This window comes from Caulobacter sp. HJHS_5, from assembly GCF_056683955.1.
Genome location: NZ_JBWZNC010000001.1, coordinates 1 through 109,482 on the forward strand (window position 1 = coordinate 1; position 109,482 = coordinate 109,482).

General features: G+C 69.2%; 115 protein-coding genes, 1 tRNA gene, 1 other RNA gene and 1 pseudogene (1 of these 118 only partly in view). 100 read left to right on the forward strand and 18 right to left on the reverse strand.

All coding sequences use genetic code 11. From position 1 onward, the window contains the following. The 36 genes from ACFLIT_RS00005 to ACFLIT_RS00180 all read left to right on the forward strand — a co-directional run. The coding region (locus ACFLIT_RS00005) for an EF-Tu C-terminal domain-related protein (RefSeq protein ID WP_479909123.1) at positions 1 to 363 on the forward strand (363 nt) is incomplete at its 5' end. Positions 364 to 577: 214 nt separating this feature from the next. Then, on the forward strand, positions 578 to 2,251 hold the full coding sequence (locus tag ACFLIT_RS00010; RefSeq protein WP_479909124.1) for a CocE/NonD family hydrolase: 1,674 nt from the start codon (positions 578 to 580) through the stop codon (positions 2,249 to 2,251). Positions 2,252 to 2,372: 121 nt separating this feature from the next. Further along, the gene (locus tag ACFLIT_RS00015; RefSeq protein WP_479909125.1) at positions 2,373 to 3,536 is read left to right on the forward strand and encodes a GNAT family N-acetyltransferase; all 1,164 of its coding nucleotides are present in this window, start codon (positions 2,373 to 2,375) and stop codon (positions 3,534 to 3,536) included. Positions 3,537 to 3,540: 4 nt separating this feature from the next. Continuing rightward, positions 3,541 to 4,467, forward strand: coding sequence for a transcriptional regulator (locus ACFLIT_RS00020; protein ID WP_479909126.1), 927 nt, complete (start codon positions 3,541 to 3,543; stop codon positions 4,465 to 4,467). A gap of 99 nt (positions 4,468 to 4,566) precedes the next feature. After that, positions 4,567 to 5,412 carry a GIN domain-containing protein gene (locus ACFLIT_RS00025; protein WP_479909127.1) on the forward strand — a complete coding sequence of 282 codons (846 nt, stop codon included), beginning with the start codon at positions 4,567 to 4,569 and terminating at the stop codon, positions 5,410 to 5,412. A 301-nt stretch (positions 5,413 to 5,713) separates the two neighbouring features. Further along, positions 5,714 to 6,022 carry a 30S ribosomal protein S10 gene (gene rpsJ / locus ACFLIT_RS00030; RefSeq protein WP_004616952.1) on the forward strand — a complete coding sequence of 103 codons (309 nt, stop codon included), beginning with the start codon at positions 5,714 to 5,716 and terminating at the stop codon, positions 6,020 to 6,022. Between the two features lie 12 nt (positions 6,023 to 6,034). Next, positions 6,035 to 6,793 (forward strand): 50S ribosomal protein L3, encoded by a 759-nt coding sequence (rplC, locus tag ACFLIT_RS00035; RefSeq protein WP_479909128.1) that lies wholly within the window; start codon positions 6,035 to 6,037, stop codon positions 6,791 to 6,793. Then, positions 6,793 to 7,425: a 50S ribosomal protein L4 gene (rplD, locus tag ACFLIT_RS00040; RefSeq protein WP_479909129.1), complete on the forward strand. Its 633-nt coding sequence runs from the start codon at positions 6,793 to 6,795 to the stop codon at positions 7,423 to 7,425. The genes rplC and rplD overlap by 1 nt, the downstream gene beginning before the upstream one ends. Then, the gene (locus ACFLIT_RS00045) at positions 7,425 to 7,721 is read left to right on the forward strand and encodes a 50S ribosomal protein L23 (protein ID WP_479909130.1); all 297 of its coding nucleotides are present in this window, start codon (positions 7,425 to 7,427) and stop codon (positions 7,719 to 7,721) included. Before rplD ends, ACFLIT_RS00045 begins: the two co-directional genes overlap by 1 nt. Positions 7,722 to 7,725: 4 nt before the next feature. Then, positions 7,726 to 8,565 carry a 50S ribosomal protein L2 gene (gene rplB / locus ACFLIT_RS00050; protein ID WP_479909131.1) on the forward strand — a complete coding sequence of 280 codons (840 nt, stop codon included), beginning with the start codon at positions 7,726 to 7,728 and terminating at the stop codon, positions 8,563 to 8,565. 3 nt (positions 8,566 to 8,568) lie between these two features. After that, positions 8,569 to 8,847 carry a 30S ribosomal protein S19 gene (rpsS, locus tag ACFLIT_RS00055; RefSeq protein ID WP_479909132.1) on the forward strand — a complete coding sequence of 93 codons (279 nt, stop codon included), beginning with the start codon at positions 8,569 to 8,571 and terminating at the stop codon, positions 8,845 to 8,847. 2 nt (positions 8,848 to 8,849) lie between these two features. Next, the gene (gene rplV / locus ACFLIT_RS00060) at positions 8,850 to 9,230 is read left to right on the forward strand and encodes a 50S ribosomal protein L22 (protein ID WP_479909133.1); all 381 of its coding nucleotides are present in this window, start codon (positions 8,850 to 8,852) and stop codon (positions 9,228 to 9,230) included. Further along, positions 9,230 to 9,982 (forward strand): 30S ribosomal protein S3, encoded by a 753-nt coding sequence (rpsC, locus tag ACFLIT_RS00065; RefSeq protein ID WP_479909134.1) that lies wholly within the window; start codon positions 9,230 to 9,232, stop codon positions 9,980 to 9,982. The genes rplV and rpsC overlap by 1 nt, the downstream gene beginning before the upstream one ends. An 11-nt stretch (positions 9,983 to 9,993) precedes the next feature. Then, a complete protein-coding gene (rplP, locus tag ACFLIT_RS00070; RefSeq protein WP_479909135.1) occupies positions 9,994 to 10,425 on the forward strand; it encodes a 50S ribosomal protein L16 in 432 nt (143 codons plus the stop codon). A 3-nt stretch (positions 10,426 to 10,428) separates the two neighbouring features. Next, positions 10,429 to 10,620: a 50S ribosomal protein L29 gene (gene rpmC / locus ACFLIT_RS00075; protein WP_479909136.1), complete on the forward strand. Its 192-nt coding sequence runs from the start codon at positions 10,429 to 10,431 to the stop codon at positions 10,618 to 10,620. Positions 10,621 to 10,629: 9 nt separating this feature from the next. Then, positions 10,630 to 10,869 carry a 30S ribosomal protein S17 gene (gene rpsQ / locus ACFLIT_RS00080; protein ID WP_479909137.1) on the forward strand — a complete coding sequence of 80 codons (240 nt, stop codon included), beginning with the start codon at positions 10,630 to 10,632 and terminating at the stop codon, positions 10,867 to 10,869. A gap of 19 nt (positions 10,870 to 10,888) precedes the next feature. Further along, a complete protein-coding gene (gene rplN / locus ACFLIT_RS00085) occupies positions 10,889 to 11,257 on the forward strand; it encodes a 50S ribosomal protein L14 (RefSeq protein ID WP_479909138.1) in 369 nt (122 codons plus the stop codon). Further along, positions 11,257 to 11,571 carry a 50S ribosomal protein L24 gene (gene rplX, locus ACFLIT_RS00090; protein WP_479909139.1) on the forward strand — a complete coding sequence of 105 codons (315 nt, stop codon included), beginning with the start codon at positions 11,257 to 11,259 and terminating at the stop codon, positions 11,569 to 11,571. The genes rplN and rplX overlap by 1 nt, the downstream gene beginning before the upstream one ends. Further along, positions 11,564 to 12,124 carry a 50S ribosomal protein L5 gene (gene rplE, locus ACFLIT_RS00095; RefSeq protein WP_479909140.1) on the forward strand — a complete coding sequence of 187 codons (561 nt, stop codon included), beginning with the start codon at positions 11,564 to 11,566 and terminating at the stop codon, positions 12,122 to 12,124. Before rplX ends, rplE begins: the two co-directional genes overlap by 8 nt. Positions 12,125 to 12,142: 18 nt before the next feature. Further along, the gene (gene rpsN, locus ACFLIT_RS00100) at positions 12,143 to 12,448 is read left to right on the forward strand and encodes a 30S ribosomal protein S14 (RefSeq protein ID WP_479909141.1); all 306 of its coding nucleotides are present in this window, start codon (positions 12,143 to 12,145) and stop codon (positions 12,446 to 12,448) included. Positions 12,449 to 12,461: 13 nt separating this feature from the next. Continuing rightward, positions 12,462 to 12,860, forward strand: coding sequence for a 30S ribosomal protein S8 (gene rpsH / locus ACFLIT_RS00105; protein WP_479909142.1), 399 nt, complete (start codon positions 12,462 to 12,464; stop codon positions 12,858 to 12,860). Between the two features lies 1 nt (position 12,861). Next, positions 12,862 to 13,395: a 50S ribosomal protein L6 gene (rplF, locus tag ACFLIT_RS00110; RefSeq protein WP_479909143.1), complete on the forward strand. Its 534-nt coding sequence runs from the start codon at positions 12,862 to 12,864 to the stop codon at positions 13,393 to 13,395. 3 nt (positions 13,396 to 13,398) lie between these two features. After that, complete coding sequence (gene rplR, locus ACFLIT_RS00115; RefSeq protein ID WP_479909144.1) at positions 13,399 to 13,752, forward strand: 50S ribosomal protein L18; 354 nt, start codon at positions 13,399 to 13,401, stop codon at positions 13,750 to 13,752. An 11-nt stretch (positions 13,753 to 13,763) separates the two neighbouring features. Further along, the gene (gene rpsE / locus ACFLIT_RS00120; RefSeq protein WP_479909145.1) at positions 13,764 to 14,366 is read left to right on the forward strand and encodes a 30S ribosomal protein S5; all 603 of its coding nucleotides are present in this window, start codon (positions 13,764 to 13,766) and stop codon (positions 14,364 to 14,366) included. A gap of 5 nt (positions 14,367 to 14,371) precedes the next feature. After that, positions 14,372 to 14,554 (forward strand): 50S ribosomal protein L30, encoded by a 183-nt coding sequence (rpmD, locus tag ACFLIT_RS00125; RefSeq protein WP_479909146.1) that lies wholly within the window; start codon positions 14,372 to 14,374, stop codon positions 14,552 to 14,554. Positions 14,555 to 14,676: 122 nt separating this feature from the next. Next, positions 14,677 to 15,159 carry a 50S ribosomal protein L15 gene (rplO, locus tag ACFLIT_RS00130; protein ID WP_479909147.1) on the forward strand — a complete coding sequence of 161 codons (483 nt, stop codon included), beginning with the start codon at positions 14,677 to 14,679 and terminating at the stop codon, positions 15,157 to 15,159. Between the two features lie 112 nt (positions 15,160 to 15,271). Then, a complete protein-coding gene (secY, locus tag ACFLIT_RS00135) occupies positions 15,272 to 16,624 on the forward strand; it encodes a preprotein translocase subunit SecY (RefSeq protein ID WP_479909148.1) in 1,353 nt (450 codons plus the stop codon). Between the two features lie 35 nt (positions 16,625 to 16,659). Further along, positions 16,660 to 17,232 (forward strand): adenylate kinase, encoded by a 573-nt coding sequence (locus tag ACFLIT_RS00140; RefSeq protein ID WP_479909149.1) that lies wholly within the window; start codon positions 16,660 to 16,662, stop codon positions 17,230 to 17,232. A gap of 203 nt (positions 17,233 to 17,435) precedes the next feature. Next, positions 17,436 to 17,804 (forward strand): 30S ribosomal protein S13, encoded by a 369-nt coding sequence (rpsM, locus tag ACFLIT_RS00145; RefSeq protein ID WP_479909150.1) that lies wholly within the window; start codon positions 17,436 to 17,438, stop codon positions 17,802 to 17,804. A gap of 9 nt (positions 17,805 to 17,813) precedes the next feature. Then, entirely contained in the window at positions 17,814 to 18,203 is a 390-nt protein-coding gene (gene rpsK / locus ACFLIT_RS00150; protein ID WP_479909151.1) for a 30S ribosomal protein S11, read from the forward strand. Between the two features lie 72 nt (positions 18,204 to 18,275). Beyond that, complete coding sequence (locus ACFLIT_RS00155) at positions 18,276 to 19,292, forward strand: DNA-directed RNA polymerase subunit alpha (RefSeq protein WP_479909152.1); 1,017 nt, start codon at positions 18,276 to 18,278, stop codon at positions 19,290 to 19,292. A 157-nt stretch (positions 19,293 to 19,449) separates the two neighbouring features. After that, positions 19,450 to 19,860 (forward strand): 50S ribosomal protein L17, encoded by a 411-nt coding sequence (gene rplQ, locus ACFLIT_RS00160; protein WP_479909153.1) that lies wholly within the window; start codon positions 19,450 to 19,452, stop codon positions 19,858 to 19,860. Positions 19,861 to 20,014: 154 nt separating this feature from the next. Continuing rightward, positions 20,015 to 21,349 (forward strand): NTP/NDP exchange transporter, encoded by a 1,335-nt coding sequence (locus tag ACFLIT_RS00165; protein ID WP_479909154.1) that lies wholly within the window; start codon positions 20,015 to 20,017, stop codon positions 21,347 to 21,349. Then, positions 21,349 to 22,293: an aldo/keto reductase gene (locus ACFLIT_RS00170; RefSeq protein ID WP_479909155.1), complete on the forward strand. Its 945-nt coding sequence runs from the start codon at positions 21,349 to 21,351 to the stop codon at positions 22,291 to 22,293. Before ACFLIT_RS00165 ends, ACFLIT_RS00170 begins: the two co-directional genes overlap by 1 nt. 61 nt (positions 22,294 to 22,354) lie before the next feature. Continuing rightward, entirely contained in the window at positions 22,355 to 23,653 is a 1,299-nt protein-coding gene (locus ACFLIT_RS00175; RefSeq protein WP_479909156.1) for a TCR/Tet family MFS transporter, read from the forward strand. Positions 23,654 to 23,688: 35 nt separating this feature from the next. After that, entirely contained in the window at positions 23,689 to 25,125 is a 1,437-nt protein-coding gene (locus ACFLIT_RS00180) for a Do family serine endopeptidase (RefSeq protein WP_479909157.1), read from the forward strand. A gap of 9 nt (positions 25,126 to 25,134) precedes the next feature. Here the strand turns inward: ACFLIT_RS00180 and ACFLIT_RS00185 are convergent, their stop codons facing one another. Next, on the reverse strand, positions 25,135 to 25,548 hold the full coding sequence (locus ACFLIT_RS00185; RefSeq protein WP_479909158.1) for a VOC family protein: 414 nt from the start codon (positions 25,546 to 25,548) through the stop codon (positions 25,135 to 25,137). A gap of 33 nt (positions 25,549 to 25,581) precedes the next feature. Between ACFLIT_RS00185 and ACFLIT_RS00190 the strand changes: the two genes are divergently transcribed. From ACFLIT_RS00190 to ACFLIT_RS00220, 7 genes are all read left to right on the forward strand, one after another. Further along, complete coding sequence (locus ACFLIT_RS00190) at positions 25,582 to 26,883, forward strand: replication-associated recombination protein A (RefSeq protein WP_479909159.1); 1,302 nt, start codon at positions 25,582 to 25,584, stop codon at positions 26,881 to 26,883. A gap of 217 nt (positions 26,884 to 27,100) precedes the next feature. Continuing rightward, complete coding sequence (locus ACFLIT_RS00195; protein ID WP_479909160.1) at positions 27,101 to 27,553, forward strand: hypothetical protein; 453 nt, start codon at positions 27,101 to 27,103, stop codon at positions 27,551 to 27,553. 8 nt (positions 27,554 to 27,561) lie between these two features. Next, the gene (locus ACFLIT_RS00200) at positions 27,562 to 27,999 is read left to right on the forward strand and encodes a hypothetical protein (protein WP_479909161.1); all 438 of its coding nucleotides are present in this window, start codon (positions 27,562 to 27,564) and stop codon (positions 27,997 to 27,999) included. 9 nt (positions 28,000 to 28,008) lie between these two features. Then, the gene (locus ACFLIT_RS00205) at positions 28,009 to 28,755 is read left to right on the forward strand and encodes an RluA family pseudouridine synthase (RefSeq protein WP_479909162.1); all 747 of its coding nucleotides are present in this window, start codon (positions 28,009 to 28,011) and stop codon (positions 28,753 to 28,755) included. A gap of 197 nt (positions 28,756 to 28,952) precedes the next feature. Continuing rightward, on the forward strand, positions 28,953 to 30,209 hold the full coding sequence (gene cytX / locus ACFLIT_RS00210) for a putative hydroxymethylpyrimidine transporter CytX (RefSeq protein WP_479909163.1): 1,257 nt from the start codon (positions 28,953 to 28,955) through the stop codon (positions 30,207 to 30,209). A 47-nt stretch (positions 30,210 to 30,256) separates the two neighbouring features. Next, on the forward strand, positions 30,257 to 30,913 hold the full coding sequence (locus tag ACFLIT_RS00215; protein ID WP_479909164.1) for a peptidylprolyl isomerase: 657 nt from the start codon (positions 30,257 to 30,259) through the stop codon (positions 30,911 to 30,913). Positions 30,914 to 30,950: 37 nt separating this feature from the next. After that, complete coding sequence (locus tag ACFLIT_RS00220; RefSeq protein WP_479909165.1) at positions 30,951 to 31,469, forward strand: CC0125/CC1285 family lipoprotein; 519 nt, start codon at positions 30,951 to 30,953, stop codon at positions 31,467 to 31,469. A gap of 3 nt (positions 31,470 to 31,472) precedes the next feature. On the opposite strand, the gene ACFLIT_RS00225 is transcribed toward ACFLIT_RS00220, so the two are convergent. Further along, on the reverse strand, positions 31,473 to 33,059 hold the full coding sequence (locus tag ACFLIT_RS00225; RefSeq protein ID WP_479909166.1) for a DHA2 family efflux MFS transporter permease subunit: 1,587 nt from the start codon (positions 33,057 to 33,059) through the stop codon (positions 31,473 to 31,475). Positions 33,060 to 33,139: 80 nt separating this feature from the next. On the opposite strand from ACFLIT_RS00225, the gene ACFLIT_RS00230 reads away from it, so the two are divergent. From ACFLIT_RS00230 to ssb, 31 genes are all read left to right on the forward strand, one after another. Continuing rightward, the gene (locus tag ACFLIT_RS00230) at positions 33,140 to 33,733 is read left to right on the forward strand and encodes a TetR/AcrR family transcriptional regulator (protein WP_479909167.1); all 594 of its coding nucleotides are present in this window, start codon (positions 33,140 to 33,142) and stop codon (positions 33,731 to 33,733) included. Between the two features lie 17 nt (positions 33,734 to 33,750). After that, complete coding sequence (locus ACFLIT_RS00235) at positions 33,751 to 34,866, forward strand: HlyD family secretion protein (RefSeq protein WP_479909168.1); 1,116 nt, start codon at positions 33,751 to 33,753, stop codon at positions 34,864 to 34,866. Positions 34,867 to 34,896: 30 nt separating this feature from the next. Next, entirely contained in the window at positions 34,897 to 35,682 is a 786-nt protein-coding gene (locus tag ACFLIT_RS00240; RefSeq protein WP_479909169.1) for an SDR family NAD(P)-dependent oxidoreductase, read from the forward strand. Between the two features lie 38 nt (positions 35,683 to 35,720). Beyond that, positions 35,721 to 36,101, forward strand: coding sequence for a fluoride efflux transporter CrcB (gene crcB, locus ACFLIT_RS00245; protein ID WP_479909170.1), 381 nt, complete (start codon positions 35,721 to 35,723; stop codon positions 36,099 to 36,101). After that, positions 36,098 to 37,120: an RluA family pseudouridine synthase gene (locus tag ACFLIT_RS00250; RefSeq protein ID WP_479909171.1), complete on the forward strand. Its 1,023-nt coding sequence runs from the start codon at positions 36,098 to 36,100 to the stop codon at positions 37,118 to 37,120. Before crcB ends, ACFLIT_RS00250 begins: the two co-directional genes overlap by 4 nt. Next, on the forward strand, positions 37,117 to 37,842 hold the full coding sequence (locus ACFLIT_RS00255; RefSeq protein WP_479909172.1) for an ATP12 family chaperone protein: 726 nt from the start codon (positions 37,117 to 37,119) through the stop codon (positions 37,840 to 37,842). Before ACFLIT_RS00250 ends, ACFLIT_RS00255 begins: the two co-directional genes overlap by 4 nt. A 192-nt stretch (positions 37,843 to 38,034) precedes the next feature. Beyond that, entirely contained in the window at positions 38,035 to 39,567 is a 1,533-nt protein-coding gene (locus ACFLIT_RS00260; protein ID WP_479909173.1) for an acyl-CoA carboxylase subunit beta, read from the forward strand. A gap of 15 nt (positions 39,568 to 39,582) precedes the next feature. Then, the gene (locus ACFLIT_RS00265) at positions 39,583 to 40,227 is read left to right on the forward strand and encodes a DUF3052 domain-containing protein (RefSeq protein WP_479909174.1); all 645 of its coding nucleotides are present in this window, start codon (positions 39,583 to 39,585) and stop codon (positions 40,225 to 40,227) included. Continuing rightward, complete coding sequence (locus ACFLIT_RS00270) at positions 40,224 to 40,964, forward strand: peptidoglycan recognition protein family protein (protein WP_479909175.1); 741 nt, start codon at positions 40,224 to 40,226, stop codon at positions 40,962 to 40,964. Before ACFLIT_RS00265 ends, ACFLIT_RS00270 begins: the two co-directional genes overlap by 4 nt. Next, positions 40,964 to 41,554, forward strand: a complete 591-nt coding sequence (locus ACFLIT_RS00275; RefSeq protein ID WP_479909176.1) for an FMN-binding negative transcriptional regulator — start codon at positions 40,964 to 40,966, stop codon at positions 41,552 to 41,554. The genes ACFLIT_RS00270 and ACFLIT_RS00275 overlap by 1 nt, the downstream gene beginning before the upstream one ends. Before the next feature lie 11 nt (positions 41,555 to 41,565). Continuing rightward, positions 41,566 to 41,950, forward strand: an RNA gene (gene rnpB, locus ACFLIT_RS00280) — RNase P RNA component class A. A gap of 259 nt (positions 41,951 to 42,209) precedes the next feature. Further along, a complete protein-coding gene (locus tag ACFLIT_RS00285; RefSeq protein WP_479909177.1) occupies positions 42,210 to 42,662 on the forward strand; it encodes a division/cell wall cluster transcriptional repressor MraZ in 453 nt (150 codons plus the stop codon). After that, positions 42,659 to 43,588: a 16S rRNA (cytosine(1402)-N(4))-methyltransferase RsmH gene (gene rsmH / locus ACFLIT_RS00290; protein WP_479909178.1), complete on the forward strand. Its 930-nt coding sequence runs from the start codon at positions 42,659 to 42,661 to the stop codon at positions 43,586 to 43,588. The genes ACFLIT_RS00285 and rsmH overlap by 4 nt, the downstream gene beginning before the upstream one ends. After that, a complete protein-coding gene (ftsL, locus tag ACFLIT_RS00295; RefSeq protein ID WP_479909179.1) occupies positions 43,585 to 43,995 on the forward strand; it encodes a cell division protein FtsL in 411 nt (136 codons plus the stop codon). The genes rsmH and ftsL overlap by 4 nt, the downstream gene beginning before the upstream one ends. Further along, positions 43,992 to 45,746 (forward strand): peptidoglycan D,D-transpeptidase FtsI family protein, encoded by a 1,755-nt coding sequence (locus tag ACFLIT_RS00300; protein ID WP_479909180.1) that lies wholly within the window; start codon positions 43,992 to 43,994, stop codon positions 45,744 to 45,746. The genes ftsL and ACFLIT_RS00300 overlap by 4 nt, the downstream gene beginning before the upstream one ends. Position 45,747: 1 nt before the next feature. Continuing rightward, positions 45,748 to 47,196 (forward strand): UDP-N-acetylmuramoyl-L-alanyl-D-glutamate--2,6-diaminopimelate ligase, encoded by a 1,449-nt coding sequence (locus ACFLIT_RS00305; RefSeq protein ID WP_479909181.1) that lies wholly within the window; start codon positions 45,748 to 45,750, stop codon positions 47,194 to 47,196. Next, positions 47,193 to 48,599, forward strand: a complete 1,407-nt coding sequence (locus tag ACFLIT_RS00310) for a UDP-N-acetylmuramoyl-tripeptide--D-alanyl-D-alanine ligase (RefSeq protein ID WP_479909182.1) — start codon at positions 47,193 to 47,195, stop codon at positions 48,597 to 48,599. The genes ACFLIT_RS00305 and ACFLIT_RS00310 overlap by 4 nt, the downstream gene beginning before the upstream one ends. After that, positions 48,599 to 49,711 (forward strand): phospho-N-acetylmuramoyl-pentapeptide-transferase, encoded by a 1,113-nt coding sequence (gene mraY / locus ACFLIT_RS00315; RefSeq protein WP_479909183.1) that lies wholly within the window; start codon positions 48,599 to 48,601, stop codon positions 49,709 to 49,711. Before ACFLIT_RS00310 ends, mraY begins: the two co-directional genes overlap by 1 nt. Positions 49,712 to 49,729: 18 nt before the next feature. Next, positions 49,730 to 51,145 (forward strand): UDP-N-acetylmuramoyl-L-alanine--D-glutamate ligase, encoded by a 1,416-nt coding sequence (gene murD / locus ACFLIT_RS00320; RefSeq protein ID WP_479909184.1) that lies wholly within the window; start codon positions 49,730 to 49,732, stop codon positions 51,143 to 51,145. Beyond that, a complete protein-coding gene (gene ftsW, locus ACFLIT_RS00325; RefSeq protein WP_479909185.1) occupies positions 51,142 to 52,308 on the forward strand; it encodes a putative lipid II flippase FtsW in 1,167 nt (388 codons plus the stop codon). The genes murD and ftsW overlap by 4 nt, the downstream gene beginning before the upstream one ends. A 77-nt stretch (positions 52,309 to 52,385) precedes the next feature. Continuing rightward, positions 52,386 to 53,375, forward strand: a complete 990-nt coding sequence (locus tag ACFLIT_RS00330; protein WP_479909186.1) for a 3-oxoacyl-[acyl-carrier-protein] synthase III C-terminal domain-containing protein — start codon at positions 52,386 to 52,388, stop codon at positions 53,373 to 53,375. 5 nt (positions 53,376 to 53,380) lie between these two features. Then, positions 53,381 to 54,373 carry an NAD-dependent epimerase/dehydratase family protein gene (locus ACFLIT_RS00335; protein ID WP_479909187.1) on the forward strand — a complete coding sequence of 331 codons (993 nt, stop codon included), beginning with the start codon at positions 53,381 to 53,383 and terminating at the stop codon, positions 54,371 to 54,373. Further along, entirely contained in the window at positions 54,370 to 55,218 is an 849-nt protein-coding gene (locus tag ACFLIT_RS00340) for an MBL fold metallo-hydrolase (protein WP_479909188.1), read from the forward strand. The genes ACFLIT_RS00335 and ACFLIT_RS00340 overlap by 4 nt, the downstream gene beginning before the upstream one ends. After that, a complete protein-coding gene (locus ACFLIT_RS00345) occupies positions 55,208 to 56,443 on the forward strand; it encodes a cell division protein FtsA (protein WP_479909189.1) in 1,236 nt (411 codons plus the stop codon). The genes ACFLIT_RS00340 and ACFLIT_RS00345 overlap by 11 nt, the downstream gene beginning before the upstream one ends. Continuing rightward, positions 56,436 to 57,578 carry an ATP-grasp domain-containing protein gene (locus ACFLIT_RS00350; RefSeq protein WP_479909190.1) on the forward strand — a complete coding sequence of 381 codons (1,143 nt, stop codon included), beginning with the start codon at positions 56,436 to 56,438 and terminating at the stop codon, positions 57,576 to 57,578. The genes ACFLIT_RS00345 and ACFLIT_RS00350 overlap by 8 nt, the downstream gene beginning before the upstream one ends. Beyond that, positions 57,575 to 58,591 (forward strand): Rieske 2Fe-2S domain-containing protein, encoded by a 1,017-nt coding sequence (locus tag ACFLIT_RS00355; RefSeq protein ID WP_479909191.1) that lies wholly within the window; start codon positions 57,575 to 57,577, stop codon positions 58,589 to 58,591. The genes ACFLIT_RS00350 and ACFLIT_RS00355 overlap by 4 nt, the downstream gene beginning before the upstream one ends. 73 nt (positions 58,592 to 58,664) lie before the next feature. After that, positions 58,665 to 59,771 (forward strand): undecaprenyldiphospho-muramoylpentapeptide beta-N-acetylglucosaminyltransferase, encoded by a 1,107-nt coding sequence (gene murG / locus ACFLIT_RS00360; protein ID WP_479909192.1) that lies wholly within the window; start codon positions 58,665 to 58,667, stop codon positions 59,769 to 59,771. A gap of 72 nt (positions 59,772 to 59,843) precedes the next feature. Further along, positions 59,844 to 62,582, forward strand: coding sequence for an NHL repeat-containing protein (locus tag ACFLIT_RS00365; protein ID WP_479909193.1), 2,739 nt, complete (start codon positions 59,844 to 59,846; stop codon positions 62,580 to 62,582). Between the two features lie 45 nt (positions 62,583 to 62,627). Continuing rightward, entirely contained in the window at positions 62,628 to 63,293 is a 666-nt protein-coding gene (locus ACFLIT_RS00370) for a hypothetical protein (protein ID WP_479909194.1), read from the forward strand. Positions 63,294 to 63,301: 8 nt separating this feature from the next. Then, the gene (locus ACFLIT_RS00375; RefSeq protein WP_479909195.1) at positions 63,302 to 63,745 is read left to right on the forward strand and encodes a hypothetical protein; all 444 of its coding nucleotides are present in this window, start codon (positions 63,302 to 63,304) and stop codon (positions 63,743 to 63,745) included. Between the two features lie 139 nt (positions 63,746 to 63,884). After that, positions 63,885 to 64,373 carry a single-stranded DNA-binding protein gene (gene ssb, locus ACFLIT_RS00380; protein ID WP_479909196.1) on the forward strand — a complete coding sequence of 163 codons (489 nt, stop codon included), beginning with the start codon at positions 63,885 to 63,887 and terminating at the stop codon, positions 64,371 to 64,373. Between the two features lie 11 nt (positions 64,374 to 64,384). Here the strand turns inward: ssb and ACFLIT_RS00385 are convergent, their stop codons facing one another. Next, positions 64,385 to 65,902, reverse strand: a complete 1,518-nt coding sequence (locus ACFLIT_RS00385; RefSeq protein ID WP_479909197.1) for an MFS transporter — start codon at positions 65,900 to 65,902, stop codon at positions 64,385 to 64,387. A gap of 81 nt (positions 65,903 to 65,983) precedes the next feature. On the opposite strand from ACFLIT_RS00385, the gene ACFLIT_RS00390 reads away from it, so the two are divergent. Next, the gene (locus tag ACFLIT_RS00390; RefSeq protein WP_479909198.1) at positions 65,984 to 66,901 is read left to right on the forward strand and encodes a DMT family transporter; all 918 of its coding nucleotides are present in this window, start codon (positions 65,984 to 65,986) and stop codon (positions 66,899 to 66,901) included. A 186-nt stretch (positions 66,902 to 67,087) separates the two neighbouring features. Here ACFLIT_RS00390 and ACFLIT_RS00395 read toward each other — a convergent pair whose 3' ends face one another. Next, positions 67,088 to 67,639 (reverse strand): superoxide dismutase family protein, encoded by a 552-nt coding sequence (locus ACFLIT_RS00395; RefSeq protein ID WP_479909199.1) that lies wholly within the window; start codon positions 67,637 to 67,639, stop codon positions 67,088 to 67,090. Positions 67,640 to 67,760: 121 nt separating this feature from the next. Here ACFLIT_RS00395 and gyrA point away from each other — a divergent pair, with 121 nt between their 5' ends. The 4 genes from gyrA (at position 67,761) to ACFLIT_RS00415 (ending at position 72,517) form a co-directional block, all read left to right on the forward strand. Beyond that, positions 67,761 to 70,514, forward strand: coding sequence for a DNA gyrase subunit A (gyrA, locus tag ACFLIT_RS00400; RefSeq protein ID WP_479909796.1), 2,754 nt, complete (start codon positions 67,761 to 67,763; stop codon positions 70,512 to 70,514). A gap of 19 nt (positions 70,515 to 70,533) precedes the next feature. Continuing rightward, entirely contained in the window at positions 70,534 to 71,031 is a 498-nt protein-coding gene (gene coaD, locus ACFLIT_RS00405) for a pantetheine-phosphate adenylyltransferase (RefSeq protein ID WP_479909200.1), read from the forward strand. 88 nt (positions 71,032 to 71,119) lie between these two features. Continuing rightward, entirely contained in the window at positions 71,120 to 72,046 is a 927-nt protein-coding gene (locus ACFLIT_RS00410; protein WP_479909201.1) for a peptidylprolyl isomerase, read from the forward strand. A 15-nt stretch (positions 72,047 to 72,061) separates the two neighbouring features. Continuing rightward, positions 72,062 to 72,517 carry a peptidylprolyl isomerase gene (locus ACFLIT_RS00415; RefSeq protein WP_479909202.1) on the forward strand — a complete coding sequence of 152 codons (456 nt, stop codon included), beginning with the start codon at positions 72,062 to 72,064 and terminating at the stop codon, positions 72,515 to 72,517. Here the strand turns inward: ACFLIT_RS00415 and ACFLIT_RS00420 are convergent. Then, positions 72,514 to 73,500 carry an endonuclease/exonuclease/phosphatase family protein gene (locus ACFLIT_RS00420; protein WP_479909203.1) on the reverse strand — a complete coding sequence of 329 codons (987 nt, stop codon included), beginning with the start codon at positions 73,498 to 73,500 and terminating at the stop codon, positions 72,514 to 72,516. The genes ACFLIT_RS00415 and ACFLIT_RS00420 overlap by 4 nt on opposite strands. 58 nt (positions 73,501 to 73,558) lie before the next feature. On the opposite strand from ACFLIT_RS00420, the gene queA reads away from it, so the two are divergent. Together queA and tgt are read left to right on the forward strand one after the other, a co-directional pair. Next, complete coding sequence (queA, locus tag ACFLIT_RS00425) at positions 73,559 to 74,626, forward strand: tRNA preQ1(34) S-adenosylmethionine ribosyltransferase-isomerase QueA (protein ID WP_479909204.1); 1,068 nt, start codon at positions 73,559 to 73,561, stop codon at positions 74,624 to 74,626. Continuing rightward, positions 74,626 to 75,744, forward strand: coding sequence for a tRNA guanosine(34) transglycosylase Tgt (gene tgt / locus ACFLIT_RS00430; RefSeq protein WP_479909205.1), 1,119 nt, complete (start codon positions 74,626 to 74,628; stop codon positions 75,742 to 75,744). The genes queA and tgt overlap by 1 nt, the downstream gene beginning before the upstream one ends. Before the next feature lie 3 nt (positions 75,745 to 75,747). Here tgt and ACFLIT_RS00435 read toward each other — a convergent pair whose 3' ends face one another. Further along, positions 75,748 to 76,377, reverse strand: a complete 630-nt coding sequence (locus ACFLIT_RS00435) for a hypothetical protein (RefSeq protein WP_479909206.1) — start codon at positions 76,375 to 76,377, stop codon at positions 75,748 to 75,750. 152 nt (positions 76,378 to 76,529) lie between these two features. Between ACFLIT_RS00435 and ACFLIT_RS00440 the strand changes: the two genes are divergently transcribed. Next, the gene (locus tag ACFLIT_RS00440; protein WP_479909207.1) at positions 76,530 to 77,774 is read left to right on the forward strand and encodes a hypothetical protein; all 1,245 of its coding nucleotides are present in this window, start codon (positions 76,530 to 76,532) and stop codon (positions 77,772 to 77,774) included. Between the two features lie 113 nt (positions 77,775 to 77,887). Beyond that, positions 77,888 to 79,108, forward strand: a complete 1,221-nt coding sequence (locus ACFLIT_RS00445; RefSeq protein ID WP_479909208.1) for a calcium-binding protein — start codon at positions 77,888 to 77,890, stop codon at positions 79,106 to 79,108. 25 nt (positions 79,109 to 79,133) lie between these two features. Here the strand turns inward: ACFLIT_RS00445 and ACFLIT_RS00450 are convergent. Further along, a tRNA-Lys gene (locus ACFLIT_RS00450) sits at positions 79,134 to 79,208 on the reverse strand. 213 nt (positions 79,209 to 79,421) lie between these two features. On the opposite strand from ACFLIT_RS00450, the gene cysT reads away from it, so the two are divergent. From cysT to ACFLIT_RS00475, 5 genes are read left to right on the forward strand one after another with little or no spacing between them, the layout of a single operon-like run. Then, positions 79,422 to 80,306, forward strand: coding sequence for a sulfate ABC transporter permease subunit CysT (gene cysT, locus ACFLIT_RS00455; RefSeq protein WP_479909209.1), 885 nt, complete (start codon positions 79,422 to 79,424; stop codon positions 80,304 to 80,306). Beyond that, positions 80,303 to 81,151: a sulfate ABC transporter permease subunit CysW gene (gene cysW / locus ACFLIT_RS00460; RefSeq protein WP_479909210.1), complete on the forward strand. Its 849-nt coding sequence runs from the start codon at positions 80,303 to 80,305 to the stop codon at positions 81,149 to 81,151. Before cysT ends, cysW begins: the two co-directional genes overlap by 4 nt. Positions 81,152 to 81,175: 24 nt before the next feature. Next, positions 81,176 to 82,195: a sulfate/molybdate ABC transporter ATP-binding protein gene (locus tag ACFLIT_RS00465; protein ID WP_479909211.1), complete on the forward strand. Its 1,020-nt coding sequence runs from the start codon at positions 81,176 to 81,178 to the stop codon at positions 82,193 to 82,195. Between the two features lie 59 nt (positions 82,196 to 82,254). Continuing rightward, on the forward strand, positions 82,255 to 82,683 hold the full coding sequence (locus ACFLIT_RS00470) for a TadE/TadG family type IV pilus assembly protein (protein ID WP_479909212.1): 429 nt from the start codon (positions 82,255 to 82,257) through the stop codon (positions 82,681 to 82,683). After that, complete coding sequence (locus ACFLIT_RS00475; protein WP_479909213.1) at positions 82,683 to 84,323, forward strand: TadG family pilus assembly protein; 1,641 nt, start codon at positions 82,683 to 82,685, stop codon at positions 84,321 to 84,323. Before ACFLIT_RS00470 ends, ACFLIT_RS00475 begins: the two co-directional genes overlap by 1 nt. A gap of 2 nt (positions 84,324 to 84,325) precedes the next feature. Here ACFLIT_RS00475 and ACFLIT_RS00480 read toward each other — a convergent pair whose 3' ends face one another. Genes ACFLIT_RS00480 through ACFLIT_RS00490 form a run of 3 tightly spaced genes read right to left on the reverse strand, consistent with a single transcriptional unit; the run spans position 84,326 to position 87,673 of the window. Beyond that, positions 84,326 to 85,297 (reverse strand): transglutaminase family protein, encoded by a 972-nt coding sequence (locus ACFLIT_RS00480; protein WP_479909214.1) that lies wholly within the window; start codon positions 85,295 to 85,297, stop codon positions 84,326 to 84,328. Between the two features lie 7 nt (positions 85,298 to 85,304). Then, a complete protein-coding gene (locus tag ACFLIT_RS00485; protein WP_479909215.1) occupies positions 85,305 to 86,246 on the reverse strand; it encodes an alpha-E domain-containing protein in 942 nt (313 codons plus the stop codon). Then, on the reverse strand, positions 86,243 to 87,673 hold the full coding sequence (locus ACFLIT_RS00490; RefSeq protein ID WP_479909797.1) for a circularly permuted type 2 ATP-grasp protein: 1,431 nt from the start codon (positions 87,671 to 87,673) through the stop codon (positions 86,243 to 86,245). Before ACFLIT_RS00490 ends, ACFLIT_RS00485 begins: the two co-directional genes overlap by 4 nt. Before the next feature lie 420 nt (positions 87,674 to 88,093). Between ACFLIT_RS00490 and ACFLIT_RS00495 the strand changes: the two genes are divergently transcribed. The 3 genes from ACFLIT_RS00495 (at position 88,094) to ACFLIT_RS00505 (ending at position 95,047) form a co-directional block, all read left to right on the forward strand. Next, positions 88,094 to 89,890, forward strand: a complete 1,797-nt coding sequence (locus tag ACFLIT_RS00495) for an autotransporter assembly complex protein TamA (RefSeq protein WP_479909216.1) — start codon at positions 88,094 to 88,096, stop codon at positions 89,888 to 89,890. After that, positions 89,887 to 94,053: a translocation/assembly module TamB domain-containing protein gene (locus ACFLIT_RS00500; RefSeq protein WP_479909217.1), complete on the forward strand. Its 4,167-nt coding sequence runs from the start codon at positions 89,887 to 89,889 to the stop codon at positions 94,051 to 94,053. Before ACFLIT_RS00495 ends, ACFLIT_RS00500 begins: the two co-directional genes overlap by 4 nt. 826 nt (positions 94,054 to 94,879) lie before the next feature. Further along, on the forward strand, positions 94,880 to 95,047 hold the full coding sequence (locus tag ACFLIT_RS00505; RefSeq protein WP_479909218.1) for a hypothetical protein: 168 nt from the start codon (positions 94,880 to 94,882) through the stop codon (positions 95,045 to 95,047). Here ACFLIT_RS00505 and phhA read toward each other — a convergent pair. From phhA to hspQ, 3 genes and pseudogenes are all read right to left on the reverse strand, one after another. Continuing rightward, positions 95,010 to 95,937: pseudogene (gene phhA, locus ACFLIT_RS00510) on the reverse strand (phenylalanine 4-monooxygenase). The gene ACFLIT_RS00505 and the pseudogene phhA overlap by 38 nt on opposite strands. Before the next feature lie 96 nt (positions 95,938 to 96,033). Continuing rightward, positions 96,034 to 96,354 (reverse strand): hypothetical protein, encoded by a 321-nt coding sequence (locus ACFLIT_RS00515; protein ID WP_479909219.1) that lies wholly within the window; start codon positions 96,352 to 96,354, stop codon positions 96,034 to 96,036. 83 nt (positions 96,355 to 96,437) lie between these two features. Then, positions 96,438 to 96,767 (reverse strand): heat shock protein HspQ, encoded by a 330-nt coding sequence (gene hspQ / locus ACFLIT_RS00520; protein ID WP_479909220.1) that lies wholly within the window; start codon positions 96,765 to 96,767, stop codon positions 96,438 to 96,440. A 157-nt stretch (positions 96,768 to 96,924) separates the two neighbouring features. Between hspQ and ACFLIT_RS00525 the strand changes: the two genes are divergently transcribed. From ACFLIT_RS00525 to guaA, 7 genes are all read left to right on the forward strand, one after another. After that, positions 96,925 to 98,007: a Ppx/GppA phosphatase family protein gene (locus tag ACFLIT_RS00525; protein ID WP_479909221.1), complete on the forward strand. Its 1,083-nt coding sequence runs from the start codon at positions 96,925 to 96,927 to the stop codon at positions 98,005 to 98,007. Next, positions 98,004 to 98,708, forward strand: a complete 705-nt coding sequence (locus ACFLIT_RS00530) for an RlmE family RNA methyltransferase (RefSeq protein ID WP_479909222.1) — start codon at positions 98,004 to 98,006, stop codon at positions 98,706 to 98,708. Before ACFLIT_RS00525 ends, ACFLIT_RS00530 begins: the two co-directional genes overlap by 4 nt. Before the next feature lie 2 nt (positions 98,709 to 98,710). After that, positions 98,711 to 99,019, forward strand: coding sequence for a hypothetical protein (locus tag ACFLIT_RS00535; protein WP_479909223.1), 309 nt, complete (start codon positions 98,711 to 98,713; stop codon positions 99,017 to 99,019). 78 nt (positions 99,020 to 99,097) lie between these two features. Then, positions 99,098 to 100,561: an IMP dehydrogenase gene (gene guaB, locus ACFLIT_RS00540; RefSeq protein ID WP_479909224.1), complete on the forward strand. Its 1,464-nt coding sequence runs from the start codon at positions 99,098 to 99,100 to the stop codon at positions 100,559 to 100,561. A 23-nt stretch (positions 100,562 to 100,584) separates the two neighbouring features. Beyond that, positions 100,585 to 100,977, forward strand: coding sequence for an MAPEG family protein (locus tag ACFLIT_RS00545; protein ID WP_479909225.1), 393 nt, complete (start codon positions 100,585 to 100,587; stop codon positions 100,975 to 100,977). Next, complete coding sequence (locus tag ACFLIT_RS00550; RefSeq protein ID WP_479909226.1) at positions 100,974 to 102,245, forward strand: RsmB/NOP family class I SAM-dependent RNA methyltransferase; 1,272 nt, start codon at positions 100,974 to 100,976, stop codon at positions 102,243 to 102,245. Before ACFLIT_RS00545 ends, ACFLIT_RS00550 begins: the two co-directional genes overlap by 4 nt. A 31-nt stretch (positions 102,246 to 102,276) precedes the next feature. After that, positions 102,277 to 103,836, forward strand: a complete 1,560-nt coding sequence (guaA, locus tag ACFLIT_RS00555) for a glutamine-hydrolyzing GMP synthase (protein ID WP_479909227.1) — start codon at positions 102,277 to 102,279, stop codon at positions 103,834 to 103,836. Between the two features lie 20 nt (positions 103,837 to 103,856). On the opposite strand, the gene ACFLIT_RS00560 is transcribed toward guaA, so the two are convergent. The 5 genes from ACFLIT_RS00560 to mgrA all read right to left on the reverse strand — a co-directional run bounded on the left by ACFLIT_RS00560 (position 103,857) and on the right by mgrA (position 107,130). Further along, on the reverse strand, positions 103,857 to 104,774 hold the full coding sequence (locus ACFLIT_RS00560) for an NADP-dependent oxidoreductase (protein WP_479909228.1): 918 nt from the start codon (positions 104,772 to 104,774) through the stop codon (positions 103,857 to 103,859). Between the two features lie 24 nt (positions 104,775 to 104,798). Beyond that, complete coding sequence (locus ACFLIT_RS00565; protein WP_479909229.1) at positions 104,799 to 105,296, reverse strand: SRPBCC domain-containing protein; 498 nt, start codon at positions 105,294 to 105,296, stop codon at positions 104,799 to 104,801. Beyond that, positions 105,289 to 105,651 carry an ArsR/SmtB family transcription factor gene (locus ACFLIT_RS00570; protein WP_479909230.1) on the reverse strand — a complete coding sequence of 121 codons (363 nt, stop codon included), beginning with the start codon at positions 105,649 to 105,651 and terminating at the stop codon, positions 105,289 to 105,291. The genes ACFLIT_RS00565 and ACFLIT_RS00570 overlap by 8 nt, the downstream gene beginning before the upstream one ends. 66 nt (positions 105,652 to 105,717) lie before the next feature. Next, positions 105,718 to 105,981, reverse strand: a complete 264-nt coding sequence (locus tag ACFLIT_RS00575) for a hypothetical protein (RefSeq protein WP_479909231.1) — start codon at positions 105,979 to 105,981, stop codon at positions 105,718 to 105,720. 117 nt (positions 105,982 to 106,098) lie between these two features. After that, positions 106,099 to 107,130: an L-glyceraldehyde 3-phosphate reductase gene (gene mgrA, locus ACFLIT_RS00580; RefSeq protein WP_479909232.1), complete on the reverse strand. Its 1,032-nt coding sequence runs from the start codon at positions 107,128 to 107,130 to the stop codon at positions 106,099 to 106,101. Between the two features lie 243 nt (positions 107,131 to 107,373). Here mgrA and ACFLIT_RS00585 point away from each other — a divergent pair, with 243 nt between their 5' ends. Together ACFLIT_RS00585 and ACFLIT_RS00590 are read left to right on the forward strand one after the other, a co-directional pair. Then, positions 107,374 to 108,870, forward strand: a complete 1,497-nt coding sequence (locus ACFLIT_RS00585; protein WP_479909233.1) for an FAD-dependent monooxygenase — start codon at positions 107,374 to 107,376, stop codon at positions 108,868 to 108,870. Between the two features lie 158 nt (positions 108,871 to 109,028). After that, positions 109,029 to 109,482: the 5' portion of a DUF3237 domain-containing protein gene (locus ACFLIT_RS00590; protein WP_479909234.1), read on the forward strand. The gene runs 29 nt beyond the window's last position; the window shows 454 of its 483 coding nt (coding positions 1-454); its start codon is at positions 109,029 to 109,031; its stop codon lies off the right edge, out of view.

The window sequence follows — 109,482 nt, forward strand, 5'->3', positions numbered from 1 at the left end:
GTCGGCGTGCTGCTGCGCGGCACCAAGCGTGAAGACGTCGAGCGCGGCCAGGTTCTGTGCAAGCCGGGTTCGATCACGCCGCACAAGAAGTTCCAGGCCGAGGCCTACATCCTGACCAAGGAAGAAGGCGGCCGCCACACGCCGTTCTTCACCAACTACCGTCCGCAGTTCTACTTCCGCACGACCGATGTGACCGGCATCATCAAGCTGAAGGAAGGCGTGGAAATGATCATGCCGGGCGACAACGCCGAGCTGGACGTCGAGCTGATCACCCCGATCGCCATGGACCAGGGCCTGCGCTTCGCCATCCGCGAAGGCGGCCGCACGGTCGGCGCCGGCGTCGTCTCGAAGATCATCGAGTAGTCGCCTAAGCCTCACGGCTGAAAGATCAGGGCCTCCGAGGGAAACCTCGGGGGCCTTTTTCTTTGGCCGCAGCCCCCCTCGTTATCCTGAGCGCGCGCAGCACAGTCGAAGGACGCCAGGCGGCGCCGCCGTGCGTCCTTCGACTGGGCCGCTTGCGCGGCCCGCTCAGGATGACGAAGCTTGGAATGACAAGAAGAAGACTCGGGGAGGGGCCATGAAACGCGTCGCCATCGCCATCGTGGCGCTCTTCACCGCCCACGCGGCTCAAGCCCAACCCTTCCAGCTCGGAGCCGGCACGGAGACCCGCCAATGGCTCCCCGAGCGGGCCAAGGTCGCCAACGTCGGCGGCCGCTCGCCCGTCACCATCAAGGACGACGTCGCCATCACCGCGCGGGACGGGACCACCCTCGACGCCCGGCTGTTCCTGCCCACGCTCGCGCCCGGCGCCGCCCCGACGCCCTGCATCCTCACCGCCGATGGATACGGCCGCGGCTCCGGCACGGGGGCCGAGGTCGATCCGGTGCTGATGGACGTCGCCTCGCGCGGCTATGCGGTGGTGCACATGAGCCTGCGCGGCTCCGGAAAGTCCGGTGGTCAGGCGACGCTTTATAATGAGTTCGGCCATGACGGTTACGACGCCATCGAATGGATGGCCAGGCAGCCGTGGTGCAACGGCAAGGTCGGCATGGTCGGTCAGTCGCTGCTCGGCATTACCCAATGGCTCACCGCCAAGGAAGCGCCGCCCAGCCTGAAGGCGATCGTCCCGCAGGTGGCCTGCGGCGACTGCTACAGCCTCCTCTGGTATCCCGGCGGCATGGTCCCAGGCCCGGGCCGCCTGGCGCGTCGCCTTTCGCCGGGGGCGGAGCGGGAATACGAGACCGCCATCCAGCACCGCGATCTCGACGACTGGTGGAAGGGGCGCACCACCCAGGCCGAGGACGTCAAGGCCATCGCCGCGCGGGGCGTCGCCGTCTTCCTGTCCGGCGGCCTCGACGACTACATCACGCCGGGCAATGTCAGCGCTTACGAGCAGTTCGATGGGCCGAGGAAGCGCCTGCTGCTGGCGCCTCATGCCCACGGCTGGAACATCGCCTATCTGCAGGAGCTGCAGATTCAGTGGCTCGATCACTGGCTCAAGGGCGTCGACAACGGCGTCGAGGCCGCGCCCAAGGTCATTCTGTATGTGAAGGGCGCCGACCGCTGGCGCTACGAGGCCGATTGGCCCATCCCCGACGCGAGGCCCGTCACCCTGCGACTGGCGCCCGCCCGCAGCGGAACCATCGCCAGTCTCAACGACGGCGCCCTGACCGCCCGCGCGGCCGCGGGACCGCCCGCCACCTTGCCCTACGCCCCGGGCGCCGGCCCGGCGCTGCCGGTGTTGCTGAGCTCCAGCCAGGGGCGCTCGGCGGCCGACCAGCGCCCCTTCGAGGCCCAGGTTCTGACCTGGACCTCGGCGCCGCTCACCGTCGCCACGGAAATCACCGGCCATCCGCGCGTCTCGTTGTGGGCCGCCTCCAGCGCCACCGACGGCGATGTTGTCTTCAGCCTGAACGATGTCGCCCCGGACGGGACCTCGACCCAGGTGGTGCAGGGCTATCTCAACGTGCCGCACCAGGCTTCGATGTCGGCGTCCAGGCCCCTGACGCCCGGCCAGGCCCAAAAGATCGAGCTCGACCTTCTGCCCACGGCTTACGTCTTCCAGCCCGGCCACCGCCTGCGCCTGGCCCTGGCCGGCGCCGCCAGCGTCCCCGAAGGCATGCCCCAGCCGCAGGGGCCGGGACAGAACCCCATCGCCTTCACCTGGACGGTGCTGCAGGACGCCGCCCACCCGGCGACGCTCACACTGCCGGTCATCGGGACGTCGGGCGCGCAGTTGGTCGCCCAATAAGGCGGGCGCACCGCGTTCGTCGAACGCAACATTACGTCATGAACTTAACCATGACTTTTTACGCGCCCCCAAGCCGCTGGCGCCATCCTTGCTGCAAGACTGGGGAGGGGGACGCGAGGGAATGTCGTCGATCGACGTCGAAGTTGTGGCGCCGGAAGCGCTGGGCCAAGCGGAGATCGCCGCGTGGTCCGCCTTTCGCGCGGCCTCGCCCCAGCTCGCCAGCCCATACTTCGATCTGCGATACGTCCGCGCGGCCGCCGCCCAGGCGCCCTATGGCGCGGTGGCGATCGTTCACCGCCAGGGCGCGATCTGCGGCTTCCTGCCCTTCCAGCGCCGCGGAGCCCTGCTGCAGCCCCTGGGGGCGCCGCTCAGCGACTATCACGGCCTCATCGCCGCCCCGAACGCCGCCATCGCCCTGACCGAGGTGCTCGACCGCCTCAAGGCGCAGCGCTTCAGATTCTCCAGTCTTGTCGGTCCGCCCCCGGTCCACAGCACGCCTCTGTTCGCCATGGCCGCGGATCTCAGCGGCGGCTTCGCCGGCTGGGAAGCGGCGCGTCTTGCCGCCGGCCGCGGCGGCTTCCTGAAGGACAAGCGCCGCCGGATGCGCCAGCTCGAGCGCGACCTCGGGCCGGTGCGTTTCTCGCTGACAAGGGCCGAGCCGGAGATACTCGACCAGATCATCGCCCTGAAGCGCGCGCAGATTCGCCGCACCGGCCAGCACGATGTCTTCGCCTGCGGTTGGACCGCGCGCCTGCTGCATAGGCTGGGCGAAGCCGTCGAGCCGGATTTCGGCCTGCGGGTCGCGACGCTCCACGCCGGCGATCGCCTTGCCGCCGCCGAGATCGGCCTGCGGGGCGGCGAGACGCACCATCTTTGGTTTCCGATTTTCGACCCTCAGCTGGCGCGCTATTCGCCCGGCTCGCTGATGACCATCGAGACCTTGCGGGCGGCGGCGGAGCAGGGCGTCGCTCAGGTCGATTTCGGCCCTGGCTTTGAGGCCTATAAGAGCGACTTCGCGACGCCCTCCCATGTCGTCCACGAAGGCGTCGTCGGCGCCCATCTCGTTTCGCCGGGCCTGCGCCAACGCCATGCCGCCGTGGTCCAGGTGATGCGCCGCCTCGACCGCATCGCCGCCTGCGAGCCGCAATGGCCGGGTCGTCTGCAGGGCGCTTCCATTTTCGCCGCCGACGTCGCGCGTCGTCGCCCGGCGGTCGGCCTGAGCCTCGGCGGCGTGGGCGCCGCCATCGGCCTCAGTCTCGGCCTAAGCCTGCTCAATGGGGAATAATCTCATGTCGCTTCCCGGCGCCTATGACCTCGACCGTCTGGTTCCAGATTGGGACGACGCCACGCGCCGCGACTTCCGCGCGCGGCCGGTCACCTTCCGTCACCGCCTGCGTGAGACCGGCCTCTTCGAGGACGCGCCCCTGGCGGCGCTGCTCGACCGCTATCCGGCCGAACTCTACGACATCAACCTCTTCGACTTCGACGACGAGGGCCAGGTCACCATGCGCACCGGCGTGCGCGGTCGGATGCCCGGCGAAGAGGTGCTGGCCGGCGTGAAGTCCGGCCGCGTCTGGGTGCAGCTGCGCCGCGCCGAGCAGCACTATCCGGCGCTGGGCGAAGCCATGCGGGCGGCCTTCGACGGCATGGCGCGCCAGCAACCCGGCTTCCGTCCGGTGCAGATGAACGCCCAGCTGATCCTTTCGGCCCCGCAGGCCAAGGTGCCGTTCCACGCCGACGCGCCGGGCGTGACCCTGTTCCACCTGCGCGGCCGTAAGCGCATCTGGATCTATCCGGCCGACGAGACCCACATGCCGCAGATCGGCATGGAGAATATCGTCCTCAAGCAACAGACCGAGGATCTGCCGTACAATCGCGGCATGGACGCCGTGGCCGAGGTGTTCGACCTGGAGCCCGGCCTGGCGGCCGCCTGGCCGCTTCACGCGCCGCACAGGATCGAGAACCTCGAAGGCTTCAATGTCTCCCTCTCGGTCGACTATCAGACCTGGGAGACCCGCCTCCTGAACGGGGCTCACTATACCACGGGCCTGATGCGCCGCGCCGGCGTGCGCCCCCCGCGCCTGCAGCAGGCTCCGCAAGCGGCCCGCGCCGCTCTGTGGGCCGCCTCCCTGGCGTTGAAGCGCATGCCCCTGGTCAAGGACCGTATCGCCGACATCGAACGCAGCTTCGAGCTGGGCGGCGCGGCGGCCGCCTGAGCCCGCCTTACAACGGTGTCATGACCCCGAATTAAGCTGCCTTGCCGAGGGGAGGGCGTTACGTCCCCGTCACCGTCGCATGGCAAGGGAGGCTCACCGATGCGCGCTCATATTCTTATCGGCGCGGCCAGCGCCATGGTCCTGGCCGGCGTCGCGGGCGCGGCGCACGCGGCCACCAGGGTCGAGATCAAGGACGCGGTCGCCCGCGTCACTGTCATCCCCGAACCCCGCAATGACGTGAAGGTCGAGGTGGTCAAGCGCCACCCGGGTCTGCCGATGGACATGCGGGTCAACGGCGACACCGTCGAAGTCGACGGCAATCTCAGCCGAAACGCCATTCGCGGCTGCATGACCGTCAACGGCAAGACGCGGGTGAACGTCCGCCGGGTCGGCACGGTGAACTACGATGAGATGCCGCAGCTGATCGTGCGCACCCCGATGGACGCCAATGTTCGCGTCGGCGGCGCCGTGTTCGGCGAGGTCCGTCCCTCCTACAGCCTGGAGCTCTCCAACCGCGGCTGCGGCGACTGGCGCGCGGCCGACACGCGAGGCCTGTTGAAATTGCGTCAAGCAGGGTCCGGCAGCCTGGAGGCGGGCCGGGCCGGAGGCCTGGAGGCGGAGATCGCCGGATCGGGCGACGTCGCTGTAGGCGCGGTTGCAACCAAGGTGGACATCAGCATCGCTGGATCCGGCGACGCGGTCGTCGAAAGCGCCAACGGCGACATCGACACCAAAATCGCGGGCTCGGGCGATATCGAGGTTCGCGGCGGCCGGGCAGGGCGAATGGAGGCCCATATCGCGGGCTCGGGCGACATTCGATTCGGCGGCGTGGCGGATCGCCTCGACGCCAACATCGCGGGGTCCGGCGGCATCAGCGTCCAGCGCGTGAACGGCCCCGTCGAGCGGCACATCATGGGCTCGGGCGAGGTGAGCATCGGCCAGTGATTTCCCCTCGGGTGCGCGGGGCTTTCGGCTTGACGCACCCGAGTCGTTGAAGTATCCACCGCGCCTCTGTTGGACCGGCTGTGCCTCTCGAGGCAGACGCGGTGCGCGGAACGACCTTCAACCGATTTCGGTCGGGTGAGGGGAAAAGGCCCAGGCGGGGCGCTTCGATAGCGTCGGCGCGTGGGCCGTATTCGTTTTGCGGACGTAAGCGTACCGAGACTCGCAAGGGTTTCGGGTCGGTCTTTGAAATGGTTCAGGATCACGCGGGCGGACGCCGTCTGTAGGGAAGACAAGAGCAACTATGGATCGTCAGAACATCCGGATCAGGCTCAAAGCCTTCGATCACCGCGTGCTGGATCATTCAACGCGTGAGATCGTAAACACGGCCAAGCGCACGGGCGCGACCGTGCGTGGTCCGATCCCGCTGCCCACCCTCATCGAAAAGTTCACCGTCAACCGCTCGCCGCACGTCGACAAGAAGTCGCGCGAGCAGTTCGAAATCCGCACGCACAAGCGCGTGCTCGACATCGTCGACCCCACCCCGCAGACCGTGGACGCGCTCATGAAGCTCGACCTGTCCGCCGGCGTGGACGTCGAGATCAAGCTGTAAGGAGCCGGACAGATGCGCACCGGCGTACTCGCCAAGAAAGTCGGCATGACCCGCTTCTTCGATGAAGCTGGCCAGCACGTGCCCGTGACCGTCCTCAGCCTCGAGGGCTGCCAGGTCACCGCCCAACGCACCCAGGAGAAGGACGGTTACGTCGCTCTCCAGCTGGGCGCGGGCGCCAAGAAGGCCAAGAACACCACCAAGGCCGAGCGCGGCCACTTCGCCAAGGGGCTCGTCGAGCCCAAGCGCGTCGTGAGCGAATTCCGCGTCACGGAAGACAACCTGATCGAAGTCGGCGCCGAGTTCACGGCCGACCACTTCGTCGCCGGCCAGAAGGTCGACATCCAGGGCGTCACCGTCGGTAAGGGCTTCGCCGGCGCCATGAAGCGCTGGAACTTCGGCGGCATGCGCGCCACCCACGGCGTGTCCGTCTCGCACCGTGCTCACGGTTCGACCGGCAACCGCCAGGATCCGGGCCGTACGTTCCCGGGCAAGAAGATGGCCGGTCACCTCGGCCAGGAAACCGTCACCACCCTCAACATCACCGTCTGGAAAGTGGACGCCGAGCGCGGCCTGATCCTGGTGAAGGGCGCCGTCCCCGGCGCCGAGGGGTCCTACGTCAAGGTCCGCGACGCGGTGAAGAAGGCCCCCTCGGGCGTTCCGACCCCCGGCGCCTTCCGCAAGCCGGGCGCGCAAGCTGCTGCTCCGGCTCCGGCCGAGACGCCCGCCGAGGAGGCTCCGGCCGCCGAAGCCACGCAAGAGGGCGCTGAATAATGAAACTCGACGTCATCAAGCTTGACGGCGGCAAGGGCGGCTCGATCGAGCTGTCGGACGCGATCTTCGGCATCGACGAGATCCGCGGCGACATCCTGCAGCGCGTCGTCACCTGGCAGCTGGCCAAGCGCCGCTCGGGCAACCACAAGATCCAGGTCCGCAACGAAGTCTCGCGGACCTCGAAGAAGATGTACAAGCAGAAGGGCACCGGCGGCGCCCGTCACGGCTCGCGTCGTGCGGCTCAGTTCGTCGGCGGCGCCAAGGCTCACGGCCCGGTTGTCCGCAGCCACGCCTTCGACCTGCCGAAGAAGATCCGCGCCCTGGCCCTGCGCCACGCGCTGTCTTCGAAGGCCAAGTCGGGTTCGATCGTCGTTCTCGCCGAGGCCGTCGCGGCCGACGCCAAGACCGCCGCCCTGCGCACCAGCTTCGAGAAGATCGGTCTCACCAACGCGCTGGTCATCGCCGGCCCGGAAGTGGACGCGAACTTCAAGCTCGCCGCCCGCAACATTCCGAACGTCGATGTGCTGCCGAACGCCGGCCTCAACGTCTACGACGTCCTGCGTCGTCATACGCTGGTGCTGACCCCGGCCGCCGTCGAAGCGATCAACGCTCGCTTTGAGGAGGCTGCGTAATGGCCGCCACCGCCCGTCACTACGACACCATCCTCGCGCCGGTGATCACCGAGAAGGCGACCGTTCTGTCCGAACAGAACAAGGTCGTGTTCCGCGTCGCCGAAGACGCGTCGAAGGACGAGATCGCCGCCGCGGTCGAAGAGCTGTTCAAGGTCAAGGTCACCAAGGTCAACACCCTGGTCACCAAGGGCAAGACCAAGCGCTTCCGCGGTCGTCCGGGCAAGCGCGCGGACGTCAAGAAAGCCATCGTGACGCTGGCCGACGGCCAGTCGATCGACATTACGACGGGGCTCTAAGTCAATGGCTCTGAAGCAGTTTAATCCGACGTCGCCGGGCCGCCGCGGTCTGGTGCTCATCGACCGGTCCGAGCTCCACAAGGGCCGTCCGGAAAAGTCGCTCGTCGAAGGCCTGACCAAGTCGGGCGGTCGTGGCGGCGGCGGTCGTATCGCCGTTCGCTTCCGCGGCGGCGGCGCCAAGCGCCTCTATCGCGTGGTCGACTTCAAGCGTCGCAAGTTCGACGTGTCCGCCACGGTGGAGCGTCTGGAGTACGACCCCAACCGCACCGCCTTCATCGCCCTCATCAAGTATGACGACGGCGAGCTGGCCTACATCCTGGCTCCGCAGCGCCTGAAGGTCGGCGATCAAGTGATCGCCAGCGCCAAGGTCGACGTGAAGCCGGGCAACGCGGCTCCGCTCAGCGGTCTGCCGATCGGCACGATCGTTCACAACGTCGAGCTGAAGCCCGCCAAGGGCGGCCAGATCGCCCGTTCGGCCGGCGCCTACGCCCAGCTGGTCGGTCGCGACGGCGGCTACGCCCAGATCCGTCTCGGCTCGGGCGAGCTGCGCATGGTTCAGGATAGCTGCATGGCCACGGTCGGCGCCGTCTCGAACCCGGACCACTCCAACCAGATCCTGGGCAAGGCCGGTCGCGTTCGTCACATGGGCTTCCGTCCGCACGTTCGCGGCGTCGCCATGAACCCGGTCGACCACCCGCACGGTGGTGGTGAAGGTCGCACCTCGGGTGGTCGCCACCCGGTGAGCCCGACCGGCAAGCCGACCAAGGGCTCCAAGACCCGGACCAACAAGGCCACGGATAAGTTCATTATCCGCAGCCGCCACAAAGCCAAGAAGGCCCGCTAAGCCATGACCCGCTCTGTCTGGAAAGGCCCGTTCGTCGACGGCTACCTCCTGAAGAAGGCCGACGTCGCGCACAACGGCGGCCGCAAGGACGTGATCAAGACCTGGTCGCGCCGCTCCACCATCATGCCGCAGTTCGTCGGCCTCACCTTCGGCGTCCATAACGGCCACAAGCACGTGCCCGTGACGGTCAGCGAAGACATGGTCGGCATGAAGCTCGGTGAATTCGCGCCGACCCGTTCGTTCCCGGGTCACGCGGCCGACAAGAAGGCCAAGCGGAAGTAGCCATGAGCCAGAAAACCAACACGCGTCGCGAAAGCGCCGCCGAGGCCAAGGCCAAGGTGGTCAACCTGCGGATCAGCCCTCGCAAGCTGAACCTGGTCGCTCAGTCGATCCGCGGCCTGAACGTCCAGCGCGCTCTGAACGAGCTGGAGTTCAGCCACAAGCGCATCGCGCGCGACGTTCGCAAGGCGCTCTACAGCGCCATCTCGAACGCCGAGAACAACCACAACCTCGACATCGACAGCCTGGTCGTCGCCGAGGCCTATGTGGGCAAGAACATCATCATGAAGCGCTTCAGCGCCCGCGCTCGCGGTCGTTCGTCGCGTATCGAAAAGCCGTTCAGCGAGATCACCATCGTGGTCCGCGAGCTGGGTGAGGCCGCCTGATGGGTCAGAAAGTCAATCCGGTCGGGTTCCGTCTCGGCGTCAACCGCACCTGGGACAGCCGTTGGTTCGCCGACGGCGCTCAGTACGCGACCCTGCTCCACCAGGACATCAAGGTCCGCAAGTTCCTGAAGCAGCGCCTGCTGCAGGCGGGGATCTCGCGCATCGTCATCGAGCGTCCGCACAAGAAGTGCCGGATCACCATCTACGCCGCCCGTCCGGGTGTCGTGATCGGTAAGAAGGGCGCCGACATCGAGAAGCTCCGCAAGGACCTCTCGGTCATCGCCGACGGCGAGATTCACCTGAACATCGTCGAAGTGCGCAAGCCCGAGACCGACGCCCAGCTGATCGCCGAGAACATCGCGCAGCAGCTCGAGCGCCGCGTCGCCTTCCGTCGCGCCATGAAGCGCGCGATGCAGGGCGCCATGCGCCTCGGCGCCAAGGGCATCCGGATCAACGTTTCGGGTCGCCTCGGCGGCGCTGAAATCGCCCGGATGGAATGGTACCGCGAAGGCCGCGTGCCGCTGCACACCCTGCGCGCCGACATCGACTTCGGCTTCACCGAAGCCAAGACGACCTACGGCATCATCGGCGTGAAGACCTGGGTCTTCAAAGGCGAAGTGCTGGAGCACGATCCCATGGCGCTCGACAAGCGTCTGGCCACCGAGTCCGGCCCGGCCGGCGAGGGCGGCGGACGTGAGCGTGGCGATCGTCCCGACCGCGGCGACCGCCGCGACCGTCGTGACCGCGCGTAAGGGCTACGATCATGTTGCTACCCAAGAAGACTAAGTACCGGAAGCAGTTCAAAGGCCGGATCAAGGGCGCCACCAAGGGCGGCGCTCTGCTGAACTTCGGTTCGTACGGCCTGAAGGCTGTCGAGCCGGAACGCATCACGGCTCGCCAGATCGAAGCGGCCCGCCGCGCGATCACCCGCCAGATGAAGCGTCAAGGCCGCGTCTGGATCCGCATCTTCCCGGACGTGCCGGTCACCGGCAAGCCCGCCGAAGTGCGTATGGGTAAGGGCAAGGGCGCGGTGGACCACTGGGCCGCCCGCGTCGCTCCCGGCCGTATCATGTTCGAAATCGATGGCGTCGCCGACGACATCGCTCGTGAAGCCCTGCGTCTGGGCGCCGCCAAGCTGCCGATCCGCACCCGCGTGGTGACCCGGATCGACGCCGGCGTCGCTGTGGAGGCCTAAGCCATGAAGATCGCCGACGTGCGGGGCATGACCCCGGACCAACTCGCCGACAACCTGCTCAGCCTGAAGAAGGAGCAGTTCAACCTGCGCTTCCAGGCCGCTACGGGCCAGGTTGAAAAGACCCACCGCGTGAACGAAATCCGCAAGGACATCGCGCGGATCAAGACCGTGCTGCGCGCCAAGAAGACCGCGTAAGGAACCGATATGCCGAAGCGAATTCTCGAAGGCGTGGTCGTCTCCGATAAGGGCGACAAGACCGTGGTGGTGAAGGTGGAGCGCACGCTGCTTCACCCGGTCCTTAAGAAGACCGTCCGCCGCTCCAAGCGCTATCACGCGCACGACGAAGGCAACGCCTACAAGACGGGCGAAGCCATTAAGATCGTCGAGTGCGCTCCGAAGTCCAAGCTGAAGACCTGGGAAGTGCTTCCCAAGGCTTCGGCGTAAGTTCTGGAAGGTTTAGACCATGATCCAGATGCAAACTAACCTGGAAGTCGCCGATAACTCGGGCGCGCGCCGGGTCATGTGCATCAAGGTGCTGGGTGGGGCGGGTCGCCGCTACGCCAGCGTCGGCGACGTCATCGTCGTGTCCGTCAAGGAAGCGATCCCGCGCGGCCGGGTGAAGAAGGGCGACGTCCTTCGCGCCATCGTCGTGCGCACCAGCCAAGGGCTGAAGCGCAAGGACGGCTCGCTGATCCGCTTCGACAAGAACGCGGCCGTGATCGTCAACAAGCAAGCCGAGCCGATTGGCACCCGTATCTTCGGGCCGGTTCCGCGCGAGCTGCGCGCCAAGAACCACATGAAGATCATCTCGCTCGCGCCGGAGGTGCTGTAATGGCCGCCAAGATCAAGAAGGGCGACCGCGTCGTCCTGCTGACCGGCAAGGATAAGGGCAAGACCGGCCAGATCACCCAGGTGATGCCGAAGGAAGACCGTGTCGTGGTCTCCGGCCTGAACCTGGTGAAGCGTCACACCAAGCCGACCCAGGGCGACCCCCAGGGCGGCGTCAAGACCAAGGAAGCCCCGGTCCACGTCTCGAACGTGGCCCTGGTGGACTCCAAGGGCAAACCCACTCGCGTCGGCTTCAAGATCGAAGGCGACAAGAAGGTCCGCGTCGCCAAGACGACCGGCGAGGTGATCAATGGCTGAGCAAGCTTACGAGCCGCGGCTGAAGACCGAATATCGCGCGCGCATCCGCGCCGCGATGAAGGAGCAGTTCGCCTACACCAACGAGATGCAGATCCCGAAGCTCGACAAGATCGTGCTGAACATGGGCATCGGCGAGGCGGTGGCCGACTCCAAGAAGGTCCAGGCGGCGATCAAGGATCTGGCGGCGATCGCCGGCCAGAAGCCCATGCCCACCAAGGCCCGCAACTCCATCGCCGGCTTCAAGCTGCGTGAAGGCATGGTGGTCGGCGCGAAGGTCACCCTTCGCAAGGACCGCATGTACGAGTTCCTGGACCGTCTGATCACGATCGCCCTGCCGCGCGTGAAGGACTTCCGCGGGCTGAAGCCGACCTCGTTCGACGGTCGTGGCAACTACGCCATGGGCCTGAAGGAGCACATCGTGTTCCCCGAGATCAATTACGACCAGATTGATCAGATGTGGGGCATGGACATCATCGTCGCCACGACTGCGAAGACCGACGACGAAGCGCGCGCGCTTCTCAAGGAGTTCCAGTTCCCGTTCGTCGCGAACTGACGGGAAGGATAGAGAGCCATGGCTAAGAAAAGCGCCGTAAACCGCAACGAGATGGTGCGGGCCCTCGTGAAGCAGCTCGCCGCCAAGCGGGCCGCCCTCAAGGCGACCGCCAACGACGAAAGCCTGCCGCTGGAGGAGCGCTTCGAAGCGCGCCTGAAGCTGGCCAAGCTGCCGCGCAACAGCTCCGCCACCCGCATTCGCAACCGCTGCGAAGTGACGGGTCGTCCGCGGGCGTTCTACCGCAAGCTCAAGATGAGCCGGATCGCGCTGCGGGAGCTCGGCTCCCAGGGCCAGATTCCCGGCCTCGTGAAGTCCAGCTGGTAGGGGAGGTCAGAAGATGTCGATGAACGATCCCCTGAGCGACATGCTCGCTCGCATCCGCAACGCGGCCCAGCGCAAGCGCGCCACGGTCTCGACCCCGGCCTCGAAGCTGCGCGCCCGCGTGCTCGACGTGCTGGCTTCGGAAGGCTACATCCGCGGCTACTCGCTGGTCGAGAAGCCCGGCGCCTTCCCGGAGTTCGAAATCGAACTGAAGTACTTCGACAACGAGCCGGTGATCGCCGAGATCGCTCGCGTGTCGAAGCCGGGCCGTCGCGTCTATTCGTCGATCAAGGACCTGAAGCCGATCAAGAACGGCCTCGGGATCTCGATCCTGTCGACGCCCAAGGGCGTCATGTCCGACACCGCCGCTCGCGATGCGAACGTCGGCGGCGAAGTGCTCTGCAGGGTCTACTAAGATGTCCCGTATCGGCAAAAAGGCCGTCGCCATTCCGTCGAACGTGACCGTCACGCTCGATGGCCAGACCGTCACCGTGAAGGGCCCCAAGGGCCAGCTCGCGTGGACCGTCTCGGAAGACATCGAGGTCAAGCAAGAGGGCGGCGAACTGACGCTGGCCCCGCGCAATGACACCCAACGCGCCCGCGGCATGTGGGGTCTCTCGCGCACCCTGGTGGCCAACATGGTCACCGGCGTCACCACCGGCTACGAGGAAACCCTCGAACTGGTCGGCGTCGGTTATCGCGCCGCCATGGTCGGTCCGGTGCTTGAGCTGCAGCTCGGCTTCAGCCACGAAGTGAAGGTCGAGCCGCCCGCCGGCATCACCTTCGCCTCGGCGAAGCAGACCGAGATCAAGATCTCGGGCATCGACAAGCAGGCCGTGGGTGAGATCGCCGCCAAGATCCGCCGTATCCGTCCGCCGGAGCCCTACAAGGGCAAGGGCGTCCGCTACGCCGGTGAAAAAGTGCGCCGCAAGGAAGGCAAGAAGAAGTAAGCCATGGCTCTGTCTCCCCGAGAATCCGCCCAGCGGCGCGCGCAGCGTAACCGCACCCGCCTGCGTCAGCTGGCCAACGGCCGCCCGCGCCTGTCGGTGTTCCGCTCGTCGAAGAACATCTACGCCCAGATCATCGATGATGCGAACGGCGTCACCCTGGCCGCCGCCTCGTCGCTGGAAGGCGACAAGAAGGTCGGCGCCGACAAGGACGCCGCCGCTGTCGTCGGCAAGCTGGTCGCCGAGCGCGCCATTGAAAATGGCGTCAAGGACGTCGTGTTCGATCGTGGCGGTTACATCTATCACGGCCGGGTGAAAGCCCTCGCCGACGCCGCGCGCGAAGCCGGCCTCAACTTCTAAGGAATTAGAGCATGGCTCGTGGTGAACAACAGCGCGAAGGCGGCCAACGCCGCGACCGTCGCGATCGCAACGCTCCCGAAGCGGCTGCCGAAACCGACATCGTCGAGAAGCTGGTCCACATCAACCGCGTCGCCGCCACCGTGAAGGGCGGCCGTCGCTTCAGCTTCGCCGCTCTGATGGTCGTCGGCGACCAGAAGGGCCGCGTCGGCTTCGGTCATGGCAAGGCGCGCGAAGTGCCGGAAGCCATCCGCAAGGCGACCGAAGAAGCCAAGAAGTCGATGATCCGCGTTCCGCTGCGCGAAAGCCGCACCCTGCACCACGACGGCAATGGCCGTTGGGGCGCCGGCAAGGTCATGGTCCGCGCGGCGCCTCCCGGCACCGGCGTCATCGCCGGCGGCCCGATGCGTGCGGTTCTCGAAACCCTCGGCGTGCAGGACGTTGTCGGCAAGTCGTCGGGCTCGTCGAACCCGTACAACATGGTGCGCGCCACGTTCGAAGCCCTGAAGGTTCAATCGTCGCCCCGCCAGATCGCCGCCAAGCGCGGTAAGAAGGTGGCCGACATCCTGGGTCGCCGCGCCGATGGCGCTGGCTCGCCCGACGCCATCGAAGGCTAAGAGTCATGGCTGAGAAGACCGTCACCGTCCGTCAGACGGCGAGCCCGATCCGTCGCACCAAGGACCAGCGCGCCACCCTGGCGGGTCTGGGCCTGAACAAGATCGGCCGCACCGCGACCCTCGAAGACACCGCGTCCGTCCGTGGCATGATCGCCAAGGTCGCGCACCTGGTCGAAGTCGTCGGCTAAATTCCGACTGGAGGGCGGTGGCCGCTTAGGCTATCGCCCTTCGGCGGCTTGCCGCACGCAACACATTTCATCGCCGAGTCGGGTCACGGGACCCGGCGCCAGATCTCCAAGGAGAGGCACATATGACGAAGCTCAACGAACTCGCTCCACGTGAAGGCTCCACCAAGGGCCGTATGCGCGTCGGTCGCGGCCCGGGCTCGGGCAAGGGCAAGACCGCCGGTCGCGGCGTGAAGGGCCAGAAGGCGCGCTCGGGCGTCGCCATCGCCGGCTTCGAAGGCGGCCAGATGCCGCTCCACATGCGTATGCCGAAGCGGGGCTTCAACAGCCTGAACCGCAAGGACTTCGCGGAAGTGAACCTGTGGCGTCTGGAACAGGCCGTCGCCGCCGGCAAGCTCGACGCGAAGAAGGCCATCGACCCTGAAGCCCTGGTCGCCTCGGGCGTCCTGCGCCGCGCCAAGGACGGCGTGAAGCTGCTCGGCAAGGGCGAGCTGAAGGCCAAGCTCAACATCACTGTCTACGCAGCCACCCCGTCGGCGCGCGCCGCGGTCGAGAAGGCCGGCGGTTCGGTCACCGAGACCAAGCCGGCTCCGAAGGCGGAAGCCTAAAGGACTACCCGATACGCCCCCGCGCCGCGTGGCGATGGGGGCGAGCAGGGCGCGGGTGACATCGGGAGAGTCGTCTCCTATCTGTCACGTCTCGCAAGTCGTGGGGATTTGAATGGCCTCGGCCGCCGAACAGCTCGCAGCCAATATGAACTTCGGTTCCTTCCAGAAGGCGACCGAACTTCATAAGCGTATCTGGTTTACGCTCATCGCCCTGGTCGTCTATCGGCTGGGCACCTACGTCCCGATCCCCGGCATCAACATCGCCCAGTTCGCGGCGGCGTTCCAAGGCCAAGCCCAGGGCATCCTGGGCATGTTCAACATGTTCTCGGGCGGCGCCGTCGAACGGATGGCGATCTTCTCGCTGAACGTGATGCCTTACATCTCGGCGTCGATCATCGTGCAGCTGATGGGCACGGTCTATCCGCCGTGGGAAAAGCTCCGCAAGGAAGGCGGCGAGGCGGGGCGCAAGACGCTCAACCAGTACACCCGCTACCTCACGGTCATCCTGGCCGTCTTCCAGTCGTTCGGCATCGCCGTGGGCCTGCAGTCCACCGCCGGCCTCGTCATTGATCCGGGACCGGTGTTCGTGCTGTCGACCGTGGTCATCCTGACCGGGGGCACCATGTTCCTGATGTGGCTGGGCGAGCAGATCACCGCCCGCGGCGTCGGCAACGGCGTCTCCCTGCTCATCTTCGCCGGCATCGTCGCCGCCCTCCCGACGTCGGTCGGCCAGATGTTCGCGATGACGCGGACCGGCAGCCTGTCGCTCTTCGGCATGGTCATGATCTTCGCCGTCGCGGTGCTCGTGATCCTGGCCATCGTCTTCGTGGAACGCTCGCAGCGCCGGATTCTCGTGCAGTATCCCAAGCGCCAGCAGGGGAACCGCATGTTCGGCGGCGAAACCTCGTTCCTGCCGCTGAAGATCAATACCGCCGGCGTCATCCCGCCGATCTTCGCCTCGTCGCTGCTGCTGCTGCCGGCCACGGTGATGGGCTTCCTGGCCCAGTCCAACCTGCCGGCCTGGGCTCAGTGGGTTCCCGGCGCGGTCGGCCAGCTCAGCCACGGCCGCCCGGCCTTCATGGTGGCCTACGCCGCCCTGATCATCTTCTTCTCGTTCTTCTACACCTCGATCGTGTTCAATCCCGACGAGACGGCGGAGAACCTGCGCAAGTACGGCGGCTTCCTGCCGGGCATCCGCCCCGGCAAGCGCACGGCCGACTATCTGGATTTCGTGCTGACCCGCCTGACGGTGATCGGCGCCCTCTACATCACCGTCGTCTGCCTTCTGCCCGAGGCGATGATCTCGCTCTTCAAGGCGCAGACCTTCTATCTCGGCGGCACCTCCATCCTCATCGTCGTCTCGGTGACGATGGACACGGTGGCGCAGATCCAGTCGCATCTGCTGGCCCACCAGTACGAGGGCCTGATCAAGAAGTCGAAGCTCCGGGGCGGTCGCGGCCGCTGAGGGCCGCGCATCGTCTCACGCTAGGGGGAGGGGCAATGAATCTGATCCTGTTCGGGCCGCCGGCCGCCGGCAAGGGCACCCAGGCCAAGCGCCTGGTCGAAACCCGCGGCATGGTGCAGCTGTCCACCGGCGACATGCTTCGCGCGGCGATTGCCGAAGGCAGCGAGCTGGGGCTGAAGGTCAAGGCCGTGCTGGATCGCGGCGACCTCGTCACCGACGAGATCGTCATCGCCCTCATCGAGGCCCGCCTGCCGGAAGCCGAGGCCGCCGGCGGCGCCATCTTCGACGGCTTCCCCCGCACCGTGGCCCAGGCCGAGGCGCTGGACGCCATGCTCGCCGGCCGCGGCGCGCGCATCGATGCGGTGCTGCGCCTGAAAGTCGACGAAGAGGCCCTGAAGGCGCGCATCACCAAGCGGTTCGAAGAGCAGGGCAGGGCGGACGACAACCCCGAGGTCTTCGTCACCCGGCTCGAAGCCTACAACCGTCAGACCGCCCCGCTGCTGCCGTACTACCAGGCGCAGGGCAAGCTCGAGGAGCTCGACGGCATGGGCTCGGTGGAACAGGTTTCCCGTCAGATCGACGCGGCCCTCGAGGGCGTGACGGTCTGACGTCCCGAGGCGGTTCCGGCCGCGCTTGGGGAGTAAAGGAATTGGGGACGTTTAGGCGTCTCCGCCATTGACTGTGGAGGACTCGTTCGTTACACGACCCCCTCCGCGAAAGGGCGCGAGCTGCGTCGCACACGTTCTCCCCATCGGGGCGAGGGCGGGTGTGTCGTTTGCGCTTTAATGCGTGACTAGGAGATTCTGAGAACGTGGCCCGTATCGCTGGCGTCAACATTCCGACCAACAAGCGCGTCGTCATCGCGCTTCAGTACATTCACGGCATCGGCCCGAAGTCCGCTGAGGACATCGTGTCGAAGGTCGGCATCGAGGACGCTCGCCGGGTGAACCAACTCACCGACGCCGAGATCCTGCAGATTCGCGAGACCATCGACCGCGACTTCACCGTCGAGGGCGACCTGCGTCGCGAGACCGCCGTCAACATCAAGCGTCTGATGGACCTGGCCTGCTACCGCGGCCTGCGTCACCGCAAGGGCCTGCCGGTCCGCGGTCAGCGCACCCACACCAACGCCCGCACCCGCAAGGGCCCGGCCAAGCCGATCGCCGGCAAGAAGAAGTAAGAGCGCACAATGGCCAAGGACACGGGTCGCGTCAAAAAGCGCGAGCGCAAGAACATCACCTCGGGCGTCGCGCATGTGAACGCCTCGTTCAACAACACGATGATCACCATCACCGACGCTCAGGGGAACACCATCTCCTGGTCGAGCGCCGGCATGATGGGTTTCAAGGGTTCGCGTAAGTCGACCCCTTACGCCGCCCAGATGGCCGCCGAAGACGCCGGCAAGAAGGCCGCCGAGCACGGCGTGAAGACCCTGGAAGTGAACGTCTCCGGTCCGGGTTCGGGCCGTGAATCGGCCCTGCGCGCTCTGCAGGCCGCCGGGATGACGATCACGACCATCCGCGACGTCACGCCGATCCCGCACAACGGCTGCCGTCCGCCCAAGCGCCGCCGCGTCTAGTACCGACTACCTATCTTCCCTTCGCCGGCTGCTTTTCGCGGCCGGCGAGCCGCGTTCCGAGGGACCCGACACGTGATCGAAAGAAACTGGAACGAGCTCATCCGCCCCGAAAAGCCCCTCATCGAGACCGGCGCCGACGCCAGCCGCAAGGCTCGCATCGTCGCTGAGCCGCTCGAACGCGGCTTCGGCGTGACGCTCGGCAACGCGCTCCGCCGCGTTCTGCTCTCCTCCCTGCAAGGCGCCGCCGTCACCGCCGTCCAGATCGACGGCGTGGTGCACGAATTCTCCTCGCTGGAAGGCGTGCGTGAGGACGTCGTCGACATCGTTCTCAACATCAAGCAACTCGCCGTCCGCATGCACTCGGAAGGCCCCAAGCGCATGACCCTGCGCGCCACGGGCCCGGGCGCGGTGACCGCCAGCCAGATCGAAGCCGGCTCGGACATCGAGATCCTCAACGGCGACCACGTGCTCTGCACCCTGGACGAAGGCGCCACCGTGCGCATGGAGTTCACCGTGCAGAACGGCAAGGGCTACGTCCCGGCCGACCGCAACCGTCCGGAAGACGCGCCGATCGGCCTGATCGCCGTCGACGCCCTCTACAGCCCGGTCAAGCGCGTCGCCTATCGCGTCGAGCCGACCCGTCAGGGCCAGTCGCTCGACTACGACAAGCTGATCCTCGAGATCGAAACCAACGGCGCTGTCAGCCCCGTGGACGCCGCAGCCTATGCCGCGCGCATCCTGCAGGACCAACTGCAGCTGTTCATCACCTTCGAAGAGCCGAAGGCCAAGGCTTCCGACGAAGCCAAGCCGGAGCTGCCGTTCAACCCGGCCCTGCTGAAGAAGGTGGACGAGCTCGAGCTGTCGGTTCGTTCGGCTAACTGCCTGAAGAACGACAACATCGTCTACATCGGCGACCTGATCCAGAAGACCGAAGCCGAGATGCTCCGCACCCCGAACTTCGGCCGCAAGTCCCTCAACGAGATCAAGGAAGTGCTCGCGGGCATGAACCTGCATCTCGGCATGGACGTGCCGAACTGGCCGCCGGAAAACATCGAAGACCTGGCCAAGAAGTTCGAAGACCAGATCTAAGACCGAGTTTGCGTCGACTCCGGGCCGCTTCGGCGGCCTGGGCCCGTTGAACCTGCATCAGCAGGGGAGGGCTCCGGCGCTTCATGAGGACCCGGGCGGGAGCAGGCCGGGATTTGTTCGGGCTGGGACGGTTGTCCCACGCTAAAGGAGACTTCCAATGCGTCACGGATACGCGCACCGCAAACTGGGTCGTACGACCGCGCACCGCCTCGCCATGTTCGCCAACATGTCGGCCAGCCTGATCAAGCACGAGCAGATCGTCACCACCCTGCCGAAGGCCAAGGAACTGCGTCCGATCGTCGAAAAGCTGGTCACCCTGGCCAAGCGCGGCGACCTGCACGCCCGTCGTCAGGCCATCTCCAAGGTCCGCGACGTCGAACAGGTCGGCAAGCTGTTCGCCGTGCTCGGCCCGCGCTACGCCGGCCGCAACGGCGGTTATATCCGCGTCCTGAAGGCCGGCTTCCGCTACGGCGACAACGCCCCGCTGGCGGTCATCGAGTTCGTCGACCGCGACGTGAACGAAAAGGGCAAGGACTCCGGTCCGGTCCAGGTGGCCATCGAGGACTAAGGTCCAGCCATCGTCATTGACGTCTAAAGAGCCTCCGGGGGCCGCCCCGGGGGCTTTTTTGTGATTTCGGTTTCGACCCTGAAACAAAAACCGCGGGTCTCTGGCGTCTACTCGTCCGCAAGCTTCCATTGAGAGGCATTCGCGGGAGGCGTCGGTGAGCGAGACGGTCGAGGCGAAGGGCTGGGGCAGGCTGCTGCGGGCGCGGCCTCTCGAAATGAAGCCGGTGATGCTGGCCTTCGCCTACTTCTTCTGCGTGCTGGCCTGCTACTACGTCCTGCGCCCCGTGCGCGACGAGATGGGCATCCGCAGCGGCGTGCGGAACCTGCCCTGGCTGTTCACCGGCACCTTCGTCGCCAGTCTGGTCATCGCCCCGATCTACGCCGCCCTGGTTGGCCGCCTGCGGCGCGCGGTGTTCATCCCGACGGTCTACGGCTTCCTCACGCTCAACATCCTGGTCTTCTGGGCCTGTCTGACTTTCGGCGTGGCGGTCGCCCAGACGGCGATCGTCTTCTTCGTCTGGATCACCGTGTTCAGCGTCTTCGCCGTCTCGGTGTTCTGGTCGTTCATGGCCGACCTGTTCTCGTCGGAGCAGGCCAAGCGGCTCTATCCCGTCATCGCAGCCGGCGGCTCGCTCGGCGGCTTCGCGGGGTCCGCCACGGTCACCGGCCTCGCCAAGGTCGTCGGCCCGGCCAATCTGCTGGGCGTCGCCGCCGTGCTGCTCGCCCTGGCCCTGGCCTGCGCCATGGCCCTGGAACGCCATGCAACGGCGAAGGCGGCCTCGGCGGACAAGGAAACGCGCGACAATACCGTCGGCGGCCGGTGGGGCGGGCCGGACAAGGCCATCGGCGGCGGCTGGCTGGCGGGCGTCGCCACCATTCTCCGCTCGCCCTATCTCAGCGCCATCGCGATCTGGGTGTTCCTGCTCTCCACCGCCAACACCTTTTCCTACTACATGCAGGCGCAGATCATCTCCGACGCCAACCTCGATACGGCGACCCGCACCCAGATCTTCGGGGCCATCGATCTGGCCACTAACATCCTCATTCCCCTCGTGCAGCTGATCGTCACCGGCTTCCTGCTCAAGCGGGTCGGCGTCGGCGTGACCCTGGCCATCGTCGCCGTCGTCGGCGTCGCCGGCTATCTCTCGCTGGCCGCCGCCCCGGTCCTGGCGGTGATCGTCGGGGTGCAGGTCGCCTATCGCGCCGGCTCGCTCGCGATCTCCAATCCGGCGCGCGAGGCCCTCTGGCCGGTCGTCGCCCGCGAGGAGAAGTACAAGGCCAAGAACGTGGTCGACAACGTGGTCTTCCGCGGCGGCGATGTCGCCAACGCCTGGATCTACAATCTGCTCAGCGCCACCGCCGGCCTCGGCGTCTCGGCCATCGCCCTGATCGGCGCGGCCGTCTCAGCCTGCTGGATCGGCCTGTCGCTCGGCCTCGGCCGCACCCAGGCCCGCAAAGTCGCCCAACACCCCGTAGAAGGAGCCGCCTGATGTTTCCCTCGATCTCGCGTCGCGCCGTTCTCGCTGCCGGCGCCGCCGCCATCGCCTCGACGCCCTTTGGCCCGGCGTTCGCCCAGGCCCCGCCGCAGGCCGCCGCCGGCCCGGTGCGCACTAAGCCCATCCCCTCGTCGAAGGAGGCGCTGCCCATCGTCGGCATCGGCACCGCCATCATCTTCGACTTCCAGAACGACCCGGCCAAACAGGCCGAGCGCGCCGAGGTGCTGAAGACGCTCACCCAGTCCGGCGGCGGCAAGCTGATCGACACCGCCCCGTCCTACGGCATGGCGGAGGAACGGCTCGGGGAGTTGCTTCAGCAACTGGCCCTTCGCGACAAGGTGTTCCTCGCCACCAAGGTCGCCGCCCGCGAGGACCGCGCCGCCCAGATCGCCTCGATGGAGCGCTCGAAGACGCGCCTGAAGACCCAGAGCTTCGACCTGATGCAGGCCCACAACGTCGCCGACGCCAACTACGACATCGGCCTGCTGCGCGAGTGGAAGGCCCAGAAGGTGTGCCGCTACACAGGCATCACCAGCTCGATGGACGCGGCCTACGACGCGCTGGAGCAGGTCCTCCGCCGCCAGAAGCCCGACTTCTTCCAGATCAACTACTCCCTGGCCGACCGTGACGCCGAGGCCCGGCTGCTGCCCGCCGCCGCCGACTCCGGCTGCGCGGTGCTCACCAACCTGCCGTTCGGCCGCAACTCGATGTTCGCCAAGGTCGCCGGCAAGCCGTTGCCCGACTTCGCCAAGGAGTTCGACGCCTATACCTGGGCGCAGTTCTTCCTGAAGTATCTGCTGTCCCACCCGGCGGTCACCGCCGTCATCCCCGGCACCGACAAGCCGCAATACATGGTCGACAATCTGGGCGCCGGCCGCGGCAAGCTGCCCGACGCGGCCATGCGCAAGCGGATGGTGGATTACTTCACCGCGCTGTAAGGGGGCGAGGGCGGCTTCGCCCCTCTGGACGACCGGCGATATCCGGGTCACCAAGGGCGCCATGACCGATCCGGCCCCCACCGAGACGCCGCCCGTTCCCGCCGCCGGCGCTAGGCGCAAGGCCGCCATCGGCTTCATCTACGCCACGGCGCTGATGGACGTGATCTCGCTCGGGATCATGATCCCCGTCCTGCCCAACCTCGTGAAGGCGCTGAACGGCGGCGACACCGCGCTCGCCGCCGACTGGCAGGTGGTCTTCGCCACCGTCTGGGCGATCATGCAGTTCTTCTTCTCGCCGATCCTCGGCATGCTGTCGGATCGCTTCGGTCGCCGGCCGGTGCTGCTGATCTCCATCTTCGGCCTCGGCGTCGACTACCTGTTCATGGCCTTCGCCCCGACGCTCTGGTGGCTGCTGGTCGGCCGGGCGCTGAACGGGATCACCGCCGCCAGCTTCTCCACCTCGGGCGCCTACATCGCCGACATCACCCCGCCGGAAAAGCGCGCCGCCGCCTTTGGCCTGCTTGGCTCGGCCTTCGGCGTCGGCTTCGTCATCGGGCCGGGCATCGGCGGCTACCTCGGTTCGATCGACCTACGCCTGCCGTTCCTGGTCGCCGCCGCATTGGCCCTGGCCAACTGGCTCTACGGCCTGCTGATCCTGCCGGAATCCCTGCCGCCCGAGCGACGCGTGCCCAAGTTCGACTGGAGCAAGGCCAACCCGATCGGCTCGCTGAGGCTGCTGTCCTCGCACCCGGACCTGCTGGGCCTCGCCGGCGTCTTCTTCCTGTTCCAGCTGGCGCACAATGTCCTGCCCAGCGTCTTCGTGCTCTACACGGGCTTCCGCTACGGCTGGTCGCCGTTCGACGTCGGTCTGATGCTGATGGCCACCGGCGTCGCCAATATCGTCGTTCAGGCGGGGTTGGTCGGCCGGCTGGTCAAGGTCATGGGCGAGCGCGGCGCGCTGCTGCTGGGGCTCGCCTGCGGGGCGCTGGGCTTCCTCGTCTACGGCCTCGCCCCCACCGCCCAGATCTACTGGCTCGGCCTGCCGGTCTTCGCCCTCAGCGGCCTGATCGGCGCGGCCGGGCAGGGGCTGATGAGCCGCCGTGTGAAGCCGTGGGAACAGGGGCAGCTTCAGGGCGCCAATTCCAGCATGATGGGGCTCGCCAGCCTCGTCGGTCCCAGCCTGTTCGGCCTCACCTTCGCCTGGTCGGTGCGCAACGACGCCACCCTCCATATGCCGGGTCTGGCCATCCTGATCGCCTCGGCATTGTTGCTGCTGGGCTTCGTCCTGGCCTGGAAAGTGGCCAAGGCCCCGGATGAGGCGGACAACGCCATGATTGCGCCGGAAAAGGCGGCTCCTTAAGTCATCGTCCCAAACGACGGAGACGCAAGAAGCTCATGCGCGCCTACAAGGCCCTGATTCCCGCCCTGGCTCTCCTGGGCGCCTGCACCGATCCCGCGGCCAGCAGCAAGGCTCAGCCGGTTCCCGCCCCGGCCGGCGTCGACCTCGCCCAGCCGACCCGCCGTCCGCCCGGCGACGCCCTGACCATGAAGCAGTCCTTCGCGCCGATCGTGAAGAAGGCCGCGCCCGCCGTGGTCAACGTCGCCAGCCGCCGCGTGGTGCGCCAGCGCGCCGATCCGTTCTGGGATTTCTTCATGGGCGGCTCGGGCATGCCGCGCGAACAGGTCCAGCAGTCGCTCGGCTCGGGCGCCATCGTCCGCGCCGACGGCGTCATCGTCACCAACCACCACGTCGTCGAGGGCATGACCGAGATCGCGGTCCAGCTCTCCGACCGCCGTGAATTCCCCGCCACCGTCCTGCTCGACGACGCACGCAGCGACCTGGCCATTCTCAAGATCGACACCAAGGGCGAGCGCCTGCCGGTGCTGGCCATCGACGACCAGGAGCCGGTGCAGGTCGGCGACCTGGTGCTGGCCATCGGCAACCCGTTCGGCGTTGGCCAGACCGTCACCAACGGCATCGTCTCGGCCTTGGCCCGCACGGACGTCGGCATCACCGACTATTCGTTCTTCATCCAGACCGACGCGGCCATCAATCCGGGCAATTCCGGCGGTCCGCTGGTCGACATGGACGGCGACCTGATCGGCCTGAACACCGCCATCTTCTCGCGCTCGGGCTCGTCCAGCGGCGTCGGCTTCGCCATCCCGGCGGCTATGGTCAAGCAGGTGGTCACCGCCGCCGTCGGCGGCCGCTCCTCGGTGGTGCGGCCCTGGCTCGGGGCGCGGGGCCAGACGGTCAGCGCCGAAATCGCCCGCACCCTCGGCATGAACGCTCCGCGCGGCGTGCTGATCGGCGATGTCTGGCCGGCCTCGGCCGCCGCCCGCGCCGGCCTGCGCTCGGGCGACGTGGTGCTCGCCGTCGACGGCCAGCCGGTCAATGATGACGCCGGCGTCACCTACTACTTCGCCACCCGCAAGCCGGGCGACAACGTGCGGGTCGATATCCGCCGCGACGGCGCCGAGCGCAGCCTCACCGTTCGCGCCGAGGCGCCGCCCAACACGCCGGCCGCCGACGAGCGGCTCATCGGCGCCGGCAGCCCGCTGGAAGGGGCGACCGTCGTCAACGTCTCGCCCGCCTCCGCCGGCGAGCTGGGCATCGATCCGTTCAACGGCCAGGGCGTGCTGATCACCAAGATCGGCGGCGGCTTCGCCATGCAGGCCGGCCTGCGCCCCGGCGACTTCATCCGTGCGGTGAACGGGACCGAGATCACCAGCGTCCGCCAGCTGGTCGGCGTCCTCGCCGGCGCGGGGCGCGCCTGGACCCTGACCGTCGAGCGTAACGGCCAGCGGATCACCGCCCAGTTGCGGACCTGACGGTCCGGTTCAGCCCTTCTTCGGCCCGCCGATCGCCCAGGTGTGGCCGAAGGGGTCCTGCAGCTGGCCGTAGCGGTCGCCCCAGAACTGGTCTTCCAGCGGCATGCGCACGGTCGCCCCGGCGGCGACCGCGCGGTCCCACCACACGTCGGCGTCGTGCACCTGCAGATGCAGCGTCACCGAGGCCGGCGGCTTCATCTCGCCCACGAACTCCACGAAGTTGTCGCTCAGCATCAACGCGCCGCCATTGATCTCCAGCGTGGCGTGCATCACCCGCTCGCCGTCCTGCGCGTCCTTCACGAACACGACGACCGCGCCGAACGCCTCCTCGTAGAAGGCGATGGCGGCCTTGCCGCCCTTCACCGTCAGATAGGGCGTCACGCCGGGAATGCGGCCCATGTCTGGGTTCTGGTCTTCGGCCATGTGTTTTCTCCCTGAAGCCATTATTCTTACCGCATGTCCGATTTGTTTGAAGCCGCCGGCCTGACGCCGCATGCGCCGGGGCCGCTCGCCGATCGTCTGCGCCCGCAGTCGCTCGACGAGGTCGTCGGCCAGGATCACCTGCTCGGCCCGGAAGGCCCCATCGGCCGCATGGCGGCGGCCAGGCGCCTGTCGTCGATGATCCTCTGGGGGCCGCCGGGCACCGGCAAGACCACCATCGCCCGCCTGCTGGCCAAGGCCGCCGGCTATGAGTTCATGTCGCTGTCGGCGGTGTTCAGCGGCGTCGCCGACCTGAAGAAGGCCTTCGAACAGGCCCGCGCCCGCCGCATGGCCGGCCAGTCCACCCTGCTGTTCGTCGACGAGATCCACCGCTTCAACCGCGCCCAGCAGGACGGCTTTCTGCCGTTCGTGGAGGAGGGGGTTGTCACCCTCGTCGGCGCCACCACCGAGAACCCGTCGTTCGAACTCAACGGGGCGCTGCTTTCCCGCTCGCAGGTCTTCGTCCTGCGCCGGCTGGACGAGGAGGCCCTGGAGCGGCTGCTCGCCAAGGCCGAGGCCTACGAGGAGCGCCCCCTGCCGCTCGACCCGGCCGCCCGCGAGGCTCTGATCGCCATGGCCGACGGCGACGGCCGCTACCTGCTCACCCTGGCCGAGACCCTGTTCAACATCGGCGCGGCCAAGCCGATGACGCCCGCCGAACTGGGCCAGGTGCTCCAGAAGCGCAGCCCGGCCTACGACAAGAACCGCGAGGAGCACTACAACCTCATCAGCGCCCTGCATAAGTCGGTGCGCGGCTCCGATCCCGACGCCGCGCTCTACTGGCTGGCCCGCATGCTGGCCGGCGGCGAAGACCCGCTGTTCATCGCCCGCCGCCTGGTGCGCATGGCCGTCGAGGACATCGGCCTGGCCGACCCCATGGCCCTGGTCCTGGCCAACGCCGCGAAGGAAACCTACGACTTCCTCGGCAGCCCCGAGGGCGAACTGGCCCTGGCGCAGACTGTCGTCCATCTCGCCAGCGCGCCGAAGTCCAACGCCGTCTACGTCGCCTTCAAGGGCGCCATGAAGGCCGCCCGCGAGACCGGCAGCCTGATGCCGCCCAAGCACATCCTCAACGCCCCCACCAAGCTCATGAAGGGCCTCGGCTACGGGAAGGACTACGCCTACGACCACGACGTCGAAGGCGGCTTCTCCGGCCAGGACTATTTCCCCGAGGAGATGGAGCGTCGCCGTTTCTACCAGCCCAAGGGCGAGGGCCGCGAAGGCCCGATCAAGGAACGCCTGGATCGCTGGGCGGCGATCCGCGCGGAGAAGGGCTAGCCACCAAACTCCGCTCACCCCGGCGGAAGCCGGGGTCCAAGCCGAGTCGATTTTGAAGGCGCGTCGTTCGCAGCGCTTCGACGCCTTGCTGCTGCCTGACCTTCAGTATGGACCCCGGCCTTCGCCGGGGAGAGCGGAGGGAGGGGGTTGTCGCCAACCATTGTTCGCTCAGCATAACAGGCATAACCTCGCCCCCATCGAGCCTGGGGAGGTGACGATGACTGATACGAACGCGGCCGCGCCGGCGGCCAAGGCGCCGTGGTGGTTCTGGCTGGTCTGCGTGCTGGCCCTGCTGTGGAACGGCTTCGGGGCCTATGACTTCGCGATGAGCATCGTTCAGGGCGACGTCTACTACCGCGCCGTGAAGATGACCGAGGCCCAGATCGCCGTGATGCACGCCTATCCGGCGTGGATGTACGCGGTGTGGTTCGCGGGAACCTGGGGCGCCTTCATCGGGGCGGTGCTGCTGGTCCTGCGCAGCCGATGGGCCTTCCACGCCTTTGTCATCTCGCTGCTCGGCTTCCTGATGAGCCTGGTCTACGCCTATCACCTGTCCGGCGCGCCGGAGACGGCCAAGGGCATGGAGGCGATGCACGCCGCCATCTTCGCCGGCTGCGTCTTCTTCATCTGGTTCTCGTGGTTTGCGACGAGGAAGGGTTTCCTGCGCTAGAAGGCCTCATGGCCATCACCGCGCTCCCAAGCCCTCCGAAGCACTTCTGGATCGTCCTGATCTTCGCCGCCGTCTGGAATGGTTTCGGCCTCTACGATTGGATGATGAGCATGGGCGGCGAGGCCTATTACCGCGCCGCCGGCTTCAACGACGCCCAGATCGCCTATCAGCTCGGCTTCCCCGTCTGGATGCAGACCGCCTGGTCGATCGGGATTTGGCTGTCGGTCCTGGGCACGGTGCTGCTGTTGCTCCGCCGCAAAGAGGCCGCGACGGCGTTCGGCGTCGCCCTGGTCTGCGCCCTGTTCAGCGTCGTCTATCAAAACCTCGTCGCGCCCGGCTGGGCGGTGATGGGCGCGATGACGGCGATGAGCTGGGCCATCGCCGCTGTCTGCGCCGCGCTCACGGCCTATTCCGTGTGGATGACGAAGCGTGGCGTCTTCCGCTAAGCCGCATCCGTGAAGTCCTCCGCGCCCATCCAGCTCTCGCCCGAAGAGATCGCCTTCATCCGCTCGCGGGTGATCTATGAGGACGCCGTGCTGCTGGCCTTCGACAAGCCGTCGGGCCTCTCCAGCCAGGGCGGCCGCATTCAGGCCCACACGCTGGACGACCTCTTGTGGGCCTTCGCCCGGCCCGGCCACGCCCGCCCGCGGCTGATTCACCGCCTGGACCGCGACACCTCCGGCGTCATCCTCACCGCCAAGACCAAGCCGGCCGCCGCCTTCCTTGGCAAGGCCCTGGCCGCCCGCCGCTTCCGTAAAGCCTACCTTGCCCTGGTCACCCCCGGCGCGCCCCAGCCCAAGGGCGGCGCCGTCGACACGCCCCTGCGCCGCGACAGCATCGGCCGCGAGGTCACCATGCAGCCCTGCGCGCCGGACCACCCCGACGCCGAGACGGCCCTGACCCGCTACCGCACGCTCAGCGCGGGGGAGGGGGCGGCCCTCGTCGAGGCCAATCCCGAGACCGGCCGCATGCACCAGATCCGCACGCACCTGGCCTCCATCGGCCGCCCCATCGCCGGCGACGCCAAATACGGCGGCGCCCTGATGCTCGCCGGCGCCCCGGTTCCGCGTCTGATGCTCCACGCCCGCAGCCTGAAGTTCCCGCACCCGGACGGGGGAGAACGCCGCATCGAGGCGCCCTTGCCGGAGGATTTCCAGGCCGCCCTGGACCGCGCGGGGCTGCGCCTGCCGGATGAGAAATGACCTTCACCCTTCCCCCTGTTGAAGGGGGAAGGGCCGGGGATGGGGGTGCAGACTGTCAGAGTTCGCGGGATGGTTCAGTCCCTGCGGCGGCGCCTTATCCTGAAGCGGTGCACCCCCATCCCTAACCCTTCCCCCTTCAACAGGGGGAAGGGGACTATCGGTCTTGCTCGGGCTCGCGCCGGCCCTACAACTGAGCCATGGCCGCGCCTGACGACACCTACGATCCCCTGACGCCGGTCCCGGCCGAGCGCCGCGTCTTCGGCGCCCGCGACGCCTTCTCCCTGTGGTTCAGCCTCGGCATCGGCCTGCTGGTCCTGCAGGCGGGCGCGCTGCTGACGCCCGGCCTCGGGCTCGGCGCGGCCCTGGCCGCCATCGTCGTCGGCTCGGCGCTCGGCGTCCTGCTGCTCGCGGCCGCCGGCTTCGTCGGGGCCGACACCGGCCTGTCCGCCATCGGCTCCCTGCGGCCCGCCCTCGGGGCGCGCGGGGCGGCGATCCCCGCCGTGCTCAACGCCGTCCAACTCACCGGCTGGGGCGCCTTCGAGATCATCGCCATGCGCGACAGCGCCGACGCCCTGGCGAAACAGACCTTTGGCGTCTCCAACCCGCTGCTCTGGACTCTGCTGTTCGGCGCCCTGGCCACCGGCCTGGCGGTGATGGGGCCGGTCTCCTTCGTCCGCCGTTTCCTGCGCGCCTGGGGCCTCTGGCTGCTGCTGGCCGGCGCGGGCTGGCTCACCTGGCGGCTGCTGGCCGAGCACGACCTCGCGGCTCTTCTGGCCCGCCCGGGCACGGGGGAGATGAGCTTCGGCGCCGGGGTCGACCTGGTGGTCGCCATGCCGCTCTCCTGGTTGCCGCTGATCGCCGACTACACCCGCTTCGGCCGCACGCCCGGCGGCATGTTCCGCGGCAGCGCCCTCGGTTATCTCCTGGCCAACATCTGGTTCATGGGCCTCGGCGCCGCCTACGCCCTGGCCAGCGGCGGCGAGAACCTTCTGCTCACCGCCCTCGCGGCCAGCGGGGGAGGGATCGCCCTCTTGCTGATCGTCATCGACGAAACCGACAACACCTTCGCCGACATCCACTCCGCCGCCGTCTCCACCGCCACCCTGATCCGCTTCCCGCCCACGCGCCTGGCGCTCGGCTTCGGCGCCCTCTGCACCCTGATTGCCCTCGTGGCGCCGCTCGGCCAGTACGAGGGCTTCCTGCTGGTGATCGGCTCGGTGTTCGCCCCGCTGTTTGGCGTCCTCCTGGCCGACCACTTCCTCGTCCGCCGCCGCCAGGCCCCCGCGAGCCTGCCGGCCGTCCGCGTTTCCGGCCTCGTCGCCTGGTTCGTCGGGGTCGCCGCCTATCATGCGTTCAGCCGTCTCGCGCCTGACATCGGCGCGACCTTGCCCAGCTTCGTCATCGCCGCCTGCGCCTACGCCGCCGTCCGCCTGCCCGGGCGAAGCGACGCGTGAGCCTGAGCGCCGTTGAAACTGGGTCGCCGCCGCGTCAACATCGGCCCATGACCACGCCCCGTCGCTCGCTGCTCGCCGTCCTCGCCGGTTTCATCGCCCTGCCGCGTCTGGCCAAGGCCCAGACCCCGCCGCCCGACCAGATCCTGCTCCCGCCGCCGCGCACCGGTCCGCCGCCCCCGCGCGTGAAGATGATCACCGACAAGGGCGTCATCGTCGTCGAGGTCTACCCCGACCGCGCGCCGCTCACCGCCGGCCTGTTCCTGCGCATGGTCCGCGAAAACCGCTACATCAAGCCGGCCTTCTATCGCTGCGTGAAGCTGGCCCCGCCGGGCGGCCCGCCCATCGGCATGGTCCAGGGCGGCGAGACCGCGCCCACCGACAAGGCCCTGCCGCCCATCGCCCACGAGTCGACCAACCAGACCGGCCTCCTGCATCGTAACGGGGCGATCTCCATGCCCCGGTTCGAGCGCGGCACCGCCCGGGGCGAGTTCTTCATCTGCGTCGGCGACCTGACCTCGCTCGACGAACAGCGCCCGCAGGAAGGCGTCGACACCTTCGGCTTCGCCGTGTTCGGCAAGGTGGTGGAAGGGATGGACGTCGTCCGCGCCATTCACGAGATCCCGCCGTCGCCCACCGCCGGCCAGGAGAGCATGCGCGGCGAGATTCTCGATCCGCCGCTGCCCGTCGTGCTGGAAGCCCTCTGACCGGAACAGCGGATCCTGCTAAACCGTTGAAAGCCGTATGAAACGCATCGCCCTCATCAGCCTCGCCGCCCTCACGCTGGCGGCCTGCGCCACGCCCACCGTCTATGGTCCGGTCACCAAGCCCGGCGCGGTCGGGTTCTCGGAATATCGCATCCAGAACAACCGCTATCGCGTCACCTTCCAGGGCGGCGCCGGCGCGCCCCGCGCCCAGGTCGAGGACTACGCCCTGCTGCGCGCGGCCGAGATCGCCGTGCGCGACGGTTACGACTGGTTCCGCATCGTCGGCCGCTATGGCGAAGCCTCCGCCGGGCGCGGGCCGCAGCTGTCCATCGGCGGCGGCTCGATGGACTACGGGCGGCGCTCGTCGGTGGGCGTCGGCGTCGGAACCAGCTTCGACCTGTCCGGCGGCCCCCGCCAGTCGGCGACCATCGAGGTCATGCTCGGCAAGGGCCAGCGCCCCGAGGAAGCCTATGACGCCCGCGACGTCATCCGCACCGTGGGGGAGGGGCGTCCCTCGGCCCCTTCGACGTCCAGCGCAGGCGGAGACTCGATCTAGGTCTCAGTGCGCGTCCGGCGGCGGGGCGGCGGTCAGCTTCGTCGCGCGGCAGAACGGCGCCAGCACCACGGCGACGAGGAACATCCACGACATCAGACGGAAGACGTCGTTGAACGCCAGCGTCGTGGCGTAGCGGCCGACCACCCGCGCCAGTTCGCCCTGGGCGATCGCCATCGCCTGGGCCGCATCGGGAACGCGGTCGGCCAGTGAACTCGCAAGGCCCCCCACGAAATCCGGCGCCACCCGTCCGGCCCGCCCCAGGCTCTCGCCGATCCGCGCCGTCGCGATCCGTGTGGAATCTCCCAGCCAGGTGTTGACCACCGCGATGCCGATAGCGCCGCCCAGGTTGCGCATCACGCTGAACAGGCCCGAAGCGTAGCGCAGCTCGGCCATGGCGAAGCCGCCCAACGCCAGGGTCACGCTCGGCACGATGCACAGCATGATCGAAAAGCCGCGCAGAGCTTGCGGCCCGAGCAGGGCGGCGAAACCCCATTCCGGCGTCAGGTGCGACGTCCAGAACAGGCTGGCCGCGAACAGCGGCAGGCCGAAGGCGATGATGATCCGCGGGTCCAGCCGCTGCGAAAGACGCGCCGCCACCAAGGTCGAGGCCAGCTGGGCGAGGCCGGTCACCACCACCGTCGTCCCGATCTCCAGGCTGTTGTAGCCGCGCACGCGGCCAAGGAAGACCGGCACGAGATAGGTCGAGGCATAGATGCCGAAGCCGATCACCAGGTTGAACACGCAGGCGATCACGAAGGTCGGCTTGCGGAACGGCGTCAGCTTCACGATCGGGCCGCCCGAGCGGAACGAGCGTTCGAGGAACAGCACGAAGGCGACGGCCGACAGCCAGGCCCCCGTGGCGATGGCCGGATCGCCGAACCAGTCGTGTCGCGGACCTTCCTCCAGCACATACTCCAGCCCGCCCAGGAACACCGCCATGGCCACTAGGTGCGAGTAGTCGATCGTCTTCAGCATGGAGGGGTTCGGCCGGTCGACGTGGATCAGCCGCAGCGACAGCAGGGTCACCGCCACCCCGGGCAGGATGTTGATGTAGAAAATCCATCGCCAGCCCGCCGCCTCGGTCAGCCAGCCGCCGACGGTCGGCCCCATGGTGGGGGCCAGCACCGAGACCATGCCGAGGATCGCCGGGATCATCGCTCGCTGCTTGCCGGTGAACATCGCAAAGCCGGTGGCGAATACGGTCGGCACCATCGCCCCCCCTACGAAACCCTGGATCACGCGGAACAGGATCATCGAGTCGATATCCCAGGCCATGCCGCACAGGGCGCTCGACAGGGTGAAGAGGCCGGCGGAGAGGGCGAAGAGGTATCGGGTGGATAGCGCCTGGGTCAGGAAGGCGGAGAAGGGGATCATCACCAGCTCGGCCATCAGATAGCCGGTCTGGATCCAGCTGATCTCGTCCGGCCCGGCCGAGAGCCCGGCCTGCACGTCGTTCAGCGAGGCGGCGACGATCTGGATATCCAGCTGGGCCATGAACTGGCCGAAGGCCATCACCCCGAAGATCAGAAATTTCAGCCGGTCGGGCAGGGCGGCCGGGTTGGGCGGGGGCGCCTCGCGCGTGTCTCGCATCTCTTCGTCTCCGCCGATCTTGATATTGCGCACATAATATTATACATGACATATAACAGGCGACGATCAGGAGGCGGGCCATGCGTTATGGCGCCGAACACAAGCAGCAGACGCGGGAGCGCATCCTCAGGGAAGCCGCCACGGCGATCCGCACGGAAGGCGTGCAGAAGGTCGCGGTCGCGCCCGTCATGGCCAAGGCCGGCCTGACCCAGGGCGGCTTCTATGCTCATTTCGCCTCGCGTGACGACCTGGTCGCCGCCGCCATCGAGCAGATGTTCGTCGAAGGCGGCGAGCGGTTGACCCGGTCTCTGGAGGGGAGGGCGCCCGCCGAGGGCCTCGCCCTCTACCTCGATTTCTACCTGTCCCGCGCGCACTGCGAGATGCGCACCGGCGGCTGCCCGCTGCCGTTCCTCTCGGCCGACGCCCCCCGCCTCGAACCCACGGCCCGAGAGCGCATCGGCGCCGGAGCGAGGCGCATGGCGGAGCGCATCGCCGAAGCGCTTCAGGCCATGGGCCGGCCCGACGCCGAGACCGCCGCCGGCTCCGTGGTCAACGAGATCGTCGGCGCCGTCAGCCTGGCGCGGATCGAACCAGACCTCGAGGCTTCCGAAGCCATCCTCGCCCGCACCCGCCGCGCCCTGGCCGAGCGTCTCGTCCTGCCCCTGGCCCACTGATCTTCCGGAGCCTTACGATGTCCGAAGCCGTGCTGAAGCCGGCGGTCGCCGCGCGACCTCTCGCCTGGCCGTTCTCACGCAAGACCACGCTCGCCGTAGGCGCGGCGGTCGTTGTCGCAGCCGCGGGCGCCGCGGTCATCGCCATGCCGAAGGCCGCCGTTTCGACCGACGCGGCCTATGTCCAGGCCGACAGCTCCGTGGTCGCGCCCAAGGTCAAGGGTCTGGTGGCTCAGGTCCTGGTGGCGGACAACCAAGTCGTCCGTCGCGGCCAGCCCCTGGTGCGCATCGACTCCGAGGAATACGACGCCCGCGTCACCGCCGCCGAAGCCGAACTGCTCGACGCCAAGGCCGGCGTCCTGGCCGCCCGCTCGGCCCTGGTCTCCCTCGACGCCGAGGAGAAACTGGCCGGGGCGAACGTCGCCTCGGCGGCCACCGCCATCGCCTCAGCCGAGGCCGAGAACGAGCGCGCCGCCCTGGATCGTCGCCGCTACGAAGCCCTGGCCGGCACCGGCGCCATAGCGCCGCGGGAACTGGATCTTTCCCGCGCCACCGCCGTCGCCGCCCAGTCGGCCGCCGACCGCAGCCGCGCTCAGTACGCCGTCAGTCAGCACCAGCGCGATGTCACTTTCGCCAAGCGCTCCACCCTGCAGGCTGCCGTCGCCGAGACGGAAGCTCAGGTCGCTCGCGCCCAGGCCGCCCTCGATCTCGCCCGCCAGGATCAGGCCCACGCCGTGATCCTCGCCCCGGTCGACGGCGTGGTCGGCGACCGCAAGGTCGAGGCGGGCGACTATGTGCAGCCGGGTTCGCGACTGCTCACCGTCGTGCCCATGCAGGCGCTTTACGTCACCGCCAACTTCAAGGAGACGCAGGTCGCGCGGATGCTGGCGGGGCAGGCTGCGGCCATCAAGGTCGACGCCTTGCCGGGCAAGACCCTGACGGGGCGGGTCGAAAGCTTCGCCCCCGGCTCCGGTTCGCAGTTCTCGCTCCTGCCGTTCGAGCCGGGCACGGGCAACTTCACCAAGATCGTGCAGCGCGTGCCCGTGCGCATCCGCTTCGATCCGGGGCAGGCGGGTCTCGACCGCCTTCGCCCCGGCCTCTCGACGACCGTCAAGGTGCGCCTGCGCCAACCCTGAGGCCGCCTTCCTCCCCCTGGAGTCCTCCCCATGTCCAAGCTTCCCACTGTCCTCATTACCGGCGCTTCGAGCGGCTTCGGCGCGATCTACGCCGACCGGTTCGCCAGGCGCGGCCACGACCTGATCCTCGCCGCCCGCGACCTTGCGCGTCTCGACGCCGTGGCCGAGCGGCTGCGCTCCGAGACCGGCGTGGCGGTCGAAGTCATCCGTTCCGACCTCTCCGAGTCCGCCGACACCACGGCGCTTGAGACCCGGCTGCGCGAAGACGCGGCCATCGGCGTGCTGGTCAACAACGCCGGAACCGCCGTCGGAGGCTTCTACGACTCGGCCGACGGCGCCTCGATCGAGAAACTGGTCGCCCTGAACGTGACGGCCGCCTCGCGCCTCGCCATCGCCGCCGCCCAACGGTGGAGCCGACGCGAGGAGGGCGGCTCGATCGTCAATGTCAGTTCGGTGGTCGCCTTCATCCCAGAAGCGCCGCTTGGTCTCTACAACGCGACCAAGGCCTTCGTGCAGAGCCTGTCCCAAGGGCTGAACACCGCCTTCGGTGGAAAGGGCGTCTATGTGCAGGCGGTCATGCCGGCGGCCACCCGCACGGAAATCTGGGAGCGCGGCGGCATCCACCCCGACACGATCCCCGACATGATGCTCGCCGACGAGCTGGTGGACGCCGCCCTGGTGGGCTTCGATCGTCGCGAACTGGTCACCCTGCCGTCGCTGGCCGACCCCGCGCTGTGGGACGCCTTCGAGGCTTCTCGCCAGGCGCTGATCCCCGGCATTCGCAACGCCGATCCGGCCGCGCGCTATCGCAGCTAAACCTAGGCCCGCCGTCGCAAGCGGTATAAGCCGGGCGGATGAACTGGCTTCTTGTCGCAATCGGCGGCGCCCTCGGGTCGATGGCCCGCTACGGCGTCGGCATTCAGGCCACGCGGTTGCTCGGCGCGCGGTGGCCCTTCGGCACCTTGACGGTCAATATCGTCGGCGGATTGCTGATGGGCTTTCTCATGGCCTGGCTCGCCCACGCCATGCCCGCGGGCCAGGAGCGCTGGCGCGTCACGCTCGGCGTCGGCGCGCTGGGCGGCTTCACCACCTTCTCGGCCTTCTCGCTGGAAACGGCGCTGATGATCGAGCGCCGCGCCTATGGCGAAGCCGGCCTCTACGTCATCCTCTCGGTCGCGGCCTCGGTCGCGGCCCTTTTCGCCGGCATGCTGCTGGCGCGCCGAGTGTTCGCATGAAGGAAGTCCGCACCCTCTACGTCGACAGCGGCGAGGACGGATCGCGCCTGGACCGCTGGTTCAAGCGCCGCTGGCCGCATCTGAATCACATCCAGCTCAACCGCCTGTTCCGCTCCGGCCAGGTGCGAGTCGACGGCTCGCGCGCCAAGGCCGACACGCGGCTGGCGGCCGGATCGCAGGTCCGTGTGCCGCCGCTGCCCGACGCCCCGGCGCCCGGCGAGAAGAAGCAGATCTCCGACCGCGATATCGCCTACGCCCGCTCCCTGGTACTCTATGAGGATGAGGAAGTCCTGGCGCTCAACAAGCCGGCCGGCCTCGCGGTGCAGGGCGGCACCAAGACCGCCAAGCATATCGACCGCCTGCTCAGCGCGTGGGGCGAGGGGGTTCAGCGCCCGCGCCTGGTCCACCGCCTCGACCGCGACACCTCCGGCGTTCTCCTGCTCGGCAAGACGCCCAGCGCCGCCGCCAAGCTCTCAGGCGCCTTCGCCAAGCGCAAGGCCGAGAAGACCTACTGGGCCCTGGTCGCCGGCAACCCGACCCCGCAGGACGGGCTGATCGAGCTGCATCTCGCCAAGAAGGGCATCAACGACCGCGAGATGGTCGTCCCCGCCGATCCGAAGGACCCCGCCGCCGACCCCGCTGAGACCGAGTATGTCACCCTCAGCCGGGCCGGCCCGCGAGCTTCCTGGATGGCGCTGCGCCCCCACACCGGCCGCACGCACCAGCTGCGCGCCCACATGAAGGCCATCGGTCATCCGATCCTGGGCGATCCCAAGTATGGCGACGAGAAGTCCGAACCGCTGTCGGAAGGCCTGAAGCTGCAGCTGCACGCCCGCCGTATCGTGGTGCCGCATCCCTCGGCCGGGATGCTGGCGGTCGAGGCCCCGATCAGTCCCGAACTGGCCGCCGGCTTCCATCGCTTCGGTTTCGAGGAGCACGAGGCCGATCCCGAGCCTTTCCAGCGCAAGCGCAACGGCCCGCCATCCACCAAGCAGACCCGCGGAACCCGCCGCAAATGACCCAGCACCACGGTGACCGGCCGACGCTCGCGCGTCGCTTCTACGCCGCTTGTCATGCCGAGGCGGAAGGGCAGGGCTTCGCCGTCAAGCTCGACGGCCGCACGCCGAAGAGCCCGTCCGGAACGCCGCTGGTGCTCCCGACCAAGGCCCTCGCCGACCTCTGCGCCGCCGAATGGGAAGCGCAGGGCGAGACTATCGATCCGGCCACCCTGCACGCCACCCGCCTGGCTTTCACCACCCTCGATCACATCCCGGCGGCGCGCGCCGAAACCGCCGAGGAGGTCGCCCGCTACGCCGGTTCGGACCTGCTCTGCTACCGCGCCGAGGACCCGTCCGCCCTGGTCGCCCGCCAGGCCCTGGCCTGGGACCCGCTGCTCGCCTGGGCCGGCGAGGCGCTCGACCTCCAGTTCGAGGTGGCCTCCGGCATCGTCCACCGCCCGCAGCCGGCCGCCACGGTCGAGCGGGTGGGCGCCCTGGCCGCCGCCGAAAGCGATTTCGCCCTCTCGGGCCTCGCCTTCGCCACCGCCTTGTTCGGCTCGGCGGTGATCGCGCTGGCCCTCCGTCACGGCCGCCTCACCGGCGACGAGGCCTTCGCCGCCTCCCGCGTCGACGAGGACTTCCAGATCGAGGCCTGGGGCCATGACGAGGAGGCCGCCGAGCGCGTCGACCGCCAGGCCATCGAGGCCCGCATGCTCGAGCATTGGTTCAATGCGCTCGGTTAGAACGCAAAAATCTTCGTCATCCTGAGCAGCGGCTGCAGGCCGCGCGTCGAAGGACGCATTGCATCGCCGCCTGGCGTGCTTCGACCTGGCCGCTCCGCGGCCTGCTCAGCATGACGCTGGTTTTGGATTGCATGCTTTGCGCCAACGGTTCCACCAATCTACGCTCACCACTTCACCAGGGAGATCACGCGCTTGCAGGAGATTCTGGAGGAGCTGGAGCGTCGTCGCGCCGCCGCGCGGCAGGGCGGGGGCGAGGCGCGGATCGCGGCCCAGCATGCCAAGGGCAAGCTCACGGCGCGCGAACGCCTGGACCTCCTTCTGGATGAAGGCTCGTTCGAAGAGTTCGACATGTTCGTCGAGCATCGCAGCCAAGACTTCGGCATGCAGGACCAGAAGATTCCCGGCGACGGCGTGGTCACCGGCTGGGGTACGATCAACGGCCGCGTCGTCTACGTCTTCTCCAAGGATTTCACGGTCTTCGGCGGATCTCTTTCGGGCGCGCATGCCCAGAAGATCGTCAAGGTTCAACGCCAGGCCCGCAAGATGGGCGCCCCTCTGATCGGCCTGTTCGACGCCGGCGGCGCCCGCATCCAGGAGGGTGTCGACAGCCTCGCCGGCTATGCCGACATCTTTCTGGAGAACTCGCTGTCCAGCGGCGTCATCCCGCAGATCAGCGTCATCATGGGCCCCTGCGCCGGGGGCGACGTCTATTCGCCGGCCCTGACCGACTTCATCTTTATGGTCCGCGACACGTCCTACATGTACGTCACCGGCCCGGATGTGGTGCGCACGGTCACCAACGAGACTGTGACCCACGAGGATCTCGGCGGCGCCTCGGTCCATGCCGCGCGCTCGGGCGTGGCTGAAGGCGCGTTCGACAACGATCTCGAGGCCCTGACCCAGGTCCGCCGCCTGGTCGACTTCCTGCCGTCGTCCAACCGCGAGAAGCCGCCGCGGCGCGAGAGCTTCGACGATCCGGAGCGCGCCGAGCCTTCGCTCGACAGCCTTGTCCCCACCAACGCCAACACGCCCTACGACATCAAGGAGCTGATCCTGAAGATCGTCGACGAGGCGGATTTCTTCGAAATTTCGCCCGACTGGGCCAAGAACATCGTCTGCGGCTTCGGTCGCTTCGACGGCCAGCCGGTCGGCGTCGTCGCCAATCAGCCCCTGGCCTTGGCCGGCGTGCTGGACATCGACGCCAGCCGCAAGGCGGCCCGCTTCGTGCGCTTCTGCGACGCCTTCAACATCCCGTTGCTGACCCTGGTCGACGTGCCGGGCTTCATGCCCGGGACGAAGCAGGAGTACGGCGGCCTGATCAAGCACGGCGCCAAGCTGCTCTACGCCTACGCCGAGGCTACCGTGCCGAAGGTCACCCTCATCACCCGCAAGGCTTATGGCGGCGCCTATGACGTGATGAGCTCCAAGCATCTGCGCGGCGACATCAACTACGCCTGGCCCACCGCCGAAATCGCCGTCATGGGGCCGAAGGGGGCGGTGGAGATCATCTTCCGAACCGAGGCCAAGGACCCGGAGGCGCTGGCCGCCCGCGAGGCCGAGTACAAGGCCCGCTTCGCCAATCCCTTCGTCGCCGCCCAGCGCGGCTACATCGACGACGTCATCATGCCCCACGGCACCCGACGCCGCATCGTGCGCGCTCTGAGGAGTTTGAAGGGAAAGCAGATGGCCAACCCCTGGAAGAAGCACGATAACCTGCCGCTCTGATCGGTAGGGGATTCCATGGGTAGAGAAGCGAAGGTTCAGGCGCAGTTCGACGGACTGTTCGAACTCGGCCGCCTGCATTGGGAGGCGCCCGAGCTGATCTTCAAGGGCGCCACGCGTGAGGTCTGGACGGGCGCGGCCCTGGAGGGCGTCACCTCCGAGGGCGACGATCTCGTCCTGGCCGACGGCGCGCGCTTCACCTTCGTCGAAGGCTACCAGGCCGCTCGCTGGGCCGAGGTCATCGCCAAGCCGCCGAACCGGCTCGACAAGCTGGGCGTCAAGAAGGGCCAGCGTATCGGCGCCGTCTGGATCGAGGACGAGGCCTTTCTCGACGAACTGAACGAGCGCGTCCCCCTGGCCGAGGAGGAAGACGATCTCGACCTGCTGTTCGCCGCCATCGACAACCTCGACGACCTCGACGTCCTGCCGGACATGATGCAGCGCGTGAAGCCGAAGGGCGCGCTCTGGGTCATTTCCCGCAAGGGCAAGCAGGCGACCGTCAAGGACGTCGACGTCATCGCCGCCGCGCGCTCCTACGGCCTGGTCGACAGCAAGGTCTGCGCCTTTTCGCCCACCCACACGGCCCTGCGTTTCACCCGCCGCAAAGGCGGTCCTGCGCCCAAGCCCGCGCCCGAGACGGACGAAGGGGAGGACTGGGAATGATCGAGACCATCGATACCCCGTCGCCCAATTTCAACGCCCGCACCAAGACCCCCGACGCCCTGATCCTCCACTACACCGGCATGCAGTCCGGCGAGGCGGCGCTGGCGCGCCTGCGCGATCCCGCCGCCGAGGTCTCGTCGCACTACATGGTCGAGGAAGACGGCCGCATCTTCTTCCTGGTTCCCGAGGAGCGCCGCGCCTGGCACGCCGGCGCTTCGTTCTGGCAGGGCGAGCGCGACATGAACTCGGCCTCGGTCGGGATCGAGATCGTCAATCCGGGCCATGAGTTCGGCTACCGGGCCTTCCCGGACGCCCAGATCGCCGCCGTCATCGCCCTGGTCGCCGACATCCGCACGCGGTGGGACATCCCCGACAACAAGATCATCGCCCACTCCGACGTGGCGCCCGCGCGCCGTCAGGACCCCGGCGAGCTGTTCCCGTGGAAGACCCTGGCCGAAGCCGGCCACGGCCTCTGGGCCGAGCCCGCCGCCTCGCCCGGAGCGCCGCTCGGCGAAGGCGACGAGGGGGCAGGGGTCTTCGCCCTGCAGGCCGGCCTCACCCGCCTCGGCTACGACTGCGCCCCCACCGGGACCTATGACGCGGGCACGGCGACCATCGTCGCCGCCTTCCAACGCCACTGGTTGCAGACCCGCGTCGACGGCGTCGCCTGCGGCGACACCCGCGCCCGCCTCGTCCACCTGCTGCGCGCCGCCGGCGCGGAGCGCTGGGCGCGCTAGTGCACCCCGCCCGCATCTTCCACGTCGTCGATCGCGCCGAACTTCTCGCCCTGCTGGCCGAGCAGCCGTTCTGCACCCTATCGACCCTCCACGACGGCCGTCCCGCCGTCGCCCATGCGCCGGTGGTGATCCGCGGAGAGGGGGCGGCGCTCGATTTCCACCTGTCGCGCGGCAACGTCCTGGCCGATCTCGCGGATGGAACGCCCGCCGTGCTCACCGCCCTGGCCGGCGACGCCTACGTCAGCCCCGACTTCTACGTCAGCGAAGACCAGGTCCCGACCTGGAACTACCGCATGGTCGAGGCCGAGGGGCTGCTCACCCGCCTGACCGAGGCCGAGACCATCGCCCTGCTCGACGATCTCTCCGCCCAGGAGGAGGCCCGCCTCCTGCCCAAGCGTCCCTGGACCCGGGGCAAGATGACCCCCGGCCGTTTCGAAGCCATGGTCCGAGGCATTGTCGGCTTCCGCCTGACGGTCGGCCGGCTGGAGGGGATCGCCAAGCTTTCGCAGAACAAGTCGGCCGATGATCGGGCCGGGGTGCGACAAGGTCTCGCCGATCACCCGCTTGGCGCATTGATCCCGAAGGACTAAACCCTGCTTCGCCAGACGGTCGGGCGGTCGCGGTACGCAAGTATCGAGGAAAGTCCGGGCTCCACGGTGACAAGGCGGCGGGTAACGCCCGCCGGGAGCGATCCCAGGGATAGCGCCACAGAAAGCAAACCTCCCTGCTCCGGCAGGGGAAGGGTGAAAGGGTGGGGTAAGAGCCCACCGCGGACGCAGCAATGCGGACGGCATGGCAAGCCCCGCCTGGAGCAAGACCGAATAGGGGTGTCGCGCCTGGTCCTTCGGGATTTGGGCAGGGCTGTCTCCGGCCTGAGATGCCCGGGTTGGTCGCGAGAACCGCTCCGCGAGGGGCGGTCCAGAGGAATGACCGTCACGTCGTCTTCGGGCGGCGGACAGAACCCGGCTTACAGACCGTCTGGCATTAACGCCTGCAGCGCCGCCTGCGACCTCATGACGTTACAGTTGTTCACAAACACCGTTGAATGTTCCGTGTATGTTCTGTGGACGGTTAGCGCTCGTTAACCACGATCATGCGACATCTTTACTGCATCCACAGAATCGCCCGGTCGGTGTCATTGTATCCCAGTCAATCCCATGTTAACCCAATTTCAGCCCAGCGGCAGGCCGGTCATGCCCGTCTTGCGCCCTGGGATTGGGCCATGAACCTGGGGGCAGGGGCGAAGTGTTTCTCTCCACCTTCGACAAGCAGCTGGACGCCAAACGCCGCATCGTCGTGCCGTCGGACTTTCGCGCGGCCGCCACGGGCGATTTCGACGGCGTCTACTGCTTCCCGTCGCTGGAGGCCGATTGCCTCGAAGCCGGCGGCCAGGCCCTGTTCGACCGGTATCGCGCCGTGATCGAAGAGCTGCCCTTCGGCGACCCCCTGCGTTCGGCCTTGGAAACCAGCGTGCTGGGCGGCATGACCAAGCTGGCGTTCGACGCCGCCGGCCGCATCACCCTGCCGGACGTCGTCTGCGCCGAGTTCGGCTTCACCGACGCCGTGGCCCTCGTCGGCCTGGGCGACCGCTTCCAGATCTGGCCGGGCCAGGCCTTCCAGGCGCACCGCGCCGCCGCCCGCGCCGCCGCCCGCGACGGCCTCGTCGCCCTGCGCCTGCAGCAGCGGGGGGCGACATGAGCGAAGCCCCGCACGTCTCGGTTCTGCTCGGCGAAGTCCTGGGCGCCCTCGACCTCAAGCCCGGCGACGTCGTCGTCGACGGCACCTTCGGGGCCGGCGGCTACAGCCGCGCCTTCCTGGCGGCCGGCGCCAGCGTCATGGCGTTTGATCGCGATCCCAGCGTCGCCCGCTTCGCCGAAGGCCTTCCCGGCCTGCGCCTGATCAACGACCGCTTCTCGCGCATGGCCGAGCACTTGGAAGCCGCCAGCGTCGACGCCGTCGCCCTCGACCTCGGCGTCTCTTCGATGCAGCTCGATGAAGCCGAGCGCGGCTTCTCCTTCATGCGCGACGGCCCGCTGGACATGCGCATGGGCGGGGAGGGGGCGAGCGCCGCCGATCTCGTCAACGACCTCGACGAGGTCGAGCTGGCCCGCATCATCTATGTCTACGGCGAGGAGCGCGACAGCCGCCGCATCGCCAAGTGGCTGGTCCGCCGCCGCGCCGAGCGCCCGTTCGAACGCACCCTCGACCTGGCCGAGGCCGTCGAGCGCGCCGTCGGCGGCCGCAAGGGCGCCAAGACCCATCCCGCCACCCGCACCTTCCAGGCCCTGCGCATCGCCGTGAACGAGGAGCTGGCCGAGGTCGAGGCCGGCCTCGCCGCCGCCGAGGCGGTGCTGAAGCCGGGCGGCCGCCTGGCCGTGGTCACCTTCCACTCGCTGGAAGACCGCATCGTGAAGGCCTTCCTCAACGAGCGCGCCGGCCGCACCCCGGGCGCCTCTCGCTACGCCCCGCCGACCCGGAAGGCGGCGGCCGACAGCTTCCGGCTGATCTCCGGCAAGGCCATCGCCCCGACCGAGGCCGAGATGGCCGCCAATCCGCGCGCGCGCTCCGCCAAGCTGCGCGCCGCCGAGCGCACCGACGCCCCCGTGTGGAGGGCCGCCGCGTGATCCTCTCGTCGATCTTCAACCGCCGCATCCGGGGCTTCCGCCTCATCGAGGTCACGGCCCTCAGCCTACTGCTGATCATGATGCTGGGCGTCTATTTCGCGAAAACCTCCGCCGGCGGCGAACGCAGCCGCATCGATCAGGTCGAGCGCCAGATCGCCAGCGAGAAGGCCCGCGTCCGCATGCTCGACGCCGAGGTCGCCTACCTGGAGCGCCCGCGCCGCATGGCGCGTCTGGCCGGATCCTACCTGCAGATGCAGCCGCTGAAGGCCGACCGCGAGGCGACCGTCGACGCGCTCAGCGCCATCGCCGCCAAGGCTCCGCCGCCGCCGAAATTCATGCTGCCGCCGACGACGCCCGTCTCCGCGCCGGCCCCGGCTCAGCCCGCTATCGAGACCCCGCCGACATGAGCCTCGCCCATTTCCCGCAGCGTCTGAGACTGCCGCTGGCCTGGCGATGGGCGGGCGACTGGGTCTGGCGTCTGGAGCACGCCTTCGAGCGCGCCCGCGCCGCCGGCCGTCCGCAGGACGACGCCCGCATCCGCATCTTCATCGTCGCCGTGGTCTTCGGCCTGGCCTTCCTGGTGCTGGTCGTCGGCGCCGCCCATTCGGCGCTCGCGGGGCCCGGCAAGCGCGTCGGCGCCCTGGCCAACCCGGAGGCGCGCGGCGATCTGGTCGACCGCAACGGCGCGCTCCTGGCGGTCGATCTCATGCACTGGGATCTCTACGTCGACCCGACCGTGGTCTGGGACACGGCCGCCACCCGCTCGGCCCTGAGGGCGGCCCTGCCGGGCGTGTCGGCCCGCCGCATCGACAAGGTGCTGGCCGGCGACAGGCAGGCCTTCCTCGCCGGCGGCCTGACCCCGGCCCAGAAGGATCGCCTGCACGACCTCGGCCTGCCCGGCCTGGTCTTCGCGGAGAAGGAGCGCCGCAGCTATCCGCTCGGCCAGACCGCGGCCCACATCATCGGCTTCTCCGACACCGGCGGCCGGGGCGTCGCCGGCGCCGAGCGCGCCCTCGGCGAGTCCCTGCACGCCGCGGCCGGCGGCGGCCAGGTGGCGCTCTCCATCGACATGCGCGTTCAGGGCGTGCTGGAGGACGAACTCGGCAAGGCGGTCGCGGAATTCCGCCCGATCGGCGCGGTCGGCATCGTCACCGACGTTCACACCGGCGAAATCCTCGGCCTCGCCAACTGGCCGGACTTCGATCCGAACCGTCCCGGCGCGACGCCGCCCGACTACCAGAAGAACCTGGCCGCCGCCGCCGTCTACGAAATGGGCTCGACGTTCAAGGCCTTCACCGTGGCCATCGGCCTCGATACCGGCGTCGCCACGCCGCAGTCGACCTTCGACGCCCGCACGCCGTTCAAGCTGGGTTACCGCACGATCCACGACTACCACGCCGCCAAGGCCATCCTGACCCTCGTCCAGGTGTTCCAGCATTCCTCGAACATCGGCACCGCCAAGCTGGCCGAGAGCATCGGCGCCGAGCGTCTGGAGCGCTATTTCGGCGGCATGGGCCTGACCAAGCGGGCCAAGGTCGACCTCATCGAATCCGCCTCGCCCCTGACGCCGAAGAAGTGGGACGAAGACGCCGTCGCCTCCACCTCGTTCGGCCACGGCATGAACGTCACCCCCCTGGCGCTCTCCGCCGCCTACGGCTCGATCGTCAATGGCGGCGTCCTCGTGCCCCTGACCATCAAGAAGCTGCCGCCGGGCGCCCGTCCGCGGGGCCAGCGCGTGTTCTCCGAGGCGACCTCCGCCGAGATGCTCAAGATCATGCGCGCCAACGTCGCCGATCCTATCGGCAGCGGCGGCAAGGCCGACGCTCCCGGCCTGTCGGTCGGCGGCAAGACCGGCACCGGCGAGAAGTACGATCCGGCGATCCGGGGCTACAGCACCACCAAGCAGGTCTCGTCCTTTGCCGCGACCTTCCCGACCGAAGGCGCGCCCGCCGACAAGCGCTACTTCGTGCTGATCCTGCTCGACGAGCCGAAACCCAGCGCCAACACCTACGGCTATTCGACCGGCGGCTGGGTGGGGGCGCCGGCCGCCGGTCGGGTGATCGACCGCATCGCGCCCTATCTCGGCGTTCCGCGCCACTACGCTCCGGCGCCCGCCGTGGTCGCCGCCGCCGCGCCGGCGGCGGGGGACGGTCTGTAGGATGCGCCTTTCGCAGCTTCTGCAGCGAGATATTCCGGTTGATCCTGAGATCACCGGGGTCACCGCCGACAGCCGGCGGGTGAAGCCCGGATATCTGTTCGCCGCCCTGCCGGGCGCCAGGGCCGACGGCCGCGCCTATGTCGAGGCCGCCCTCGGCGCCGGCGCCGCCGCCGTCATCGCCCCGACCGCGCTCGAGGGCGTCGCCGCCCCGGTCGTCGAACTGGCCGATGTCCGCCGTGCCTACGCCCTGGCCGCCGCCGCCTTCTGGGGCGCTCAGCCCAAGACCTGCGTCGCCGTCACCGGCACCAACGGCAAGACCTCGGTCGCCGCCTTCTGCCGCCAGATCTTCGCCCACGGCGGCCACGCGGCCGGCAGCATGGGCACCCTGGGCGTCGTCGTCTCGCGTCCCAACGCCGCCGACGTGCAAGTCACTCCGCCGGGCCTGACCACGCCCGACGCCGCCGACGTCGCCGAACTGCTGGCCCGCCTGGCCGGCGAGGGCGTGACCCGCATGGCGATGGAAGCCTCGTCGCACGGGATCGACCAGCGTCGCCTCGACGGCGTGACGCTCGCCGCCGCCGGTTTCACCAACCTGACCCAGGACCACCTGGACTATCATGGCGACATGGCGACCTATCGCGACGCCAAGCTGCGCCTGTTCGACACCCTGCTTCCGAGGGGCGGCGCGGCCGTGCTCAACGCCGACGGCGAGGCGTTCGACGCCTTCGAGGCCGCCGCCGCGGGCCATCGCACGCTCAGCGTCGGCCGGGCCGGCGAAGCCATCCGCCTCGTCGCCCGCACGCCCGTGCCGGAAGGGCAGGGGCTGGTCCTCGAAGTCGAAGGCCGCCGCTATGACGTTCGCCTGCCGCTGGCGGGCGCCTTCCAGGCCGAGAACGTGCTGGTCGCCGCCGGCCTCGCCCTCGCGGTCGGCGAGCCGGTCGACGGCGTCATGGCCGCGCTGGAAGCCCTCACGGGCGCGCCCGGCCGGCTGCAGCGCGTCGGCGCCGGGCCGAACGGCGGCGAGGCCTATGTCGACTACGCCCACACCCCCGACGGGCTGGAGACCGTGCTCTCGGCCCTGCGGCCCCACGTGGCCGGCAAGCTGATCGTGGTGTTCGGCGCTGGCGGCGATCGTGATCGCGGCAAGCGCCCGCTGATGGGCGCGGCGGCCGCCCGCCTCGCCGATGTCGCCATCGTCACCGACGACAATCCCCGCTCGGAGGAGCCGGGTTCGATCCGCGCCGCCATTCTCGCCGCCGCGCCCGGCGCCCGCGAGATCGGCGACCGCCGCGAGGCCATCGCCGCCGGCGTCACCCTGCTGGGCGAGGGCGACGTCCTCGTTGTGGCCGGCAAGGGTCATGAACAGGGCCAGATGATCGCCGGCGTGAATCATCCCTTCGATGACGTCGCCGTCACGGCCCAGGCCCTGCGCGGGGAGGCTTTGCGATGAGCCGCCCTCTGTGGACCGCGTCCGAGATCGTCGCCGCCACGGGCGGCAAGCCGGCCGGCGACTTCGCCGCCACCGGCGTTTCCATCGATACCCGCACCCTGGAGCCGGGCGATCTCTTCGTCGCCCTGACCGCCGGCCGCGACGGCCATGAGTTCGTCGCCCAAGCGATGGCCAGGGGCGCGTCTGGCGTCCTCGCCTCGCGCCCGGTGGACGCGCCCGCCGTTCTCGTGGGTGAAACCCTGCAGGCGCTCGAAGCCCTCGGCGTCGCCGCCCGCGACCGCGCGCCCGCCCGTCGCGGCGCCGTCACCGGCTCGGTCGGCAAGACCAGCGTCACCCGGGCCGTCGAGGCGGGCCTGCGTCTCGCCGGCCCGGCCCATGCCTCGGTGAAGAGCTACAACAACCACATCGGCGTGCCGCTGACGCTCGCCCGCATGCCGGCCGAGACCGAGCGCGCGGTGTTCGAGGTCGGCATGAACCACGCCGACGAGATCACGCCGCTGTCTAAGATGATCCGCCCCCATGCGGCGGCCATCACCACCGTCGGCCCGGTGCATATCGAAAACTTCCCGGACGGCGAGCCCGGCATCGTCCGCGCCAAGGGCGAGATCTTCGACGGCATGGAACCGGGCGGCGTCGCCGTGCTCAACGCCGAAAACGCGGCCTTCGAGGCGCTAAGCGCCCGCGCCAAAGCCGCCGGCCTCGAGGTCTGGAGCTTCGGCCAGGCCCCCGCCGCCCACGGCCAGTTGCTCGGCTTCGCGCCGGGCGAGGGGATCGCCACGGTCGAGGCCATGCTGTTCGGCGAGCGCCTGACCTTCCCGATCCTCAACACCGGCGCCCACTGGGGCCCCAACAGCCTCTGCGTCCTCTTGATGCTGGAAGCGCTCGACGTCGACCGCGCGACCGGCCTCGCGGCCCTCGCCGAATTCCGGCCCATCGAAGGACGCGGCGCCGAGAAAGCCATCCGTATCGCGGGCGGCGCCTTCACCCTCATCGACGAGAGCTACAACGCCAATCCGCTGTCGATGGTCGCCGCCTTCAAGAGCCTCGGCGCCCGCAGGGTCGCCTCGGGCGGGCGGCGGATCGTCGCGCTGACCGATATGCTGGAACTCGGCGCCGGCTCGGCCGATTTCCATGCCGGCTTGGCTTCGCCGATCGCGGCCGCCGAGATCGACCTCGTGTTCTGCGCCGGGCCGATGATGAAATCGCTCTGGGACGCGCTTCCCCAGAATCGACGCGGGGGTTACGCGATAACGGCGGCGGAGTTGGCGCCGCAGGTCGCCTCCGCTGTGGGGCCGGGCGACCTGGTCATGGTCAAGGGCTCGAACGGTTCGCGCGCATCGGCCATCGCCGCGGCGCTGGCCACGCTCGACGCGTCCGGACCTTCGGGGGAGGCGAACGCCTGATGCTGTATCTGCTCTACCAGCACCTGTCGGGCCTCAGCGAACACGTCCCGTTCGTCAACCTGTTCAAATACCTGACCTTCCGGTCGGCGATGGCCATGTTCACCGGCTACATCGTCGCCGTCGCCATGGGCTCGCGCTTCATCCGCTGGATGCGTTCGAGGCAGGGCAAGGGCCAGCCGATCCGCACCGACGGCATCGAGCGCCACGTGCTGGAGAAATCCGGCACCCCCACCATGGGCGGCTTCATGATCCTGGCCGGCCTGATGGTCGGCACCCTCTTGTGGGCGGACCTCAGCAACATTCACGTCTGGGTGGTCCTGCTGGTCACCGGCGCGTACGGCCTCCTCGGCTTCCTCGACGACTACGCCAAGGTCACCAAGCAGACGAGCGCGGGCCTCTCCAGTCTCCAGAAGCTGATCGTCCAGTTCGCCGTGGCCATCGTCGCCGGCGTGCTGCTGATCGTCTTCGCGCCGCAGTCGCCGATGACGCCGGGTCTGGAGACCTCGATCGTCTTCCCGCTCTTCAAGCAGTTCGTCTGGAATGTCGGCTGGTTCTACGTGGCCTTCGTCGCCTTCACCATCGCCGGTTTTTCCAACGCCGTGAACCTGACCGACGGCCTCGACGGCCTGGCCATCGTGCCGGTGATGATCGCCGCCGCCGTCTTCGGCCTGATCACCTACCTCGTCGGCAACTACGTCTTCGCCCAGTACCTGCAACTCCACTTCGCGCCGGGCACGGGCGAACTGGCGGTGTTCTGCAGCGCCATGATCGGCGGCGGCATGGGCTTCCTCTGGTACAATGCGCCCCCGGCCAAGATCTTCATGGGCGACACCGGCTCGCTGGCCCTCGGCGGAGCGCTCGGCGCCGTGGCCGTCTGCGCCAAGCATGAACTGGTGCTCGGCATCGTCGGCGGCCTGTTCGTGGCCGAGGCGCTCAGCGTCGCCATCCAGGTCGCCTACTACAAGCGCACCAAGAAGCGCATCTTCCTGATGGCCCCGATCCACCACCATTTCGAGAAGCTGGGCTGGGCGGAAAGCACCGTCGTCATCCGCTTCTGGATCGTCTCCATGCTGCTGGCCCTCGTGGGCCTGGCCACGCTGAAGCTGCGGTAGGGGAGGGATGGCGCGCTCATGATCCCGGTCCGCGGCTTCGAGGGACGCAAGGTCGCCGTGTTCGGTCTCGGCCGGACGGGGCTGACGGCCGCGCGCGCCCTCATGGCCGGCGGCGCCGAGGTCGTCCTCTGGGACGACGGCGCCAAGGGCCGCGAAGCCGCCCTCGCCGAGGGCCTGCCGCTCACCGACCTCACCGGCGTCGACTGGAGCCGGTTCGCCGCCCTGATGCTGTCGCCGGGTGTGCCGCTCACCCATCCCGTCCCCCACTGGACGGTCGACCGCGCCCGCGCGGCCGGGGTCGAGGTGCTCGGCGACATCGAGCTCTTCGCTCGCACGGTCAACGCCGCCCTGGCCCACAAGCGTCCCAAGGTCGCCGCCATCACCGGCACCAACGGCAAGTCCACCACCACGGCCCTGCTGGGCCACATCTGCGCCACCGCCGGCCGCGACGTCCGCATCGGCGGCAACATCGGCTACGGCGTCCTCGGCCTCGACGACATGCACGGCGGCGCCGTCTATGTGCTGGAGACCTCGTCCTATCAGCTGGACCTGACCTCCAGCCTCAAGGCCGACGCGGCCGTCCTGCTCAACATCTCGCCCGACCACCTCGATCGTCACGGCGGCATGGAAGGCTACATCGCCGCCAAGCGGCGCATCCTGCTGAACCAGGACAAGGGCGACACCGCCATCGTCGGCGTCGACGATCCCTGGTGCCAGCGCATCTGCACCGAGATCACCGCCGCCAACCGCCGCACCATCTGGCCGATCAGCGCCGGCCGGGCCATGGGGCGCGGCATCTACGCCCTGCAGGGCGTGCTTTACGACGCCACCGGCGAGCGCGTGCTGGAAGTCGCCGACCTGCTGCGCGCCCGCGGCCTGCCGGGCCGCCACAACTGGCAGAACGCCGCGGCCGCCTACGCCGCCGCCCGCGCCATCGGCGTCGCCGCCGCCGACGCGGCCGAGGGGCTGATGAGCTTCCCGGGCTTGGCCCACCGCATGGAGACCGTCGCCCAGGTCGGCCGCGTGCGTTTCGTCAACGACAGCAAGGCCACCAACGCCGACGCCGCCCGTCAGGCGATGAGCAGCTATCCGCGCTTCTACTGGATCGCCGGCGGCGTGCCGAAGGCCGGCGGGATCGACAGCCTGAACGATCTCTTCCCGCGCGTCGCCAAGGCCTATCTGATCGGCGAGGCTGCGGAGGCCTTCGCCCGCACCCTCGACGGCAAGGCCCCGACCCAGGTTTCCGGCACGATGGAAGCGGCCGTCGCCGCCGCCCATGCCGACGCCGCCGCCTCCGGCGAGGACGCCATCGTCCTCCTGTCGCCGGCTTGCGCCTCCTTCGACCAGTTCTCCGACTTCGAGCAGCGCGGCGAGGCGTTCCGCGCCGCCGTCGAAGACATCGCCCGCCCGACTCTCAAGGGGGCGCGAGCATGAGCAACACCCACACCTTCGCCCGCACCGACCGCTCGCGGCTCGGCGTCTGGTGGTGGACCACCGACCACTGGCTGCTCGGCGCCGTCGCCATCCTCATCGGCCTTGGGGTGATCCTGTCCTTCGCCTCCAGCCCGGCCGCCGCCGTGCGCATCGGCATCGACAGCCCATTCCACTTCGCCATCCGCCAGTCGTTCTTCGCGGCCTGCGCCGCGGTCACGGTTCTGCTCGCCTCGATGCTGTCGCCGCGCGGCGTCCGTCGGGCGGCCTTCTTCGTCTACCTGTTCTCCATCGCGGTGATGGTCGCCTTGCCGTTCATCGGCCATGAGGCCAAGGGCGCCACGCGCTGGCTCCAGTTCGGCGGCCTTACCCTGCAGCCCTCCGAGTTCATGAAGCCGGCCCTGATCGTGCTGGTCGCCTGGATGTTCGCCGAGGGGCAGAAGGGCGAGGGCGTGCCCGGCGTCTCCATCGCCTTCGGCCTCTACGCCATCGCCGTGGTGCTGCTGCTCCTGCAGCCGGACGTCGGCCAGACCGTGCTGATCACCGTCGCCTTCGGAGCCGTCTTCTGGATGGCCGGGGTGCCCATGTCCTGGGTCGTGCGCCTGTTCGCCGTGGCCGTCGCCGGCCTGGTCAGCACCTACTTCGTCTTCGACCACGTGCATGCGCGGGTCGAGAAGTTCCTCAGCCCCGACAAGGCCGACAGCCATCAGGTCACCCGCGCGGCCGAGGCCATCGCCGCCGGCGGCCTGTTCGGGCGCGGTCCGGGGGAGGGCGTCATGAAGCGCCACGTGCCCGACCTGCACACCGACTTCATCTATTCGGTCGCGGCCGAGGAATACGGCCTCGTCTTCTCCACCTTCCTGATCGGCCTCTTCGCCCTGATCGTGGTGCGCGGCCTCTATCGCTCGCTGAAGCTCACCGACCCCTTCGAACAGGTGGCCGCCGCCGGCCTCTTCGTGCTGGTCGGCCAGCAGGCGATCATCAACGTCGCCGTGAACCTCAACATGATCCCCACCAAGGGCATGACCCTGCCGTTCATCAGCTACGGCGGCTCCTCGGTGGTCGCCATGGGCCTGACCCTCGGCATGGCCCTGGCCCTCACCCGCCGCCGCCCCGGCGCCTATGGCGAGATCGACGGCCCGGCGCGCGCGGGCGCCTTCGCCTGAGGCTTCCGGCGAGCCGTCTTATGTTCGCCGCCGCCTTTCGCTAGTCTGCCGCCGGCTCACCTTGGCTTGCTGGACGCATGATCCGCTTTGAACTCGCCGGCTGGGGCGCCTATCGCCCCCGCCAGGAGCTGCCGTCCACGGAGCTCGACGCCCGCCTCGGCAAGCCGTCGGGCTGGGTCGAGGCGCAGTTCGGCATCCGCAGCCGCGGCGTCGCCCAGGCCGACGAGACCAGTTCCTACATGGCCGAGCGGGCGGTCTCCCAGGCCCTGGCCAAGGCAGGCTGGGGCGAGGGCGAGTTCGATGTCCTGATCGGCGGCTGCGGCGTCATGGAGCAGCCGATCCCGTCCACCGCCGTGCTCGTGCAGCAGAAGCTCGGCCTCGGCGGTTCGGGCATCCCGGCCTTTGACGTCAACCAGACCTGCCTGTCCTTCGTCGCGGCGCTCGACGTAGCCGCCCTCGGCATGGCGGCCGGCCGCTGGAAGCGCGCGGTGGTCTTCGCCAGCGACATCGCCTCCGCCGGCCTCGACCCCGCCAATCCCAAGACCCTGTCGATCTTCGGCGACGGCGCCGCCGCCGTGGCCGTCGAGATCGCCGACGCTGACGCCGGCCTGCTGGCCTACCGCTGCGAAACTTACGGCGAGGGCAGCGAACTGGCCGCCCTGCGCGCGGGCGGCACCCGCCTGCGGGTGGAGGAGGGCTACGACGCCCTGGTCGCCGGCGCCCGGTTCGAGATGGACGCCTTCGGCATCTTCAAGGCCGCCGCCCGCCGCCTGCCCAAGGTCATCGACGCGGCCCTGGCCGAGGCGGGTCTGGAGAAGTCGGACCTCGCCGCCGTGATCTGCCACCAGGCCAGCGCGCCCGGCGTCGTCCACGTCGCCCGTCTGTTCGCCGACGCCGGTGTCCCCGTCGTCGATATCTTCGCCGAGACCGGCAACCAGATCGCCGCCTCCATGCCGACAGCCCTGGTCCACGCCCTCGACAACGGCCTCGTCCGTCGCGGCGACGCCGTCATGCTGCTGGGCACGGCGGCGGGGATCAGCGCCGGGGCCATGGTGCTGAGGCTCTGAACCGCGTGCCGCGCAGGATCCTGATCACCGGAGCCACCGGCGGACTCGGCCTCGCTCTCGTCGCGGCCGCTCGCGCCGACGGCCACGCCGTCGTGGCGACGGGCCGTTCGTCGGCGGCGCAGGCCAGGATCACGGCCACCGGCGCGGCGTTCCAGGCCGCCGATCTCACCGCGCCGGGCGCGGACCTGCGCCGTCTCTGCCGCGGCTGCGATTCCATCGTCCACGCCGCCGCCCTGTCGGCGAGCTGGGGGCCTGCGCGCGCCTTCGAACAGATCAATGTCGACGCTGCCGAGGCCTTGCTCGCGGCGGCGCGCGCCGAGGGCTGCGCCCGCTTCGTCTTCGTCTCCTCGCCCTCGATCTTCGCCGACTTCCGCGATCGCCTGGGCCTGCGCTCGGGCGATGCCCCGCGCGACCCGCCCTTGAATCGTTACGCCGCCACCAAGCTCGCCGCCGAACGCCGCGTGCTGGCGGCCGATACGCCCGCCCTGGCCGCCACCGCCGTTCGCCCCCGCGCCATCACCGGGCCGGACGACCGGGTCCTGCTGCCCCGGCTCGCCGCCTTGCTGGCCCGACCCGCCATCCCTCTGATCGCCGGCGGCCGCGCCCTGATCGAACTCACCGACGTCCGCGACGCCGCCCGCGCCATTCTCGCCGCCGAGAACCATATCGCCGCCGTCGCCGGCGCGGCCGTGAATGTCTCCGGCGGCCGTCCGGTCAGCGTGGCCGAGATCGCCGCCGCCCTGGCCGACGCTCTCGGCCGCCGGCCCCGCACGGTCGACATCCCGCTCGCCGTCGCCCGCCCGCTCGCCAGCGCCCTTGAGGGGGCGGCCCGTCTCACCGGCGCGCGCGCCGAGCCACCCCTGACCCGCTACACCCTGGCCACCCTCGGCTATTCCCAGACTTTCGATATGGAGGAGACCGCGCGGCTCATCGGTTTCCGCCCCGCCTTCGACGGTCTGGCCGCCCTGGTCGACGCCGCCCGCGAGCGTCGCTCATGAGGCAAGTCGGCTTCAATTGGGTCGCCCGCGGCCGCTGCCGCCACCCGGAGGCCATGACCCTGAGGGGCGGCTCGCTCCGCGCCGCCGACTTCCCGGCCATGGTCGGCGTCATCCGGCACCCTGAGGCGGGCGTCCTGCTTTTCGACACCGGCTATGACGACGCCTTCCGCCAGGCGACCCGCCGCTGGCCGGAACGGCTCTACGCCCTCGCGACCCCGGTGACCTTCGGCGCGGCCGAGGACTGGGTCCCCTGGCTGCAAGCCAACGACCTTGCTCAGGGCGACATCCGGGGCGTCATCGTCTCGCACTTTCACGGCGACCACGTCGCCGGCCTGCACCGGCTGCCGGACGTGGCGATCCATTGCTCTGGCCAGGGGCTCGCCCGGGTGCGGTCCCCTGGCCGGCTGCGCGGCGTCATGCAGGGCCTGCTGGAGGACCTCGTTCCGCCCGACGCCGAAACCCGCGCGCGGCCTTTCGAAGAGGTCCCGGCCGTCGCCCTGCCGTCCGCCTTCGCCCCCTTGGCCGAGGGGCGGGATATCCTCGGCGACGGCTCGCTCCTCGCCGTCGAACTGCCTGGCCACTGCGTCGGCCACTGGGGCCTGGCCCTGCGCGACCGGCAGGGACGCGACATCCTGCTGGTCGGCGACGCCGTCTGGTCGGGCAGGGCCATCACCGAACACCGTCCGCCGCCGCGCCTGACCACCGACCTCCTTGGCGACACGCCCGCCTACCGCCGTACCCTCGACGCCCTGCACTGGGCCGCCGTCGCCAACCCCGAACTCTTAATCCTGCCGTCCCACTGCGCCGCCTCGGCCGCCGCCTATCGGGGCGACCATGGGGGCTGAGGGCGTCGCCGCCTCCTGGCTGGCCACCCGCCTGGCCATGACCGCTTCGGCCGATGGCCTTGGCCGGCGCCGCGCCCGCCTGTGGCGGCGCCTGCGGCCGACCCTTGCCGCCACCCCCGCGCTCGCCCCGTTCGCCGGAAAACGCCTGAGCGACCTGCCGATCACCGAGGTCGCCGATCTGCGGGCGGACTACGGCCGCTGGAACAGCCTCGGCCTCACTCACGACGCGCTACACGCGGCGGCGGACGACGCCGAGGCGGGCGGGAGCGGCGAGGTGCGGCCGGGCGTCGTCGCCGGCTATTCGACGGGCAATCGGCACGCGCGCGGCCTGTTCGTCGCCGACGCGCGGGAGCGCGCCGACTACATCGGCCAGGTCATCGCCCGCGTCCTGCCGCTCGCCGCCCTGCTGCGGCCCATCCGCATCGCCCTCCTGCTGCGCGCCAACAGCCGTCTCTACAGCGACAGCCGGGGCGCGGGCCGCCGGTTCCTCTACCTGCCGCTGACCACGCCCGTCCGCGAGGCGGCCGAAGCCCTGAACGCCTTCTCGCCCACCGTCCTCATCGCGCCGTCATCGCGCCTGCTGGCCCTGGCGCAGACCGAGCGCCTTGCTCTGCCGCACCTTACTCAGCTGTTCTACGGCGCCGAGCCGATGGGCGAGGCCGAAGCCGCCTGGCTGGCCGACCACATCGGCGTCGCTCCGGCGCCGCTCTATCAGGCGACTGAGGGCTTCCTCGGCGCCGCCTGCCAGCGCGGCGCCCTGCACCTCAACGACCACAGCCTTGAGATCGAGCTCGAACCCGTCCCCGGCGTCGACGGCTTTCGCCCCATCGTCACCGACCTGCGCCGCACCAGCCAGCCGATCGTCCGCGTGCGCGGCGACGACCTGATTGAGCTCGACCCGCGCCCCTGCGACTGCGGCTACGCCGGCCGCCGCATCCGGCCGGTCATGGGTCGGGCAGGGGACGTCTGGCGTTTCGGAAACGTCGCGGTCACCCCGCGCCAGCTCAGCGAGGCCATGGATCGCCTGGTCCCGCCGCCGCACGCCTGGCAGGCCGTCGCCACGGCCGATCGGGTCGAGCTTCGCCTGTCTCCGTCGTTCCGCCCGGACGATATCGCCCCGCGCCTCGCCGCCGACCTGCGCCTGCCCGTATCCGTGGTTCTGAGTCAGAGCCCGCCCGACCCGCCCGCGCCGAAGCGCCATCGCATGATCGCCGCCCATGGCTGAGCGCGTCCTCATCACCGGCGCCCGGGCCGCCGCCGCCGTTGACCTCGCCCGGGACTTCGCGGCGGCCGGCTACGAGGTCCACATGGCCGACTGCGCCCCGGCCCGCGTCGCCCGCTGGTCCCGCGCCGTCGCCCGACTGCACGCCTATGCGTCGCCGGTTCGGGCGCCCGAGGCCTTCAGCGCCGCGGTGGCCGCCTTGGACGAGGCGCTGCGGCCGGCCCTGATCGTCCCGGCCTGCGAGGAAGTGTTCCATCTCGCCGCCCTCGGCCTCGGTTCCCGCCTGTTCGCCCCCCCGGCGCCCATCCTCCAGCAACTCCACGACAAGGCCGCCTTCGCGCGCCTCTGCCTGTCCCTCGACCTGCCGGTCCCCGAGACCCATTCGGTCGAGGCCGCCGAACATCTGCGGCCGTTCGCGGCCACGGCGGAGGATTGGGTGTTCAAGGCCCGCTTCGGCCGCTTCGGCCAATCGGCCTCAGTCGGCGCGCTCCCGCCGGCCGTCGATGGCGTGGACCGCGGCTGGGTGGCGCAGCGTCGCATTCGCGGCCGCGAGGCCAGCCTATACGCCGTCGCAAGGGAAGGGCGGCTCACCGCCTTCGCCGCCTACGACAGCCAGTGGCGACTGCCGGGCGGCGCCAGCCTCTCCTTCGATCCTCTCGCGTCGGAGCTCGCCGACCGCCTTCACAACCTGGCGAGCCGCCTGGCGTCCGGCCTCGCGCTCACCGGCCAGTTCGGCTGCGACGTGATGATCGACCGGGCCGGCGAGCCCTGGCTCATCGAATGCAACCCGCGCGCGACCAGCGGCGCTCACCTGCTCGTCGGCGACGGCCATCTCGCCCGCGCCATCGCCGGATCCGCCGATACGCTCGTCATCGCTTCGGCCGGGCAGGGGCTGCATCTCCTGCCGGCCCTGGCCACCTTCGGCCTCGGCCTCGCCCTGCGGGACCATCGCCTGCCCGCGTGGTGGGCGCGAATCTCCGGGGGTCGCGACGTGGCGGGACGGCCCGGCGATCGCCGTCCCATGCTCGGCGCCGTCGTCGATGGGCTCGGTTTCGCCCTCACCGCCGCCCGGTCCGGCGTCAGCACGGCGGCGGCGACCACGGTCGATATCGAATGGAACGGAGACCGCCTCTCGTGAGCGCCCTGCCCGAAGCGGTGAGGGGCGCCTGGCACCTCGCCGCCCTCTCGAAAGCCCTGCCGGCTCGCGGAGTTTTGGCGGTCACCGTCGCGGGTACGCCTCTCGCCCTGTTCCGCTCGAACGGCGAGATCGGGGCCCTGGTCGACCGCTGTCCGCACAGAAACTATCCGCTGTCCGAGGGGCGAGTGCGTCCCGACGGGTTGGAATGCCCCTATCACGGTTGGCGGTTCGGTCCTTCCGGCGCCTGCGTCGCCGTGCCGGGCTGCGAACTGGCCGAGGGCGCGGGCCGCAGGCTCGCCGCCGCCCCGGTGCGGGTCGTCGAACGCCATGGCGGCGTCTTCGTTCGGCTGTCGGCGGACGGGCCGCCCGAACCGTCGTTGCCGCCCACCTTCGGCGATCCGGCCCATGACCACTTCTGGTGGGCGCAGGGAACGTGGCGGGGCAGGGCCTATGACGCCATCGAGAACGTGCTCGATCCCTTTCACACCAACCACCTGCACCACGGCTACATCCGGCGCAGCGACCGCCGCCTGCCGGTCAAGCTGCGGGTCGAAAGCTTCGGCGACGGCGTCGAGATGGTCATCGAGCAGACCCGGCCCGACCTCGGCCTGATGTCGCGCTTTCTGGAGCGAGACCGCTCCCACAGCCGCACCCGCTACTATCCGCCCACGGTCGTCCAGGCCCGGTGGGACGGCCGGCGCGACCTGACCCTCTGCGTCACCGCCTTCTTCACGCCGTCCACCGACTTCAGTTTCCTGCCGTTCGCCTGCTTCACCACCCATAAGGGCTTCGCGCCCGCGTGGCTGAAGGAGGCGGCGATCCGCCTGTTCCTGAACCCGGTGATCGCCCAGGATCGCAAGGCTCTCGCCCTGCAATCGGAGGTCATGGCGCGGTTCGGCCACCCGCGTTTCACCGAAGGCCCCGGCGACATCCTCGGCAATCGCCTGCATCGGCTGTGGATGGGCGAGCGGCTGGAGGTCGGCGAGGACGAACCTCGCGACGCCTGGCTGTGATCGGCGCGCATTCCCTCGACTTTCGGCCCGAAACCGCCTGACAACCGGCGGGGACGCGCACTAGAAGATGCCCATGAACGTCACCCGCTCCCGGGTCTGCGTGGTCGCCGCCGGCGGCACCGGCGGACATCTGTTTCCGGCTCAGGCCCTGGCCGAGACCCTGCTGGCGCGGGGCTGGCGGATCGTGCTCGCCACCGACGAGCGCGGCGCGCTCTACGCCGACAAGTTTCCCGCCGAGCTGCGCCTGGCGCTTTCGGCCGCCACCGCCAAGGCGGGCGACCCCATCGGCATGGTCCGGGCCGGCCTCACGGTCGCGGCCGGCGTCATGCAGGCGCGCCAGGCGTTCAAGGACCTCAATCCGGCGGTGGTGGTCGGCTTCGGCGGCTATCCCTCGCTGCCCGCCCTGCTGGCGGCGGTCGGCCAGAAGCGCCCGACGGTCATCCACGAGCAGAACGCGGTGCTCGGCCGCGTGAACCGCTACCTGGCCCCCAAGGTCGATTTCCTGGCCTGCGCCTTCCCGACCCTGGAGAAGGCCAAGCCGGAGGTGCGCGCCAACGCCCATGTGGTCGGCAACCCCGTGCGCCCGCCGATCCGCGCGCTCTACGACCAGCCCTATGAACAGCCCACGGCCGACGGTCCGCTGCGCCTGCTGGTCACCGGCGGCAGCCAGGGCGCCCGGCTGCTGTCCGAGCTCACGCCCGAGGCCATCCTCCTGCTGCCCGAATCCATCCGCGCCCGGCTGGAGGTGCAGCAGCAGACCCGCGCCGAGTCCCTGGAACAGGCGCGCAAGGTCTACGCCAACGCCCTGGTGAAGGCCGAGGTCGCGCCGTTCTTCCGCGACATGGCCAGCCGTCTGGCCGGCGCCCATCTGGTGCTCGGACGCGCCGGCGCCTCCACGGTGTCCGAACTGGCCGTCGCCGGTCGCCCGTCGATCCTGGTGCCGCTGAAGATCGCCGCCGACGACCACCAGAGCTTCAACGCCCGCCTGCTGTCCGACGCCGGCGCCGCGGCCGTGGCGCGCGAGGAGGAGCTGACCACCGAAAGCCTCGCCGGCGCCCTGAACGCCCTGCTCAGGGACCCGGCGCGTCTGGGCCGGATGGCCGCCTCGGCCCACGCCGCCGCCATCCCGGACGCCGCCGAGGCGCTGGCCGACCTCGTCGAGCGCGCCGCCCGGGCTTAACGCCCGGTAAGCTTTTCCCGCCGACACTGTCGCGAACGGGGAGTCAGTCCGATTCTCCGCGTGAGGTCGGTTGTGGAAATCGTTCCGTTCGATTCCAGCGTGCTGCTCGGCTACTACCAGGCCAAGGCGGGCATCCCGGTGACGACCAACGCGACGGGCGTCGGCGGCTCGGCGGTGAAGACCCAATACGCCCCGACCGCGCCCTGGGCCGCGGGCTCCAAGGCCCTGCCGGCCTCCGACCTCGTCAAGAAGGCCATGACCGGCCAGCGCCTGATCAACGAGGGCGCCAATCAGCTCGACCTCAAGGGCGCCAGCGATGACTATCGCAAGCTGTTCGCCCTCTATCAGGGCCTCAACGCCCTGCAGGGCATCGCCAGCCGCTGGGGCGAGAAGGGCGTCACCGACGCCGAGAAGGCGCGCCTCCAGGCCGTCTTCGACAAGGGCCTGGCCGAGGTGAAGGCCTACGCCGAGGGCATCGATCTCGAGCAGCTGCGCCTGACCCGCGGCGAGGTGCTCGACAGCCTGAAATCCGGCGTCGGCGTGCCGAAGAACGCCACGAACTACGTGACCCAGACCCTGCACACGGGTTCGTCCTCCACCGAGGTCGAGGCCTTCAAGGGCAATGCCCAGTTCACCATCGCGGTGAAGCAGAAGAACGTCACCACCAACATCGATATCGACCTGTCCGAGATGGGCTCGGCGCCGCGGACCATGGGCGCCGTGTCGAACTTCATCAACAGCAAGCTCGAGGACGCCGGGTTCCGCACCCGCTTCTCGGTGCAGCGCACCGCGGCCGAGCCGCGCACCGTCACCGTCAACAACAAGCCGGTCACCCTGCCGGCGGTGGGCGACGCCTTCGCCTTCAAGATCAGCGGCGACAGCACCGAGGCCCTGACCTTCTCGGCCGCTCAGACTAACCCGGCCGTCTATGTGGTCGCCAAGGGCGGCGATCCGGACCCGGACAACGACACAAAGACCGACGACGCGGTCTACGAGACCAAGCTCAACAAGTATGATTCCGCCGGCAATAAGCTGTTCGGCGAGGCGCTCGACCCGTCGATCTCCCAGGTGCGCAAGAGCATCACCGGCGCCGACGGCTCGGTCTACATGCTCGCCGAGGTCGAAGGCGAGAAGCTCGACGGCCAGACCCTGAAGTCCGGCCAGGACGTCGCGCTGATGAAGTACGACTCGGCCGGCAACCTCGTCTATTCGCGCACCCTGGGCGCCGCGGGCGAAGCCTCGGGCCTGAACCTCGCCCTGTCGGCCGACGGCAAGGTGGCCGTCGCCGGCTCGATCACCGGCGCGCTCGGCGGGGCGACCAACGGGGCGCTGAACTCCAGCGCGACTTCCGGCAAGCCCGACAGCTTCGTCACCCTCTACGACGCCGAGGGCGACGAGGTCTGGACCGTCCGCAAGGGCGCCATGCAGGAGGACGAGGCTCAGGCCGTGGCCTTCGACGCCGACGGCAATGTGCTGGTCGCCGGGCGCACCAAGTCGTCGCTGCCGGGTGGCGGGGCGCTGCAGGGCGGCTACGACAACTACCTCACCTCGATCTCGACCGACGCCAACGGCGCGGCCAAGACCTTGTTCACCAAGACCTTCGGCACGACCGGGGCCGACAGCGTCGGCGGCATGGTGGTCGATGGCGGCAATGTCTACCTCGCCGATGTCGAGAGCGGCCGAGGCGTGATCCGCAGCTTCGCCGTCTCCGGCGCGACGGTCGCCGCCGGCGCGACCCGCGACCTCGGCGATCTGCAGGGCGGCTCGATCGCCGGCCTCGCCATCGAGAACGGCAATCTCTTCGTCGGCGGCCAGACCCGCAACGGCTCGCTCAATGTCGGCGGCGCCGGCGCGGCGGCGGGCGGCGGCATGGACGCCTTCGCGGCGCGGTTCTCGACTTCGCTCGGCGACGCCAGCGCCGACACCCTGGCCTATTTCGGCGGGACGGGGACCGACACCGCCGCCGCCATGGCCGTGGCCAACGGCAAGGTCTACCTGACCGGCGTCAGCGGCGACGCTCCGGCCACCAAGGGCGGGCAGGACGGCTACCTCGCCCAGTTCGACATGAGCAACGGCGCCCTGGTTTCCAGCCAGAAGGTGACCGGCAAGGACGGCTACGTCGCCCCCACCGCCATCGCGGTCGACGCCCAAGGCTCCAGCGTCCTCGACCGCTTCGGCCTGCCGCGCGGCACGCTGGACTACACCGCCTCGCAAAAGGTGGTCGCCGCCACCTCGGCCCGGCCGGGCGACACCTTCCAGATCCGCGCCAGCGACGGCGCCACGCTCAAGACCATCACCATCGAGGCCAACGACACTCTTCAGACCCTGGCCGCCAAGGTCAGCCGCGCCGCCGGCTTCCGCGCCAAGGTCGAGGTGGTCAGCGATGGCGACGTGCGCCGCCTGAAGATTTCGCCCACCACCGACTCCTCGACCGTCGAGGTCCTGGCCGGGAAGGGCGGGGCGGACGCCCTGTCGGCGCTCGGCCTGTCGGAAGGGATCGTCCGCAAGACCAAGATCGAGGACGGCAAGACCGTCTCGGCGGACGGCGGCTCCAAAATCTATGGACTGAAGCTCGACACCACCCTCAGCCTCAAGGACGCCGACGCGGTGAAGCTGGCCCTGGCCGACCTCTCCACCGCGCTCTCGGCGGTGCAGACCATCTATCGCGACCTCGAAAACGCCGCCAAGCCGAAGTCGGCGCTCGCCGCGGCCGCGGCGGCGGGCAAGAACAACGGTGTGGTGCCGCAGTATATGAAGAACCAGATCGCCAATTATCAGGCCGCTCTGGACCGCCTTACGGGCGGCGCCTGACCGCGCGCGCTTGAAACCATCATGGGGCCGCTATAGCGGTGGGCCATGGAATTCCTGAAGGATCGTCGGATCGTCCTGGCGCTCGGCGGCGCGCTGGCGCTGTTGGCCGGCCTCATCATCGCCGTCGCCGTCATGGCCGGCGGCAAGAAGAAGGACGCCGGAGCCCCGCCGGCCTCCCAGGCGGGCCTCGTCGTCGAGATGGGGCGTGACGACGACGCCAAGCTCGATCCGGCCCGTCCGCTGCGCTGTTTCGTCAACGGCCAGTTCGTCGGCGAGATCACCCTGGCCGAATGCGCCAGGAAGAACGGCGTCGCCACCGGCGCCCTCGACGTCGGCATCGACGAGTCGGGCGCCCTGGCCGCCGCCGACGCCGCCGGCACGGTGCTGACCCCGCTGCCGCCCGAGCCGGTCTCCACCCTCGCCACCACCCCGCCGCCCGTCTCGGCGGCCTCGGGTCCGTCGGACGCCTGCTGGCGCTACGCCGGCGGGCAATGGTCGCGCCTGCCCACCGAGATGCCGGTCTCGGCCTGCGTCCAGACCCTGTTCAACGGCCGCTGCGAGCGCCCCGGCGGCGCCACCTACGGCCGCTGGGGCGAGGAAACGCTGCGTCTGGTCCCCGGCCGCGTCGAAATCTCGGCCGACAACCGCAGCTTCCGCCCCCTGGTCGATCAGGGGCCCGCGCCCGGTTGCGCCTTCCCGCAAGGCGGCTAGGGTAGGGCATGACCTCCGCCTTGAAGATCGCTGTCGCCGCCGCCCTGATGGCCGCCGGCCTCGCCGCCTGCGAGAAGCAGGTCGTCGCGCCCGACGACAAGGGCGTCTGCTGGCACGTCATCCCGCAGAAGGACGGCACGCTGAAATTCAACAAGCTGGCCTCGAACGTCGAGAACATGGAGACCTGCGCGGCGACCCTTGAGGGCATGCGCCTGCGCTTCATGCGCCTGGGCAGCAACAACGCCGAGATCACCGGCGCCTATCAGGCCAACTTCCTGTTCCTGCAAAAGGAAGGCGTGTTCTACGGCCGCACCCTGTCCAGCAGCCGTTTCCCGTTCCTGGTTCGCACCGGCGACGGCCGCCTGGCGATCCCGGGCGCGGTCTCGGCCGCCGCCGAGCGGGCGCTGCCCCCGGTCGATAGTCCGGCGATCACCGCGCCGCCCGCCAAATAGCCGCACGACTTCGGGAACTTATCCCCAGTTATCGTCGGAACGTATGGGGAACATTTGCTTGCGACCGTTTCGGTCGCTCGCTAGTCTCGCCGCCAGATTCCGGCGCGATGGGTCGCCGGGCGTGTGGAGCACAAGCGCCATGGCGGGCAGCGTCAACAAGGTCATCCTGATCGGCAACCTGGGGGCCGACCCCGAAATCCGCAGCCTTGGCTCGGGCGACCGCGTCGCCAACCTGCGCATCGCGACCTCGGAAACCTGGCGGGACCGCACCTCGGGCGAGCGCAAGGAGCGCACCGAGTGGCACCGCGTGGTGATCTTCAACGACAATCTGGTGAAGGTGGCCGAGAACTATCTGCGCAAGGGTTCGACGGTCTACATCGAGGGCGCGATCCAGACCCGCAAATGGACCGACCAGAGCGGCGTCGAGAAGTATTCCACCGAGATCGTGCTGCAGAAGTTCCGCGGCGAACTGACCATGCTCGGCGGTCGCGGCGAAGGCGGCGGCTCGGGCGGCGGCGGCGGTGATGACTTCGGCGGCGGCGGTTACGGCGGCGGCGGTGGCGGCCAGCGCAACCAGCCCAGCGGCCCGAAGGAAAACTTCGACCTCGACGACGAAATTCCGTTCTAGGCGGGAAACGATCAGCCGCCGGCGCGGGCTGAAAGCCCCTTGCGCCGGCGCACCCTTTGCAGCCGGGCCTGAGCCCGCCAGTCGCGCAGCAGGGCGCCGGGCATGGTGGTCATGGCGCGCAGGCCCGCCACCGGCGAGGCGGCGCGCACGGTGCGCCGGCCTTCTTCCAGCACGTGGTTGAGCATCTCCCGCCGCTGGATCTCGCCCTCCTCGCGCACAAGCGACAGGCGGTGGACGGCGTAGAGCCCGACGACGGCGGCGGCGAGGAAATAGAAGTCCCAGCTCGAGATCGAAATCGGGTTCAGGGTCAGGGCGCCGTCCGGGGCGGTCCAGCGCAGCATCACCTCCAGGCGGCGCGAGGCGAAGAAGTCGGCGAACAGCCCGCCGACGATCGGCGCCGCCCCCGCCGCGAAGGCGGTCATCAGGGCGTTGGCGGCGATGTAGGCGGTGGCCGAGCCGCGCGGCGAGAGCTTCAGGGCGATATTGGCGCTGGCCAGGGTCACGCCCGCCGTCGCGGCGCCCATCAGCACGTGCAGCAGCACCAGATAGGCGGCCGTCCAGGTGCGGTCCTGGATCTGGGAGGCGCCGACCATGGCGGCGATGCACAGGATGTAGGCCGGCCCGGCCACCGCCAGCACCGACTTGTTGGCGAAGCGGTCGCTCAGCGCGCCCCAGGAGTTCAGGGCCGCCACATTGGCCAGCTGGCTGGCGACGCTGAGGACCATGACGAAGGTCATCGAAAATCCCAGCTGGCGGACCATGAACACCGTGAAGAACGGCGTCGCCAGGTTCACGGCGAACTGCCAGCTGCACAGGAAGGCGATCAAGCGGCGGAAGTTCGCGTCACGCAGCGGCGTCGCCAGCATCTGGCCCAGCCGCAACCGCGCCGCCGTCGGGGGCATGGCGGGCTCCGGCAACAGGGCGACGATCCAGGCGCTGAGCAGGCCCATCACGCCGCCGAACGCATAGAGCCCGGCGGAAGTCAGGGCCTGCCCGCGCGGTCCCTGCGCCCAGTCCAGCAACAAGGCCGCGGCGATACCCGCCACCAGGCTGGCCGCGGTGGAATAGACCGTTCGCGCGGCGACGATGCGGCCCAGCCGGCCGTCAGGAATGAGGTCGCGCACCCAGGCGTTCCAACTGATCGACCCCACCGCCCCCATGCCGCAGAACACCGCCTGGGCGACGACCGCCGCGGTGAGCGCCAGCGCGCCGGGCCAGAAGGCGGCGGCGGCCATCACGAACAGCATCGCCCGCCCGACGATGCTCGCCAGCACCGCCCAGCGCTTACGCGCCCGCGTGTGTTCGATCAGCAGGATGCTCGGCGCCTGCAGCAACTGCGCGATGAAGGGCAGGGCGGCGAGCACGCCGATCAGCGCGTTGCTGGCGCCCAGGTGCAGCGCATAGGCCGTGAGGATCACGCCGCTGGTCACCGCGCCGGCGGCGTTCGAGAAGCCGGCCTCGATCACCAGCCGCTTCAGGCCGCGCTCGCGCTCCTCGTCGGTGATGACCGCTTGCGGTGAAAGGCCCATTCAGGGCCCAATGGTCTTCGGCCGCGTCCGGTTCCGCCGAATCCCCTCGACCTTGCCGCCGCCAGCCGCTAGCCCCGCGAAATGACCCGTTCCGGCCCGTTCGCGCCCATCGAGATCGCCGCCCTCGCCGCGATCATCGTGATCTGGGGGGTCAACAACGCGGCCGCGAAATACGCCACCCAGTTTCTGCCGCCGTTCTTCGTCGGCGGCATGCGCTTCGCCCTCACGCTGCTGGCCCTGGGCCCGTTCATGCTGCGGCCGCCGTGGCCGGACCTGCGCAAGATCGCCGGCTTCATTCTGCTGGCCGGTCCGGTCCACTTCAGCCTGATCTATCTCGGCTTCGCCATGGGCAAGCAGCTCAGCCCCCTGGCCATCGTCAGCCAGCTGTGGATCCCGTTCACCGCCGTCTTCGCCTGGCCGCTGCTGGGCGAACGGATGAGCCCGATCGCCGGGATCGGCCTCGCCGTCGCCTTCGCCGGCGTCGCCTGGATGAGCTTCGACCCGCATTCCGGCGGCGATCTCGACGCCATCCTGGTCACCGCCCTGGCCGCCGCCGCCTGGGCGCTGTCGGCGGTTCTGGCCCGCAAGGCCAAGGGCGTTCCGGCCCTGAAGCTCAACGCGCTCACGGCCCTGTTGGCCACGCCCGTCCTGCTCGGCGCGGCCTTCGCCACCGATCCGAACCTGCCCGCCAAAATATCCCGCGCCGGCCTGTTCGTCTGGGCCTGCATCGCCTGGGCGGGGCTGGTGTCGTCGATCTGCGCCACCACGCTGCTCTACTGGATGGTCCAGCGGCGCGAGGCCAACCGCGTCACGCCCTATCTGCTGCTCAGCACCCTGGTGTCCTGCGCCATCGGCGTCGTCTGGATGGGCGACAGGTTTAGCACCGCCCTGGTCCTCGGCGCCCTGGTCGCCATGGGCGGCATCGTCATCGTCGTGGTGGCCGAGCGTCGGCAGGCGAGGGCGGCCCTCGAAGCCGCCGTCGCCGATCCGCCGGTCTGAGGCCTTTTTCGGAACTCAGTACGCGACGATCTCAATTCCCCGCTTTCCTCGGCCTTGTGCCGAGGATCTCTGTGTCCGCCGACGCTGTGTCTGGTGTGCGTGGTTCAGTGCGTCCGCCAAGAGGGGCCCTCGGCACAAGGCCGACGGAAGCGGATGTGGAACCGGGCTGGAATTTCCCGGTCGCCCCTACTTGATCACCCCGCACGCGACCCGGGCGCCGGCGCCGCCGATCGGCTGGCTCGTCTGGTCGTCCGGCGAGGCGTGGATCACGATCGCCGAGCCGTCGGCGTCCTTCAGTCCCATGTGGCCGCCCTGGGCCGCGGCGCTCCAGGACACCAGCGTCGTGAAGGCCTGCGCCTGGCCGTTTCCATCGGCGGCGACCCAGATGTTCGGCAGGTCGCCGAAGTCCGGCCCATCGGCGTTCAGGAGGCCGTGGGCCATCTTGTGATCGCCCGTGTGATTGATGTGGCCGCCCGCCTTCTCGAACTTGGCGTCCGAGCAGTCGCCCACCGCATGCAGGTGCATGCCATGCCAGCCGGGCGTCAGGCCGCTGACCTTCACGTCGATCAGCACCCCGCCGTTGGCGGCGCGGAAGCCGGCCTCGCCGATGGTCTTGCCGTCGCCGGCCTTCAGCGGCGTCGTGGCCGGCGGGGCGGCGGACTGGGCGAAGGCGAGCCCGGCGGCGGCGGCCAGGGGCGCGGCGAGCGTCAGGGCGGCGAGGGCGATGCGACGAGACATGAGGAGCGCTCCAAAAACTGTCAAAAGGTGGCGGCGCACCGCCTCGGATGGTAACTAACGGGGCGGACTTTCGGTCCGATTCCCCCGTCGAAAAGTTCCAATTCCCTTGTCAGACGAAACGATCAACGCACCTGAAGGCGCCCCCGGCGGCGCTGGCACGGGCATCGCTCCCATCAACATCGAGTCCGAGCTCAAGCGCTCCTACCTCGACTATGCGATGAGCGTCATCGTCAGCCGCGCGCTGCCGGATGTGCGCGACGGCCTGAAGCCTGTGCATCGGCGCATCTTCTATTCGATGCACGATTTGAACATGACGCCGGACCGCGCCTATTCGAAGTGCGCCCGCGTCGTCGGCGACGTGCTCGGCCGTTTCCACCCCCACGGCGACCAGTCGGTCTATTTCGCCCTGGCGCGCATGGCGCAGCCGTTCTCGATGGGCCTCCTGCTGGTCGACGGCCAAGGCAACTTCGGCTCGGTCGACGGCGATATGCCCGCCGCCATGCGTTACACCGAATGCCGCATGGCCCAGCCCACGGTGTCGATGCTCGCCGACATCGACCAGGACACGGTCGACTTCCAGGACAACTACGACGGCAAGGAGCAGGAGCCGGTCGTCCTGCCGGCCCGCTTCCCGAACCTGCTGGTCAACGGCGCCGGCGGCATCGCCGTCGGCATGGCCACCAACATCCCGCCGCACAACCTCGGCGAAGTGGTCGACGCGACCCTGGCCCTGATCGACGATCCCGAGATCGGCGCCGACGCCCTGCTCGATATCGTCCCCGGCCCGGACTACCCGACCGGCGGGGAGATCATCGGCCGCAGCGCCGCGCGCACGGCGCTGCTCACCGGCCGCGGCTCCGTCATCACGCGCGGCATCGCCACGGTGGAGGAAATCCGCGCCGGCCGCGAAGCCATCATCATCACCTCGCTGCCCTACCAGGTGAACAAGGCCGGCCTCGTCGAACACATCGCCGAGCTGGTCCGTGAAAAGCGCCTCGAAGGCATCGCCGATATCCGCGACGAAAGCGACCGCGAGGGCACCCGCGTGGTCATCGAGCTGAAGCGCGACGCCTCGGGCGACGTGCTGCTCAACCAGCTCTATCGCTACACGGCCCTGCAGAGCAGCTTCGGCGTCAACATGCTGGCGCTGAACCGCGGGCGCCCGCAGCAGATGGGCCTTCGCGAAATCCTTTCGGCCTTCGTCGATTTCCGCGAGGAAGTCGTTGTCCGCCGCACGCGCTTCCAGCTCAACAAGGCCCGTGATCGCGGCCACGTCCTGGTCGGTCTGGCCATCGCCGTCGCCAACATCGACGAAGCCATCCACATCATCCGTTCGTCGGTCGATCCCAGCGAAGCGCGCGAGCGCCTGGTGGCCCGCGACTGGCCGACCGGCGACATGATGCCCCTGGTCGAGCTGATCGCTGACCCGCGCACCGTGTTGGTTGACGGGAATCGCATCCGCCTCACCGACGAGCAGGCCCGCGCCATCCTGGCCCTGACCCTTTCGCGCCTGACCGGCCTTGGCCGCGACGAGATCGAGGGCGAGGCCCGCAGCCTGGCCGAAGCCATCCGCGGCTATCTCGACCTGCTGTCCTCCCGCGAAGCCATCATGGCCGTGGTCCGCGAGGAACTGGTCGAAATTCGCACCAAGTTCGCCATCCCGCGCAGGACCCAGATCGTCGACGGCGACGCCGGGGTCGAGGACGAGGACCTGATCCCGCGCGAGGACATGGTCATCACCGTCACCCACAGCGGCTATGTGAAGCGCACCTCGCTGGCCACCTATCGGTCGCAGAAGCACGGCGGCAAGGGCCGCTCGGGCATGCGCACTAAGGAAGAGGACGCGGTCACCGGCGTGTTCTCCGCCTCCACCCACGCGCCGCTGCTGTTCTTCTCCTCGGGCGGCAAGGCCTACAAGCTGAAGGTCTGGCGCCTGCCGCAGGGCGACGCCAATGCGCGCGGCAAGGCGTTCGTGAACCTGCTGCCGATCGAGCCCGGCGAGAGCATCACCTCGATCCTGGCGCTGCCGGAGGACGAGGCGCAGTGGGATAAGCTGGACGTGATGTTCGCCACCCGCTCGGGCAATGTCCGCCGCAACAAGCTCAGCGACTTCGCGCAGATCAACCGCGCCGGCAAGATCGCCATGAAGCTGGACGAGGACGACAGCATCATCGGCGTCGCGGTCTGCACCGCCGCCCAGGATGTGCTGCTGACCAGCGCCTCGGGCCGCGCCATCCGCTTCGGCGTCGAGGAAGTTCGCGTGTTCGCCGGACGCGACTCCACCGGCGTGCGCGGCATCCGCCTCGCCGAGGGCGACACCGTCATCAACATGGCCATCCTGAACAGCGTCGCGGCGACGCCGGACGAGCGCGTGGCCTACCTCAAGCAGTCGCGCGCCATGCTGCGGGCGACCCAGGGCGAGGGCGACGGCGACGAGGAGGCCGCGACGCCGGACGAGGAAGAGGAAGTCTCGGACGCCGCCCTCAGCCCCGAACGTTACGCCGAACTCGGCGCGGCCGAGGAGATCATCCTCACCCTGTCCAGCGAGGGCATCGGCAAGCGCTCCAGCGCCTACGATTTCCGTCGCACCGGGCGGGGCGGGCAGGGGCTCACGGCTCAGGATCTCTCCCGCAAGGGCGGCAAGCTGGTGGCCGGCTTCCCGGTGGCCGACGGCGACGAACTCCTGCTGGTCACCGACGGGGGGCAATTGATCCGCTGCCCGGTCGGCCAGATTCGTCTCGCGGCCCGCAACACCCAGGGCGTCATCGTCTTCCGCACCGCCAAGGACGAGCATGTCGTTTCGGTCGAGCGGCTTGCCGAAGCCGGCGGCTCCGACGAAGGTGAGGCGGAAGCTGGGCCGGAGACGGCCGAGTAAGCGTCTAGCGGGGGCTTAAATGCGCATCGCGCTCTATCCGGGCACCTTCGACCCGGTGACCAACGGCCATCTCGACATCGTCGGCCGGGCGGTGAAGCTGGTCGACAAGCTGGTGATCGGCGTGGCCATCAACGCCGGCAAGGGGCCGATGTTCTCGCTCGAAGAGCGGGTGGCGATGCTGGAGGCGGAGACCGCCGGCCTGGGGGGAAGCACCCAGATCGAGGTCCGTCCCTTCGAGACCCTGCTGATGCACTTCGCCCGCGAGGTGGGCGCGCAGCAGATCGTTCGCGGGCTGCGCGCCGTCGCCGACTTCGAATACGAGTTCCAGATGACGGCCATGAACCAGCAGCTCGACCGCGACATCGAGACCGTGTTCCTGATGGCCGATCCGCGCCACCAGGCCATCGCCTCGCGGCTGGTGAAGGAGATCGTCGTTCTCGGCGGCGATGTCTCCAAGTTCGTTCCCCCTCGGGTGAAAGACCGCCTTTTGGCCAAGATCGCCGATCAGAAAGCCTAGCCGGCCAAGCGCCGCCGTCCGTATTTCCTTGCAGACCCCGCTGCGGCGTCGGTTGATCCCGTCGCCGTCTGAGGGCAGAGAAACCGCCATGAACCGTTTCGTCCTCGCCGCCGGGAGCCTCGTCCTCGGCGCCGCCCTTGCGACCACCGCCATCGGCCAGACGCGCGCGACCCCGCCGGTGATCCGGCCGGACCTTCCGCCGTCGCTCGGCGGGCCCTCCGTGCCCCGCGCCCCGACGCAGCCCGCCGGCCCGCAGCCGACCGCCGCCGACTGGCGCACGCCCGATCCGCAGAACGTGCTGGTCATCGACACCAACAAGGGCCGCGTCTTCGTCGAGCTGATCCCGGAGCTCGCCCCGGCCCACGTCGAGCGTCTGCGCACGTTGGCGCGCCGCAAGTTCTACGACGGCTTGCAGTTCTTCCGCGTGGTGGAAAACTTCATGGACCAGACGGGCGATCCGCAGAACACCGGCCAGGGCGGCTCGGACCTGCCGGACCTCAAGGGCGAGTTCACCTTCCGCCGCGATCCGGCGACGACGCCCTTCGTCCAGGTGGCGGCTCCCACCGGCAGCGAAATCGGCTTCATCGGCCCGATGGCCGTGATGAGCCAGGTCACCGCCATGTCGGCCCTCACCGCCGACGGCAAGGTCAGCGCCTGGGGCCTGTTCTGCCCGGGCGTGATCGGCATGGCCCGCGCCACCGATCCGGACAGCGCCAACAGCCAGTTCTACCTGATGCGGGCGACCTATCCCTCGCTCGACAAGAACTACACCGCCTTCGGCCGCGCGATCAGCGGCCTGTCGGTCATTCGCGCGATCAAGGTCGGCGAGCCGGTGGCCGATCCGCGCGACGTGATGGAGCGCGTTCAGGTGCTGGCCGACATGTCCCCGGCGCCGAGCGTGCGGGTGGTCGACACCCGCGGCGCCTGGTTCAAGGGCGAGGTCGAACGCCGGCGGGCTTCCCGCGGCGCCGACTTCTCGGCCTGCGACATCGAGATTCCCTCGGAAGTGAAGTAGCTGGAGGTCATACAAATGGCTGACGAAAACCTGATCCTGACGCTCGAAAGCGGCCCCGTGACCATCCGCCTGCGCCCCGACCTGGCCCCCGGCCACGTGGAGCGCATCACCGAGCTGGCCAAGGAAGGCTTCTACGACGGCGTGGTCTTCCACCGCGTGATCCCGGGCTTCATGGCCCAGGGGGGGGATCCGTCCGGCACCGGCATGGGCGGCTCCAAGAAGCCCGACCTGAAAGCCGAGTTCAGCCGCGAACCGCACGTCCGCGGCGTCTGCTCGATGGCCCGCACCTCGAACCCGAACAGCGCCAACAGCCAGTTCTTCATCTGCTTCGACGACGCCCGTTTCCTCGACGGCCAGTACACCGTCTGGGGCGAAGTGATCGAAGGCATGGAAAACATCGACGCCCTGCCCAAGGGCGAGCCGCCGCGCGCCCCGGGCAAGATCGTCAAGGCCGAAGTCGTCCCGGCCTAACGCCCCGTCAGCTCCACCACGATGGGGTAGTGGTCCGAGCCGATCCTCGGGCCACGCTTCACGCTCACCGTGCGCCAGCCGTCGCCGGCGTAGACCTGATCGATGGCCACCAGGGGCAGGGGCGGCACGGGAAATTTCGGGCCGCGATAGTAGGCCTCGCCCGGCCAGGTCGCCTGGCCATGCGTTCGCCGCGTCAGGCCGCTCACCTCGCGATCGAATTCGCGCAGGCTGTTCGACCACGGGGCCATGTTGAAGTCGCCGACCAGGATCGTCCGGTCGGTCGGGTTGCGGTTGGCGAATTCGCTCAGCCCCGCGCGCTGGCTCGGACCGAACCACCGCCACGGCCAGTCCATGTGCACCCCGATCACCGTGAATTCGCCGCCCGGTCCGGCGAACCGGCTCCAGCCGCCCAGGATCGGAAAGGAACTGTCCGAATTCGGCCGCTCGAAGCGGCCGCTGGCCGTCGGCGCCTGCTTGGCCAGGATGATGTTCGACCACCAGTGGTTCAGGCAGCCGTTGCAGTGGGGATAGCGGGCCCGCAGCCGCATCAACTGCGCCTCCGGCAGGCCTTCGCCTTCTTCGATGACCACGATGTCGGCGTCCTGCGCCAGCAGCCAGTCGATGCTGCGCTCTGGCGTGCGGTTCAGGATGTAGGCGTTGTACTGGATCACCTTCAGCCGCTCGGCCCCCGGCCGGGCGCCGGGCGTCAGCCGCCCCACGATCTCCGGCGCCACGCGCACCCCGCCGATGATCACGGCCGCGCCCGCCGGGATCGCCACCAGCCAGCGCGGCAGGCCCTTCGGGGCCGTCAGGGCTATCGCGAGCGCCAGCAGGCCTCCGGCCCACCAGAACGGGGTCAGCTGGTTGAGGATGTCGAGCTTGGGCGCCAGGCCGCCGCCCAGGCCCGCCACGGCGGCGGCGGCGCATCCCACCCCCAGGAGCAGGGCGGCCAGCCAGGCGAGGAATCGGATCGGCTTGATCATCGCCTGCTCCTACCACGCAAAGCTTGACGCCCCGTGTGGCGCGGGTCATCGCCCGCCGATGCGTCTCGCCGATTTCGATTTCGACCTGCCGGAAGCCGCCATCGCCCTGCGGCCGGCCAGCCCGCGCGACTCCGCGCGTCTGTTGCTCGTGCAGCCGCGGCTGCCCCTGGTCGACCATGTGGTGCGCGACCTGCCGGACCTGCTGCGGCCCGGCGACGCCCTGGTGTTCAACGACACCCGCGTGATCCCCGCCCGGCTCAACGGCGAGCGTCCGGCCCGCGCCGAGGGCGGCGGCGACGGCGCGCCGGTCGCGGTCGAGGCCATGCTGCACCGTCGCCTCTCGCCCGACCGCTGGGCCGCCTTCGCCCGGCCGGCCAAACGCGTCCGCATGGGCGATACCCTGCGCTTCGGCGACGACCTCTCGGCCGAGGTGGCGGAGAAGGGGGAGGGCGGCGAGATCGTGCTTGCCTTCGACCAGGCCGGCGCCCGCCTCGACGCCGCCATCGGCGCCCTCGGCCACATGCCCCTGCCGCCCTACATCGCCTCCAAGCGCGCCGAGGACGAGCGCGACCGCGCCGACTATCAGACCGTCTACGCCAGGGCCGACGGCTCGGTCGCCGCGCCGACCGCCGGCCTGCACTTCACCCCCGAACTGCTCGCCCGCCTGGCCGAGCGCGGCGTCTCCCAGCACTTCGTCACCCTGCATGTCGGGGCCGGCACCTTCCTGCCGGTCAAGGTCGACGACATCGCCGAGCACCGCATGCATCCCGAGTTCGGCGTCGTCACGCCCGAGACGGCGGCGGCGCTCAACGCCGTCCACGCCGCCGGCGGCCGCATCGTCTGCGTCGGCACCACGGCGCTGCGCCTGATCGAAAGCGCCTCCGGCGACGACGGCCAGGTCCGCCCCTTCGCCGACGAGACCGCCATCTTCATCACCCCGGGCTACCGCTTCCGCGCCGCCGATGGCCTGATGACCAACTTCCACCTGCCGAAGTCGACCCTGTTCATGCTGGTCAGCGCCTTCGCCGGCCAGCAGCAGATGCGGTCGGCCTACGAGCACGCCATAGCCGCCGGCTACCGCTTCTATTCCTACGGCGACTCCAGCCTGCTATGGCGAGCCGCCTGATGGCCAGCTTCCCCTTCGACATCAAAGCCACCGACGGCGCCGCCCGCACCGGCGTGCTCTCGACGCCGCGCGGCGAAATCCGCACCCCCGCCTTCATGCCGGTCGGCACTGCCGCCACCGTCAAGGCCCTCACCGTCGATCAGGTGAAGGCCACCGGCGCCGACATCATCCTCGGCAACACCTACCACCTGATGCTGCGCCCCACGGCCGAGCGCGTGCAGCGTCTCGGCGGCCTCCACCGCTTCATGCGCTGGGACGGCCCGATCCTCACGGACAGCGGCGGCTTCCAGGTCATGTCGCTGTCGAACATCTCCAAGGTGACGGAAGAAGCGGTCACCTTCGCCAGCCACATCGACGGCTCGCGCCATGTGCTGAGCCCCGAGCGTTCCATCGAGATCCAGGCCGATCTTCTCGGCTCGGACATCGTCATGCAGCTCGACGAATGCGTCGCCTGGCCGGCGGAGGAGGGCAGGGCGGCCGAGGCCCTGCGCCTGTCGGCCCGCTGGGGCGAGCGCTCCAAGGCCGCCTTCGGCGCGCGCGACAGCCAGGCCCTGTTCGGCATCCAGCAGGGCTCCACCTTCGAACACCTGCGACGTGAGAGCTCCGAGCGCCTGATCGAGACCGGCTTCGACGGCTACGCCATCGGCGGTCTCGCGGTCGGCGAGGGCCACCAGGCCATGTGCGAGACCCTCGAATACGCCCCGGCCATGCTGCCGGCCGACCGGCCGCGCTACCTGATGGGCGTCGGCAAGCCGATCGACCTCGTCGAGGCGGTCGCCCGGGGCGTCGACATGTTCGACTGCGTCCTGCCCACCCGTTCGGGCCGCCATGGGCAGGCCTGGACCTGGGAAGGCTCGATCAACCTCAAGAACGCCCGCTTCGCCGAGGACGAAGAACCCCTCGACCCCACCATCGCCTGCCCGGCCAGCAGCGCCTATTCCAAGGCCTATCTGCACCACCTGGTGAAGGCCGAGGAGATTCTCGGCCAGGTCCTGCTCTCCTGGCACAACCTGGCCTTCTTCGCGGCCCTGACCGCCGCCATGCGCTCGGCCATCGCCGAAGGCCGCTTCGAAGCCTTCCGCCGCGACTTCGCCGCTCGGCAGGCGCGCAAGGACTAGGTCTTAGTCCGGGTCGCTATCCTCGCCCCACCCGGGGATGCGGAACGGGAAGCGGCCCTTGTCCTCTTCTTTCGGCAGCCAGGTCCGCGTGTGATCCGGCGTCGCCGGCGGATCGCAGCCGCGCGCTTCGCCCAGGCCCTTGAGGTAGGATCGGCGCACCCCGCCCGCGGCGGCGGCGGCCTGCACCAGGCTGTCATGCTTCTCGGCCCCGGTCAGGCGCCGCACCCAGCCGCGCATCGGGATCAGGTCGGACGCCGCGCCGGCCACCGCGCCCAACGCCTGGTCGCCCACGAAGCCCTTGCCCCGGTCGATCAGGTCCTCGTCTTCCTTGGGCGGCACGATGTCGAGGTCGGGGCCGAGCGTCTCGTTCAAAGATCCCACGATCCCGGCCAGGGTAAGGCAGTCCGAGCTCGGCGGCCGGACGTAAGGATCGACCATGGCGTCCAGCAAGATCTGCGGGATCTTGGTGCGGATCACATTCATGTCCCGCAGCGGCGCCTGCATCGCCCCGCCGAGCCCGGAGCGATTGGCCTCTGACGTCGTGATCATGCGCGGATCGTCCGGAGCTCGCTTCGAAGCGCAGGCCGAGAGGGCGGGGAACAGGCAGGCGAGGGCGATAACGACGCGGCGCATGGTCAAGCACCCTAACGCCTAATGTGGTGTTTGGTAGGCGCCCGGCGCATCGACCCTATCGGGCCGGCGATGCGCCCGTCCGCATCACTCTGGGATCACATTGATATGCGACGAATAGTCGCGCAGTATTTGGTTCGGCTGGAGGGTGAACGATGACGACGATCATCACGGACGTTGGTGGCACGCTGACGTGGGAAGAGGCCCGTGACTACTCGGTACAATATGGCGGTGTGTTGACCTCGCGTCTCTATCACTCTTACGGCGGAGGCGGCGCCGGTCGAGAACACAAGTTTGAGGAATACGCCTGGATCGGCGCCCACAAGGAGGGCGACGAGTGGGTCTGGATGGACGGCTCGCCTGTGGAGCAGACTGATGGCTCCTATCAGTCCGGCTATGTCGATGAGATATTCCTTGATGGCGACCCGAGCAACGACCCTGACTACGCCGTCTTGAGCGGCTCGTCGCTGAGGAAGGTCAACGAGTTCTTCGAATTCGAATTTTTGACCAAGTTCATCTGGGAGAAAGAGGGGGCGACGATCGCCGGGACCCCCTTCGCCGATTGGATCTGGGGTGGCATCGTCGGCAAGACCGTGAGCCTCGGGGCAGGTGACGATTGGGTCTTCGACAACTCCGACCACGAGGGCTCGAAGGTCGTAGTGAACGCCGGTTCCGGAAACGACCAAGTGACCGTCGTCGGTGCGACACACGCCACGGTCACAGACGGCGCCGGCACGGACAACATTCTCATCGCTACAGGCGTCATCAAGGCGTCATTGGACGGCGAGAACGACGACTTATATGCCGACTTTCAGTCGACGCTGACCTACGAGACCGCCAAGCAGGATTTGATCATGCTCGGCGATGGAAAGATCCGTAGCGCCGAGATCGGAATCGACACCGTCCAGGGCTTCCAGCTGATTGGTGGCTCAGGCGACGACGTGCTTCGCGACTTCCAGCGCATCACCGGCGGCAAGGGCGACGACACCATTACACCCCACACCTACGGCACAGGTGGGGACGGCAATGATACCCTAATCGCCGCGCCCAACAGCAAGGTCACTCTGCTTGGCGACGCCGGCGCCGACACCTTCATCGTCCGCGGCGGCTACGCTCCCTACGGCCCTCACGAGCTTACTGGTGGCGCTGGGATCGACCGTTTCGTGTTCGAAGTCGCTGCGGCGGCCAAGATCAACGACCTTAAGGCGGGTGAGAAGATCGATCTCTCGGCCCTGCTCGACGTCTCGGTCCCCGACGCCTTCGCCGGCGGCTATCTCAAGCAGACCGTCCTGAAGGGCTATACCTACCTGTCGATCGACCTCGACGGGGGCGGGAACGACTACCAGGACCTCGCCACGTTGAAGGGCGTGTTCAATCTCGCCGACTACCTGCTCGTCTAGGCCCGGGGGCGGCGCCGTGGTCGACGGCGCCTGTGGATTGGTTCAGGGCTGCGGGTTTCCGTGGCCTCGCGATGCTTTGACCTGCGGCGTTCAACCAGGATGGAGAGTGGGCTATGGCGACCATCGTCACCGACCTTTATCGCGCGCTGACCTTCGAGGAGGCGCAGCAGATCGCCTCGACCAGCAGCGGCGTCCTGACCCGGCACTTCACATTGCAGTGGGGCCGAAACCGGGAGCACGACTACGTCCTGAGCGGCGCGTGGGCCGGCGCCTATCTCGACAATGGGGTGGCGCGCTACCTCGACGGAACGCCCATCCCCATCGAGAAGCTGCGCGGCAATCTGGACGACGGCGATCCGACCAACGACTACGACCGCATCGCCATTCAGGAACGCGGTCTGAGTGACATTCCGCCCTACATTGTCGTGACTCAACTCGCCATCGACCTGGACGCCGCGGTCAACTACGGCACGCAGTACGACGACGCCCTCTACACTTGGCTCGACCCCGAGATCGGCTCACCGGCCGGCAAGGTGTTCAACCTTATGGGGGGCAATGACTTCGTCTACGACGACCGGCACAGTTCGGCCGCCGCGGTGACCTATAACGTCGGCGCGGGGAACGACTATCTCGAAGTCCGGGGCATGACCAAGGTCACGGCCATAGACGGCGCCGGCTCGGACATTGTCGAGATCGAGACCGGGGTCATCAAGGCCAGCCTGGATGGCGACAACGACATCTTCTTCGCCGGCGGCTTTTCGACCCTGAGCTATGAGAACGCCAGGCAGGATCTCGTGATGCTTGGCGACGGCAAGGTCCGAAGCCTCGAGGTCGGCGTCGACGCCATCGAGGGCTACCAACTGATCGGCGGCTCGGGCAACGACACCCTGATGAACTTCTCCCGCATCACCGGCGGCAGGGGAAACGACAACATCACCCCCTGGAGCTACGGCTCCGGCGGCGACGGGAACGACACCCTGATCGCCGTTGAATCGCCGTCCGGGAAGGTGACCCTGCTGGGCGATGGCGGCGCCGACACCTTCATCTTCCGCGCCGGCGTCGCCGAGGCCACCGGCGGCTCGGGCGTCGACCGTTTCGTCTTCGAGGCCGTGATGCCGGTGAAAATCAACGACCTACAGGCCGGCGAGACGATCGACCTCACCGCCTTGCTCGACGTCTCGACCGCCGACGCCTTCGCCGGCGGCTACCTCAAACAGACCGTCCTGAAGGGCTACACCTACCTGTCCATCGACCTGGACGGCAGCGGGAACGACTACCAGGACCTCGCCACGGTGAAGGGCGTCTTCGGCCTGGCCGACTACATCGTCGCCTGAAATCCACCTCCGCCCTCGGGGAGGTTGGTAGGCCGGGTGAGGTTCGAACTCACGACCATTCGATTAAAAGTCGAATGCTCTACCACTGAGCTACCGGCCCGCACGCAAGTGCGAAGCGCCCCCTTAAGGGGGCTCGCGCGGCTCCGCAACCGCCCTTGCGGGCATTTCCTGATCCGTCGGCGAGAAATTCTTGATTGTCACCTCGGACGCTAGGAATTACCCGGCGAGCTTCGAAGCTCGGTCGGCCGTCTCCATCGGCCGCCGTCCGTGGCTACAGGACGGTGAGCCAAAAGGGGCGTAAGACGACAGCCGCATGACTGCGACGACGCCCGACATCGCCCCGCGGCCCGTATCGGCTCACGCCCGGCGTCCGAAGTGGCTGCGCCGCCGCTCGGGCATTCCGGGGTTCGGCGTCACCCTGGGCGTCACGCTCGGGCTGCTGTCCCTGATCGTGCTGATTCCGCTCACCGCCGTGGCCATCAAGGCCGCCGGCCTGTCGCCGGCCCAGTTCGTCGCCGTCGCCTTTTCCGAGCGCGCGCTCGCCGCCTACCGGCTCACCTTCTTCGCATCCCTGGCCGCCGCCCTGGTCAACGCCGTCTTCGGCCTGCTCACCGCCTGGGCGCTGGTCCGTTACGAGTTTCCGGGCAAGGGCCTGATCAACGCCCTGGTCGATCTGCCCTTCGCCCTGCCCACCGCCGTGGCCGGCATCGCGCTCGCCACCCTCTACGCCCCCAACGGCTGGATCGGGCAGTTTCTGACGCCGCTGGGGATCAAGGTCGGCTACACGCCGCTTGGCGTCGTCATCGCGCTCACCTTCATCGGCCTGCCGTTCGTGGTCCGCACCCTCGAGCCGGTGCTGCACGAACTGGCCAGCGATGTGGAGGAGGCCGCCGCCAGCCTCGGGGCCGGGCGTCTATCGATCCTCTGGCGCATCGTCCTGCCGGCCCTGGCGCCCGCCTGGATCACCGGCGTCACCCTGTCCTTCGCCCGCGCCATCGGCGAATACGGCTCGGTGATCTTCATCGCCGGCAACATGCCCTACAAGTCCGAGATCGCGCCGCTGCTGATCGTCATCCAGCTGGAGCAGTATGAATACGCCTCCGCCGCCGCCATCGCCCTGGTGCTGCTGGCTGTGTCCTTCTTCATGCTGCTGGTGATCAACGCCGTGCAGGCCTGGGCGCGGAGGTTCCAGACGTGAGCCGCCAGCTAAGTCCCACCACCACGGAAGACCCCATCTGGGTGAAGACCCTCGTTCTCGGCCTGGTCGTCGCCTTCCTCGCCCTGGTGCTGCTGCTGCCCCTGGCGGCGGTGTTCATCGAGGCCTTCAGGAAGGGCTTCGGCGCGGTGTTCGACGCGCTGTCGACGCCGGACGCGGTCGCCGCGATCAAGCTCACCCTGCTCACGGCCGCCATCGCCGTGCCGTTCAACGCCGTCTTCGGCCTCTGCGCCGCCTGGGCCATCGCCAAGCACGATTTCCCCGGCAAGAGCCTGCTGATCACCCTGATCGACCTGCCGTTCTCGGTCTCGCCGGTGGTCGCCGGCCTGATCTATGTGCTGGTGTTCGGCGCCCAGGGCTGGTTCGGCGGCTGGCTGCAGGACAACGACATCCGCATCGTCTTCGCCGTGCCGGGCATCATCCTGGCGACGGTCTTCGTCACCTTCCCCTTCATCGCCCGCGAGCTGATCCCGCTGATGCAGGAGCAGGGCGTGGCGGAGGAGGAGGCGGCCGTCTCCCTCGGGGCCTCGGGCCTGATCACCTTCTGGCGCGTCACGGCCCCCAACGTGCGCTGGGGCCTGCTCTACGGCGTCCTGCTGTGCAACGCCCGGGCGATGGGCGAGTTCGGCGCGGTGTCGGTGGTCTCGGGCCACATCCGCGGCCTGACCAACACCATGCCGCTGCACGTCGAAATCCTTTATAACGAGTACGACTTCACCGGCGCCTTCGCGGTGGCGGCCTTGCTTTGCCTCCTGGCCATCGTCACCCTCGTACTGAAGACCGCGCTTGAGACGCTGCAGCCGCGCTCGTCGCGCACTGGCCACTAGATCTGGACTGACAAGACCCGCCGCATGACCATCTCGATCCGCGACGTCTCGAAGTCCTATGGCCGCTATCCGGCGCTCAAGAACGTGAGCCTGGAGATCGCGCCGGGCGAACTGCTGGCCCTGCTCGGCCCCTCGGGCTCGGGCAAGACCACCCTGCTGCGCACCGTCGCCGGTCTGGAGTTTCCCGAGAGCGGCCAGGTCTGCTTCGAGGGCGAGGACGTGACCTTCACCGGCGCCGCCGACCGCCGGGTCGGCTTCGTCTTCCAGCAATACGCCCTGTTCAAGCACATGACGGTGGCCAAGAACGTCGCCTTCGGCCTCGACGTGCGCAGGAAGAACAAGCCCCCGAAAGCCGAGATCGCCAAACGGGTGGACGAACTGCTCAAGCTGGTCGAGCTCGACGGCCTGGGCGGCCGGTATCCGTCGCAGCTGTCCGGCGGCCAGCGGCAGCGCGTCGCCCTGTCGCGCGCTCTGGCGGTGAACCCCAGCGTGCTGCTGCTCGACGAGCCGTTCGGCGCCCTCGACGCCACCGTCCGCAAGTCGCTCCGCAAGGAGCTGCGCCGCATCCACGACGCCACCGGCGTCACCACCGTCTTCGTCACCCACGATCAGGAAGAGGCGCTGGAGCTGGCCGACCGCGTGGCCATCCTCAACCAGGGCCGGATCGAACAGGTCGGAACCCCGGCGGAGGTCTATGAAACGCCGGCCGCGCCCTTCGTCTGCGGCTTTGTCGGCGAGGCCAATCGCTTCGAGGGGCGGGTGGAGCAGGGGCGTTTCATCGACGGCGCCTTGACCCTGCCGGCGCCCGGTGTCGCCGACGGCGCGGCCGTGGCCTTCGTTCGGCCGCACGACTTCACCCCCGCCAAGACCGGCCTCGAGGGCGTCATCCGCCATGTCGTCGCCCAGGGGCCGCTGGCCAAGATCGAGGTCGAAATCGGCGGCCGCACCGCCGAAGTCGTGGCCCCGCGCGTCGAGGCCGAGACCCGCAAGGCCGGCGAGTCCATCGCCCTGGCCGTCCGCAAGGCGCACGTTTACCCGCTATAGGCGAATTGTCCCGCGTTCAATTTACGAGAGATTCACAATCTTAAGCACAACCTATGGTCATGACGCCGAGGGCTCGCAACCATAGGAAAGTCTTCGCCGACCAGTCGGGCGCGGCCGCCGTCGAGTTCGCGATCGTCGCGCCGATGCTGGTGGTGCTGCTGATCGGCATCCTGTCCTACGGCGGCTACTTCTGGCTCTCGCACAGCGTGCAGCAGCTCGCCAACGACGCGGCCCGCGTCGCCATAGGCGGTCTGACCCAGGCCGAACGTCAGGACCTGGCCAGCCAGGCCATGACCAGCGAGGTCGCCGACTACCCCTTCCTGAACACGCGGGACGTGAGCGCCACCGTCACCGGCGACGACCAGGTGCTGAGCGTCGCGGTCGCCTATGACGCGAGCCAGGCGCCGTTCTGGGTCTTCCGGGGGCTTGTGCCTCTTCCGTCATCCACCATCACCCGAAGCGCCACGATCAGGCTCGGAGGCTACTGATGCGCCTGGGGGGGATTTGGAAGAACGAGCGAGGGGCCGTCTCGGTGATGGTCGCGGCGTCGATGGCCATGCTGCTGGCCAGCGCGGCCCTCGCCATCGACCTCGGCTCGATCTACCTGCACAGCCGTAAGCTGCAGGGCGCCGCCGATCTCGCCGCCATCGCGGCCGCGTCGGACCTGCCGCGCGCCACGGCGGCGGTCGAGGCGACCGCCCGCGCCAACGGCTTCACCACCGACCTGACCGCCACCGTCACGCCCGGCCACTGGGTGAACGACCCGAAGGTCGCGCCCGCGAACCGGTTCACGGCGAGCGGCGTCGACCCCGACGCCGCCCGCGTCACCCTGAAGTCTCAGGCTCCGCTCTACTTCGGCCAGGCGATCCTCGGCCGCGCCTCGACCCCGGTGACCCGCACCGCCACCGCCGCCCGGGCCGACCTCGCCAGCTTCTCCATCGGCTCGCGCCTGGCGTCCCTGAACGGCGGGGTCGCCAACGCCCTGATCTCCACCTTGCTCGGCGGCCAGGTGAACCTCACGGTCATGGACTACAACGGCCTGGCCAACGCCGATGTGGACCTTCTGTCCTTCGTCAAGGCGCTTCGCACCCGGGCGGACCTCGGCGTCGGCGGCTTCGAGGAGACGCTCGACGCCGACATCGCCTTGCCCACGGTGCTGGCCGCGCTCAGCGACACCCTGACCGCCGGTGGGAACGCCGCGGCCGCCCAGTCGGTCAAGAAGATCGCCGCCGCCGCCGACGTCGGCCGCAAGGTGAAGCTCAGCGCGCTTCTCGATCTCGGACCCTACGCCCATCAGAGCCATGTGGCCGGCGTCAACTCGGCCAGGGTGGAGGTGTCCGCCATGGACCTGGCCGGCGCCGTCCTGACCCTGGGCCAGGAAGGGCGGCAGGTTAAGCTCGACCTGGGCGCGACCGTTCCGGGCCTCGCCGACGTCGATGTCTGGCTGGCCATCGGCGAGCGGCCGGCGAATTCGCCCTGGATCGCCATCACCGACAAGAACACGGTCATCGTCCGCACCGCCCAGACCCGCCTCTACATCGAGGCCTCCGTCGGCGCCTCGGGCCTGGGCCTCGCCCAGATCAAGCTGCCGCTGCTGCTCGAGGTCGCCTCGGCCGAGGCGAAGCTCTCAAGCCTGTCGTGCGCCAACGGCTCGGTGAACCTGGCGGTGGCGCCCAGCGTCGGCAAGCTGGCCATCGCCGAGATCAACACCGCCAAGCTCAACGACTTCAAGACCCCGCTCACCCGCACGACCGCGACCCTGGTCAGCCTGCCGCTGGTGAAGGTGACCGGCGAGGCGAACGTCGACCTCGGCGGCGCGCAGTGGAAAACCGTCGGCTTTTCACGATCCGAGATTCAGGCGGGCGCGATCAAGAGCGTATCGACCAGCAACATCGTCTCCCACACCGTCTCGACCCTGCTGGGAGATCTTCAGCTCGACGTCCAGCTTCTGGGCCTGGGGCTCGGCCTCGGCAACCTGACGCAGCAGGTCAACACCCTCCTGGCGCCCGTCGGCGCGCCCCTCGACGGCGTGGTCAATCTTCTGCTTGGTCTGGTGGGCGTCAAGCTCGGCGAAGCCGATGTGCGGGTGAGCGGCCTGCGCTGCGGTCAGGCCGCCCTGGTGGCCTGAGGCTACTGCTGCTGCTGCTGTTGTTGCTGCTCGCGCTGGCGATCTTCGTCGCGCCGGCGGCGGCCGCCCTGGAAGGCCGGCCGGGCCAGGCGCATGTACTCCGGCTCGGTGAGGGCCGCGCGGGCTTTGCGGACCTGCACCCCGACCGCCAGCTGGCTTTCGGCCTCGCCCTTGTAGACCCCGCGCGAGGGCGGCACGTCGCCGTAGTCGCGCCCGATCGCGACGCCGATGTGCCGTTCGCCGGTCAGGACGTTGTTGGTCGGGTCGAAGCCGATCCAGCGCAGGCTCGGCAGGAACACCTCGACCCAGGCGTGGGTGGCGTCCGGGTCGGAGCGGTCGCCCGCGTCGCGGTCGGTGAACAGGTAGCCGGAGACATAGCGGGCGGGCAGGCCCCAGGATCGGCAGATGGCGATCATGATGTGGGCGAAGTCCTGGCAGACGCCGCGGCCGGCGGCGAGGGCCATGTCGATCGGGCTGTCGGCCTCGGTCACGCCGGTCTGGTAGTCGAAGGCCTCGTAGATCGCGGTGTTCAGCTGGCGAAGCGCGTTCAGCGGGTCTCGCCGGCGCAGTTCGTCCAGCCGCCGCTCGACGACGAAGGTCTTCAGGGCCTCGCTGGGCGTGGCGAAGCCGTGCGGCGCCAGGAAGTCGAAGCATTCCCCCCGCACGAAGTCGCTGCGCAGCCGGTCCCACTCGCCGACGTCCAGCGCCTCGGGCAGGGACGGCTGGGCCAGGGTCTCGACGGCCGAGCGGGCGATGATGTTCAGCCGCTCGTGCGGCTGCGGCACGTCGAAGTGGTGCACCGCGTTGCCGAAGGCGTCGATGTAGGAGAACACCTGGGCGGCCGGATCCAGGTCCAGCTCGAAGCTGACCAGACGCTGGCCGGTCTTGGCCGGCTGCACGTGCAGTTCCATGACGCTTTCCCGCACGGGCTCGGCGTAGTGGTACTGGGTGACGTGTCGGATCTCGAGCAGCATCGATGCCTCAGGCCGGCAGGCGAAGTTCAAGCGGATAGGCCACGAAGGTCTCGTAGATCGTTTCGTGGATGCGGGCGCATTCGGTGACCACGGTGGCCAAGAGGCCGCTGGCCCCCTGGACGCTCAGTTCATCGAGGTCGGCGTACTGCAGGCGCGCCTTCAGGCGGCCGGCGATGCGGTGCGGACCCGTGCGGCCGCCGTCGTCGGTGTTGCGCGTCATCTGGTCGAGATGTTCCTCGATCCGCGCCGTGGCGAAGCGGATGGAGCGCGGGAAGTCCTCGTCGAACAGCAGGAACTCCAGGATGAATCGCGGCTCGATCTCGGCGGTGTAGGTCCGCAGATACGGTTCCAGCGCGCAGGCCATGCGCAGCGAACTCATCAGGGCGATGTGGTCGGTGATCCGCCGACGGCGGCCCTCGCCGAAACAGACCTCCAGCAGGCGGGCGATCAGCTGCGCCCGTTCGAGGTAGACCCCCACCATCAGGAACCGCCAGCTGTCGCCGTGGCTCATGGTCGACTCGGCGGCCCCCTTGAACAGGTGCACGTCGGAGATCAGCTCGTGCAGGAAGCCGGTGGGATTCTCCTCGAAGTCGGCGCTGGCGGTGTCGCCGGTCACCCGCAGGTAGAGAATGTTCAGCCGTTCCCAGGTCTCGGTGGTGATCTGGTCGCGCACCTGGCGGGCGTTCTCGCGAGCGCGGGCCACGGAAGTGACCACCGAATTGTCGTCCGTGCGGTCGAGCACCAGCATCTGCGCCGCTTCCAGCGGGGAAAGGTTGCGGGCGGCGCTGTCGCCGACGGCGGCGAGGGCGATCTGCGCCGCCTCGGCGCCGCTGTCGCTCTGGTCGAGCGTGGCGTTGAGCATCACGTCCGAAAGGCGCGCCAGGTGCTCGGCGCGCTCTATGTAACGGCCGACCCAGTAGAGGCTGTCGGCGACCCGAGCGAGCATCATGGCGCGACGCGTCCTTCCGGTTCGGCGGGCGCCCTGGGATCGCCCAGCACCCAGGTATCCTTCGAGCCGCCGCCCTGGCTGGAGTTGACCACCAGCGAGCCGCGCCGCAGGGCGACGCGGGTCAGGGCGCCCGGCGTCACCACGATCTTCTCGCCGCAGAGGATGAAGGGGCGCAGGTCCACGTGGCGCGGCTCGATGGCCCCGTCGACGAGGCACGGCGCGGTGGAGAGCTGGATCGTCGGCTGGGCGATATAGTTGGCCGGGTCGGCCTTCAGGGCCACGGCGAACTCGTCGCGCTCCTTCTGCGTGGCGTGCGGGCCGACCAGCATGCCGTAGCCGCCGGAAGCCCCCACGGCCTTGACCACCAGCTTGTCGAGGTTGGCCAGCGTATGGCTCAGCTGCGCCGGCTCGCGGCACAGATAGGTCTCGATGTTCGGCAGGATGGCGTCTTCGTCGAGATAGTAGCGGATGATGTCCGGCACATAGGCGTAGACCGCCTTGTCGTCGGCGACGCCGGTGCCCGGCGCGTTGCAGATCACCACATTGCCGGCCCGGTAGGCGTTGAACAGCCCGGCGACCCCCAGGCCGCTGTCCCGGCGGAAGGTGAGGGGGTCGATGAAGTCGTCGTCCACCCGGCGATAGATCACGTCGATCCGGCGCAGGCCCGTGGTGGTGCGCATGTAGACCATGTTGTCGTGCACCACGAGGTCGCGGCCCTCGACCAGCGGCACGCCCATCAGGCGCGCGAGGTAGGCGTGCTCATAGTAGGCGGAGTTGTAGACCCCCGGGGTCAGCACCACGACCTGCGGGTCTGGCCGCCAGTCGGGACTCATCGACTTCAGGGTCGAGAGCAGCAGGTCGGGATAGCGCTCGACCGGGCGCACGTTGGCGGCGCGATAGGTGCCGGGGAAGGTGCGGCGCGCGGCGTCGCGGTTGGCCAGCATGTAGGAGACGCCGGAGGGCACCCGCAGATTGTCTTCCAGCACGGCGAAGGCGCCGTCCTGGCCCCGGATCAGGTCCGAGCCGCAGACATTGGCGTAGGCCTTGTGCGGCACATAGAGGTGCTGCATCTCGCGGCGATAGCTCGGCGCGCCGAGCACCAGATCGCGGGGAATCACCCCGTCCATCAGGATGTGTTGGTCGCCATAGATGTCGGCGAGGAAGAGGTTCAGCGCTTTCAGGCGCTGGGTGAGGCCGGCCTCGATGGTGGCCCACTCCGCCGCCGGGATGATGCGTGGAAAGAGGTCGGTCGGGATGATCCGCTCGGTGGTGCTTTCCGCGCCATAGACCGTGAAGGTGATGCCCTGCAGCAGGAAGGAGCGTTCCTGGGTGCGCTGGCGCTCGTCCAGTTCGGCCGGCGAAAGTGTCGACATCCGGCCCTGCAGGGGCGCGTAGTGGGGGCGAACCCTGCCGTCCGGGGCATACATCTCGTCATAGGCCAGGCCCGGCAGGTAAGCGGGCTCAAGCGTCGTCTCGATCTCCTGGATGTTCGCCACGCTGAGGCCGTACTCCGTTCTGTTCGCGGGCCGAACCCGCGCTGCGACCCTAGCTGGGCTGGAATCTCAACGCGCTGCAATTCGATTCCGCCTGCGCGGTGAACGACCGGCGCCGCGAAATTGTGCATCTTTTGACCCCGCTGCGAACGGGCGGCGCCGCTTTGGCCTTGAAGCGGCCGTCACCCTGGCCGACTAAAGGTTCGTCTTGGGCGGCGGGATCGCCCGGATTCGCGCCACTCCTGCAAAGGGCCGACGCCTCTGCCGCCGAGAGCGATCCCTTCTTCCGCTGTCCGGATTCGAACGCTATCACCCCTCCGGGGGCGATCGAGCAGGATGGACCGCTTGAGACGCTTGAGCTTGGCTTTGGTCGTGGTTGCTACGGCGAGCGCCGCCGTATCGGCCAGGGCCGCCGAGCCCCGCGCGAATGTCGAGGGCGTCGACGACGAGGCCCTGCGCGACCTCATCGTCCAGGCGATCGGCGAGGTTCCCGCGGCGGCGCCGAGCCGCTTCGAAGCGCGTCGCCGGGCGACCGCGGCGGGCGACGACGCCATCGCCGTCCTGCGATCCGAAGGCTACTACGCCTACACCGTCACCCCCGATCTCGATGACGGGGACCCGCCGCGCCCGGTGGTGCGCATTGAAACCGGGCCGCGCTTCAGCATCGCCGAGCCGCATGTCGATTGGGTGGGCGCCGCCCCCGCCCTCGAAGGCGTCACCGCCGCCAATACCGCCATGGCCTTGCCGGATGGCTCGCCGGGCCGGGCCGCCGCCGTTCTGGCCGCCGAGGGCCGGGTCGTCGCGCAGTTGCAGGAACAGGGGTACGCCGATGTGCGCGCCGAGCCGCGCGAGGTCATCGTCGACCACGCCGACAAGACCGTGCGCCCGGCCTTCCGCATCGCCGCCGGCCAGATCGTGCGGCTCGACGGGCTGAACCTCGCCAATCCCGACGGGCGCACCAATCCGGCATGGCTGGCCAGCCTGACCCCGTGGAAGCCCGGCGACGTCTACAAGCCCGATCTCGTCGGCGAACTCGAACGACGGCTGCGCGACACCGGCGTCTACGACTCCGTGACCGTCGCCCTGCAGGACTCGGACAAGGCGACGACGGACGGCCTGCGGCCGGTTCTGGTCAGCCTCGCCGATCGCGCCGGCCGCACGGTGGAGCTCGGAGCCGGCTATTCGACCAGCGAAGGCGTCGGCGTCGACGGCCGCCTGATCCGCTACAACCGCTTCCGCCGGGCCGACACCGAGACCCTGACCGCGCGCCTGGCGGAGATCGAGCGCCGGCTGGACGCGGAGGTGGCGCTGCCGCACTGGCGCCGCGCCCAGCAGACCTTGAAGTTCGGCGGCGGCGTCTACCAGACCAACAGCCTCGCCTATGAGGAAACCGGCGCCGGCGTCCGCGCGGACGTCACCCGCCGGTTCGGACGGACCGCCGCCACCTCGCTGGGGGCGCCGGCGTCCTACCTCACCGTCGGCGCGTCGCTGGACGTGACGCGGACCACCGACACCACCATCGCCAATCCCACCGGGCGTGAGCGCGACCTGGCGACCCTGACCACCCTCGGCGCCTTCGCCTGGGACGCCTCCGACAATCCCCTCGACCCCCGGCGCGGCTGGCGGCTGGAGGCGCGCGGCGAACCGACCTTGACGTTCGGCGACGCCACCCTCGGCTACTTCCGCACCTCCGTGCAGGGATCGGCCTACCTGCCCATGGGCGCCGAAGCCCGGACCGTGCTGGCCGGGCGGGTGCGGGTGGGGGCGATCCTGGGCGGCGCGGTCGCCGACATTCCGGCGGCGCGGCGCTTCTACGCGGGCGGCGGCGGATCGGTGCGCGGCTACGCCTACCAGGCCATCGGGCCGCGTCTGGCCGACAACACGCCTCGGGGCGGCGCCTCCCTCCTGGAGACCTCGTTCGAGGTGCGCCACAAGATCACCCAGCAGTGGGGCGCGGTGGCCTTCATCGACGCGGGCGCGGTCAGCCCCTACCGGACGCCCAGCGCCGGGGACTTCAGCGTCGGCGCGGGCTTCGGCGTGCGCTACGATCTCGGTTTCGGCCCGATCCGCGCCGACATCGCCTTCCCGCTGGAGAAGCGGCAGGGCGATCCCGCCTTCCAGGTCTACATCAGCATCGGGCAGAGCTTTTGACCGACGACGCGCCCGACAAGGTGGAGGAGGTCGTCGTCAAGGTGCGGCGGCGGCTCGGCGCGCCCGGCTGGATCATCGTGATCTCGGTCGGCCTCGTGCTGCTGGTCGCCGCGGCCCTGTCGCTGGTGCGTTACGGGGCGATCACCCCCCAAGGCCGCCTGTTCGTCGAGGCGCGCGCCAACGGGCTGAAGATCGGCCGCATGGGCCGGCTGAAGATCGAGGGCGTCGGCGGCGACATCTGGCGCGACTTCACCGTGCGCCGGCTGACCATCGTCGACGAAAAGGGCGTCTGGCTGGACGCCCAGGATCTGCGCATCCAATGGCGCTACGCCGAGCTGTTCTCCCGTCGCTTCCACGCCGACCGCATCGCGGCGCGGCAGGTGATCGTGCTGCGGCGGCCGACCCTCACGCCCAAGGGGCCGCCGTCCGGCGCCGCGCCGATCTCGGCGGCCATCGACGCCTTCGCCGCGAGGCTCGATCTGCGGCCTGAATTCAGCGGTCGCCAAGGGCTCTACGACCTTGCCGGCAATTACGCCTTCGAGCGCACCGGCGGCCAGAAGGGGGCGATCAGCGCCCAGAGCCTGTTGCAGGGCAGCGACCACCTGCGAGCCGTCTTCGACCTCGGCCGCGGCAAGACCATCAAGGTCGACGCCGACATCCGCGAGCAGCAGGGCGGCGCCCTGGCCGGCGCTATCGGCCTGCCCACTGATCGCCCCTTCATGCTGGCCGCCAAGGCCGAAGGCACGACCAGCGAAGGCCGCTTCACGGTCGATTCCGCGCTCGGGAACACCAAGCCGCTCAGCGGCCAGGGCGCCTGGAACCCGCAGGGCGGTTCGGCGACCGGCCGCCTCGATCTCGCCGCCTCCAAGTTCACCCACGTGCTGGTCGGCATGGCCGGGCCGGAGGCGAAGTTCACGGTCAGCGGCCGCAAGGTCGACGCCGAATTCCATGCGCTCGACATCAATCTCGCCTCCGAGAACATCACCGTGGCCGGAAAAGGTCGCGCCAACCTCGGCAAGCGGCTGACCGGGCCGGAAGGGCTCGCGACCGAGGTCTCGGTCGCTCAGATGAAGCGGATCGTGACCATCCCGGAGATGGGCTCGGCCCGCTGGCAGGGCGTCACCCGGCTCGACAACGCCGACTGGTCGCTGGACGGGCAGGGCGTGCTCGAGCGCTTCGGCCTGCTCGGCTATACCCTGACGCGCGCCTCGGGGCCGGTGAAGGTCGGGATGAAGCAGGGCGAACTGACCGTCGACGTCAGCGCCGAGGGGCGGGGCGGCGGCGGGACCGGCATGTTCCCGACCCTGTTCGGCGCATCGCCGAAGGCGACGGCGGTGATCTCTCGTCTGAAGGACGGCCGATTCCTGTGGCGCAGGCTGACGTTCAACGGCGCCGGTCTGCGCGCCGACGCGGTGGGGGGCCGCACCCTGTTCGGAGCCCTGACCTTCAAGGGCCAGGCGACGGTCAGCGACCTGACGCCGGTGCACCAGGGCGCCAAGGGTCGCCTCGCGGGCTCCTGGTCGGCGACCCAGGCGGGTGGGAGCAAGCCTTGGCTGATCACCTTCGACGGCAAGGGCGCCGACTTCGCGCTCGGCTTCGGCGAGGTCGACCGCCTGCTGGGCGCGACGCCGCGCCTGCGCGGCCGCATGGCCTGGGTCGACAACCACTTCGACATCGCCGAGGCGAACCTCGACGGCGGCGCGGCCTCGGCCGGCGCCGCCGGCACGGTCGGCCCCGACAACGCCCTCAAGCTGAAGGTCGACTGGAACGCCGACGGCCCCTTCCGCGTCGGGCCCATCGAGGTGACCGGCAAGGCCAAGGGCGACGGGGCGATCAACGGCACGATCGCCGCCCCGCGCCTCGACCTGATGGCCGACTTCGACCAGGTGGACATTCCGCGCCTGCCGCTGACCCAGGCCCACGCGGTGCTGAGCTTCGTCCAGGGCGCCAACGGCAGCGACGGCCGTTTCGACCTCACCGCCAACAGCCAGTACGGCCCGGCGCGCGGTCGCGCCGATTTCCGCTTCGCCCCCGGCGGCGTCGAGCTCAGCGGCGTCGATGTCGACGCCGGCGGGGCCCAGGCCAAGGGCGGCGTCTCCCTGCGCGAGGGGCGGCCCTCGACCGCCGACCTCACTGTCGCCGTCGGTCCCGGGGCCTTCCTGACCCAGGGGCGGATCGCCGGGGGCGTGAAGATCGTCGACGCGGCGGGCGGCCCGCGCGGGACCCTGGATCTGAAGGCGACCGACGCGACCTGGGGCGGCGGCGTCACCCTGGCGGATGCCCGGATCACCGCCGACGGCCCGCTCTCGCGTCTGCCGTTCCGCATCCAGGGCGACGGCATGGCGCCGCCGGGCGGCTGGAAGATCGACAGTTCGGGCGTCTTCGTCGACCAGGGCGACAACTTCGCCGTCAGCCTGGACGGCCAGGGCTCGATGGGCGCGGCCAAGGTCTCCACCCGCGAGACCGCCCAGGTGCGGTTCGGAAACGCCGGCGTGACCTCCCGCCTGCGGCTGGCGGTCGGCAACGGTCGCGCCGACATCGATTTCGCGCTCGCGGACCAGACCGCCGACCTGAAGGCCGACCTCGCCGACGTCGCCCTCGGCGCCCTGAACCCCGACCTCGAGGGCGGGGTCACCGCCCAGGTCAACATGCAGGGCCGCGGCGAGGTCCTGACCGGCGATCTCGTCGCCGAGATCAAGGGCGCGCGGGAGCGCGGCGTGGCCGGCCAGTCGCTCGACGGCCGCCTGACGGCGCGGCTCGACGATCGCACCATCACCCTGCGGGCCAACGCCGGCAACGCCCAGGGCCTCAGCGCCTCGGCCGATCTCGTGCTTTCGGCCCTGGCCAGCGCCAAGCCGTTCGAGCTGGCCATCGACCGCACCCAGCCGATGCGCGGGCATCTGGCCGCCTCGGGCGAGGTGAAGCCGATCTGGGACCTGCTGCTGGGCGGCGACCGCTCGCTCAGCGGCAAGGCCGATCTGGAGGCGACCCTCTCCGGCACGCTGGCCGACCCGCGCCTCGTCGGTCGCGCCTCGCTGGATGGCGGTCGCTACGACGAGGGAACCGTGGGTCTGACCCTGCGGGACGTCACCCTGCGCGCCAACCTGGCCGACAACGCCATCGATGTCGCCCAGGCCAGCGCCGTCGACGGTCACGGCGGCGCGCTCCAGGGCCAGGGGCGCATCGACCTGGGCCGCGAGGGCTCCTCGACATTCCGGCTGGATTTCAAGAGCTTCCGCCTGATCGACAACGACATCGGCTCGGCCACCGCCTCGGGCCAGGCGACGGTGAACCGCGCCGCCGACGGCAAGGTGCAACTGGCCGGGGCCCTGACCATCGACCGCGCCGACATCGCCGCCGATCCGCCGACCCCGTCGGGCGTCACGCCGATGGACGTGATCGAGCGCAACCGGCCGCGCAGTCTCGACCAGGTCAACCGGCCGCCGCCGCGCCGCGGGCCCGCCATCGGGCTCGACGTCAAGCTGACCGCGCCGCGGCGGGTGTTCCTGCGCGGGCGCGGGCTCGATCTGGAAATGTCGATCGACGCCCAGGTGCGCGGCACGACCGACGCGCCGGACCTCTCCGGCGTCGCCCGGGTGGTGCGCGGCGACTACGACTTCGCCGGCAAGCGCTTCGAGTTCAGCGACCGCAGCGTGGTCTATCTGGCCGCCGCGCCCGAACGCATCCGCCTCGACCTTTCCGCCACCCGCGACGATCCCACCCTGTCGGCGACGATCAACATCGCCGGCACGGCCGCGCGGCCGGAGATCACCCTGACCTCGTCGCCGTCGCTGCCCAACGACGAGGTGCTGTCGCAGGTGCTGTTCGGGGCCTCGGCCTCGCAGCTGTCGACCTTCGAGGCCGCCCAACTGGCCTCGGCCCTGTCGGCCCTGGCGGGCGGCGGCGGCTTCGACGTGATCGGCAACGTGCGCAACCTGGCGCGGCTCGACCGCCTCGCCTTCGCGGGCGACGCGGCGGGCGGCATGACCGTGGCCGGCGGCAAGTACGTCACCGACGACGTCTATCTGGAGATCATCGGCGGTGGCCGCGAAGGCCCCGCGGCGCAGGTGGAATGGCGGGTGAAGCGCACCCTCTCCATCGTCTCCCGCGTCGGCGGCCAGGGCGACGCCAAGCTCTCGGTGCGGTGGCGGCGGGATTACTAGAGGAAATGCTCGGGCGGGCGTTCCTGAATTGTTCTGGACGGCAGGACTGCGCCGCGCTAAGTTAGCTAATAGCTAACTTAGCGCGGCGCGCATCCAATGCCCGACGAAGACCTGTATGACATCGTCATGAGGCGGAAGCTGAAGTCTCCGGCTCCTTTGCCACCGGTGCGAGGCGTTTTATCCGGGGCTACACCATATGGTCACAGTGCGTCATCAGGCCGACCGGAGGGCGGTTGGTCAGAGATGAGCGGATATCTTGGTTTGCCCGCATTCGGCGCACAAAGCGCGATGCGAGCGGACCAAGTCAGGAAAGACTATGAGGTTTCTACAGCTAAGCTCGCACCTGAAGATAGTGCTGCTCGATCTGCGCTGAAGGCGGCAGCCAGAATTAGAACCCCAGCAATCCCAAGAACGATCATCGAAGCCGTAAGACCTGGCCTCGGCCCCAAGTCGGGCAGCTTAGCCGGCGCGGCGAGGACCAATGTCAATGTCAACGAAATCGCCAGAGGTCTGGGGCGAGGAGGGCGCGTTATGGGTGTGCTTGCGGCGCTAGGGGACGCCGTGGAGCTTGCTGAAGCCGAGGACAAAGCAAGGGCTCTTACTGCTGTGGCCGGCGCTAATGGCGGTGGAGTTGCGGGGGGTATTGGCGGCGCCGAGGCAGGGGCGGCCCTCGGGGTGCTTGGAGGTCCCTTCGCCGAGGTGACGGTTCCGCTCGGCGCGATCGTCGGTGGGGCTCTCGGATCGATGGGCGGCGGATTCTATGGTCATCAGGCTGGTGAAGCCCTCTATGATCGCATCCGACCCGTTCGGTCCAAGGAGGGCGAGAATGGACGATGAAGGCGATGAAGAATCTTTGCGGCGCCGGGACTTGGACGGTGAAAGCGATGCGGAATATTTACGGCGCTGGGACATAGCGCAAGCAGTCATGGGCGTGATTATGGCCGTCGGTGCAGTCATCAGTGTCGCGGCGATTGGTGTTTCGTTGTTGCGCTAATCCGTGCACGCCCCGTCGTGCGCCCGCCGCAGGGCATAGGCCTGCGTTCCCCGCGAATAGACCTTGTCCGTCGGCAGGATCACGTCCAGCGCGATGTCGCACGCCCCCGCCAGCCGTCCGTACAACGCCCCGAAATCCGCCAGCGTCGCGTCGAGCAGCGCCTGCAGCGACGGCGTGACGAAATAGACCTGCTGGAAGTCGTCGATGCGGTAGGGCGTCCGCATGATCCGCTCCAGGTCGAAGCCCAGGCGGTTGGGGGAGGGGTCTTCCAGGGCGAAGACCGATTCCGCGCGGCTAGAGACGATGCCGGCCCCCAGAAGTCGCGGGCGGCCCTGCTCCTCGATCAGGCCGAACTCCACCGTGTACCAGTAGAGCCGGGCCAGATTCTTCAGCCGCCCCAGCGCCATGGCCCGCTCGCCGCCGCGCCCATAGGCGGCCATGTAGTCGGCGAAGGTCGGGTCGGTGAGCATCGGTACATGGCCGAAGACGTCATGGAAGACATCCGGCTCCTGCAGGTAGTCGAGCTGGTCCGGCCGCCGGATGAAGCGACCGGCGGGGAAGCGGCGATTGGCCAGCAGGTGGAAGAACACCTCGTCGGGCACCAGGCCCGGCACGGCGACGACCTGCCAGCCCGTGAGCGCCTTCAGCTCTTCATTGATCCGGGCGAAGTCCGGGATGCCGCCGCGATGCAGGTCGAGGGCGTCGAGGCCCTTCAGAAACGGTGTGCAGGCGCGGCCGGGAAGTAGTTCGGCCTGTCGCTCGTAGAGCGTGTTCCACACCGCGTGGTCTTCGGCCGTGTAGTCGGCCCAGGCCTGGTCGATGATCCAGTCGTCCGGCGCCTCAGACCTTGCCGCTGAGGACGGAGCCGCGGATTTTCCGTCTGTGCTCATCCGTCGACGCTACGCCCGAGTCGGCGGAAAATTCATGCGAACGCGGCGGCCCCAGGGAGCCGCCGCGCAAGATTCTGTCATTGGAAGGCTGGCGTTTTAGCCGATCTTGTCAAATTCGACTTGCACCGCCGCGACCTGAGCTTCGGTGAGGGCGCCGCCGCTCATCGGGATCACCTCGGTCAGGGTCATGTCGCCGATCTGGTCGTAGTATTGCGAAATTTCCGGCAGGGCTTTTTCAAGCGCCGCCTTGTAGGCCGGCATCTTGATGATGTCGTTGATCTTGGTGGTCTTCACCGACGGCTTGCCGGCGGCAGCGGCCGGGGCCGCGGCGGGCGCCTCGGCCGGAGCGGGCGCCTGCGCCACGGCGACGCCGGCGACGGAAACGGCGAGGGCCGCGGCGATCAGTACGGATTTCATGGTCTTCCTCCCTTGGGGCGGGAGGAGCCTAACACGCGGCGATTGGGCGCCTAGAGGTGTCGCACTCTAGTGCGAGAAACGCATCAATGGGCGACGCGCGGCTTCGGCCTGTAGGCGCCGTCGTCGAAGCTTTCGAAGATCAGCGCCGCCTGCGGGTGGCCCACCGGCTCGCCGGTTTCGTCGGCCAGCAGGTTCTGCTCGGAAACGTAGGCGACGTAGGTGTGCTGATCGTTCTCGGCCAGCAGATGGTAGAACGGCTGGTCCTTGTTCGGGCGGATATCCTCGGGGATCGCCTCCCACCACTCGTCGGTGTTGGAGAAGGCGGGGTCGACGTCGAAGACCACGCCCCGGAACGGGAAAACGCGGTGTTTGACGATCTGGCCGATGCCGAATTTTGCAAGACGCGTGTTCATGACGCTTTGAATACGCCTCGGTCCCTGACTGGGAGGTGAACGTAGGCGCAAGGCGACGCATCGCAAGAGCATGCCTTCCGGCGGGCGAGCACTCGCTATAGAGTCGCCTGTGAAACGAGGCGCATCCCTGCGCCGCGACCCGATCATAGGACCGCTCATGTCCGAGGCGCTGACTGCGCCCCCTGGCGGCGCCCGCGCGGCGGAGCGCCTGCGCGCCGACCCGCCGGCCTACGCCGCGCTGGACCTCGGCACCAACAACTGCCGCCTGCTGATCGCCAGCCCCACGCCGCGCGGCTTCCGCATCGTGGAGGCCTATTCGCGCATCGTCCGCCTGGGCGAGGGCCTCACCGCGTCCGGCCGCCTGTCCGACGCCGCCATGGAGCGGTCGCTGGCCGCGCTGAAGGTTTGCGCCGACAAGGTGCGCCGCCGCAGGGTGGTGCGGGTGCGGGCCATCGCCACCCAGGCCTGCCGCATGGCCGAGAACGGTCCCGCCTTCGTGCGCCGCGTCGCCGAGGAGACGGGGCTGGAACTGCAGATCATCACCCCCCGCGAGGAGGCCCAGCTCTCCGTCGCCGGCTGCCTGAACCTGCTCGACCGCGAGATGGACGCCGCCCTGGTCGTCGACGTCGGCGGCGGTTCGACCGAGCTGTCGTGGGTCAATCTGAAGGGCGAGGGGCTGGACGCCCAGCCGCGCCGCTTTCAGGCCTCGCGCCTGCCGATTACCGCCTGGCTGTCGATTCCCGTCGGTGTCGTCAGCCTGGCCGAGCGCTTCCCGGAGGGCGAGCGCGCCGACCGCGCCTGGTTCCGGGGCATGGTCGAGGACGTGAAGGCGCGCATCGAAGCCTTCCCGCACGCCGAGCGGCTGCGTCCGGTGTTCGAATCCGGGCGGGCGCATCTGGTGGGCACGTCGGGGGCGATCACCAGCCTCGCGGGCCTGCATCTCAATCTGCCGCGCTACGACCGCAGCAAGGTCGACGGCCTGTGGCTGCGCGACAGCGATTGCGTGGCCGCCGCCGAGCGGCTGCTCGGCCAGACCGCCGCCGAGCGCGCGGCGCAGCCGTGCATCGGGCCCGACCGCGCCGATCTGGTGCTGGCCGGCGCGGCGATCCTGCGGGCGGTGCAGGAGCTTTGGCCGTGCGAGCGGGTCCGCGTGGCCGATCGCGGCCTGCGGGAAGGTCTGTTGTTGTCGCTGATGGCCGAGCAGCGGCCGCGTCGCCGTCGTAGAAGGGGAGGGCGATGAGCGAGGATCCGCCACGCAAGCGCATGGTGAAGCCGCCGTCGGGCGGCGACGGCGGCGGCCGGGCGACGCCCGCGCGCCTGCGCACCGCCAAGGGCCGCACCCATTCGTCCCAGGCCTGGCTGGAGCGCCAGATCAACGACCCGTTCGCCGCCAAGGCGCGGGCCCAGGGCTATCGCAGCCGCGCGGCCTTCAAGCTGTCCGAGATCGACGACAAGGCCCGGCTGATCCGGCGCGGCTCGAAGATCATCGACCTCGGGGCCGCTCCCGGCGGCTGGGTGCAGATCGCCGTCGAGCGCGGGGCGGGCATGGTGGTCGGCGTCGACCTCTTGCCCATCGACCCGTTGCCGCCGGCCGAGCTGATCCAGATGGACTTCACCGACCCGGCCTGCGCGCCGCTGCTGCTCGAAAAGCTCGGCGGCCCGCCGGACCTCGTGATGTCGGACATGGCGCCCAACACCGTCGGCCATCGCCAGACCGATCACCTGCGGATCGTCAGCCTGATCGAGATCGCCGCCGATTTCGCCATGTCGGTGCTCAAACCCGGCGGGGCCTTCCTCACCAAATCGTTCCAGGGCGGCGAGGTGGCCGACGTCATCGCCCGCCTGAAGCCGCGCTTCGCCGATGTGAAGAGCGTCAAACCCAAGGCCAGCCGGGCTGACAGCTCCGAGGTCTATCTCCTGGCGACGGGCTTCAAGGGCTGAGCATGGTCGACGGTCGCTCTCTTCCCCGTTTGAAGAAGCGCCAGCCCCGCAAGGTGGTCATCTCGCTCGATGTCCAGGTGGCCGAGATCGTCGCCGCCCTGGCCAAGCTCGGCGGCGAGGCGCACCGCACCATGGTGCTGCAGCAGATCGCCATCGCCCGCTACGGCGCGCCGGCCCGGGTGACGCCGCGCCTGGAGCGCGAGGTCATCGCCGCCTTCGAGGCCCACTGCCGCCTGCCGCCGGACATGACCCCCCGCGTGCGCGGCTCCTTCGGTGTCACCTCCCACCGCTGGGTGCTGGCGCGGGGCTGACGGCGGGAAAAGGTCGCCTCGCCGCATTGACTCCGCCCCCGTTTGCCGGGATACCGCGCCCGCAAAACGGAGAGTCTCATGGAGATTCGCGAAGGGCTCACCTTCGACGATGTTTTGCTCGAACCCGGTCCCTCGGAGGTCATGCCGACCTCTGTGACGACGGCCACTCGGCTTACGCGCGAAATCAATCTGAACATCCCGCTGGTCTCGGCGGCGATGGATACGGTCACCGAAAGCCGGCTGGCCATCGCCCTCGCTCAGGCGGGCGGCATGGGCATCCTGCACCGCAACCTGACGGTCGACGAACAGGCCGATCAGGTGCGCGAGGTGAAGCGCTACGAAAGCGGCATGGTCATCAATCCGGTGACCATCCACCCGGACACGACGCTCGGCGAGATCCAGCAGATCAAGGCCCGGCGCAAGATCAGCGGCTTCCCCGTGGTCGAGCGCGAGACCGGCAAGCTCGCGGGCATCCTCACCAGCCGCGACGTGCGCTTCGAGACCGACCTGGCCACCCCCGCTTCGGCCCTGATGACCCGCGACGGTCTGATCACCGTGCGCGAAGGCGTCGGCCAGGCCGAGGCCCGCGATCTGGTCCGCAAGCATAAGATCGAACGCCTGATCGTGGTCGATGAAGAGGGCCGCGCCGTCGGCCTCGTCACCGTCAAGGACATGGAAAAGGCCGAGGCCTATCCCCTGGCCGCCAAGGACGAGAAGGGCCGCCTGTTGGTCGGCGCGGCCTCGACCGTCGGCGACGCCGGTTTCGAGCGCTCGATGGCCCTGGTCGATGCGGGCGTGGACGTGGTGGTGATCGACACCGCCCACGGTCACTCCAAGTCGGTCGCCGACGCCGTCTCGCGCCTGCGCCGCGAAGCCAACCGCGTGCAGATCATCGCCGGCAATATCGCCACCTACGATGCGGCCCAGGCCCTGATCGATGCGGGCGCCGACGCGGTGAAGGTCGGCATCGGCCCGGGTTCGATCTGCACCACGCGGATCGTCGCCGGCGTCGGCGTGCCGCAGCTGACCGCCATCTCGGAAGCCGTCCGCGCCGCCCGCAAGAGCGGCGTGCCGGTGATCGCCGATGGCGGCATCAAATATTCGGGCGACCTCGCCAAGGCCATCGCGGCCGGGGCTTCGGTGGCCATGATGGGTTCGATGTTCGCCGGCACCGAGGAAAGCCCGGGCGAGGTGTTCCTCTACCAGGGCCGCTCCTACAAGTCGTATCGCGGCATGGGCTCGGTGGGCGCCATGGCCCGCGGCTCGGCCGACCGCTACTTCCAGAAGGAAGTCACCGACACCTTCAAGCTGGTGCCCGAGGGCATCGAGGGCCAGACCCCGTACAAGGGTCCGGTCGGGCCGGTGATCCACCAACTGGTCGGCGGTCTGCGGGCGGCCATGGGCTACGTCGGCGCGCCGACCATCGACGAGTTCCAGAAGCGCGCGAAGTTCGTTCGCATCACCGGCGCGGGCCTGCGTGAAAGCCACGTCCACGACGTGATGATCACCCGCGAGGCGCCGAACTATCCGAGCGCGGTCTGACGGGAGAGGGCGGGGCGATGCACATGGCCACCGAACTTCTCCTGCTCGGCGCGGCCATCGTCATCGGGTTCGTCTACTGGATGGCCGACGTCGCCCTGGTGACGGCGCAGCGCGGCAGCAAGTGGAACCTGGGCAACCGCGAGGTGAACGCGCCGCTCACCGGCGCGGCCCAGCGCGTCAACCGCGCCTTCGCCAACTTCCGCGAGACCTTCCCGTTCTTCGCGGCGGCGGTGATCGTCTGCTACCTCGGCGGCAAGCTGGGGCCGCTGACCCTCTGGGGCTCCTGGCTCTACGTGGTCGGGCGCGCCGTCTACCTGCCCGTCTACGCCGCCGGGATCGTCGGCCTGCGCAGCGCGGTGTTCACCGTCTCCTGGATCGGTACGATCATGGTCGTCGCCGCCATCTTCCTCGCATGAGGGACGGAGGGCGGATCGCCGCCGCGATCGAGATCGTCGAGGACATAGAAGCCCGCCGCAAGCCCGCCAAGCTGGCCATGAAGGCCTGGGGCGACGCGCACCGCTTCGCCGGCTCGGGCGACCGGGCCTGGATCGCCGGCCTGGTGCTCGACGCCCTGCGCCGCCGCCGCTCGCTGGCCTGGATCATGGAGGCCGACAGCGCCCGCGCGGCCTGCCTGGGCGTGCTGCGCTACGCCTGGTCCTGGCCGCTGGACCGCATCGCCGCCGCCTGCGCCGAGGCTCCGCATGGGCCGGGCGAGCTGACCTCGGCGGAAGGCCGCCGCCTCGGCGATCCGCGCGATCTGGCCGATGCGCCCGAGCCCGTGCGCGGCGACTATCTCGATTGGCTCGACCCCTCGATGCAGCGGGTGTTCGGCGATCGGCGCGCCCGCGAAGGCGCCGCCATGACCACCCGCGCCCCGGTCGACCTGCGGGTCAACACCCTGAAAGCCGCCCCTGAGCAGGTCTTGGAAGCGTTGTCCGGCCTCGACGCTCACCCGGCGGGCCGCCTGCCGACCACCCTGCGTATCGACGCCCCGGTCGCCGCCGAGCGCGTGGCCCCCGTCGAGGCGCATCCGGCCTATGTGCGCGGCTGGTTCGAGGTGCAGGACGCCGGCAGCCAGATCGCCGCGGCGGTCGCTGGCGACGTCACCGACGCCAGGGTGCTCGACCTCTGCGCCGGCGGCGGAGGCAAGACCCTGGCCCTGGCGGCGGCCATGGCCAACACCGGCCAACTCTACGCCTACGACCGCGACCCGCGCCGCATGGTCGACATCATTCCGCGCGCCGAGCGGGCAGGGGTCTCGAACCTCACCGTCCTCACCCCGCTCGACAAGGCCCCGCTGGCGGGGCTGGAAAACAGCCTCGACCTCGTCTTCGTCGACGCGCCCTGCACCGGCTCCGGCACCTGGCGGCGCCACCCCGACACCAAGTGGAAGCTGACCCCCGCCAACCTCGCCACCCGCAATAAGGAACAGGACCAGGTGCTGGCCCAGGCGGCCGGCCTCGTCCGCCCCGGCGGCCGCATCGTCTACGTCACCTGCTCGCTGCTGCCCGAGGAGAACGAGGATCGCGTCGAGGCCTTCCTCGCCGCCCACCCCGATTTCACGCTCGGCGACCTGCCCGCCGCTGTCGCGCCCCTGTCCAAATCTCCTGGAACGCTGCGGCTTTCGCCCGCCGAGAGCGACACCGACGCCTTCTTCGCCGCCGTCCTGGTCCGCGCCGGATGACGGCGTCTCGATTCTGAACTAGAGCCTCGCCATGCAAACCCCCGCCCACCAAAAGGTCCTGATCGTCGACTTCGGCAGTCAGGTGACTCAGCTGATCGCCCGCCGCCTGCGCGAGAGCGGCGTCTATTGCGAAATCCACCCCTTCGACAAAGCCGAGGCGATGGTGGAGGCCTACGATCCCAAGGCCATCATCCTCTCGGGCGGCCCGGCCAGCGTGCTGGAGGCCGACAGTCCCCGTATCGGCAGCAAGCTGTTCGACTACGGCGTGCCGCTGCTGGCCATCTGCTATGGCGAACAACTCCTCTGCGACGTGCTGGGCGGCAAGGTCGAGGGCGGCCACGACGGCGAATTCGGCCGCGCCGAAATCACGATCCAGAAGGACAGCCCGCTGTTCGCCGGTCTCGCGCCCATCGGCTCGGAAGAGACCGTCTGGATGAGCCACGGCGACCGCGTCACCGCCATCCCCGAGGGCTTCGAGGTGATCGCCACGTCGCCGGGCGCGCCGTTCGCCGCCATCGCCAACGAGGCGCGCAAGATCTACGGCGTGCAGTTCCACCCCGAGGTGGTCCACACCCCGCGCGGCGCCCAGATCTACCGCAACTTCACCCACAACATCGCCGGCCTCACCGGCGACTGGACCATGGCCGCCTTCCGCCAGGAGATGGTCGAGAAGATCCGCAACCAGGTCGGCAAGGGCCGGGTGATCTGCGGCCTTTCCGGCGGCGTCGACAGTTCGGTGGCGGCGGTGCTGATCCACGAGGCGATCGGCGATCAGCTGACCTGCGTCTACGTCGACACCGGCCTGATGCGCCTGGGCGAGAGCGAGCAGGTCGTCTCCCTGTTCCGAAATCACTACAATATTCCGCTGGTGCACGTTGATGCGTCGAAGGATTTCCTCGGCGCCCTCGAAGGCGTCAGCGACCCGGAAACCAAGCGCAAGACCATCGGCCGCCTGTTCATCGAGGTGTTCGACCGCGAGGCCGCCAAGGTCGAGGGCGCCGAGTTCCTCGCCCAGGGCACCCTCTATCCGGACGTGGTCGAGAGCGTCTCGGCGCGCGGCGGCCCGAGCGCCGTCATCAAGAGCCACCACAACGTCGGCGGCCTGCCGGACTTCATGAAGCTGAAGCTGGTCGAGCCCCTGCGCGAGCTGTTCAAGGACGAAGTCCGCGCCCTCGGCGTCGAGCTCGGCCTGCACAAGGATTTCGTCGGCCGCCACCCGTTCCCCGGCCCGGGCCTGGCCATCCGCATTCCCGGCGCCATCACGCCGGAGAAGGTCGCCACCCTGCAGCAGGCCGACGCCATCTACCTCGACGAAATCCGCAAGGCCGGCCTCTACGACGAGATCTGGCAGGCCTTCTCGGTGCTGCTTCCGGTGAAGACTGTCGGCGTCATGGGCGACGCCCGCACCTACGAGGACGTCCTGGCCCTGCGCGCCGTGACCTCCACCGACGGCATGACCGCCGACTTCTACGAGTTCCCGTGGCACGTCCTCGGCAAGGCCGCCACGCGGATCATCAACGAGGTGCGCGGCGTCAACCGCGTCGTCTACGACGTGACGTCCAAGCCGCCCGGCACCATCGAGTGGGAATAAGCTAGGTCCGCCGCGCCGCCCTAAGCGCCCACGCGAATGATCGTCTTGCCCGGCGTGCGTTTCGTCGGGTTGAAGGCGGCGACGGCGTCTTCGAGCGGCGCGACCGTGCCGATATTGGTCCGCAGGCGTCCGTCCCGGACGCGCTGGACGATCTCGCCCAGTTGGGCGCGGTCGGCCTCGACCACGAAATCGATCGACCGGCCGCCCACGGGCCGCGCCTCGGCCGGCCCGACGATGGACACCAGGGTTCCCCCGTCCCGAACCAGGGCGGCGGACCGCCTGCCGATGTCGCCGCCGATGAGGTCGAACACCAGATCGACCTGGCCGACGTCCTCCAGGGCCTGGTTGTCGAGATCGATGTAGTCGTTGGCGCCGAAGTCGAGCGCCTTCTGTCGGTCGGGGGCGCGCCCGGTGCCGATCACATAGGCGCCGAGTTCACGCGCCAGCTGCGTCACCATCGACCCCACCGCGCCGGCCGCGCCGTGCGCGATCACGCGTTGGCCGGCCTGCAGGCGGCCGTGCACGATCAGTCCCTGCCACGCGGTCAGGCCCGAGATCGGCAGGCTGGCGCCCACCGTGAAATCGACGTCGCCGGGCAGGGGGGCCAGGTTGCGGGCCTCCACCGTCACATAGTCCGCCAGGGTCCCGTCGCGGGACCAGTCGGTCAAGCCGAACACCCGCTGCCCGACCGACAGCCCCGTCGTCCCATAGCCGAGGGCGGTGACCACGCCGGCCAGCTCGTGGCCGGGGACCGACGGCGTTCGGTCGCGGCCCAGGCGATCGGTCCAGGTCGAGGGCCAGCCCAGCTCGGTGTTGACGAACCCCGAGGCGTGAACCCGAACCACGACGTCGTTGATCGACGGCTGCGGCTCGGGCCGCTCCACCAGCCGCATCCCCGCCGTCCCCGCGGCCTGGTCGGACACCACGATCGCTTTCATGGACATGTCTCCCTTTGATTCAGCTCAGCCCTTGGCGACCAGCATGGCGAGCACGTCGTCGAGCTGGCGGAATTGTTCGGACGTCGGGTCGTCCATCGCCGCGTCCTCCGCGCCCGCGATCGTGGCGTCGAGCGCCTCTTTCGAGGGGTATGCGTCATGCATCGTCAGCCGCGTCCGGCCGTCGTCGTCGTCCTCGAAGGTCACGGTGGTCATCGTGACCTGCCCGCCTTCCTCGTTGGTCCAGACGAGCCGTTCGTTGGGGACCACCTCGACGTACTTGCCGAAGAAGGTCATGGCGTTGGCCATGTCATGCCCGAACGAGACGCTGTAGCCGCCGCCCGTCCGCACATCCATCTCGCAGGCGATCATCGGCACGGGGCTCGATTTCGGCGCCCACCACAGCTGGAAGAGCTCGGCCTTGGTCCAGGCCTGATAGACCAGCCGCACCGGCGCATCGAAGGTGCGCGTCACCACCAGGTCGCGGTCGGACCGCCGCTCCGTCTGCGTGCGTCCGTCACCCATTGTCCCGCCCATCGCGTTCCTCCTTGCGTTTCATGGCCGCGACCACATGGTCCAGCGCGTCAAACCGTTCGGTCCACAGCCGGCGACGCCCCTCGATCCAGGCCGCCGCGTCGTCCAGCCCGTCCGCGCCCAGCCGGCAGGTGCGCACGCGTCCCACCTTCTCGGTGGTCACCAGCCCGGCCTGCTCCAGCACGCCGACGTGCTTCTTCATGCCCGTCAGGGTCATGTCGAACCTCTCGGCGAGGTCGCTGATCGAACAGTCCCCGCGCCCCAGCTGCTCCAGCACCCCGCGACGCGTGGCGTCCGAAAGGGCGGCGAAAGAGGCGTCGAGCCGAGCTGTTAAAAACTGAACCATGTGGTTCAGTGTAAGCCTGGGGGCGCGCGCTGGGCAATAGCGGAAGTGCGGGCTGGGTGCGCGTGCTCAGGCCTCGACCGGCCGAGGCCGCAGGCGGTCCTTCCATACCTTGCCGGCGGCGGCCAGCCCGACCGTCGCGGCGACAAAGGCGAAGGCGCCCGCCACGTAGAAGGCCAGCAGCAGCAGGCCCGCCGGCCCAAGGGCCCCAATGGGGTCAGGTCCGAAGACGGCCGTCCAAAAGGTGTCCGGATAGACCTTCTCCAGCGTCGTCAGCCACTTCACGACAACCGCCAGATAGGCCGTCAGGCTCAGCAGCGCCCAGGTCCTCATGCCGGCCAGTTTCGCCTCCGGCCCTCGAAAAATTCGCCGATGCAACCACGCACGGATCGCGGCCTTGCTGAGCATGATGGATTTCCCTCTCTCGATTGGTGAAGGGGCGACGCCGCCTCAATAGCTGGCGGACTCCCGCCAGAGGTCGGTGCCGCCGTCGGTGGCGTACCGGTCGATCTCGGCCAGTTCCTCGGACGAGAACACCAGGTTCCTGACCGCGTCGAGCGAGTTGTCGAGCTGCTCCACCGTCCGGGCGCCGATCAGGGCGGAGGTGACGCGGGGATCGCGCAGCGCCCAGGCGATGGCCATCTGCGCCAGGCTCTGGCCCCGGCGCTCGGCGATGGCGTTGAGCGCGCGCACGCGGGTCAGGTTCTCCTCGCTGAGCATGCCGCTCTTGAACGAGGTCTCGTTCCTGACGCGGGCGTTTTCCGGCACGCCGTTCAGGTATTTCGAGGTCAGCAGGCCCTGGGCCAGGGGCGAGAAGGCGATGCAGCCGGCGCCCACCTCGTCCAGTGCGTCCAGCAGGCCGTCCTCGATCCAGCGGTTCAGCATCGAATAGTTGGGCTGGTGGATGAACAGCGGCACGCGCTCCTCGGCCAGGATGGCGGCCGCCTTGCGCGTCAACTCCGGCGAATAGCTGGAGATGCCGATGTACAGCGCCTTGCCCTGGCGATGGATCTGGGCGAGCGCGCCCATGGTCTCCTCCAGCGGCGTCCTGGGATCGACCCGGTGCGAATAGAAGATGTCGACGTAGTCGAGCCCCATGCGTTTCAGCGACTGGTCGAGGCTGGCGATCAGGTACTTCTTGCTGCCGCCGATGCCGCCATAGGGGCCGGGCCACATGTCCCAGCCGGCCTTGGTGGAGACGATCAGCTCGTCGCGATAGGGCGCGAAATCGCTTCCCATCACCCGCCCGAAGTTCTCCTCGGCGGAGCCGGGCGGCGGGCCATAGTTGTTGGCCAGATCGAAGTGGGTGACGCCCCGGTCGAAGGCGCGGCGCAGGATGGCCCGACCGGTCTCGTAGACGTCGTTCCCGCCGAAGTTCTGCCAGAGGCCCAGCGAGATGGCGGGCAGGTCCACGCCGCTGCGGCCGCAGCGCCGATAGGGCATGGCGCCGTCGTAGCGGTTGGCCGCCGGGGTATAGGTCATGGGAATGCTCCGCCTTGAGAGCCGGCAGAATAGGCTTCTGAGCGCCCGGCGGAATTGAGCGGGGCGCAACGGATCGCTGAATACGGCTCAGCTCATCTTCGATGTCGGGGGCGGTGAAGAGGCGGCGGATAGCCCGGCCTCCCTCTCTCGGACTTATATGTGGTGGCGCCCCCCGGTTGCCGCAAGCCCCCGGTCGGGCTGTAGAGACCGCGATCCTGGTTCAAACGTGGAAGGGGTCGCGCAATGCAAAATCACGCCGTGGTCATCGCGGGCGGCGGGCCGACGGGCCTGATGCTGGCGGCGGAGCTGGCGCTGGCGGGGGTGGATGTCGCCGTCGTCGAGCGCCGGCCGGATCAGAAGGTCGCCGGCTCGCGCGCGGGAGGCCTGCATTCGCGCACCCTGGAGGTGCTCGACCAGCGCGGCGTCGCCGACCGCTTCGTCGCGGCGGGGCAGAAGGCGCAGGTGGTCGGCTTCGCCGGCGTCCAGTTCGATCTCTCGGACTTCCCGACCCGCTTCCCCTACAGCCTGGGGCTGCGGCAGCATCACATCGAGCGGTTGCTGGCCGGCTGGGTCGATGAACTGAAGGTCGCCTTCTATCGCGGCGTCGAGGTCGCGGACCTGACGCAGGACGAAGACGGCGTCGACGTGGCTCTGAGCGACGGCCGCACCCTGCGGGCGCGATACCTCGTCGGCTGCGACGGCGGGCGCAGCGTCGTCCGCAAGGCGGCCGGCATCGCCTTCGTCGGCTCGGACGCCACCACCAGCAACCTGATCGCCGAGGCCGATCTCGGCGACCCGCCGCCGGAGTGGGGCATCCGCCGCGACGCGCTCGGAACCCATGCGCTGGGCCGCGTGGAATACGAAATCCGCGACGGCAGGATCGTCTACGCCGATCACGGCCCGGTCGGCATCCTCGTCACCGAGAAGGGCCTGGATCAAACCGGCGAGCCGACGTTCGCCGACCTCAAGGCGGCGCTCGTCGCGGTCTATGGAACCGACTTCGGCGTCCACGACCTGACCTGGATCTCGCGCTTCACCGACGCCGCGCGGCAGGCCGAGACCTATCGCCAGGGCCGCGTGCTGGTGGCGGGCGACGCCGCCCACGTCCATCCGCCGGACGGTGGTCAGGGCCTGCAGACCGGCGTCCAGGATGCGGCCAACCTCGGCTGGAAACTCGCCCAGGTGGTCAAGGGGGTCTCGCCGGACAGCCTGCTGGGCAGCTACCACGCCGAGCGCCATCCGGTGGCGGCCAGGGTGCTGCGCAACACTCTGGCCTCCGTCGTCATGCGACGGGAGGACGACCGCACCACCGCCCTGCGCGCCACGTTCGCCGAACTGCTCGGCATGGACGAACCGCGCCGCCGCTTCGCCGCCATGATGTCCGGCCTCGATATCCGCTACGACCTCGGCGAAGGGCATCCGCTGCTGGGGCGGCGCATGCCGGATCTGGATCTCACCATCGCCGGCGAGCCCGTCCGCGCCTTCACCCTGCTGCGCGACGCCCGGCCGTTGCTGCTCGATCTCGGCGGCCTTGGCGACTTCGACCTTACGCCCTGGATGGATCGGGTGCGCCGCGTCGAGGCGACCTATGAGGGAGATTGGGAGCTCCCGGCCCTCGGCCCCGTCACGCCGCCCAAGGCCGTTCTGGTCCGGCCCGACGGCCACGTGGCCTGGGTCGGGCAGGGGGATGTCTCGGGCCTCGTCGAGGCGCTGAGCCGTTGGTTCGGGCCGCCGCTCTAAACCCCAGTCACTTCAACCCGTCATGGCCGGCCCTGTGCCGGCGACCTATGAACACCGCTCGCGGGGGCGCGCACCCGGCGATGACGGAAGATTTGGAGGCATACAAAGGCGCCTCCAGTGAATCGCGGCATGCTGCGCCGCCACCGCCGAGGACCACCATGACCGGCCCAAACCCTTCCGACGCTCCGCCCGGCCTGGAATTCGAGTTCCGCCTGACCATCCAGGTCGGCAAGCCCATCGACCAGGGCGTCTGGGAGGAGCGGCGGCGGCGGATCATCCCGATCCTCGGCGGCGCGGTCGAAGGGCCGCGCTTCAAGGGCGTGGTCCTGCCCGGCGGCGCCGACTGGCAGGCGGTTCACGTGGGCGACGGCGTCGCCGGCATCTACGCCCGCCAGACCCTCCGGCACGAGGACGGCGCGGTGATCGAGATGATCAATCCCGGTGTCCGCCGCGGCCCGCCGGAAGTCATGGCCCGGCTCGCCGCCGGCGAACGCGTCGACCCGTCGCTCTACTACTTCCGCGGCGCCCCCACCTTCGAGGTCCCGCCCGGCCCGCACCGCTGGCTGGCCGAGAGCGTCTTCGTCTGCGTCGGCCGGCGCTGGCCGGAGGGCG

Excerpts from the sequence above, each read along its gene's own strand:
- ACFLIT_RS00010 (WP_479909124.1), top strand. The coding sequence starts at position 578 with ATGAAACGCGTCGCCATCGCCATCGTGGCGCTCTTCACCGCCCACGCG.
- ACFLIT_RS00015 (WP_479909125.1), top strand. The coding sequence starts at position 2,373 with ATGTCGTCGATCGACGTCGAAGTTGTGGCGCCGGAAGCGCTGGGCCAA.
- ACFLIT_RS00020 (WP_479909126.1), top strand. The coding sequence starts at position 3,541 with ATGTCGCTTCCCGGCGCCTATGACCTCGACCGTCTGGTTCCAGATTGG.
- ACFLIT_RS00025 (WP_479909127.1), top strand. The coding sequence starts at position 4,567 with ATGCGCGCTCATATTCTTATCGGCGCGGCCAGCGCCATGGTCCTGGCC.
- rpsJ (WP_004616952.1), top strand. The coding sequence starts at position 5,714 with ATGGATCGTCAGAACATCCGGATCAGGCTCAAAGCCTTCGATCACCGC.
- rplC (WP_479909128.1), top strand. The coding sequence starts at position 6,035 with ATGCGCACCGGCGTACTCGCCAAGAAAGTCGGCATGACCCGCTTCTTC.
- rplD (WP_479909129.1), top strand. The coding sequence starts at position 6,793 with ATGAAACTCGACGTCATCAAGCTTGACGGCGGCAAGGGCGGCTCGATC.
- ACFLIT_RS00045 (WP_479909130.1), top strand. The coding sequence starts at position 7,425 with ATGGCCGCCACCGCCCGTCACTACGACACCATCCTCGCGCCGGTGATC.
- rplB (WP_479909131.1), top strand. The coding sequence starts at position 7,726 with ATGGCTCTGAAGCAGTTTAATCCGACGTCGCCGGGCCGCCGCGGTCTG.
- rpsS (WP_479909132.1), top strand. The coding sequence starts at position 8,569 with ATGACCCGCTCTGTCTGGAAAGGCCCGTTCGTCGACGGCTACCTCCTG.
- rplV (WP_479909133.1), top strand. The coding sequence starts at position 8,850 with ATGAGCCAGAAAACCAACACGCGTCGCGAAAGCGCCGCCGAGGCCAAG.
- rpsC (WP_479909134.1), top strand. The coding sequence starts at position 9,230 with ATGGGTCAGAAAGTCAATCCGGTCGGGTTCCGTCTCGGCGTCAACCGC.
- rplP (WP_479909135.1), top strand. The coding sequence starts at position 9,994 with ATGTTGCTACCCAAGAAGACTAAGTACCGGAAGCAGTTCAAAGGCCGG.
- rpmC (WP_479909136.1), top strand. The coding sequence starts at position 10,429 with ATGAAGATCGCCGACGTGCGGGGCATGACCCCGGACCAACTCGCCGAC.
- rpsQ (WP_479909137.1), top strand. The coding sequence starts at position 10,630 with ATGCCGAAGCGAATTCTCGAAGGCGTGGTCGTCTCCGATAAGGGCGAC.
- rplN (WP_479909138.1), top strand. The coding sequence starts at position 10,889 with ATGATCCAGATGCAAACTAACCTGGAAGTCGCCGATAACTCGGGCGCG.
- rplX (WP_479909139.1), top strand. The coding sequence starts at position 11,257 with ATGGCCGCCAAGATCAAGAAGGGCGACCGCGTCGTCCTGCTGACCGGC.
- rplE (WP_479909140.1), top strand. The coding sequence starts at position 11,564 with ATGGCTGAGCAAGCTTACGAGCCGCGGCTGAAGACCGAATATCGCGCG.
- rpsN (WP_479909141.1), top strand. The coding sequence starts at position 12,143 with ATGGCTAAGAAAAGCGCCGTAAACCGCAACGAGATGGTGCGGGCCCTC.
- rpsH (WP_479909142.1), top strand. The coding sequence starts at position 12,462 with ATGTCGATGAACGATCCCCTGAGCGACATGCTCGCTCGCATCCGCAAC.
- rplF (WP_479909143.1), top strand. The coding sequence starts at position 12,862 with ATGTCCCGTATCGGCAAAAAGGCCGTCGCCATTCCGTCGAACGTGACC.
- rplR (WP_479909144.1), top strand. The coding sequence starts at position 13,399 with ATGGCTCTGTCTCCCCGAGAATCCGCCCAGCGGCGCGCGCAGCGTAAC.
- rpsE (WP_479909145.1), top strand. The coding sequence starts at position 13,764 with ATGGCTCGTGGTGAACAACAGCGCGAAGGCGGCCAACGCCGCGACCGT.
- rpmD (WP_479909146.1), top strand. The coding sequence starts at position 14,372 with ATGGCTGAGAAGACCGTCACCGTCCGTCAGACGGCGAGCCCGATCCGT.
- rplO (WP_479909147.1), top strand. The coding sequence starts at position 14,677 with ATGACGAAGCTCAACGAACTCGCTCCACGTGAAGGCTCCACCAAGGGC.
- secY (WP_479909148.1), top strand. The coding sequence starts at position 15,272 with ATGGCCTCGGCCGCCGAACAGCTCGCAGCCAATATGAACTTCGGTTCC.
- ACFLIT_RS00140 (WP_479909149.1), top strand. The coding sequence starts at position 16,660 with ATGAATCTGATCCTGTTCGGGCCGCCGGCCGCCGGCAAGGGCACCCAG.
- rpsK (WP_479909151.1), top strand. The coding sequence starts at position 17,814 with ATGGCCAAGGACACGGGTCGCGTCAAAAAGCGCGAGCGCAAGAACATC.
- rplQ (WP_479909153.1), top strand. The coding sequence starts at position 19,450 with ATGCGTCACGGATACGCGCACCGCAAACTGGGTCGTACGACCGCGCAC.
- ACFLIT_RS00170 (WP_479909155.1), top strand. The coding sequence starts at position 21,349 with ATGTTTCCCTCGATCTCGCGTCGCGCCGTTCTCGCTGCCGGCGCCGCC.
- ACFLIT_RS00175 (WP_479909156.1), top strand. The coding sequence starts at position 22,355 with ATGACCGATCCGGCCCCCACCGAGACGCCGCCCGTTCCCGCCGCCGGC.
- ACFLIT_RS00180 (WP_479909157.1), top strand. The coding sequence starts at position 23,689 with ATGCGCGCCTACAAGGCCCTGATTCCCGCCCTGGCTCTCCTGGGCGCC.
- ACFLIT_RS00185 (WP_479909158.1), bottom strand. The coding sequence starts at position 25,548 with ATGGCCGAAGACCAGAACCCAGACATGGGCCGCATTCCCGGCGTGACG.
- ACFLIT_RS00190 (WP_479909159.1), top strand. The coding sequence starts at position 25,582 with ATGTCCGATTTGTTTGAAGCCGCCGGCCTGACGCCGCATGCGCCGGGG.
- ACFLIT_RS00195 (WP_479909160.1), top strand. The coding sequence starts at position 27,101 with ATGACTGATACGAACGCGGCCGCGCCGGCGGCCAAGGCGCCGTGGTGG.
- ACFLIT_RS00200 (WP_479909161.1), top strand. The coding sequence starts at position 27,562 with ATGGCCATCACCGCGCTCCCAAGCCCTCCGAAGCACTTCTGGATCGTC.
- cytX (WP_479909163.1), top strand. The coding sequence starts at position 28,953 with ATGGCCGCGCCTGACGACACCTACGATCCCCTGACGCCGGTCCCGGCC.
- ACFLIT_RS00215 (WP_479909164.1), top strand. The coding sequence starts at position 30,257 with ATGACCACGCCCCGTCGCTCGCTGCTCGCCGTCCTCGCCGGTTTCATC.
- ACFLIT_RS00220 (WP_479909165.1), top strand. The coding sequence starts at position 30,951 with ATGAAACGCATCGCCCTCATCAGCCTCGCCGCCCTCACGCTGGCGGCC.
- ACFLIT_RS00225 (WP_479909166.1), bottom strand. The coding sequence starts at position 33,059 with ATGCGAGACACGCGCGAGGCGCCCCCGCCCAACCCGGCCGCCCTGCCC.
- ACFLIT_RS00230 (WP_479909167.1), top strand. The coding sequence starts at position 33,140 with ATGCGTTATGGCGCCGAACACAAGCAGCAGACGCGGGAGCGCATCCTC.
- ACFLIT_RS00235 (WP_479909168.1), top strand. The coding sequence starts at position 33,751 with ATGTCCGAAGCCGTGCTGAAGCCGGCGGTCGCCGCGCGACCTCTCGCC.
- ACFLIT_RS00240 (WP_479909169.1), top strand. The coding sequence starts at position 34,897 with ATGTCCAAGCTTCCCACTGTCCTCATTACCGGCGCTTCGAGCGGCTTC.
- crcB (WP_479909170.1), top strand. The coding sequence starts at position 35,721 with ATGAACTGGCTTCTTGTCGCAATCGGCGGCGCCCTCGGGTCGATGGCC.
- ACFLIT_RS00250 (WP_479909171.1), top strand. The coding sequence starts at position 36,098 with ATGAAGGAAGTCCGCACCCTCTACGTCGACAGCGGCGAGGACGGATCG.
- ACFLIT_RS00255 (WP_479909172.1), top strand. The coding sequence starts at position 37,117 with ATGACCCAGCACCACGGTGACCGGCCGACGCTCGCGCGTCGCTTCTAC.
- ACFLIT_RS00265 (WP_479909174.1), top strand. The coding sequence starts at position 39,583 with ATGGGTAGAGAAGCGAAGGTTCAGGCGCAGTTCGACGGACTGTTCGAA.
- ACFLIT_RS00270 (WP_479909175.1), top strand. The coding sequence starts at position 40,224 with ATGATCGAGACCATCGATACCCCGTCGCCCAATTTCAACGCCCGCACC.
- rsmH (WP_479909178.1), top strand. The coding sequence starts at position 42,659 with ATGAGCGAAGCCCCGCACGTCTCGGTTCTGCTCGGCGAAGTCCTGGGC.
- ACFLIT_RS00300 (WP_479909180.1), top strand. The coding sequence starts at position 43,992 with ATGAGCCTCGCCCATTTCCCGCAGCGTCTGAGACTGCCGCTGGCCTGG.
- ACFLIT_RS00305 (WP_479909181.1), top strand. The coding sequence starts at position 45,748 with ATGCGCCTTTCGCAGCTTCTGCAGCGAGATATTCCGGTTGATCCTGAG.
- ACFLIT_RS00310 (WP_479909182.1), top strand. The coding sequence starts at position 47,193 with ATGAGCCGCCCTCTGTGGACCGCGTCCGAGATCGTCGCCGCCACGGGC.
- mraY (WP_479909183.1), top strand. The coding sequence starts at position 48,599 with ATGCTGTATCTGCTCTACCAGCACCTGTCGGGCCTCAGCGAACACGTC.
- murD (WP_479909184.1), top strand. The coding sequence starts at position 49,730 with ATGATCCCGGTCCGCGGCTTCGAGGGACGCAAGGTCGCCGTGTTCGGT.
- ftsW (WP_479909185.1), top strand. The coding sequence starts at position 51,142 with ATGAGCAACACCCACACCTTCGCCCGCACCGACCGCTCGCGGCTCGGC.
- ACFLIT_RS00330 (WP_479909186.1), top strand. The coding sequence starts at position 52,386 with ATGATCCGCTTTGAACTCGCCGGCTGGGGCGCCTATCGCCCCCGCCAG.
- ACFLIT_RS00340 (WP_479909188.1), top strand. The coding sequence starts at position 54,370 with ATGAGGCAAGTCGGCTTCAATTGGGTCGCCCGCGGCCGCTGCCGCCAC.
- ACFLIT_RS00345 (WP_479909189.1), top strand. The coding sequence starts at position 55,208 with ATGGGGGCTGAGGGCGTCGCCGCCTCCTGGCTGGCCACCCGCCTGGCC.
- ACFLIT_RS00350 (WP_479909190.1), top strand. The coding sequence starts at position 56,436 with ATGGCTGAGCGCGTCCTCATCACCGGCGCCCGGGCCGCCGCCGCCGTT.
- murG (WP_479909192.1), top strand. The coding sequence starts at position 58,665 with ATGAACGTCACCCGCTCCCGGGTCTGCGTGGTCGCCGCCGGCGGCACC.
- ACFLIT_RS00370 (WP_479909194.1), top strand. The coding sequence starts at position 62,628 with ATGGAATTCCTGAAGGATCGTCGGATCGTCCTGGCGCTCGGCGGCGCG.
- ACFLIT_RS00375 (WP_479909195.1), top strand. The coding sequence starts at position 63,302 with ATGACCTCCGCCTTGAAGATCGCTGTCGCCGCCGCCCTGATGGCCGCC.
- ssb (WP_479909196.1), top strand. The coding sequence starts at position 63,885 with ATGGCGGGCAGCGTCAACAAGGTCATCCTGATCGGCAACCTGGGGGCC.
- ACFLIT_RS00385 (WP_479909197.1), bottom strand. The coding sequence starts at position 65,902 with ATGGGCCTTTCACCGCAAGCGGTCATCACCGACGAGGAGCGCGAGCGC.
- ACFLIT_RS00390 (WP_479909198.1), top strand. The coding sequence starts at position 65,984 with ATGACCCGTTCCGGCCCGTTCGCGCCCATCGAGATCGCCGCCCTCGCC.
- ACFLIT_RS00395 (WP_479909199.1), bottom strand. The coding sequence starts at position 67,639 with ATGTCTCGTCGCATCGCCCTCGCCGCCCTGACGCTCGCCGCGCCCCTG.
- coaD (WP_479909200.1), top strand. The coding sequence starts at position 70,534 with ATGCGCATCGCGCTCTATCCGGGCACCTTCGACCCGGTGACCAACGGC.
- ACFLIT_RS00410 (WP_479909201.1), top strand. The coding sequence starts at position 71,120 with ATGAACCGTTTCGTCCTCGCCGCCGGGAGCCTCGTCCTCGGCGCCGCC.
- ACFLIT_RS00415 (WP_479909202.1), top strand. The coding sequence starts at position 72,062 with ATGGCTGACGAAAACCTGATCCTGACGCTCGAAAGCGGCCCCGTGACC.
- ACFLIT_RS00420 (WP_479909203.1), bottom strand. The coding sequence starts at position 73,500 with ATGATCAAGCCGATCCGATTCCTCGCCTGGCTGGCCGCCCTGCTCCTG.
- queA (WP_479909204.1), top strand. The coding sequence starts at position 73,559 with ATGCGTCTCGCCGATTTCGATTTCGACCTGCCGGAAGCCGCCATCGCC.
- tgt (WP_479909205.1), top strand. The coding sequence starts at position 74,626 with ATGGCCAGCTTCCCCTTCGACATCAAAGCCACCGACGGCGCCGCCCGC.
- ACFLIT_RS00435 (WP_479909206.1), bottom strand. The coding sequence starts at position 76,377 with ATGCGCCGCGTCGTTATCGCCCTCGCCTGCCTGTTCCCCGCCCTCTCG.
- ACFLIT_RS00440 (WP_479909207.1), top strand. The coding sequence starts at position 76,530 with ATGACGACGATCATCACGGACGTTGGTGGCACGCTGACGTGGGAAGAG.
- ACFLIT_RS00445 (WP_479909208.1), top strand. The coding sequence starts at position 77,888 with ATGGCGACCATCGTCACCGACCTTTATCGCGCGCTGACCTTCGAGGAG.
- cysT (WP_479909209.1), top strand. The coding sequence starts at position 79,422 with ATGACTGCGACGACGCCCGACATCGCCCCGCGGCCCGTATCGGCTCAC.
- ACFLIT_RS00465 (WP_479909211.1), top strand. The coding sequence starts at position 81,176 with ATGACCATCTCGATCCGCGACGTCTCGAAGTCCTATGGCCGCTATCCG.
- ACFLIT_RS00470 (WP_479909212.1), top strand. The coding sequence starts at position 82,255 with ATGACGCCGAGGGCTCGCAACCATAGGAAAGTCTTCGCCGACCAGTCG.
- ACFLIT_RS00475 (WP_479909213.1), top strand. The coding sequence starts at position 82,683 with ATGCGCCTGGGGGGGATTTGGAAGAACGAGCGAGGGGCCGTCTCGGTG.
- ACFLIT_RS00480 (WP_479909214.1), bottom strand. The coding sequence starts at position 85,297 with ATGCTGCTCGAGATCCGACACGTCACCCAGTACCACTACGCCGAGCCC.
- ACFLIT_RS00485 (WP_479909215.1), bottom strand. The coding sequence starts at position 86,246 with ATGATGCTCGCTCGGGTCGCCGACAGCCTCTACTGGGTCGGCCGTTAC.
- ACFLIT_RS00490 (WP_479909797.1), bottom strand. The coding sequence starts at position 87,673 with ATGTATGCCCCGGACGGCAGGGTTCGCCCCCACTACGCGCCCCTGCAG.
- ACFLIT_RS00505 (WP_479909218.1), top strand. The coding sequence starts at position 94,880 with ATGGACGATGAAGGCGATGAAGAATCTTTGCGGCGCCGGGACTTGGAC.
- ACFLIT_RS00515 (WP_479909219.1), bottom strand. The coding sequence starts at position 96,354 with ATGAAATCCGTACTGATCGCCGCGGCCCTCGCCGTTTCCGTCGCCGGC.
- hspQ (WP_479909220.1), bottom strand. The coding sequence starts at position 96,767 with ATGAACACGCGTCTTGCAAAATTCGGCATCGGCCAGATCGTCAAACAC.
- ACFLIT_RS00525 (WP_479909221.1), top strand. The coding sequence starts at position 96,925 with ATGTCCGAGGCGCTGACTGCGCCCCCTGGCGGCGCCCGCGCGGCGGAG.
- ACFLIT_RS00530 (WP_479909222.1), top strand. The coding sequence starts at position 98,004 with ATGAGCGAGGATCCGCCACGCAAGCGCATGGTGAAGCCGCCGTCGGGC.
- ACFLIT_RS00535 (WP_479909223.1), top strand. The coding sequence starts at position 98,711 with ATGGTCGACGGTCGCTCTCTTCCCCGTTTGAAGAAGCGCCAGCCCCGC.
- guaB (WP_479909224.1), top strand. The coding sequence starts at position 99,098 with ATGGAGATTCGCGAAGGGCTCACCTTCGACGATGTTTTGCTCGAACCC.
- ACFLIT_RS00545 (WP_479909225.1), top strand. The coding sequence starts at position 100,585 with ATGGCCACCGAACTTCTCCTGCTCGGCGCGGCCATCGTCATCGGGTTC.
- ACFLIT_RS00550 (WP_479909226.1), top strand. The coding sequence starts at position 100,974 with ATGAGGGACGGAGGGCGGATCGCCGCCGCGATCGAGATCGTCGAGGAC.
- guaA (WP_479909227.1), top strand. The coding sequence starts at position 102,277 with ATGCAAACCCCCGCCCACCAAAAGGTCCTGATCGTCGACTTCGGCAGT.
- ACFLIT_RS00560 (WP_479909228.1), bottom strand. The coding sequence starts at position 104,774 with ATGAAAGCGATCGTGGTGTCCGACCAGGCCGCGGGGACGGCGGGGATG.
- ACFLIT_RS00565 (WP_479909229.1), bottom strand. The coding sequence starts at position 105,296 with ATGGGTGACGGACGCACGCAGACGGAGCGGCGGTCCGACCGCGACCTG.
- ACFLIT_RS00570 (WP_479909230.1), bottom strand. The coding sequence starts at position 105,651 with ATGGTTCAGTTTTTAACAGCTCGGCTCGACGCCTCTTTCGCCGCCCTT.
- ACFLIT_RS00575 (WP_479909231.1), bottom strand. The coding sequence starts at position 105,981 with ATGAGGACCTGGGCGCTGCTGAGCCTGACGGCCTATCTGGCGGTTGTC.
- mgrA (WP_479909232.1), bottom strand. The coding sequence starts at position 107,130 with ATGACCTATACCCCGGCGGCCAACCGCTACGACGGCGCCATGCCCTAT.
- ACFLIT_RS00585 (WP_479909233.1), top strand. The coding sequence starts at position 107,374 with ATGCAAAATCACGCCGTGGTCATCGCGGGCGGCGGGCCGACGGGCCTG.